The organism is Myroides sp. DF42-4-2, assembly GCF_030326445.1.
Lineage (GTDB): Bacteria > Bacteroidota > Bacteroidia > Flavobacteriales > Flavobacteriaceae > Flavobacterium.
On sequence record NZ_JACAKI010000003.1, the window covers coordinates 1 to 115,343 of the forward strand.

Here is a 115,343-nt window from a genome sequence, read left to right on the forward strand (position 1 = left end):
AAGATCACCTTACTCTCTTTAATTTGTATGCTGTTGTCCAATATGTCTATGATCGTGTTTCAATCTCTCTCCTACTTGTTTTTCGAAGCGAGTGCAAAAGTAAAAACTTTATTTGAATTAGCAAAACTTTTTTGAAAAATATTTTTTCATCACTTTTCGCCAACCCTCAGTGTTTACTGAAGCGGACTGCAAAGATAAGACTCTTTATTTCGATTATCCAAATTTATTTTTAAAAAATATTTTTGAACCAATCTCAAGCCTTTTCTACTGCTTTTCTATGAACGTCTGCTTGTTTAATGCGGATGCAAAAGTAGTACCTTTTTCCCCACTTCCAAATTATTTGTTGCTTTTTTTTCAGTGAAATTCCACTTTTATTCACAACTCATTACTATAACGCACGTTAGATCGAAAAGTTTTTTTTTGTAGGTTGCTCTTTGCTCGTTGCTCTTTGCTCGTCGTGAGGTTTGTCTCCTATTTCTTGGTGTTCCTCTCCAACTCCCCTCCAACTCTCCCTGCACAGTTACTGGAAAAAAGGCCTTTTTGTCGAAGAAGTGTTGGAGGGGAGTCGAAGCAGAGCCATGAAAAACAACTACAACAACCAATCACAACCTTTGTAGGAGGGTTATAAAGAATGAAAAGGAAAGCGCAAAAAGTAAATCCAGCGACCAAAAAAAGAAAATAGCTTTTGATCATAGGGGCCTACTTATTAAGTACAATCCATATATAAGGAAGGAAATACAACTCAAGCATCTTGGTATGGAAACTCCTTTTATATAGGTATAGGTGTTTTAGCCACATGGTTTGGTGAGGAGGACTAAAAATATCATCGCGTCTATATAAATTGTCCACACATGTCGCTTTATTAATATAAAAGGAAGAACTAGTCTTATAGTAGCTTATCAAGGAATGAGGAAAACTAAAGAAAGCTAACAATAAATGTCTAAATAAAAAAGGAGAGCTTTCGCTCTCCTTTCTGTACAAAAACAAAATAATAATTCTAAAATATAAAATCTTAAAATGATGTTGTGATACCAACTGTTAATCCGGCAGCTTCAGTTACATAACGACATATTCCTCCAACACATAATAATCCTCCACGTTGTCTACCGTAGCTGGTTGAAACGCGCGTAGTTCCTTTTGTATAACTAATACCAGCATTGTAATAATGAATTTGCTTTTCGTTATCGTCATTACCATAATTATACATATCATTCACAAAGACAGCCCAATTGGCATTATAAGCAAACTCTAAGGTTCCTGCTAGCCAATTCTTTTTATCCTTGTCTGCCCACATATGCTGCGCCTCTAAACGAACTGATTTATTATCCATAAATTGATAAGTAGCTTCAGCACTTACAATTTGCGTTTTAACGTCATAGAATTTACCTTCTAATGCAGTGGCATTATAATACTGATCTAAATACATAAAGATCGAAGACCAATTACTTGACCATTTCTTTCTTATTTCAATTCCAAAATCCCTATAGTACTTTTCTCCAAAATCAAGAAACTTCGAATCTAGCTTATCTTCATCGAAATCCATTTCAGTCTTCAAACCTGCCCAATACGAACCGTTGACTACTAAATTTGTTCCATATTTTCCACCAAGCGTACTTTCCTTTGGAAATTCATAATAAAAATCAAATTGACCACCAATCTCACCTGCCTTACCCGCTAACCAATCAATACTTCCTTGAGCTTGATAAACATATATATTTTGTAAGGAATAATCATACTGCTTAGTAAGTGCAGGCACATAGTTAAGTACACCTTGAAAATACTCATTACCTAAAAATTCACGTTGTGAAAAACTTTGAATATTTTCAATTCTTCTAAGATTCACATCGATAGACATTCCTTTTTTAAAATATCCAGAATTAACTAACAATGCATTTCCCTTTTGCTTATTGTCTGGTCTAACAAAGCCTGCTTGAGCGACATAATCAAGTTCTTTATTAACAAACTCGGCTCCTATATAAAAACCTCCTTTGGCATAATCCGCACGAACTGCATAATTTGAATTAAAATTCTTCAGATCTTCATTCTCTTTATCACTGCTAATTTTACGCCCCAAATAACTTACTCCAAAACTTAACATATGATCTTGCCATCCAACTATATCATCAATGCTCACAGAAAGATCAGCACCATATAACATTGACTTCGCAAAATCAAATCCCATACCAATACGCTGTCTACCACCTAATACCGTAATTTTCCCCCAGGTATCAATATCATATTTTGCATTTAATCCAAATATTGCATTATTAACCCCCAGTTGTCTATCTTCCCATGCTCTAAACAGTAAACCACTTCCAAACTGATCGTAGAAATGTCCAGCCGTTACATCTAATCCTTTCTCCACATTATTATATCGAGCATAAATCGTTCCGATATCAAAATTTTTAAATTTAGGATTATAGTTCAACAATGGATCAGGCGCATAACTCTCCAGTTGTGTACCAAAAGACCAATTCTTATAATCGTAATCTACTTTTAGGTAAGAATTTGCACGGAAACGATCTTTTTCTGCCTCTACTGGGTCCAATTTAATTTTTTTATCATCGATATACCACTGTGAATTATTTTCTAAACCCACACGAATCTGAGCCTGTACATGTATAAAACTAAAAAAAACACCAAGCGCTAGTAATATTCTTTTCATCTTCTAATTTTTTAGCGCTGCCTTAACTTGTTTGAATAATTCCTTTTCAATTCCAGGAGTATAACTTGTGTGTTTGTACACAATTTTTCCTTTATATATTACAGCCGTAAAAGGTACATTCACCACATTCATCGCACGTTTTAACTCGTGATTTTGATCCAACAACACTTGATACTCCCATCCCTTCCCATTAATTAAAGGCTTCACTCGTTTTACTGATTTTGCATCATCAATAGAAACAGCCACTAATTTCACACCTGTTTCTTTTTGCCACTCTTCATAAACATCATTAATAGCAGCTAATTCCTTCAAACACGGTCCACACCATGTTGCCCAAAAACTTAAAATAACAGGTTTCTCTTCCTTAGCTAAATCACTAATATTAAATGCCTTACCGTCCATATCTTTCAATATTACCGAAGGTAAAGTAGTTTGTTGCGCGTTAATAGAAAAAAAGGAAGCAAGAAACATTAATACCATAAAAACTCTCATAAAAAAATACTTAATTAAAATTAAAAGGTAAATATATACAAAAAAAGAAACTCTTAACTTTTTATTATGTTTTTTTTAGTTGTAATATTGTATATAAATTAACCATTAATTAACAAAACGGATCATGAGAAAAAAAATTTTACATTCAGCAATCCTAGTATTAGCTATGACTTTTATGATAGGATGCTCAAGCGACGATAGTGCAAATAATGGCGGTGGAAACCCAGGAGGTGGTGGAAACCCAGGAGGTGGTGGAAATACCGGAGGAGGAGATACTGGCGGAGGAGATACTGGTGGAGGAGATACAGCTGTTTATCAATATGCACAAAAAATATTAGTTGAGGATATTACATCAGCTAGTTGTGTCGCTTGTCCCATAGCTACATTAGCAACAGAGGAAATTGCAAACACAGAATATGCAGATAAAGTAATTTCTGTGGCTATACACGATGATTTTGATCGTGACCTTGTTGTAGATCCCTTTGTATTACCAAATGTTATTGATCTTCTTAGAGCCGTTGGACTAAGAGGTTATCCACATATTTCTTGGAACAGAACACCAAACATTGGAGGATCAGAATTCCAATTATTTACACCAAAGCGTAGAGTAGACAACGTTAATGTACCTGTATTTGATTTAGCTTTATTTGAAAAATTCCATACCAAATATAATTTCTTCAAAGCAAGTTCTCCTATTGGAATTAAAATTGAATCAGCATTAACCCCTTCAAATGGTGAGGTTACAATAAGCTTGAAATTTGGAGAGGATTTAAATCAAAATTTAAAATATGTTGTATATCTGATTGAAGACGGTTTAGTATTCAAACAAGCCAATGGTACAACTCTGCATGGTAATACTAGCGGAGGTGGAAGATGGGAGAATAATTTCATTCACAACCAAGTGGTACGTGCAACAAATAACTTCTTGGGAGAAGCGATTGCTGCAGGAGAATCAGTAACTACAAATGAATTTAAAACAACCTCAAACTTAACTTATACTATAGAAAATTTAGAAAATGTTAGTGTTGTTGTTGCCATCCTAGACAAAGATGGAAAAGTATTAAACGCTCAAAAAGCAAAAGCAAACACAACACAAGACTACCAGATAGTAGAATAATATACTTCAATATCTAAAAAAACCTATACGTTATGTATAGGTTTTTCTTATAATATGTAATTTAAACAAAAAAGCCTGACAATTTCTTGTCAGGCTTTTTTTGCTCCCCCTCTTGGGCTCGAACCAAGGACCCTCTGATTAACAGTCAGATGCTCTAACCAACTGAGCTAAGGAGGAAGGTATCTTACCTTAAATGCAGTGCAAATATAACATCATTTTTTATTTCTGCAACTACATTCGCTTTATTTTTTATTTACTGAATATCGCTTTGTAAATATCATTTCCATTGGCAAACAACAACAACCCTATAAGTATAAAGAAACCAACCATTTGCGCATTTTCCAAGAATTTATCACTTGGTTTTCTACCCGAAATCATTTCATACAACAAGAACATCACATGACCTCCATCTAAGGCAGGAATTGGCAATAAGTTCATTACTCCTAACATAATTGACAATAAAGCTGTAATATTCCAGAAGTATTCCCAGCTCCATACTGATGGAAAAATATCGTAGATGGCCTTAAATCCACCTACTCCTTTATAGGCTCCTGTTTCCGGTTTAATAATTTTCTTTAATTGCTGGAAGTAGCCTGTTACCTTCTCTGTCCCTTTACTTAAGCCTACTGAGATAGACTCCCCTAGGGTATACTTTACTTGGCTGATATTATATAATCCCATTTGCTTAATGGTGTCGATTGACAATCCTCCAGCTGGCGCTATGCCAGCAACGCCATCTGCATTGATCTGCAATTGAACGGTAACGTCTTTTCCGTCACGCTCGACAACAACGGGAACAGTCTGCCCTTTTAATCCAACGATTGCAGGCTGTACTTGATCCATAAACGGTGTTGCAATACCATTGATGCTCTTGATAACATCTTTTGCTTGAAATACTTCTGACGCATTAGACCCTTGAATATCCTCCACAAACCCCATAATAACAAAGGGAATACGCAAGGAAATCCACCCTTCTTTTTTAGCTCCATCGCTCAATTGCCCGAGTAAGTTTACAGGTAAGTCAATATTTTCTCTCACCCCATTGCGCTCAATTTCAATCTGATGCCCCATCATAACCTCATAACCAACATCGTTGAAACGCTCAATTTCCTTCCCATCAACCGCAACAATTTTATCTCCGGTTTTTAATCCTGCTTCTTGTAGGATAGGTGATTGCACCCAAACGCCATGATTCATATCTTTATTCGAAATATATAAATCACCATAGGCATAGGTCATCCCGATATAAATCACAAAAGCTAAGATGAAGTTTACTGTTACCCCACCTAACATAATGATTAAACGCTGCCAAGCTGGTTTTGAACGAAATTCCCACGGCTGTGGCTCACTTTTCAATTGCTCTGTATCCATGCTTTCATCCACCATTCCAGAGATCTTAACATATCCTCCTAAAGGCAACCAACCAATTCCATACACTGTATCGCCTATTTTCTTTTTAAATAGAGAGAACTTTACATCAAAGAAGAGATAGAATTTCTCCACACGCGTTTTAAATAATTTAGCTGGGATAAAATGTCCTAACTCATGTAGGATAATCAAGAAGGATAAGCTCAATAAGAATTGAGAAAGTTTAATCAATATTTCCATTGTACTAATTTCGTTTCAAATCTGAATAATAAGCAAAAATAAAATATTAGTTGAACTATCAACTATATTTTAGCAAACTATTATTGATAAAGATGCAAGCCTAGACGAATTCGCTAAATGTAAATCACTCATGCCGCTATATTTCGTTTTTTTTGTTGTTGTTGCTGTTGCAACAAAGCGAAAGGGGGCATAATTATGGGATAAAAGGCGATTTAACGTTACGTTCTCCTTTTTATAAGCGAGTAATCCGATGAAAAACAACAAAAAGACGAATAATAAAAAAGTATTTTCTAACTTTGTTATCTTAAACTATTATTTATACTATGTTACAGATAGCTTTTATTAGAGAGAATCAAGAACAAGTGATTAAAGGCTTGGCAAAAAGAAATCTTGATGTTACGGAGGTGCTAAACGAAGTGATTGCTTTAGATGAGAAAAGAAGAGCAACACAAGTTGAATTAGACAATGTCTTAGCGGAATCCAACAAGCTATCCAAAAGTATTGGAGAGTTAATGAAGAGTGGAGAGAAAGCAAAGGCAGAACTCATCAAAGAAAAGACATCAAATTTACGTGAGCAAAGTAAAGACTTGACTGAACAGTTAAATCAAATTTCAGCTGCGCTTACCGAGAAGTTATATACGATTCCCAACGTTCCAGCGGATATAGTTCCCACAGGAAAAGATGCTGAAGACAACATTACTGTTCACCAACACGGAGAGATCCCTACCTTACACGAAGGGGCATTACCACACTGGGAATTGGCTAAGAAATACGATTTAATCGACTTCGAATTAGGGAATAAAATTACGGGTGCTGGATTTCCTGTATACAAAGGTAAAGGAGCTCGCTTACAACGCGCTTTAATTTCTTACTTTTTAGATAAGAATACAGCAGCAGGCTATAGAGAATACCAAGTTCCTCACGTTATTAATGAGGCTTCAGGATTTGGAACAGGGCAATTACCAGACAAAGAAGGACAGATGTATCACATTGGCGTGGATGATTTGTATTTAATTCCAACAGCGGAAGTGCCAATTACGAATATGTTTAGAGATGTAATCCTTCAAGAAAGTGATTTCCCAGTGCTTTGTACAGGCTATACCCCATGTTTCCGCAGAGAAGCAGGATCGTATGGTGCACATGTTAGAGGGTTAAACCGCTTACACCAATTTGACAAAGTGGAAATTGTACGCATCGAACATCCTGACAATTCATATCAAGCCCTTGATGGAATGGTCGAGCATGTTCAAGAATTGTTACACGAATTAAAACTGCCGTATCGAATCTTGAGATTGTGTGGTGGAGATATGGGATTCACTTCTGCGTTGACCTACGATTTCGAAGTGTTTTCAACTGCCCAAAACAGATGGTTAGAAATCAGTTCGGTATCTAACTTTGAAACTTTCCAAGCCAATCGTTTGAAACTGCGTTTTAAAGATAAAACGGGCAAAAGCCAATTGGCTCATACATTAAACGGTAGTTCACTAGCGTTACCTCGTGTATTGGCTGGAATTTTAGAAAATTATCAAACGCCAGAAGGAATTGTGATACCTGAGGTCTTAAGACCGTACACAGGATTTGATATTATTGATTAATTTTACACGATAAATACTCGCATATGAAAAGCACCAAATCCGATAAAGTCATTTGGTGCTTTTTTTATCTTTGTACAACCCAAATATACCGCAGATGATTATTTACAATATAACGATAAACATCCATGAAAGTGTACACGATACATGGATGGCATGGACCAAAGAGTTTTACATTCCTGGCATGCTCAATACAAAAAAATTCAATAAAGCCCGTATGGTGAAAGTTCTTGTAGAGGAAGACATGGGTGGAATTACGTACTCCCTTCAATTTGAAGCGCCCAACGCAGAGGTATTGAACCAATTTTACCGCGAAGACGCCGATTTCTTTGAAAGTGAATCGCGCAAAAAGTTTGGCGAATTAATGCTTACCTTCAAAACAGAACTAGAGCTAATTAGCGAACACTAAACCAATTTACCATGGATAAAGTAAGAGCAAAAAAACACTTGGGGCAACACTTCTTAACGGATGAAAATGTTGCGATGCGAATCGCAGATACGCTTACCTTAGAAGGGTATAAAAAAGTATTGGAGATTGGTCCTGGAATGGGCGTGTTGACCAAGTATATCTTGGACAAGCCCATTGAAACTTTTGTGGTAGAGATCGACACGGAATCTGTTGACTATTTACACAAACACTATCCTAAATTACAGGATCATATTTTTGCACAAGATTTTTTAAAATTCAATATCGTACAGGCATTTAACCAAGAACCTTTTGCCGTTATAGGAAACTTTCCCTATAACATATCCACGCAGATTGTTTTTCGCGTTTTGGAGCTTCGCGATTTTGTACCTGAATTTTCAGGTATGTTTCAAAAAGAAGTTGCCGAACGCATATGTGAGAAGAAAGGCAGCAAAGCCTATGGTATTCTCTCTGTGCTAACTCAAGCATTTTATGACACTGAATACTTATTTACGGTGTCTGAACATGTTTTTAATCCACCACCCAAAGTCAAATCTGGGGTTATGCGCATGCGCAGAAAAGAGAATTACTCCTTGCCATGCAATGAAAAATTATTTTTTACCGTCGTAAAAACTGCTTTTAATCAACGTCGAAAGACCTTGAGAAATAGTTTAAAGAGTTTCAATTTACCCGATGACATCCGAGAGGAGGCGATTTTTAACATGCGTCCAGAACAATTAGGAGTAGAAGAATTTATTGATCTTACAAAAAAAATAGAACTACATGGAGTTTAAAATCAGTGATGGAACTATCCAACAAATCGAAGAACTTATTGCTACAGGCCAAGAAGCCGAATTATTAGCACTCCTAAAGGATATTCACGCTGTGGATATTGCTGAGATTATGAATGAGCTTCATTCTGAAGAAGCCATTTATATCTTCGATATATTAAATAGTGAAGTCACTGCAGAAATACTACTTGATTTAGATGAAGATTTACGGGAAAAGATATTAAAGAGTCTTTCTCCCAAAGAGATTGCAGAAGAGTTAGATGAGCTTGATACCGATGATGCGGCAGATATTATTGCCGAATTATCAGAAAAGAGAAAAGAAGAGGTTCTCTTAGAGCTTGAAGACTTAGAACACGCCAAGGACATTGTGGAGCTTTTGCGCTATGATGAAGATACCGCAGGGGGATTAATGGCCAAGGAGTTTGTATCAGTCAATGAAAATTGGTCGATTCTTACCTGTGTCAAGGAGATGCGCAAGCAAGCAGAACACGTCTCACGTGTGCATTCTATTTATGTAGTGGATGATGAAGGACGTTTAAAAGGACGTTTATCTCTTAAAGATTTACTTACTTCTTCAACTACTACACACATTAGCGATGTCTATATTCCAAAAGTAGACTATGTCAAAGTAGATACGGAAGACACGGAAGTTGCGCGCATCATGCAGAAATACGATTTAGAAGCTATTCCCGTTGTCGATGAAATGGGTAGGCTCGTTGGACGCATTACCATTGATGATATTGTCGATGTAATCAAAGATGAAGCAGATAAAGATTATCAGTTGGCTGCGGGTATTTCACAAGATGTAGATACCAATGACAGCATTTTAACCCTAACCAAAGCGCGTTTACCCTGGTTGATTCTCGCTATGATTGGAGGTTTTGTTGCTGTAAATGTTTCGAGAAGTTTTGAAGGAGCAATGGAGAAATTTGGTGTTTTGTTCTTTTTCACTCCTTTAATTGCCGCTATGGCGGGTAATGTAGGAGTTCAATCTTCGGCGATTATCGTGCAAGGCCTTGCCAACAATACCATTTCGGGCTCCATATGGAAAAGACTGGGTAAAGAAGTTTCTCTAAGCCTATTAAACGGCTTTTTGTTGGCTATCCTTTTAATGATCGGAAGTCATGTGCTTTTGGGCGTGGATTACATCATTGGAATTACGGTGTCTATAGCGCTAATTAGCGTGATCATCATTGCGAGCTTAATCGGTACGTTTGTGCCTATCTTTTTAAACAAATATGGTATAGATCCAGCTTTAGCAACAGGTCCTTTTATTACAACAAGCAACGATATTTTTGGAATTTTAATTTACTTTTCCATTGCAAAAGTGATACTTGGTTTTTAAATCTTAGGTTATGGCAAAAAAAATATTACATCTAGATAGCAACCACCCTTTAATGCTAGAACAACTAGCCGCTATGGGATATACCAATGTAGAGGATTACACTTCTAGCAAAGAAGAAATAGAGCAAAGTATACACGAATACGAGGGAATTATACTGCGCAGTCGATTTAAGATTGACGCTTCTTTTTTGGAAAAAGCAACACAACTAAAGTTCATTGGTCGTGTTGGAGCGGGAGTAGAAAATATAGATGGTGAATATGCGGCGTCAAAAGGCATTGCCCTTATTGCTGCTCCTGAGGGAAACCAAACAGCTGTAGGTGAACATGCCTTGGGCATGTTGTTGACCCTATTCAATAAGTTACATTTAGTAGATCAAGAGGTTCGACAAGGCATTTGGATTCGAGAAGGCAATAGAGGGGTTGAAATCGAAGGAAAAACTGTTGGAATCATTGGCTACGGTCACATGGGAAATGCGTTTGCAAAACGCCTACAAGGCTTTGATTGTGAGGTGATCTTTTATGATATTCGAAATAATTTAGAAAACCAATACGCTAAGCAAGTATCGTTAGCCGAATTGCAAGAGCGAGCAGATATTCTTAGTTTACACCTACCACAAACACCTGAAACAATTCACCTCATTAATGCTTCCTTTATTCAACATATGGCAAAGCCCTTTTGGCTTATCAATACCGCAAGAGGTAAAGCAGTACACACCCCTGATTTAGTTGACGCTTTAGAAAGTGGAAAAATACGAGGTGCAGCACTAGACGTGTTAGAATATGAGAAATCGTCTTTTGAAAATATGTTTGCTGAAGCAAACCTACCACAACCTTTACAATACTTAATTCAAAGCAAAAAAGTACTACTATCCCCCCACATCGCTGGGTGGACCATAGAAAGCAAAGAAAAATTAGCCCAAATTATTGTCAATAAAATACGTCAACTGTTTCATTAACACTGAACTTATATAATAAAAAAAACAGCCAAATGGCTGTTTTTTTTATTATATCGATTTTTTTAGAAACCTAGTTCTACTAAAATATCTTTTCCAGTTCCTATTTTGTGCATCACAATTTCTTCTTCTCGTTTCACTGTAACATTTACCTCACCATATGTTTCTCCTTCATTACCTTTTACAATAATACTAATATACTCTTCACTATTTTTGGTATAACTCTTTTCCCATTTCAACTTTCTTGGAGGAAGTGGTGTTCCTGGAGTTACTGCTACTGGAATACCATCATCTTTAAATATTACATCTGTAGTAACTTTCGTTCCATTTGATTTATATACAATAATATGATCAAGACCTACTGACTCTGTAATTTCTACTGTAATATCATAGGTTTCACTTTTCAATGGAAGTTTAGGGTCACTACCATCATCACTACTACAACTTGCAACTCCTAATGCAAGACCTGCGCAAACTAAAAAATATTTAACTTTCTTGAACATTGTTTTTACTTTTATTTAACAACTCAAAAATAGCATATTTTTCATATAAAACAATCAATTGCTTAAAAAAATAGTAATTAAAACAAAATACAACCAAATAAAAAACAAGTTTCCATTAGCGTCAATAAAAAGTATAAAAAAAACACCTATTACTAGGTGTTTTTTAAAGTTTAATTATATTTATTGGCTTCCTCTTGTATTTTTCGTTCCAGTTCTGCTTCGAACTCTTCCATGACAGGTTTCACCGTACTTTCTGGTAGATCTGCAATTTTGATATACATCAACCCATCAATAGCATTGTTGAAGAGTGGATCTACATTAAAAGCTATTACTTTAGCATTTTGTTTGATGTACTTCTTGATCAACACGGGAACTCTCAATTTTGCTGGTTCAACGTCTTCAATAATCTTGTCAAATTTATTCAAATCCGATTCGGTTTCATTAAAAATTAAATCTTTATCTGCATCCTTCAAATTCACCTTATATTCCATTTTTGGCGTAACATATTGTGCAATAAAAGGATCAAAATAATGGCTACGCATAAATTCGATCATCAGCGATTTGGAAAAATCTGAAAACTGATTGCTGATACTCACTCCTCCGATTAGGTATTGATGTTCTGGGAAGCGCAAGGTAGTATGTACGATACCCTTCCACAATAAGAACAAAGGCATAGGCTTTTGTTGGTAATCTTTGACAATAAATGCACGCCCCATTTCGATGGATTGCGCCATCATCGGATAGAGTTCAGATTCAAATCGGAACAATTCATTCAAGTAAAATCCGTTGATTCCGTATTTTTTATAGATTTCAGATCCCAATCCCATGCGATAGGCCCCGCAAATTTGTTCTGCTTCGCTATCCCATAAAAACATATGGTGATAGTATTTATCGTATTGATCCAGATCTAATTCGTTATTTGTTCCCTCGCCTACCTCTCTAAAAGTAACCTCTCTAAGTCGACCAAGCTCCAACAATATTGTTGGAATTAAGTCTGATTTACACAAGAAAACCTCATAGTTTTTACTTTGAAGTAATCGAAAGTCTTTTTCGCGTAAAACTTCTATTTCTTGTTTAATTCGATCTAGGGGTTGTGGAGGGACGATGTCCTTTACCATCTTTGGAAATTTAAAATTAAAAGAGGGAACTTTTATCCATTTACGAGAGTCCTCATCTTTATAAGCGTTTGACAACAGATACGTTTTAAAGCGCAAAAAGTTTCCATAATCGCTTAAATCGTAATGTTCGTTTTGTTCTTCAACAGAAATTGGGCGTCCGATGCGTATTTTGATTACGCGATCTTTTTGCGTCAACAATTCTGAAGGCAATTTTGCCGTACGTAAAGTTGGGTTTATCTGGGATAAAAAGTAAAATAGCTTACTATTTTTTGCGTGAAAATAGATTGGCACAACAGGCACATTGGCCTTTTTAATCAATTTAATAGCTCCTTCTTCCCATGGTTTATCAACAACCAAACGATCGTCTTTATAGGTAGAAACCTCTCCTGCGGGAAATATTCCCAAAGGTTTTCCGTCACTTAAATGCCTCAATGTCTCTTTTAATCCCAAAACACTTGATTTAACATCTTTATTATTTTCAAATGGATTCACAGGCATTATATAAGGCTTTAAAGGCTCTATGCGGTGCAAGATAAAATTGGCAATGATCTTGAAATTAGGATCGTGCTCTAACATCAATTTCAACAATAATATACCGTCAATTCCTCCTAATGGATGGTTTGATATTGTGATATATGGCCCTTTTTTAGGTAGGCGTTTTAATTCTTCTGGATCAATTTGGAATTCAATCTGAAACTCCTCTAAGATAGCGTTCAAAAACTCTAACTCTTCTAAATGTTTATTCCTGTCGTAAATCTTATTCAAGGTAGTAACCTTAAGCGTCTTCATAAGCAACCACCCCGTAAAAGTACCAAAGATACCATACTTGTCCACGTTAATCGCTTTCGCTACTTCCTTAGCTGTTACTAACCCCATCAATTTCAAAATTTAAGTAAGACAAATATACTAAATTCTTTAGGTATTCTATTTTATTTTCTCATCCTTGCACGGATATCACTAGTCTTATTGATGTTAAAAACCTAAATATCTGATTAAAAAAAAGATACCTCAGTACAATTTTGTCAGCGCCATTAGCAGGCAAAAACAAAATGCTCGAGCTTATTCCCTCTATACCCTTGTTTATTCTTCGGCAAATTTCCACTTCGACAGCACGGACAACTACTTGTTAACCTCCCATTTATCAATGCAACAACAGAATGCTAATTAAAGATTAAAAAACACGTCGATACGGCTCTTTTGAGCCGGAATAACACATATTTTTTCTATTTTTGATTTTCATACAAAAATCAGCCATAATGAAAAAAATAATATCCTATAACGTGAATGGGATTCGCGCAGCGATAAAAAAAGGACTATTAGATTGGATGCAGGAGGAAAATGCAGATATAATTTGCATACAAGAAACCAAAGCAAAAGAAAATCAAATTCCTACCGATGAAATTACGTTAGCAGGATACCCCTATCAGTACTATTTTTCGGCAGAAAAAGCTGGATATAGCGGCGTAGCTATTTTTTGTAAGGAAAAACCTAACCACATTACTTACGGAACGGGCATTGACTATATGGATTTTGAAGGTAGAAATCTACGTGTCGATTTTGACACCTTTTCTGTGATGTCGTTATATCTTCCTTCGGCTTCGAATATCGATCGATTGGATTTTAAATACCAATACATGGACGACTTTTTCAACTATATTCAAGCGTTGAAACAAGAAATTCCCAACTTAATTATTTGTGGCGACTACAACATCTGTCATAAAGCCATTGACATTCACGATCCGGTACGCAACGCAAAGGTTTCTGGTTTTTTACCTGAAGAACGCGCATGGGTAGACAAATTTGTGGCACATGGATTTATCGATAGCTTCCGTTTGTTCCATCCAGAACCACACCAATACAGCTGGTGGACCTATCGCGCCAATGCCCGAAACAACAACAAAGGTTGGAGAATCGACTACCATATGGTGGCCGAATCGATGCAAGATCGCATCCTAAGTGCTTCTATTTTACAGGAAGTAAAACATTCGGATCACTGTCCAATTGTCGTTGAAATAAAAGCTTAATCCCAAACTAAAAACCCAAAAAACTACATGATTAAAAAATGCGCTTTTGGCTTACTTGCCCTAACTCTACTCTCCTCTTGTGTGACAAGAAGGTTATATAATGAACTCGATGCCAATTTTCAAAGTATTCTTGATGAAAATGAACAATTGGCGAATGATTTAGCGACTTTAAACAGTTCGATGAGTGACTTAGAGCTCGCTAAAAAACAGTTAGCTCAACAGTTGAAAGATTTACAACAAGAAAGACAGAACCTAAACGCGGAAATTGCTGCTGCTCAACATCGACTACAAGAATTGCAACATTCCTATACTAATCTCGAAAAACACAGTGAAGAATCACTTCAAGCGGAAGCTGCGCGATTGGCAAAATCACAAGCAGAATTGGATTTAAAATCGCAACGCATTCAGGAGTTAGAAGGAATTCTAGCGGCGAACGACAAGTCGATGAAAGCACTAAGAGATAATTTATCTCAAGCCTTGAATGTCTTTGAAGGAAAAGGGTTAACCATCGAACAAAAAAATGGAAAAGTGTATGTTTCCATGGAAAATAAACTGTTATTCAAATCTGGTAGTTGGACAGTAAATGACGACGGACGTCGAGCAGTGGTGGAATTGGGAAAAGTGCTCGCCAGCAATCCTGACATTTCTGTACTCATTGAAGGACATACTGACAACGATAAAGTTTTGGGTAATTTAGGAGAGGGAGTACAAAATAACTGGGACTTATCGACCAAGCGCGCCTTGGCCATAGTTTCCATCTTATCTGAGAATAACGCCATCGACAAAAAGAATCTTACAGCTGCAGGACGAGGTGAATACGCTCCTTTAATGAGCAATACCTCAAATGAGGGAAAAGCAAAAAACAGACGTATCGAAGTTATCCTTACCCCTAATTTAGACAAGATTAATGAAATGTTGAATCAATTATAAAAATCACAACACCCTTTAAAAAAAAGTGCTATAACTACTAAATTATAGCACTTTTTTTAAATATTTTCTTGTCTTTATACTTGTTTTCCCACTTCATTAACACAGAAACCCATTTATATTGCTTATCTTGCAATTCCAAAACTAAAAAACAAATTACATGTTTCTTTCCACCCTTAATCAACAGAACATACAAGAAATTATGGACTTTAGTGAACTAAATGTCATCTACAAATGGTTCTTTGATTACCTGCGTTTTTTACAATTGAATGAACACGAAACCCACGTTGTAACGACAATCGCATTATTACTTGCGTTTTCACTCGTTATGTATACGTTAGATTATATTTTAAAAAACATATTCATCGTCATTGCTCGAAAATACGCATCCCGAAGTAAGACAAAACTCGATGATCTGATTATCAACAATAAAGTGTTACACAATATTACTCACTTTATTCCTGTTGCATTAGCACGTATTTTATTCCCCATCTTTTTTATGGGGTTCCCAGGGGTAATAAAGGCGGTATTAACGATAACAAATCTCTTATTTGTCATCGTTATTACCTTGCTTTGTCGTTCGATCATTCGAACCGTTAGAGATTATGCCAAAACGAAACCTCGTTTAGCGGATAAGCCGATCGACAGCTATAGCCAAGTAGCGAGCATCTTCCTCTACTTCTTTGCTGGTGTGATTATCTTTTCGACTATTACAGGCAAAGATCCTGTGACCTTTCTAGTATCCTTAGGAGCTGCCTCGGCTATCTTGATGCTCGTTTTCAAAGATACCATTATGGGATTTGTTGCCAGTATACAAGTATCTACCAATGATATGGTTCGCGTGGGAGACTGGATTGAAATGGCAAAATTCGGCGCGGATGGAACAGTATTGGAAATTAACCTAAGTACTGTAAAAGTGCAGAACTTCGACAAAACCATTACAACAATCCCTACTTATTTGCTCATCAGTGATTCCTTTAAGAATTACCGTGGCATGCAGGTATCTGGTGGACGAAGAATCAAGCGAAGCATCAACATCAAAATGTCGTCTATTCGCTTTTTAGAACCTGCTGAAATTAATGAGCTAAAGAAAATTCAGCTCTTAAAGCCCTACATTGAAGAAAGACAAAAAGAAATTGACGAATACAATCACAATACCAATGCCGATCAATCCATGCCAATCAACGGGCGCCGCATGACTAATATTGGTTTATTTCGAGCGTATGTATTGCGTTATACTCAACAAAATCCAAACATACACAAGGAATACCACCTAATGGTCCGCCATTTGCAACCCACCGAACACGGTTTGCCTATCGAATTGTATATGTTTACCAACAGTACCGTTTGGGCCTTTTACGAAACTGTAATGGCGGATATATTTGATCACGTCTTGGCCGCTATTGACTATTTCCATTTAGAAGTATTTGAACTTCCTTCATCAGATGATGTAAGACAGTTTATTGCCAATAGCCAAGATCCAACTAAGTATTCAAACTAATATACCCAATAAAAAAGGTTCGGAACTACTTCCGAACCTTTTTTATTGCTCCAATTTGTGTATAATCTTCTCTATTTTCTCTTCTGTGGCCATTAATTTCTTCTTGCAAAAGACAATCAACTGAGAAGCGCGTTCCACCTTTTCAGCTAGTTCATCCACAGTAACTTCGTCGTTTTTTAGGGCAGTTAGAATTTGATCTAATTCGTCTGCTGCTCGTTCATAAGTAAGTTTTTCCATTGTTCAATTTCTTCTATGCTTCCTATCACTATGCGATAGGTTTTGTTATATATCATTACATCCACTGTATCTCCAGTTGACAAGGGCGTACTAGCGTGCAGCACTTTCCCTTGATGGCGAACCACAGCAAATCCTTTTTTCAAGAGGTGCTCAAGATTGTAAAGGGATAAAATTTCTTCCATCTGCACAAGCGTTGCTTTTGATTGGGCAAGTTTATAGCGCAAACGAGCGACAATCATCTCTTGTGTACTACCCATTTTTTGTTGTTCCAGTCCTAGGTTTTGCTTTGCCCATAGCGCCAAGCGAGTTGATCGGTCTTTGAGTTCGTTTTTTCGTTTCTTTACCTGTGTATCTACCTCGGTTTCAATTGCCAATTCAACAAAGCGCAAGTCACTGGCTGACCGTTGTATCAGTTGTTTAATCACATAGTCTAGTTCCGTTGTCTGCCCATCTAAATAAGATTGACTTTCACTTATTCTAAATTTGCTGATCCGACCGACATTATCTTCTAGTTGTGCCAATTTGGAGGTATGCTGTTTCAGAATACGCGCAGTATAATCAAGTAAAGCCTGTGTGCCTTGTGCAATTGACATGGCAAACTCAAAGGCCAAAGAAAGAATAAAAGAAGCCACAGCACTTGGCGTTTTAAAAGCAGTATGCGCGACATCATCAGCCACGGTACGATCGGTTTCATGTCCAATACCCGTAAAAACGGCAAAGGGCATTTGCGCTATTTTTTCAGCAACCTGAATAGCGTTAAAAACATCCAAATCAAATTTAGATCCGCCTCCACGAATAATGACTACCGCATCAAAATCACCTTTAGAAACAACCTCCAACTGTCGCAGTAAACTAGTCACAGCGCCTTCTCCTTGTACTTGGGTATCATAACACGTCAACACAAACGAAAAATGATGTGGATTTTGCTCTAAATGCTGTACAAAATCCTCGTATCCCGAAGTGCCTACCGAAGCGACTACCGCAATATGTTGAATGACCAACGGATGGGATCGACCCTTATTGAGTGAAAGCAATCCTCTTTGGTTCAACTGCAGTAAGGTTTGTTGCTTTTTTCGTTCAATTTCCCCTAAACTAAACGCATAATCTACGTGAATCACATGGAGAGAGAATCCGTAAACAGGATGAAAAATCGCTTCGCCATAGCATAAGATTTCTGCACCTTCTTTGACTACTTTTTCTAAATCCTCTCCTCCTTCGATGACACAGCGCTCAACATGCCTGCTCCAAATTGTCGCCCGACATTTTGCCAATACTTGATCCTCAACTTGTTCTACTAATTCTAAATAATAGTGTCCCTTGCGATCCTTGTTTACTTTGAGCACTTCTACTTTTACCCAAAAGAATTTCCCTAGCATGAGTTCATCAAAAACCTGCTGTACTCGATTGAGAATCGCGTGTAAGGAAAATATTTTTCGGTTGTCTTGCATAAGGGAAATAAAAACGAAAGTACAAAATTTTATAGGACTTAACTTCCTTTTTACAATTTCCTTGGCCAATGACCAAGTGCTTTTATTCGGCCAATCTTAGGTGGAAAACTCACTCATCACAAGCTAATTGTCAGAACAAACCGTTATCTTTGTCGCCATATTTTTAATACTATTTTTATGACAGCAGTAAAAATTATAAATAAATCAAACCACGCTTTGCCTCATTATGAAACTTCACAATCGGCTGGTATGGACCTACGAGCGAATCTGTCGGCACCCATTACGCTGAACAGTTTGGAGAGAGCAATCGTGCCGACTGGACTTTTTATTGAACTACCTGAGGGATACGAAGCACAAATTAGGCCTCGAAGTGGTTTAGCTGCAAAGAAGGGAATTACTTTATTGAATTCTCCCGGAACAATTGATGCAGATTACCGAGGAGAAATTGGTATTATTCTCGTAAATTTATCAAATGAGCCTTTTGTTATTGAAAATGGAGAGCGCATAGCGCAGATGGTCATAGCAAAATACGAGCAAATCCAATGGGAAAACACGGAAGTTCTTTCTGAAACAGAACGTGGCGCTGGTGGATTTGGCAGTACTGGAATAAAATAAGAATAAAATTAAGCTTGATATAAACAAAATGAGAATCATTGTACCTATGGCTGGACGTGGATCACGTTTACGCCCCCATACCCTTACTACGCCTAAACCTTTAATTCCGATCGCAGGAAAACCAATCGTACACCGCTTAGTGGAAGATATTGCGAAAGTACTACAAGATAAAATTGAAGAAATTGCATTCATCATACACGAAAGTTTTGGTAAGCAAACTGAAAAAGACCTGATTGCCATCGCTGAAAAATTAGGTGCAAAAGGAACTATATGCTATCAAAATGAGGCTTTGGGAACCGCACACGCCATTTTATGTGCGAAGGAAAGTATGACAGGACCTATCGTTGTGGCTTATGCTGATACCTTATTCCGCGCTGATTTTAATCTAGACAAGACTGCAGATAGCGTTATTTGGGTGAAACAAGTGGAAGATCCTAGTGCGTTTGGCGTGGTACAATTAAACGACAAAAATGAAATCGTCGATTTCGTAGAAAAACCAGCTACTTTTGTTTCCGATCTTGCTATTATTGGGATTTACTACTTTAAAAGCGGAGAAACCTTGCGCAAAGAATTGGAATATTTGTTGGATAACAACATTATTAAAGGAGGTGAATATCAATTAACCGATGCCTTAGAGAATATGAAACAAAAAGGCATGCGCTTTGTTCCAGGTACCGTAGCAGAGTGGATGGACTGCGGAAACAAAGACGTAACAGTTGATACCAACAATAGAATGTTGAACTTCTTAGAAGCTGAAAACGCCAACTATGTGTCGGCTTCAGTTCAATTGGAAAACAGTACAATTATCCCACCTTGCTATATTGGTGATCACGTTGTACTAAAAAATGCAACCATAGGCCCCAATGTTTCCTTAGGCGATCATTCTGTAGTTGAACACGCAACAATAAAAAATAGCTTGATCCAAACAAATGCCTACATTGCTCATGCAAACTTAGACAATGCCATGATTGGTAATCACGCAAAATACAATGGCAATCACACCAATATTAGCCTTGGAGATTATTCCGTTTTAGACTAAAAAATATTAAATCCGTTTTAAATTTCTTTAAAACGGATTTTTTTTATCTATATTCGATTAACAAATCACAAGACTTACAGATAATATGAGAAAAATTGCATTGATATTCCTAACGAGTATACTGTTTATCGGTTGTAAAAAAGGAGGCGAAGGATTTCTCTTGCGTGAAGCAGATGCGAAAAAGGAAAAAACAGCTTTAGTGGTCTTGAACGATCACGCAAAAAATGCACAACAATTCCAAACTGCCTTTCTTCAAGGAAGCGCGCAATATAAAGATCGTTACGAAAATAGAAAAGTGGGGATTGAGGTATTAATCGAAAAAGACAAGCAGATTCAGATCAATATTCGCTACGCGGATATTCTGATTTTCAAATCACTGATTACCCCAGAACAGGTACAATACTACAACAAACTAGATGAAACGGCATTCCAAGGCGGATTTGATGTTTTAACGCGATTTGTAGGAACAGATATCAATTTTAATCGCTTACAAAACTTGCTCTTAGGTCAAGTCTTAGACAGTCAAGAAAGCAAAGCATTTATTGCAACAATTGAGGATGGTCTACACAAATTGAGCACTGTAGAACAAGAAGAACTCCAGTCTACTTACTTTTTCGAGGACGAAAATAGTTTACTGAAGAAGGAGGCGATTGAAGAACGCGATTCAAATCGAAAAGTAACAATTTCCTATCCAGGATATCAAAAAATCAAGCAATTTATTGTACCTACGGAAGTAAATATTTTAGCAGAAGAAGGAGAAAAAACCATAAATTTGGATATTCGTTATAGAAAAGTTTCATTTAACGAAGATTTACATCTAAATTATAGTGTTCCAAAAGGATACAAAATGATTAAATTGTAAAAAAATCCGTAATATTGTATGGCTTAAGAAGTACACCGCTATGAAGAAAACCTACTGCTCTATATTGTTCATTTTAATGGCATTACCTATGTGTGCCCAGCAGAAAGAGACGCAAGAACAGTTAGAGCGCAGAAAACAACAGATTATCATTGAGATTAAGTCTGTTCAGCAACTCCTTCATAGAGAGCAGACCAAGGAGCGCAATATTTTGGCGGAAATTGAAGAGATCAATCGCAAGGTTACCTTAAACAAGCAATTGATCAACAACGTGCGCAAGCAGATTAACATCACCAACAATACCATAGCCATCAATCAAAAAGAAGCAAATGCCTTAGCAAAAGAGCTAGAGCAATTGAAAAAAGATTATGCGCAAACTATTGTAAAAGCGTACAAGAGTCGTTCGAATCAAAGTAAAATGATGTTTATTCTGTCGTCTGAAAACTTTTTTCAGGCGTACAAACGCGTGCAGTACCTCAAGCAATACGCAGATTTCAGAAAACAACAAGGAGAAGAACTCAAGGAAAAAACGGTTCTTTTAAAAGAAGCCTTAGCTAAGTTAGAAGTTGAAAAAGAAAAACAACGCAAGCTTTTAGCAGAACAACAAGCCAACGAAAAGGCCCTTCAACAAGATTTAACTGCACAACAAGATCTTGTGTCCATAGTTAAAAAGGATCAGAAAAAGTTCAATGAACAGATCAAGAAAAAACAAGACGAGACAAAAGCGATTGATCGCAAAATAAAACAGTTGATTCGCGAAGCGATTGAGGAGGCGAACCGCAAAGCGCGAGAAGCTGCGGCAAAAGCAGGTAAATCTACAACAAAATCTACAGCAACAACGGCTGCCGCAGCTACCTTCGAACTAACACCAGAGGGTAAATTAGTGGCTGATAACTTCAAAGCCAATCGCGGTAAACTACCTTGGCCTGTAGAAAAAGGATATATTTCTTTGGCTTATGGCGACCAGCCTCACCCCGTGCAAACTCATTTGACGATTCACAACAGTGGAGTGGAAATTACCACAGAATCTAACGCAAAAGCGAGAGCTATTTTCGAAGGCGAAGTACTACAAGTACAAGTGTTGTCCGGCGGAAATAAAGCAGTCTTAATTCAACATGGGGATTATATAACAGTTTACCAAAATTTGCGTGATGTAACGGTACAGAAAGGAGATAAAGTAAGTCTCAAGCAAACGATCGGAACAATTAACACCAACAGCACTGGAAAAACTGTTTTAAAATTCTTACTTTCGCACAACTCCAATATTGACAACCCTCAAAATTGGTTGAGTAGAAGTAACTAAACGCATTTTTATCCTATGAGTAATGCCGTAGCCTTTAATCTTTTACAGTGGGTCAGCGAAAATAAAGACCTACTGAAACCACCTGTATCCAATAAAAGTCTCTTTGTCGATGCCAAAGACTATATCATCATGGTGGTTGGAGGACCTAACAACCGAAAAGATTTCCACTACAATGAGAATGAGGAATTTTTCTTTCAACTGGAAGGAACGATCTATATTGACATTCAAGAAGATGGAGAGAGAAAGCGCATTACCTTAAATCCGGGTGACATTTTTTTATTGCCAGCCAAAATGCCTCATTCTCCCATTCGAACAGCTAATTCCGTAGGTTTAGTTGTAGAGACCAAACGCAAAGATCCTCATGCAAAAGATGGCTTGATTTGGTATTGTGAAAACTGCAACGAGAAATTATACGAAGTATACTTTGAATTGACCGATATAGAAAAAGATTTTTTACCACATTTTAAAGCGTTTTACAGTTCAGTAGAACTGCGCACATGCGCCCATTGCGCCTGTGTAATGGACCCCGTTTCATAGGGGCTATATCCCTCGTAAAAACGACAAAAAAACAGTCGCTTTTTTTTTGGTAAGCGAATCTTTTCCCTTAAACTAACAACCTAATTAGATTTTCACAATTAGCACAAAATAAAAGTTGCATTTATTTCAAATATTTGTCAACAACTTAATAATATAGCAAAATGAAGTGTTTTTATTAACACCTCTTTGCTAAAATTATTTTTATATCTTAGCGAAGAACTATCTTATAAACTATAAAAGAAGAATAATGGCAACAACAAATGACCAATTTGGAATTTTGGATGCGATGAAGCATTTAGGACTTGAAGAGGTAAACAACGGAACTTCAACAGGTTTAAACTCATTTTCTAACGGAAGAATTATCGAATCATACTCGCCTGCAACTGGTGAATTAATAGGAAAAGTAAAGGCTACAACGGCAGAAGATTACGAAAAAGTAATGCAAACAGCACAAGAGGCTTATAAATCTTGGAAATTAGTTCCTGCACCGAAAAGAGGAGAAATCGTTCGTCAAATCGGAGAAGAATTACGCAACAATAAAGAACACCTTGGAAAACTTGTTTCTTATGAAATGGGTAAAAGTTTACAAGAAGGTTTAGGTGAGGTTCAAGAAATGATCGATATCTGTGATTTCGCAGTGGGATTATCACGTCAATTATACGGTTTAACAATGCACTCTGAAAGACCAATGCACAGAATGTATGAGCAATGGCATCCAATTGGAATTGTAGGTATTATTTCTGCTTTCAACTTCCCTGTGGCTGTATGGAGCTGGAATACAATGATTGCTTGGGTTTGTGGAGATGTATGTGTATGGAAACCAAGTTCAAAAACACCTTTATGTGCCGTGGCTTGTCAAAACATCATTGCTAAAGTGTTCAAAGCAAACGATATACAAGAAGGAGTTTGTAACTTAGTAATTGGAAATGAATGTGGAGATTTAATGAATAACGACCACAGAATTCCATTAGTATCTTTCACAGGATCAACGCGCATTGGACGTCACGTATCTAAAACAGTGGCTGAGCGTTTCGGGAATACGATCTTAGAATTAGGAGGAAACAACGCAATCATCGTTTCTGAACATGCAGACATCAACATGGTATTAGTTGGAGCTGTATTCGGAGCAGTTGGTACTGCAGGACAACGTTGTACGTCTACTCGTCGTTTAATTATACACGAAAGTGTATACGATAAAACAATCCAAGTATTGCAAAGCGCATACGCTCAATTGAAAATTGGAAACCCATTAGACGCTACAAATCACGTAGGTCCACTTATCGATAAAGGAGCTGTTCAAGATTACTTAAACGCAATTGAGCAAGCTAAAAAAGAAGGTGGAAAAATCATCGTAGAAGGTGGTGTAGTAGAAGGAGCTGGATATGAGAGTGGTTGTTATGTAAAACCGTGTATTATTGAAGCGAAAAATGAATTTGATATCGTTCAAGCAGAGACATTTGCTCCTATTTTATACGTAATGAAATACAGCACAATCGAAGAAGCAATTGACATGCAAAATGGCGTGCCTCAAGGACTGTCTTCTTCAATCTTTACAAACAGCATGCGCGAAATGGAATTATTCCTTTCTCATGCAGGTTCTGATTGTGGAATTGCTAACGTTAATATTGGTACTTCAGGTGCTGAAATTGGTGGAGCTTTTGGAGGTGAAAAAGAAACAGGTGGAGGACGTGAGTCTGGATCTGATGCTTGGAAAGCTTACATGAGAAGACAAACCAATACAATTAACTACGGAAGTCAACTTCCATTAGCTCAAGGCATTAAATTTGATTTTTAATCTAATATAGCTACAAAAAAAAGACGTCAAATTGACGTCTTTTTTTTATATATTTTCTTTGATCTGCTTAAAAGCGATACCCAATCATCACACCTGCATTGAATTCAATAGCAGAAAAACGATCGTTAACTTCGCTACTAAAGTTTCTAGCAATATTTGCAAAAGGCTCAATTGCAAAAGAATCACCCATTGTCCATTTGTATCCTACTCCGATTCCCACAATAAAGCTGTTCATATCTGTTTTTACACGACGAACATCATCCAACTCCGCTATATACTTATCTTCTTTAAAATTACCAAAGCGGTACTTTAAAAAAGGAGAAACGGAATATCCACTTCCATTGGCTCCATTATTCCCGCCAAAGTAATATTTATAATTCAAGGCTACACTTGTCGTATTGAACTTTTGATCCTTAGCTTTGCTTTCGTGGTAATAAGAAAAGCGATCCATAAAGTGGACGTCTACACCTATTGACTGATTGAGATCAATAAAATGTTCATATCCCACTTCTACAGAAGGGACAACAATCGTATTAAGAATATTGATCTTTACTTCATTCACAGCTTGTGCTTTTGCACCGAGTATTCCACCGATTAAAAAAGCAATTGCGACTATTTTTTTCATTTGTTCTAAACTTTTACTTGCAAATATATAATATTTTACCCTATTTGTGATTTCGTCCTTCCTCCATTGGATATAAATCTGCGAGGCGATCACTTTGCCAATAGGCTTTGGTGTCTACATCCATAAGGCTGATTTTACCAAAGAAAGCAGCGCCAGTGTCTATATTCCATACGTTAGCGAAATTAACAGGTACATCAAACCCAAAATGCGTAACTGGGGTATGACCGATAAAAATTTCGTTGTGAAATTGCAATCGCCTAGGGTATAGTGGATGATCTTTATCTAGGTTGGGATCCATGGCCATGACCATTTCCCACAAGGTGCGATCCCAGTAGAGGTATTCTTCAAAAAACTCAGCTTCTATTCCTCTAGGGTTGGTAAAACCAGCATGGACAAACAAGCGATTTTCCTGGTCGATATAATAATTTTGAAGGCGCTGAAAAAAAGCCAGGTGGAGTTCCAATTTTTCCGCTGTAAGTTGCTTATATGCTTTTACAGACGAATCTCCTCCATTTTTAAACCACTGAGGATTCTCCTGTCTAGTCAGCATCCATTGGGTCAGTAAACTCTCGTGATTTCCCCTTAAAAAAATACAGCTATGCGTTTGCTCTAACTGAAGCAAAAAATCGACTACTTTATCGGGTTCAGACCATCCATCTACATAATCACCTAAAAAAATTAACTGGTCCGCTGTTGTTACGTTAGCTCGCTCAAAAAGTTGGATTAACCCTTTATAACCCCCGTGTATATCACCAACAACCAATGTTCTACTCATAAGATTCTGTTTCGTATTTAAGCTTTCGCAAGATACGCATAACTTGTTTAAAGCCGATAAACAACTCGGGGTCATTCGCGAACTTTAAATAATCTTTAACCTCAATTAGCTGCTCCTTCGCTTGCTCGAAACCATTGAGGTAACAGAGCATCATATTGTAACACAATTTGTTCAAAACGCGTTCCTCTTTATTGGTTAATCGCTCGCCTTGCTTTAATTTATTCATTACTTTGACACTATTTCGGTAGATATGTCCTAGAATATTTTCATTGTACTTCGGCGGTTCAAAGAGCATTTTACTCTCCATATCATAGCTGCCATTGTCGTAAAAAACCAAGCGCACCTCCTCGAATGGATAATAACTCGTGCCGTCGTTTAACCCCAAATTGAGATACTCTGTTAGCACAAAGGATTCGGTGTCGTAAAATAGGGTTACTACATCTAAAGAGGAGTAAAACAGTTTAATTTGCTCATTGACAAATTCAATATCCATACGCGAGTAAAAAGGAATCCCACGAATAGTTGTTTTTTTGCCTACCCAACAGATTACAAATTGCTCTTTAAACACTTTGTAATTGGCATGCATTTCTTTAGATGACTGCATCATATAGCGCACCACACTGTCGAGAACGTCTTTTAAATTATTTTGGGAGCTTTTTTCAATACTCTCCACATCGCTCTTATTGCCGTTGTAAATAAGTACGTCATTAGGTACTGAAGTACTGCCAACGCGCGAGAAATACGTGCCTTCTACAATTTCTCCTATACTTCGCTTGAAGGTCGTTAGCGCTGCATTTGGCGATATTGTCACTAAGCCAATTACCTTGTCCTCCGCCAAATCAGTAAATGTCACATTGTCGTAGGTAATACTCGGTGGATTGGCAAAATACGCATTGACTAAGTTTTGAATTTTGCTATCATCATAAAAATCAACTCCAACCAATTCATTGGCATTATCTTCCACACCAACGATAATAAAAGAATTATTTTCGGGATTTGAGTTAGATAAAGCACAAATATGCTTCAAAAATTTTGCTTTCCCCGATTTGGTATGTAAATTTAGCTGCCGTTTCTTATCATAGAAACTATTCTCATCATATTGGGCTAATAGGTTTTTAATAAGTAATCGCTTATTAATCATAGCAAATTATTTTTTGTTCTTAAAATTATAAAAAGAAACCCATAAATCATGCCCAAATATGGAACACCCACTTTAGATTTAACCATCTATTAACAACTTTGTAGCGAATATTTTTTGAATTTGCATGAATAATTAAATGAGCGATATTTTCAGACAAAACTTTTATTATGGAAACACCCGGATCAAATTACGATATTCGAGAATTAAATGAACTAATAGAAAGAGAAAGTGCCTTTATTGACATCTTGACGATGGAGATGAACAAAGCGATTGTAGGTCAAAAGCACATGATTGATCGATTACTAATTGGATTACTAGGACAAGGACACATTTTACTTGAAGGTGTACCAGGGTTAGCTAAAACACTCGCGATAAACACTTTATCTAAGGCAGTAGATGGATCGTTTAATCGAATTCAGTTTACGCCAGATTTACTCCCTGCCGATGTCATAGGTACGATGATTTACAACGTAAAAGAAAACGACTTTTCCATTCGAAAAGGTCCAATTTTCGCGAATTTCATCTTAGCGGATGAGATCAACCGTGCTCCAGCAAAAGTACAATCTGCGCTTTTAGAGGCGATGCAGGAAAAACAAGTGACCATTAGTGATACGACGTATCCCTTGGACAAACCGTTCTTGGTTATGGCCACACAAAACCCCGTAGAACAAGAGGGAACCTACCCATTACCGGAGGCTCAAATGGACCGTTTCATGCTAAAAACGGTTATTGATTATCCAAAGTTGGAGGAAGAACGCCTTGTAATTCGCCAAAACTTAGCTGGAGAAAGACAAACGATTCATCCCGTAGTTACTTTGGATCAGATTAAGCGCGCGCAAGATGCAGTGAAAAAGGTATATATGGATGAAAAAATCGAAAAATATATACTCGATATTATTTTTGCAACGCGATACCCAGAACAATTCAAATTGGAGAAACTAAAACCATTGATCAGTTTTGGTGCATCTCCACGTGGAAGTATCAACTTAGCTACTGCAGCGAAGTGCTATGCATTTATCAAACGCAGAGGTTATGTGATTCCCGAAGATGTTCGCGCCGTAGTTATTGACGTATTGCGCCACCGTATTGGGGTGACTTACGAAGCAGAAGCAGAAAGTATTACCTCTGTAGATATCATCAATCAAATTGTAAACGAAATAGAAGTGCCATAGTGGATTTCCACTGTCAGTCGATCCCTATTATGGAGGGATTATTCCCTTTTGGGCACTAATTATTTTTGAATAATTCTTTTACAATGGAAACCAAAGAGATTTTAAAAAAGGTAAAAAAGATTGAGATCAAAACCAAGCGTTTAAGTGATCATATTTTTTCTGGGGAGTACCACACTTCCTTTAAGGGACGTGGTATGACTTTTTCTGAAGTGCGACAGTATCAATTTGGCGACGATGTTCGCGCCATCGATTGGAATGTTACTGCGCGCTATAACGAGCCTTATATCAAAGTTTTTGAAGAAGAACGAGAACTGACACTCATGCTTTTAGTGGATATCAGCGGATCGGGAAATTTTGGTTCAACAGATACGTTCAAACAAGAAATAATCACAGAAATAGCTGCAACATTGGCTTTTTCGGCAACCCAAAATAACGATAAGATTGGCCTTATTCTGTTTTCGGATCAAATTGAATTATTCGTTCCTCCTAAAAAAGGAAAAACGCATGTTTTGCGCATTATTAGAGAACTCATTGAGTTCAAACCCAAGAGTCAACAGACCGATCTTGCCATGGCCTTGTCGTATCTGTCTAAAGTAATCAAGAAAAAAGCCATTGTTTTTGTCTTGTCTGATTTTATTACGCCTCCTTACGAGAGCACCTTAAAAATATCAGCCAAGAAACACGACATTACAGGCATTCGCTTGTATGATGAACGAGAAAAAGAACTCCCTAATGTTGGGTTAATCAATGTGTATGATGCAGAGAGCAAACAAGAACAGATGATTAATACAGGCAGCAAAGAGGTGAGACAACAGTATACGGCTCATTTCCTCAAGCAAGAGGATCAATTCAAGAAAACCTTCTTAAAATGTGGTGCTGGTGTAATCAACATGCGTGTTGATGAGAGTTATGTAAAAAAATTATTAGGGTATTTCAAAGCTAGATAAAATGACACTGAATAAAACAACATACAATCTTTTAAGCGTCCTTATTCTTTTGTTATCTCCATCGTTGATGTTCGCTCAGTCACCGCTTGAAGCAAAAGTTGACACAACAAGTATCAAAATTGGAGAGCCTATACAATATACCATTCGAGCAATGGCATCAAAGCACAGCAAGGTGTTATTTCCCGAAACGAAAACACTCGGTCCATTAGAGATCTTAGACTCATATCCCGTTGATACCGTTGCAAAAGATGATGTAGTAACCTTGACCAAAAGATATGAATTGACGCAATTTGATGAGGGTAGTTTTACTATTCCTCAACTCCCTGTAATTATAGATGCAAAACTGTTTCAAACAGACTCTATTCGCATAGAAGTACAAAATGTAGCGGTTGACACCTTAAAAACACCGCTATACGACATCAAAACGATTTCCAAAAATGGCGCTGCACCTTCTACAAATTGGTACTACTTGGCCTTTTTAATTTTATCCATTATTATAGGAGTAATAGCCTATATCTTCATCAAGAAAAGACAGGACAAAAACCTAACAGAAGACGATAAATACAGTACGCCATTTGAAAAAGCGGTGACCAAGTTAAAAGAATTAGAAGAAAAACAGAACTGGACCCGAGGGAATGCTAAACCTTATTACTCTGAGATGACGGATATTGCGCGTGCTTTTATCGAAGACACTTTTGATATCTCTGCTCGTGAGTTAACGACTTTTGAAACAATTTCAATTTTAAAAAATACCTTGCGCGACAAGGATATTAAAATTGATCCAAAAATTATAAAAGAATTTAAACGCGTTTTAGATACAGCGGATTTAGTAAAGTTCGCAAAATCACAACCTGCAGACAATGAAATTGTAGCAGACACGTCAAATACGCAAAAAATCATCAACGAGATCAATGCTGCTTATCCTATTTCTGCAGCCACACAAACGGAGCGCATTCGATTAAGAGAAGAGCGTAAAAGAAAGAGAAAAAGACTGCGTTTGGGGATTCCCCTTATGCTTTCCGGAGCATTGATGTTGGTTATTGGTATTGTTTACCTTGTAAATAGTACGAGTGAGCGAAACCTAAACGTATTCACGTTCAACTCAAGTAAGCGTTTATTAAACCAAGAATGGATTACTAGTACCTATGGAAGTGGTGTTGGTTTAACCGTAAGCACTCCAGAAGTATTGATTCGTAAAAATGACCCAACGGTTGGCGATAGTGGAATTGACGGTATTGAAAGCATTCAACAATTCAAAGGAGGTGACCTAGGTGATCCTATCTTTATTACCTTGAGTACTATTCAAACTGGAAAAGACTTCAAATATTCTGAAGAAGAAATCATGGATCACTCACTCAAGTTAATCATTAAAAACCATACGGTAGATGGCATCGAAATTACCCATGAAAAATTCGAAAATGCCTCTGGATTAACAGGATTAAAGGCAAAAGGAAGCTTATTGCTCAAGTCGGAGAAAGGAAAAGACCAAAAGATTACTTTTGAAAGTGTATTGACGCATGAAAGTAAAACCGTACTGAATCAACTGTGGATTTTCCACAAAACAGAGGATCAATATGCAGATGCAATTAGCGAGAAGGTATTTGATTCCATGCAATACAAACAAGATAAGTAACTATGAGAAACGCAACCTTTTTAAACCCTGAATTCTTTTGGTTGTTTCTACTTTTACCTCTTGTTATTTTCATTTGGTATAGAAACAAAAAGAAACAAAAGCCAACACTAAAGTTAAGTTCAACGGCTCCTTTTCTGGGGCATTCGACTTTTTTAGTTCGCTTATTGCCTTTGTCTATTGTATTGAGAACACTGGCATTAAGTGCCCTAATTGTTGCTTTAGCTCGACCACAAGTCATTAGTGTTGACCATCAAATACATGCAACACATGGGATTGACATTGTTATGGCCATGGATATTTCCGGAAGTATGTTGGCGAAAGATTTAAAGCCTAACCGATTAGAAGCCCTAAAACACGTTGCTGGAGACTTCGTAGCTCAGCGCGTAGCGGATCGTATTGGCATTGTGATCTACGCAGCGGAGGCTTACACAAAGACACCCGTAACCAGTGACAAAACCCTATTGTTAAATTCATTGAGAGATATAAAGTATTCGGATGATTTACGAGATGGAACTGCCATTGGAGTTGGGTTAACAACGGCTATAAACCGCATTAAAACCAGTCCTGCCAAAAGTAAAGTAATCATTCTATTAACAGATGGTGTCAACAATACAGGAACCGTGGATCCTCTTATGGCCACGCAGATTGCGAAAGAATTTAAAATTAAAATATACACCATTGGTATAGGAACAAACGGATTGGCGGAATCGCCTGTGGGTATTCGTCCAAATGGCGAAATCATTTATGAAAAAATCCCTGTTGAACTCGATGAAGCACTAATGAAGACGATCGCTAAAGAAACGGGTGGTCAATATTTTAGAGCAACCAATACTGAAAGTCTTAAAAAAATATACGAGGAAATCAATCAACTAGAAAAGACCAAAATTGACGAGCAGAAGTACGTAAACACAGAGGAGAAATTCCGATTATTTGCCCTTCTAGCTTTTATTTTACTGGCATTAGATTTTATTCTAGGTAAAACCCTTTTTAGAGGATTTATTTAACAGCATTATGTGGGAATTAGATGACAAAAAATATTTTCTATTACTAATTGCAATTGCCGCTATTGCATTGCTCATTGTATGGGAAATACTGTGGAAGAAGAAAGTGCAAAAAACATTTGCAACGACTAAGGCCTTGCAAATACTAGCGCCAAATAGATCTGCGAACAAACCTATACTCAAAGCCTGTTTATACTTTGCCGCACTCATATGCCTAGTAATAGGATTAGTTAATCCTAAAATAGGCACGCGTGTTGTTACGGTAAAACGACAAGGGGTTGATATTGTATTTACCCTAGACGTATCTAAAAGTATGTTGGCACAAGATATGGCACCTGATCGCTTGGCGAAGATGAAGCAATTGACTTCGCAAATTATCAATAGCTTAGGCCCCGATCGAATTGGTATTGTTGGCTATGCAGGAAGCGCTTTTCCCATGCTTCCCATTACAACAGATCACTATGCCGCTAAAATGTATCTACAATCCATGAATACGGACATGGTTTCCTCTCAAGGAACCGCATTAGAGGATGCAATTCACGTGGCTAGTAACTACTTTGACAACCCGCGAACCAGCAAAGTGATGATCCTGATTTCCGATGGAGAAGATCACGGCGAGAATATCGATGCTGCAATTCAAATTGCCAAAGACAAAAACATTAAAATTATCACTATTGGGGTAGGAACGGAAAAAGGAGGACCAATTCCGATCCGCACAGCCAAAGGAATCGAATATAAACGAGATTGGGACAATGAAATTGTCATTACCAAATTAGATCCTTCTACCCTAAAACACATTGCTGATGCAACGGGTGGAAAGTATTTTTACGGATCAAACACACAAGAAATCGTAGACCTAATAACCAATGAACTCAATAAAATTGAGAAAACAGATTTCGAATCCCAACAAATTGCAGAATTTCAATCGCAATTTCAATGGTTTTTAGCCTTGGCCTTTCTATTAATTCTAATTGATTTATTTATTCTTGAACGTAAAACGAGTTGGATGAAGAAGTTAAATCTCTTCAATGAAAAAGAATAATGTTTATAGCTTGTACAAAATGAAAAATATATCTCTTACTTTCCTATTTCTATTTTTTGCTAGTTTGCCCTCATTTGGTCAATCTGCAGGTCGTGCTTTAACCGTAGGTAATGAATCCTATGAGCACAAGCAGTACAATCAATCGGAAGCTGCCTATCGCATTGCTTCTTCTAAGAGTGAAAAAAAGCAAACAGCAACCTATAATTTAGGTAATAGTTTACTTCGTCAAAAGCAGTATAAAGAAGCGATCTCTGCCTATAGCAGAGCCAGTAAAGAAGCCACAACAAAAGAGGCAAGACACAGCGCCTATCACAATTTAGGCAATGCCTATATGGCTGAAAAGAATTATAAAGCAGCAGAAGAAGCCTTTAAAAACGCCTTGAGAAACAATCCAAAAGATGATGAAACACGCTATAATTATGCCGTGGCTAAAAAATTAAATGAAGAAAATCCTCAAAACGACCAAAATCAGGATAATCAAGACAACAAGGATAATCAAGACAACAAGGATAATCAAGACAACAAGGATAACCAAGACAATAAGGATAATCAAGACAATAAGGATAATCAAGACAACAAGGATAACCAAGACAACAAGGATAACCAAGATCAGCAAAATAAAGATCAAAACCAGGATCAAAATAAAGACAACAAAGGAGATGATCAGCAAGATGAGAACAAAGATCAAGGAGACAATAAAGAGAATAAGGATCAACAACAAAAGCCTACACCTCAACAGCAACAGAGTAAGGAGCAGATGGAGCGAATTTTAGATGCTGTGAATCGCGATGAGCAGGCTGTTCAACAACGATTAATCGACAAGAATAAAAAAGGCGACAAAAAAGCGGAGGCACAAGGAGTATCTTCACAACGCAAAAAAGACTGGTAAGCTTGATATTATGAGAACATTATACTTTTATATTGTATTAATTGGTGTCCTCTTCACCCAATCGTTAACGGCTCAAGTGAACTTCGAAGCGAGTGTGAACAAAGAACAAGTGCCTTTAAATGATGTGGTTCAGATTGAATTCACCATGAATAGTGATGGTGATAACTTTGCTCCACCGTCTTTTGATGCGTTTACTGTGGTTGGTGGTCCTAGTAGTTCGGTGAGTTATTCTTGGATTAATGGAAAGAAATCGTTTAAAAAATCATATTCCTATTTGTTACAGCCTAAGAAGAAAGGAAAATTCACCATTGGCAAAGCGAGCATTCAAATTGAAGGGGAAACGATAACAACAACTCCGATTACAATAACGGTAACTGATGCAGTAGAGCGACAAGATCCACGTCAACGCATGAGTCAAGTGCAACAAGGATCATTGGACAAGGTTCACTTGGTTGCTGAAGTATCCAAATCAAAACCTTTTATCAACGAACCGATTACCATTGTCTATAAGCTGTATTTTAATACTTCAGTTGGCGGTTATAGGGGGAATGAAATTCCGACCTATGACAAGTTCTGGACCTATAGTGTGGACATGCCACAACGCCCAGAATTGAAACAAGGAAAATACAAAGGGGAGCTTTATAACTATGTAGTCTTGAAGCAAGATATTATCATGGCTCAAGAAGTGGGAAAACAGGTCATCAAGCCTTTGTCATTAACAGTACAAGTTGAAGTGCCTACGGGTCGCAGAGATTTCTTTGGCTTTCCTGAATACGGTTTAATTGAAAAAGACTACACTACCCAAGCCATCACCATTGATGCGCAAGATTTACCACAAAAGGACAGACCTGCTAATTTCTCAGGTGGGGTGGGTGATTTTTCACTTAAAGTAACGCCCTCAACTCAAGAGCTCAAAGCAGGTGAACCATTATACCTAACAGTGGCCGTATCAGGTAAAGGAAATTTAAATCTCCTTACCCTTCCTACCCCACTTGCTCATTCTGCTTTAGAAGTATACGATCCCCAATATTCGGAAAAACTAACGCCAACCGCCTTGGGGTTACAGGGAAATCGCACCAACAAATACACGATTATACCGCAATATAAAGGCGAATACAACATCGAACCGATGGAGTTTTCATACTTTGATTTAGCGTCAAAACAATATAAAACGATCAAAACAGACACGATAAAAATCAATGTGCTGGAAGGACCTACTCTACCCACGCACAAAGAAATAGCTGGTGTAGATAGCTCGGATGATCAGGAGTTTTTCCAAAAAAACAAAACGGCATTGACTTTTGTAGAGCAAGAAAAAACGACGTATTGGAACACCTCATTATTTTATTTCTTCTTGTGTGCACCCCTAGTGGCAATTCCGCTATTTGTTCTGAGTAGTCGCATAGGTGCTGCCCGAGCAAATGACGTAGAGGGAAACCGATTGAGAAGAAATAATCGCTTAGCGAAGAAATACTTAGGTGAAGCGAAGAAACACCTGAATGACAAGGCGTTGTTCTATGAAGCGTTAGAGCGTTGTTTACACAACTTCTTGAAGGCCAAATTAAAAATGGAGACCAGCGAAATGAGCAATGATAACATTACGGAAATTTTGCAGGAAAAAGCCATTACACCAGAGGCTATTCAGTCGTTTATGAGCCTTAAAAACGCTTGTGAATGGGCGCGTTACACCCCAACAGAACAAGTGAATATTGCAAAAGATTACGAAACGGCAATTGATGTAATTGATCAATTGGAAAAACAATTTAAGTCCTAATGAAAAAGTTAACTTTATATCTTGTATTTGCTTTGTTTGGCCTAGGCACCTATGCACAAACAACGGATTGGCAAAAAGCTTTTGACAAAGTGAATGAAACTTTTCAAAAGGAACACTTTAAAGAAGCCATTGAAGGATACTTGACCCTAGCGAATTCATATGAAAACTCGCCAGAGTTGTACTATAATCTCGCCAATGCCTATTATAAATCGGGAGCTTATGTCGACGCGATCTATTACTATGAAAAGGCCTTACAATTGGCACCTAATATGCAAGAAGCCAAGACAAACCTCAATTTTGCGAAAGAGCACTTAGAAGACGATATCACTATCATTGAAGAATACGACAAAAAAGATATCGCCCATCAGACGTTGGGCAAACTATCCGTTGATGGTTGGGCCATTATAGCGACGTTGAGTAGTATAGCGTTATTGCTGTTCTTTATCGTGTATTACAAGACACACAACAGCAGGAGTAAGCGCATCCTATTCGTTGCTATGTTGCTAAGTGTTATAGTGGGTATTTCGAGTATATACGCTGCTGTTTTTGAAACGAATTATACAAAAAACGCCGAAATAGGCCTTGTATATTCAGCCAAAACAGCGCTAAAAGAAGACGCTAAAACTACCTCAACAACAGTCAGAGAACTCCACAAAGGAACCAAAGTCTATATGCTGGATCGCAAAGGGCTATGGATTAAGGTTCGCTTAGAAAATCAAGAAACGGGTTGGATAGACAAAGAAGCTATTCGCGAAATTTAAATAGACTCAGGCGTAGGTGTTTGCAAAACATCTACGCTTTTTTCAAATAAATAGGCAACCATTTGGAATAAACTAGGAAAAATATGCTCAGAAACAAACAAGTAGATTTGATAACTTTTTGCTTGATTCAAGGTTTCAGGCGATACGAGAATAAAAAAACTATTGATCTGATCAACGAGTGCATAGAGTAGGCTCATCACTAGAATAACGACGAATAGCTGAAAAATTGCTCCCAGCAAGCGATTGAACAAGCCTAAAAAAGCGGCCTCAAAAACTTTAGTTGCAATTTGCGCCGCTAACCGAACTACTAAAATTGCGAGGATAAAAGCGATCACAAAAGAAAAGACAGGTAAAAAACTAGATTCCCAGCCCCATTGTTGCTGTAAAAAATCTTTCACTACATTGGAAAACTTTAAAGCCCCTATCGTCCCTATCAAAAGCGATAAAAAAGCAACAACGGACACAAAAAAACCCTTTTGTACTCCTTTAAACACACCAAAAGCCAGGGCTAAAACAACTAAAATATCTAATAGCATATCATCCACATTTAATAGTTCACTAAATTATTATTTTTTCTATAAAACTGCATCATTAGGAAATTGTATCTTTGTTTACTCAAACAAACAACAATATGGCAAGAGATGAACAATTAAAAAAGCGATGGGAAGATGTGGTACAAAAAATATCTACTCGCTTTGGCGATGGCGAAGTCCTCGACTTAGAATCAATCATCTATCTTATTGGAGTTCAGGAATTAGGTAAAATTAAAAAACGATATAAAAAAGACGAAAAAGTTAATTTAATGCATATCGCAATATGTCGCCTACTTGAACCCTATGGATATTATGAATTCGATCACTATGACGACGATGGTTGGCCTCATTACAACGTGAAAGAACAATTACCTGCACTTCGCGCAGGGGAACAAAGTGTACTGATGAAGGAGGCCATCGTTCAGTACTTCTTAGAGTTAAAATATATTGATTAAAATACGCATAAATAAAAATTTAGCATGCTTTAAATTTTATGTCTAAATGAAAAGCAGTAAATTTGCCTTTTACTTTACTTAAAATGATAGATAAAATAAAAGAATACATCGGTGAGGCAGAACATTTCCATACTGATAACAAAGAACAACTAGAAGCTTTTAGAATTAAATTCCTTTCAAAAAAGGGAATTTTAAATGAATTATTTGCCTACTTCAAAACCGTTCCTAACGAGCAAAAAAAGGAATTCGGTCAGGCGATTAATACACTAAAAAGCGCCATTGAAACTAAAGTAAAAACCATCCAAGAGGAATTAGAATCTAAGAATGTACAAGGATTATATGGCGATTTAACTCGTCCTGGTTATCCGACACTAATTGGATCAAGACACCCAATTTCCCTTGTGAAGAATCAGATTGTTGACATTTTTAACAGCATAGGTTTTACTATTTCTGAAGGTCCAGAAATTGAAGACGATTGGCATAACTTCTCTGCATTGAACTTTCCTGACTATCACCCAGCGCGTGATATGCAAGATTCCTTCTTTGTTCAGTCGAATCCTCAACACTTATTGCGTACTCACACTTCATCAGTGCAAGCGCGCTATATGGAGGATCACAAACCGCCATTGCGAACAATTTCTCCTGGACGCGTATTTAGAAATGAGGATATTTCATCTCGCTCTCACTGTATTTTCCATCAAGTAGAAGGATTGTACATTGATAAAGATGTGTCTTTTGCTGATCTAAAACAAACCTTATTGTACTTTACAAAAGAGATGTTTGGAAAATCAAAGATTCGCTTGCGTCCTTCTTATTTCCCGTTTACGGAGCCAAGTGCAGAAGTAGATATCTATTGGGGGTTAAAAACAGAAGTAGACTATCGAATTACAAAAGGAACGGGTTGGCTAGAAATCATGGGATGTGGAATGGTTGATCCAAACGTTTTAACCAACTGTAACATCGATGCAAATGAATACAGTGGATTTGCTTTTGGGATGGGAATCGAGCGTATTGCTATGTTATTATACCAAATCAGCGATATTCGCATGTTCTACGAAAATGATGTGCGCTTCTTAGAGCAATTCAAATCAAACTTTTAATCGCATTTTATACAATACAAAAGCCCGATACAGTGTATCGGGCTTTTTTTGGGAAGTATGTAAAATAAACTAAATTCAGGTCTCCCCCCCCAATATATCAAACGACTTTTAAAAGTCTTTTTTAAATCCAAACAGTAAGCCATCCTTGAAGAATGCACTACCTTGATAGGCGCGTACATAATCTACTCGAAACCCTTTCATGCTGCGAATACCGATATTGGACAATCCAACGGTAAACTCTTGGTAAGCTTTCATGTCTGATGTTGTAGCATTGTGATAACCTGCCACTACATTCCATCCCGTCCATTTAAGCAAAGGCAAACGATTCATAATAAATCCCTTGAAGTTATACTCAAGATGTGTTTCCACGTAGGATTTATTCGTACTCAAGCTGTAATATGGCAACAAATTAAAAGAACTCATGCGATCATTTTCAATAGTTAAATGCGTCTGATTCCCTGAAAAGTGTTTGCGATCCACATACGAAATATCATCTCCATCAAAGAAGTGCCCTCCTTTTATGTGATAGGACAACTCCCCCTTATTGCTGAAGGAAAGATCCTGCTTCACTCCAGCCACAACTAAGTCGTAATTATAGCCTTTTAGGTTGCCACTAAATGCTTTTTCATAGCCAATATTAATTTTTGGATAAGTGGTATTGGGAATATACCAACGCTTGTCTGGATAAGACACGTATTTCATCCCCAAATTGATCGTTAGTCCTAGCTTAAACTTATATAGGTGATGCAATTCAATAGGAGCGCTTAAGGCATTTAAAGGCGCTGTAGGATCGTTGGAGGTATAAGCCCTACTTCCGGTATAAAAAGATCCATTGGCATTGTTAAACAACGGCTTTCGCTGTTCATATCCCAACTCTGTGCCAAGTGATACTGCTTGATCGAAGAATTTTCCGTTATAGCCGACATAGACCTCTTCGTTGTTGTAATACTTGGCGAAGTTTTTTCTAAATAGCAAGGAGAATAGACTATTAAACTGCTCACTGATATTATCCGGATGGAACTGTTTTATTTTAGTTCCCCCTCTGACATACATCAACGATTGATGTAGATCATTCAAGCGATGACTTAGCGTACCATAAGCGCGGAAACGCTCAGAAGCGAACCCATAATCAAAAGAAGCCTTAGCACTCGTATACGATATCTTGTCCTTCCCATAGAATTGAGCAGATACACCTGAACCCATATAGAAGCCCTGAACGGTATTAAAACCAATGGTTTCTAAATTAATCAATCCATCGTAAGCAAATCGAAAACGCTCTTCTTTGCTTTTGTAGTTGTATCCCAAAAGAGGAGAAGTCAGCGTAAATTTATTATAAACTACCCGAAGGCTATCTCTATAAGCTGGCGATTCCTTGCGTTCACGTATGCTATCTTTAAAGTGGTAATCTTGCGCTTCTTCTGCCGTTAAGGGGTACAAACGATGATTGATCCAAAACTCATCTTCCTTTTTATTGGCATCTTTGGCAAAGGATAAAACTTCCTTACCAAAATCCGCTCTAGTAAAATTTGGCGCGAAATCGTAGTTGTTGAATACGCTCAAGAACACCCCTTGTCCTTTAAAGCCAAATAAGCTAATTAATATATCCAAGGTTTGTGAACGCTTGACCCATGTGTTATTCGCCTGATTATAAAAGAAATTTTGACTTATTGTGATTGATTCGAGAAAGGGTTGTTGTAAACTAATCCCTGTTACTGTAAGATCTACTCCATATAAAGCCGCCGAATCATCGACAATATAAATATCTCCGTAGAAAACAGGCTGATTCTTAACTTTAGGAGTTACTTTGATTTTATTAATCAATACGCCATTGTCTTTGAAAGTTGCCTCTAAATTAAATCGATAAAAAGAAAATGCTTGATTAGCCAAAGGAGAAATCAGTTGTAGATCAAAATCTGCGACGCGAAATTGATTGTCATAGAAATCGTACATCGACTCATCGGCTGTATTAAAACTATAGCCGTTGTTGTTTCCACTAACCTTAGAAGCAATTATGTGTTCTTTTAACTGATTTGGTTTTTGATATTTTAATTGGGAGACAGTTTCTGACAAGTAAAGAATCCCTTGGCCTAAGGAATCTAATCCGTTAGCTTTGTCTTGGCCAACATAGACTTTGTCTTGGACAAATTTGGGTATTTTTAAGCTCTTAATCATACCCTTAGAGTAAAAGTCGGCCGTAAAAGAAGCGACTCCCTGTGTATTTTTTGCTTTGTTGGCAATCGCACGACGAATAATCTCATCTGCCGGATTTTTTCCTACATTAATGACAATATCGTCCAATTGGAATTCTTCTTCTTGAAGCACAATATTCAGCGTCAAGGGACGTCCATCGTATTGCACGCTTTTTCTCTCGGTTTTATAGCCTAAGAACTGAAAGACAAGAGTAGCATTGCCCGTTGATTTTGGCAAAATTTCATATTCTCCTTTGTCGTTACTGATAACTCCTTGTTGTGTTTGCTCTAAAATAACAGTTGCATAACTAATGGGTATTCCTGCTTGATCAACAAGTGTTCCCCTGACTTGAGCAAAGGAAAACAGAGAAAAGGAACACACCAATAAGGTGATTATTTTTTTCATGTAGTAGATGTTGGTTGATACAACATAAGACGTCACCTTAGCTTTTATGTTACATTCCTTTAAGAAAATCTTTCATTTTCAATCATTTACCATATAATAAAAGCGACTTATTTCCGTCGCTCAACTATTTTATTTATCTGTTTTCTCTTGTTATTCCGCAACTATTTTCTTCTTTTGTTCTAATAAGTCAGCCTCAACTTGAGGAACGACAACTCTTTTTAGAATATAGAGGTAAAGGACGGTCAAGGTCAGCAGTAAAGATGAAAAAACAACAGAGGATGTCGCGAATACAGGATTGTCTTGTGCTGAAAATCGATGCATTGCAAAGCGAATGACCCAAAAAGTGATTACATAATAGGGCCAAATTTCTAAATTATACAAAACTGAATGCAACAACCACAAAGCTTCCCCTCTTTTTTTTCGACCTTGTTTTTGACGGTATAAGTGCCACAATTGATAGAACAAGAAAGAAGTACCCAAAAAGAACAACCCCGATTGTATACTTTCATACGTATCGACATTTACCTGCTTTATTAGCGCGAACAGCACTAAAAAAAGAGCTAGGGTAACCACAATTTTGGGAACTGTAAAAAAAGACTTCAACAGCGCAAAGCTTTTTTTGTAATAGGCATTAGTCAGCTGCTTTATTTTCTGCTCGACCACATCGCTAAACCCAAAAACGCCGAACTTTTTAAAAGCAACCTCAAGCGCCTGTTCAAAAGACAGTTGAGTATCCTTTTGCCACTGCGTTTCGATATCGTTGGCTAAATGATCGACCAATTCCAACTCAACATCGTAAAACTCAACATAGTGTTGACGGACAAAGCGGTGAAGTTCTTCGATTTCTTGAAGTGTAACTTTTCTCTCCATAGTTTTTCTATTTACAGTAATTGCCATTTGATTTGGTATATTTTTTCTTTTTTGTAGTCAATTCGCCAATGAATCATATAAAATAACATCACCAATCCGATGAAAATGTAGAAGTAAAAAAACCAATCACCGCTCGCAATGAATTTCATTTGAGTGAGTAGCGGCAGCATAACAAATATGCTTTGTACCCATCCGAGTCGTTTAAATTCCACTCGCAAGAACGCACCTGTTGCGGTGTACAACGGAATATCTTTCATCAAACTACGATTGAATATATAAAATATTCCAATACTTATATAAAGGGCAAGTAGTGTCCCTAATCCCCATACGATATCCGCATCTAAGTCTATAAAACGATAAAAAAAGCTACCGATCCCTAAAGTGGTTAACGCACCAAAGAAACAAGCTTTCGCTCCCCGTGTTAACCGCTCTTTATTCCACTGCTGAGCAATAAATTTCGGAATGCCTCTAAAGAAAAAAGAAGCAGGTTTCAACAACTCATCCCATTTTGCAATCACCAAGACAAAAGCTTCATCATAGCGCTTTGCGTTATGGAGTTCTTTCTCTATATCTGCTGCAATATGATCGACTACTTCGGCGCGAATATCCATGTAATACAAGCGATAGTGTTCTAATAAAAATTGGTCAATATGTTGAAGTTGATGTGGTGTAAGTGTTTGCATTCGTGTTCCTATTTAGATTATATAGATTGAGTGTTCACATGGCGATACTGTTGCATCACTTGACTAGCAAAAAAGACATTCAAGATCAACAAGTGAACAGCTACAACAAGTAGATGATACGGAGACAATAAAACATCTGCTGCAACGTCCTTTCTCAGGTGAAACATCGCAACGGTTAACGAGATAATATTCACCAACATCACACTGCCTAAGGCGTGCATGTAGAACTTCATTTCATAACTCTTTTGCTTAAAAAAGCGCTTTTGTACCACCACGGGAATAAAAAATCCGAGTAAGATACAGCCAAAACTAATCCAAGGGCTAGGGGTTAATTCCATAACCTGAAAATGTCCAAGGAACCAACTAGTCAAAAACAAAAGAGCAAAAAAGAAGTAAAATACCGCATCTTTACGACACAATTGCTTTACAATACACGTTGGAATACCTTGTTGTCCCAGCACAGGTTTTAATTCAAAATGCCATTTTCTCAGCACCTGCTTTTTTGCTTGTGCGTACTCAACCCCTTGCTCAAGGTAGTCCTCAATTTCACAGGCGATATGGTCCACAACCTCATCGCGAAATGCTTTGAACTCTAAGTGATACACTTGAAGTAAAAAGGCATCTATTTCTTCTATTTGATTGATATTCAGTTTTTTCATTTTACACAAACTCAGAGATTAAACATAGTACAAAACACCGTTTTACCGTCTTTTGTTCAAGGTATTGGTTATTTGACTACCTTGTATTTTTGATATTTACAGTATTTTCTAAATCGATAGAACAAAAAAGAGTTGAAAATCATATAGTAAACAACAAAAAAACTAAAAGTAAACTGCTGTTGCATGTCCCTCCAGATAAGATAAAAAACAGTCTCCACAGTTATAAACATAGCACTCGTCATCAAAACGTTCCTTGCTTTGCCTCTAAAAAAATCATAGCGATAATCTTGTACTTGTTTTGATTCTTTATATATAACAAAAACACCATAGGCATTCGCAATGAACAAACAACTCATCAAAGCCACCTGATTAAATTGTACATACCACACTGCCAATAGCAAGGGAATAGATAAAATCCCAGCAATCAGTAGAGATTGAAGCGCTACTATATTGTATTCCCTATTCAATTGATTTAAAATAAAATGGGGAATACCCTTGTATACGCCTTTATCATTGGCTATCAATCGAACATTCCAAGTTCTAAAAACAAGTGTGGTTGCTTCTTCATAGGTTTCTCCCTGATTCATTAGCTCTTCTATCTCACAAGCGATGTGATCGAGCACTTCATTGCGAATGTCATCCTGTTGCAACCTGTATTTTTGCAGTAAGCGCTTCTCAATATCCTGCACTTGTTCAAGGGAAATTTTTATTGTTTGTTCCATAATACCGTAATTTATTCAATAGTTAGGTCAATTTCAGGTTTACGATATTTTGCATATTGCGAATGAAACTTTCTAACTCTTCCATTTTATTATCCGTTTCCTTAACACCACTTTCGGTTAGCTTATAGTATTTTCTTACCCTTCCATCGACGCGTTCCATATCTACATCTAAAAACCCTTCAGCCTCTAACTTGTGTAGCGCTGGATAAAGTGCTCCTTCGGTTAAACTCATCTCCCCTGTGGTAATTTCCTTTACTTTTTGGGTGATTTCATAGCCATACATGCGGCCATTTTCAGCCAGTAACTTCATGATAATAGTATTTAAGCTACCCTTGTATAATTGTTGTTGCTTTGCCATATATAAGAATCTTAGGTATACAAATATAGTACTTTTTTAATACCTATAACTTATAGGTATAATAATTTTCGCTAATCTGAGTTCTAAAAACTTCCTTTTACTCCACGGGTTTTGTATTTTTGCCCAAAATAAACAGAACTAAACCATGTCAAGATTCAACAATTTAACGGTAAAAGAGATTCGAAGAGAAACTCCACATGCGGTATCTATTGCATTGGATGTTCCGGCATCCTTTCAACAGGAGTATACCTTTGTTGCTGGGCAATATCTCAATATTAGCTATGAACATAACGGCAAAGAGATAAGACGAGCTTATTCGATCTGTTCGACCCCGCAAAGTGGAGAGATTCGCATTGTGGTAAAAAAAGTAGAGCAAGGTGTGTTTTCCACCTATGCTAATGAAGAGTTGAAAGTTGGTGATCAATTAGCAGTAGAGGCTCCAGAAGGGCGTTTTACATTTACCCCCAATCCAGAGGTAACGGCTAATTATGCGGCTTTTGCTGCTGGTAGTGGTATTACGCCTGTTATGTCCATTTTGCAAAGTGTCTTAACCCAGGAGCCAAACAGCACCTTTGTTTTAGTCTACGGAAATAAATCAAGAGAAGAGACCATTTTCCACGAACAATTACACAAGCTTCAGGAGCAATACCCTGAAAGGCTTTACGTTCACTTCGTATATTCGAGGATGCGAGAAGGGGATTCGCTTTTCGGTCGCATTGACAAAGCAGCGATCAATTTTGTAGTTAACAACAAACACCAAGACAAAACTTTTTCGAGCTTTTTCTTGTGTGGGCCAGAAGATATGATTGACCTGGTAAGTGAAACCCTTCAATCGAAAGGCGTGGAGAAGGACAACATTTTATTTGAGATTTTCACTCCTAATACCGATGGAAATAATCCTATAGAATCCCAAGGAGGTAGCACAAGAGTTACGGTTATTGTTGACGATGAAGAATCGAGCTTTGAAATGCCGAAAAGTCAAGCGCTATTACATGGTGTATTAGAAGCAGGCATAGATGCGCCATACTCTTGTCAAGGTGGAATTTGCAGCTCTTGTATGTGTCGAGTGACCAAAGGATCTGCAACGATGAAGCGCAATAGTATTCTTACAGATGATGAAGTTGCTGAAGGATTAATTTTGTCGTGTCAGGCAATTGTCACTTCAGATGAAATTCACATCAACTACGATGATATTTAATAAAAAATGCTGAGATTCTCTCAGCATTTTTTATTACAATCCTAGACTATTTATCTGATCTTCGAAGATAGATATACACCTTTTTCATCCCTCCTGGACGTGTATAATGAGACAATTGGTCTTCTATTCGAAGATAGCCCGCTTGAAAGCCAATTTCTAATTCTCCTTTATACTTTTTTGATTGTGTAGTCGGAGCTTCTATTTTACCTCCCGTTAGCGGGTCAATAACAAAACCTCCAATTAAATTTAAATTTGTAAACAGATAACCCGGTCTAACGATGTTGTTTTGTACCATGTGAATCTCTGCGAAACCACCCACACATTTTTTTTCGTGTCGTCTATACTCTAAACGAACAAAATTATCATGCTCATCGTAGATAGGTGTCAACATATCTTCTTTCAAACAACTGTCTGAATCACTAGGCAAGAACCCTACGTTTCTACCTTCTATTTTAATTCCCGCATAAAAATAACTAGCTTTTCCCAGTTCAGAAAGATCCGTCAAAGGAGTATATTCGGAATTGAAAACAGCATCATACCCTTGTGAGTCCTCATCTGAGGAGCAACTAGCAATAAAAGGGATTATTAATAACAAGATGAAAATTCTTATATGTCTCATATTCTAACTATTTAACATAAAATTAAATTAAAAAAGAATATAAACCTAATTCAAAAAAAAATTACAATACCAAACGCATTAATTTATCTTTTATGCCTTTGAAGTCAAAGGCATTCACTACCCATTCAAATTCATTTTTAATTTCGTCATTCATCAAATGTCCAATACTACCTTGATGGGTATGCTCAACCTTTTTAACGGGTTGATAGGTACCTTCTTCAATTGCTAATCCAATTTGTTTGTAGGCTTCTCTAAAGGGTATTCCTTTTAAGACCAAATCATTCACTACCTCAACACTAAAAAGGTAATCGTACTTCGCATCTGCTAGAATTGTTGGATTTACTTGCAGGTGTTCCAACATCAATTGTGTCATGGCTAGACATTCTTTTAACGAAGTAAACGCTGGGAAAAGATTTTCCTTGAGCAATTGCAGATCACGGTGATAACCTGAGGGTAAATTGGTTGTCATAAAGGCAATTTCATTGGGTAGGGCTTGTATTTTATTGCAACGCGAGCGAATCAATTCCAATACATCGGGATTCTTTTTATGTGGCATAATGCTCGAGCCTGTGGTTAGTTGATCTGGAAAGGCGATAAAATTATAATTCTGGCTCATATACAAGCAACAATCCATTGCCCACTTACTAAGCGTAGCAGCAATAGCCCCCAGTGCTTGTGCTACTAATCGTTCGCTTTTTCCTCTTCCCATTTGTGCGTAAACGACGTTGTAATTCATACATTGGAAGCCCAGGAGTTCTGTCGTCAATTGTCGATCTAGGGGAAAAGAAGAACCATAGCCCGCTGCTGAACCTAAAGGGTTTTTATTGACCACCTTCCAAGCGGCTAACATCATTTCTAAATCATCGACTAAACTCTCGGCATATGCCCCAAACCACAGTCCAAAAGAAGAAGGCATTGCCACCTGCAAATGAGTATAGCCTGGCATTAACACCGCTTTATGTTGATTGCTCAATTGTTGAAACGTTTCAAAAACACCTTTCACCTGTTGCACCACACTTTCAATTTCATGGCGGAAATACAACTTCAAATCGACCAAAACCTGATCATTTCTAGAACGCCCTGCATGTATTTTTTTTCCTGCCTCGCCGATTCTTCTCGTCAAAAGCAATTCGACTTGGGAGTGAATATCCTCCACATCTTCTTCAATCTGAAAAGTTCCCGCTACGATCTCATGATAAATAGCCTTTAACTCTTTCTGAATAGTGGCTAATTCAGTTGCCGACAGCAACCCTATTTGTTGTAACATCTGGGTATGCGCCAAAGACCCTAGCACATCAAAAGAGGCTAAATTCATGTCCAACGTTCTATCTTGACCAACAGTAAATGCTTCAACCGCTTGATCTACTGCTGTGTTTTTTTGCCATAATTTCATTTTACTTCACAATTTGATTCAACATTTCAATATACAGGCTTATGCCCTGTTCTATCTCCTCGATATACACATATTCATCCGCCGTATGCGACCGTGCAGAATGACCAGGGCCACACTTTAAAGAAGGAATAGCTAACAAAGCTTGATCACTAGTTGTGGGAGAACCATAGGTATTACGTCCCAATTGAATACCCGCTTGTACAATCGGATGTTCTTTAGCTATAGAGGAGGGTTTTAAACGCGTTGAACGCGCATCCACCTCACAATCCACCTGTTGTTGTACGATTTCCAATACCTCCTCATTTGTATAGGCATCGGTGACGCGAATATCCACTACAAATGAACAAGTAGCAGGAATAACATTGTGTTGGGTTCCAGCCTGAATCATAGTCACACTCATCTTAATTGGTCCAAATTCTTCTGATACTTTAGGAAACTGGTAGGTATTAAACCAATTGATAGCTTCAATAGCCTTGAAAATAGCATTTTCGCCTTCATTTCGCGCGGCGTGACCAGAGCGTCCCCTCGCAACACAGTCCAATACCATCAACCCACGTTCTGCTATTGCCAAATGCATCTGTGTAGGTTCGCCCACAATGGCAAAATCCAAGTTTCCTAACTTGGGAAGAACGTACTCCAAACCAGCTGTCCCAGAGATTTCCTCTTCAGCAGTAGCGGCAATACAAAAATTGTATTTCAAATTTTCTTGCTTGTGAAAGTGGAGAAAAGTAGCCAACAACGAGACTAAACAGCCCCCTGCATCATTGCTCCCCAATCCGTATAATTTACCCTCACTGTGCGTAGGCATGAAGGGATCTCGGGTGTAATCCTGATTTGGACGTACCGTATCGTGGTGAGAATTCAACAGAATTGTCGGTTTACTCGCATCGTACTGTTGATTAAACGCCCAAACATTATTGAGTTCGCGATGTACTTCCACCCCCTGATCTGTTAAAAATTTAGCCAATAGCGTCGCCGTTTGATCTTCTTCTTTACTAAAAGAGGGAGTTGCAATTAATTTCTCTAGCAGTTTTATTGCTTGTATACTTCTTTCGTTTTTCATTTTTTTAGTTAATAGTGGCTAATCGTTGTTCCTGCCATGGGATCTAGAAGATCTTGTGCTTGTTTAATGCAAACGCGATACACCTCTCGTTCAACAGCCGCAAGCGCATTGGCAATCTTGGGCACCATCCCTGTTGCTATTACCCCCTCCTCTTTTAGTTGATTAAAAATAAGCGGGTTAATCGTATGAATTACAGATGAATCATCGTGTATATCTCGTAATACTCCTTTGCGTTCAAAACAGTAAACCAAATCAACTTGATAATGTCTTGCCAAGGCAATTGCTAAATTTGAGGCAATTGTATCCGCATTTGTATTCAATAGTTGTCCTTGTTGATCCGCTGTTATCGCCGAAAAAACAGGGCAAAGTTCTAGTTCTAGCAATTGTTTCAAACGTTTGCCATTGACCTCTTCAGGGGTAAAATCACCAACAAAACCATAATCTATGGTCGTTACAGGACGTCTTTGACTAGTAATCAACTGAGCATCCGAGCCTGAAACACCAAGGGCATCACAGTTTCTTGTTTGCAATTGGGCGACAATTTGCTTGTTAATCCATCCTGCATAAACCATAACAGTAACCGCTAACATGTCTTCGGAAGTAATGCGTCTACCCTCTACCATTTCAGTAGGAATACCCAGGGAATCCGCCAATTTAGTCGCTATTTTTCCTCCTCCATGTACTAAAATTTTTAGTGTATCCAATTGAGCAAAAGCAGTTAAAAAATCGCTTAATGCTTTTGCATCATCTACAATATTTCCACCTATCTTAATTACTGTTAGTTTTTGCATCTTTATTTATTTTTCAACATTTCTTGTAAAACCACTTGTGCAGCCCATACTCTATTCCCCGCTTCTTCCACAACAAGTGAATGTGGGCTATCCAAGACTTCCGCAGCGAGAACCAAATCGCGTCTGACAGGTAAACAGTGCATTACTTTTGCTTGATTAGTGGCTTTCAAATGTTCCAAGGTCAACATCCACGAAGGATCCGTACACGTAATCTGCCCATAATTTTCATAGCTAGACCAATTTTTAACGTAAACAAAGTCAGCTTCTTCCAAGGCTTCCTCTTGATTGGTTGTACAAGTTGCACTTTGAGTGAATTCTCCTTTTAGGGCATAGCCCTCCGGATGGGTGATAACGAAGTCAATTAATCCTTCTTTTTCCGCTTGTAACATCCATTCAGCGAATGAATTGGGTACTGCTTGTGGCAGAGATTTAACGTGAGGGGCCCAAGTTAAAACGACCTTTGGTCTCTTTTTCAATGGAACGTATTTCTTTGTCACTTCGTCATACTGGAAATTGCCGTGCTCGACAATAGTGATTAAGTCAGTAAAACTCTGTAAAGGGTGTCTTGTTGCTGTTTCTAAGCTCACTACAGGCTTTCCACAGTATTGTACAAATTTGTGAAAAAGAGTTTCACTATAATCTTCTTCAGCATTTTGTAACCCTGGAAAAGAGCGCAAACCTAGAATATCACAATATTGTCCCATTACAGCAGCGGCCTCTTTGATGTGCTCTGCCGTATTTCCATTCATGACCACACCGTCGTTTGTTTCCAGCGCCCAACCCTCAGAGGTCATATTCATTACCATCACGTCCATGCCGAGATTCATAGCCGCTCTTTGTGTACTCATACGTGTACGCAAACTCGGATTTAAAAACACCAACCCCAAGACTTTGCGTTTTCCCAAATGTTCATTTTGAAACGGATTAGCCTTGCATGCCATTGCGCTGTGTATTGCCTCAGATAAGGAAGGTAGATCGTGTATTGAAAAAAACTGTTTCATCGGTTCTCCTATTAATATTGTTGTATTCTCTTACTGAATTTGGTTAAAAATAGGTCTGCATCGCCTTTGGTAAGATTCAAAGCCGGCAGTAAACGAATGACGTTAGGACTTGCATTTCCAGTAAAAATGTGATCTTTAAACAGCAAATCTTGGCGCATATTATTTAGTTCAACAGGGAGGTCAATGCCTATCATTAGTCCTTTTCCTCTCACAGCTTGAATTCTATCAAAAGAGCTGAGCTCATTCAACAAATAATTCCCTATTGTTTTGGCTTGTTGCAGTAATTGTTCTTGTTGCATCACTTCCAAAACGGCCAATGCAGCTGCACAAGCCAAGTGATTCCCACCAAAGGTAGTACCCAATTGGCCGTGCCACGGTTTGAACTCAGGTGAAATTGCTAAGGCGCCCATAGGAAAACCGTTGCCCATCCCCTTGGCCATGGTATATATATCCGCTTGAACACCCGCATCATGGACGGCGTAAAAAGACCCCGTTCTACCGTATCCACATTGAATCTCATCAGCAATAAAAACAGCGCCATACTGCTTGGTTAAGGCCCTAATCTTCTGTAAAAATGCCGGTGTAGCAACTTGAATACCTCCTACACCTTGAATACCTTCAATTATGACAGCCGTAACCTCCTCTCCATAGGAGGCAAATGCACACTCTAGTGCTTGTTCATCATTAAATGGTAGGAATATCACTTGGTCCGTTTCATTTATTGGTGCACTTAGCTTGGGGTTAGCCGTGGTAGCAACTGCTAGAGAGGTTCGTCCGTGAAATGCAGCTGTAAAGGCAATTACCTTTTTTCTTCCATTGTGAAACGAAGCGAGCTTTAGTGCATTTTCATTGGCTTCTGCTCCTGAATTACACAAAAACAATTGATAAGCGGCAATCCCTCCAACCTCTCCCAATAGGGTAGCTAACTGTTGTTGAAGAGGAATCTCAATCGAATTGGAGTAAAATCCTACCAAGTCCAATTGCGCTTTTAGAGCCTTTACATAGTGAGGATGTGTATGTCCAATGGATATAACCGCATGACCTCCATAGAGATCCAAATAGGCTTGTCCGTTTGCATCGAAGACATAACTTCCCTGTCCTTTGACAATTTCAATTGGGTGTAAAGGATATACATCATATAATTTCATCATAATGGGTCGTTTTTTTAAAAAGCAGACGCTTTTAGCATTAAACCTGTTTTTTCGTCTAATCCGAATAATAGATTCATATTTTGAACGGCTTGTCCAGAAGCTCCTTTCAATAAATTGTCGATGGCGCTGGTAATCAACACATCATTTTGGTGTTTTTCAATCGAAATCAAGCATTTATTGGTGTTTATTACTTGTTTCAGGTGAATTCCTTCCGCACTAAAATGAGTAAAAGGATGAGACGCATAGTAATTTGCATACAGCATTTGCAGCTCGCTTAACTCCAAAGAGGAGCTGAGCACCACACGTGCAAAAATTCCTCTTGTAAAATCCCCTCGTTCTGGAATAAACTTAATTGAAGGTATTCCCTTGTGTTGCAGCTGTGTTAAACTAGCACCTATTTCTGCCAAATGTTGATGGGTGAAAGCTTTATAGACTGAGGTATTATTGGCTCTCCAGCTAAAATGAGAGGTAGAGGCTAAGCCTTGACCCGCACCAGTAGAACCCGTAACGGCTTGTATGTAAATAGAATCAGACAACATTTGTTGTTGCGCCAGAGGGAGCAAAGCCAATTGAATCGCCGTTGCAAAACAACCTGGATTAGCGACATATTGTGCTACTTTTAGCTGGGTTCGATTTAACTCAGGCAAGCCATATACAAAGGGGTTCTCCTGCGACTTTAGCCTAAAATCCTGACTTAGGTCGATAATTTTCACCTCTTTGCCAAAGGGGTGTTTTTGCAAAAATGCCATAGCATCCCCATGTCCTACACACAGAAAAACGACGTCAACAGTTGCTGATAGTTCCTTGGTAAATAGCAGATCCGTATCGCCAAACAAGTCAGTATGTACGCTGTGAATGGGTTGATTGGCATGGCTATTCGAATGCACAAAAGCTAGTTCTACAAAGGGATGCAACAGCAATAAACGCAAAAGCTCACCGCCTGTATAGCCTGCACCACCTACAATGCCAACTGTAATTTTGTCTTTACTCATCGTCTTGTGTATTTACTTTGTGCCAAATCATCACTTGATTACCAAATATTTTTGAAAATCCCTTTACATCTTCACCAGTCCAAGAATTATTCATCTCGCCGTAGCTCCCGAAGTCATTAGACATTAAATCGTGTTTTGATTCAATTCCTTGAACGACAAAACGATGAGGATAAAGTGCAACCCAGACTTTACCGCTAACGGTTTTTTGCGTACTCAACAAAAAAGCTTCCATGTCGCGCATAATGGGATCGTGGAACTGTCCTTCGTGTAAGAAGTTGCCATAACTTGAACTTAGTTGTTCTTTCCAACTCAACTGCCACTTGGTTAAGGTATGTTTTTCAAGGGTGTGATGCGCCTTGACTAAGATTAGTGGAGCAGCAGCTTCAAAACCTACTCTGCCCTTAATTCCGATAATGGTATCCCCCACGTGAATATCACGTCCTATGCCAAAGGGCTGGGCTAAGGCTTGTAGTTGTTGGATCACTTCAGTAGGATTCATGGTAACACCATTCAGTGCTACTGGCTCTCCGTGATCAAACACAATCTCAACAACCTCCTCGGTTGTCTTGGTCACTGGAGTTGGCCAGGCTTCTTCTGGTAAATATAGGTTAGAAGTTAACGTTTCCTTTCCACCTACTGAAGTTCCCCACAACCCTTGGTTAATAGAATATTTTGCTTTTTCTGCATTTATTGTTACGCCCTGTTTCTCTAAGTAGGCGATCTCTTCCTCTCGGCTTAGTTTTAAATCGCGAATCGGAGTAACAATCGTCACATCGGGCAATAAAATATTGAAAATCATATCAAATCGAACCTGATCATTTCCTGCACCTGTACTTCCGTGAGCAATCGCATTGGCCTTCATTTGCTTGGCATACTGTGCAATTGCAGTCGCTTGACATACGCGTTCTGCACTAACAGACAGTGGATATGCTGCATTTTTCAATACATTGCCAAAAATCAAGTACTTGACACAGTTGTTGTAATACGCTTGCGTCTGGTCAATTGTCGTATGAGAGGCAACTCCTAACGCATAAGCTTTGGCTTCGATTGTCTGTAATTCTTCGGGGGAAAAACCACCTGTATTGACGAGGACTGAGTGTACATCGTACCCTAATTCTTCTTTTAAATAAAGGACACAGAAACTAGTATCAAGGCCACCGCTAAAAGCTAAAACTATTTTTTTGTTCATCTTGTTCATTGTTACATTTAAAATAGGTGTGTTTTTTTCACCGTTTGTTTAATCTTCATCTGCAATCTTTTCAGCAGCGAATACTTCTTTTGCATTTCCTTTAATCGTTCTTTTGCTTTTGTCTTTTGATCGATTTTTGATCGCAATTCTCTTTCTTTTTCGACAGGATCCCACAACATGGAAGTACAGAGGCAGTTTTTTCGTTCTTTGCTTTGTAGAATTGAAAAGTTGATACAACTTTCACATCCTTTCCAAAACGACTCATCCTGTGTAAGTTCGGAGTAGGGAACAGGTTCATAGCCTAGATCAGAATTGATTTTCATTACGGCGAGACCTGTGGTTAATCCAAAAATTTTTGCCTGTGGATACGTGGATCGGGACAGTTCAAAAATGCGTTTTTTAATCGCTTTGGCTAAGCCTTCCTTTCGAAATACGGGGTTGACTATCAAACCAGAATTGGCAACGTAATCGCCATGACTCCAGGTCTCGATATAACAAAATCCTGCCCAAGTTCCATCTTGATGTAAAGCAATCACAGCTTTGCCTTCGAGCATTTTGTTCGCCACATATTCGGGTTGCCTTCTAGCAATTCCCGTACCGCGAGCTTGAGCAGAAAGAGCCATTTCCTCGCAAATTTGTGTAGCATAACCAACGTGTGTTTCATTCGCTGGTATAACGATAAACTGATTTGAATTCATCTCAAAAACAGACAGTTAGAATTCAACAAAGCCAATAGAAAAAACCGCCAAACGCATGAATTCTCCCTTTCAATCTCGTTGAAATACATTAAAAATTGGATAGATTTATTGAGTTGGGAGACCGTGAGGCGCCCAAAGATAAAGGATGCTTAAAAAATTAAGCCCGTGACCGCGATGACCGCGAAGTAGATAACAAGAAAATCCCAGCAGTAGCAGGAGCTATGCTGTGTGCCAAAAACGTAATATGTTGTACTGTTTTTTTCATTTCTCGTCTATACCCTGATGGGTTGGTACAAAGTTTTCTAATAATAATTTTAATATGCAAGCATTTTTAAAAAAAATAATATTTAATTTTCAAAACACTTATTATCAATACATTATTTCATTATAGCGCAATATAAAACACTAAAAAATAAATGATAGATCCTAATAAACAAAAACCAAGCCAAAAAAAAAAGACTACTTCGAGAGTAGCCTTTCTTTCCATGCTGAGTTAGCATTGATTTATTTTTTGATTGTTATCGTCTTGTACGTATACACTTTACTATTTCCTATAAGCGCTTTATTATTCTTGTAATAACTTATTGCTTTAGTTGGATAACCTTGTGAATTAAATTCGTATTCCGTAACCCACTCAACACCTTCATACTCCTTAAAGGTAACAACATTGTTTTTTCCAATTTTTGACAGGGTTAACGGGTAGGTAGATTCATAATTGTCATATAGCAAACTAATATTCATATTTGCATATGGATTCAATTTATCATCATAAGTGAAAAATTCTTGTTCTCCATTGTCAGTCGGATTAAAAGCATGGATTATATTTCCATTGCTGTCGTATTCGTAGTTTATCGTATGCTGGCTGTTATCCATACTAGTCGTAATCGTGCTAATTTTGTTTTCTGCATTATAGCCGTAGTTTTTCAGTTCACCTTCGGTTACTTCAAAAGATTTCGTAAGCAATCCTTGGTTGTTATACTCAAAAGTTTCATCGTACCAGGACTCATTATTGCTAATATCTACTACATGTAATCTTGTGATCAAATTAGCATCGTTGTATGTAATAGTAGATTTTGTTTTATTCAGGTATCCTCCATCAAAAGGAATCTCATCTAACTGATTGCTCTCAATTGCAGTCACTTGATTCTTTTGATTATAGGAAAACACATGTGTTGTCTGGCTAAAAAGTTCCGTTTTTATCAGCTCTCCACTCATGTAATGAGAAGAATACTCCGTTTCTTCCACGCGGTCCAATACAAATAGCGTTTCTTCATCAGGTTTCTCCTCTCCGGGTTTCTCCTCCCCTGGTTTTTCCTCTCCTGGTTTTTGCTTGCCCATTGAATTATCATCAGACGTACAATTGAAGGCAAGACAAGCAATAAAGCAAAGCCCTACCATTTTAAAAATCTTTTTCATGCTGTTTTAATTAAATTTAGCACAAAAATAACTTCTTTTTCCTATCGGAATTATCCCCATATAATTTTTATCGCAAATGATAAAAACACTCTTTATATCCAAAAAAAATCGATTAGTATCTGATTACAATTGCAACAAAAGTATTAAACAGTTCCTTTCGATATAAATTTGCTATCTTCTATTTTACTATAAACCAGTTTTTTTACAATTTAATTCATTGATACGAGAAAAAAAAGGATGTCTTTCGACATCCTTTTTTTTATATTCACTGAGAAATTAATTTTCCATTAGTATTGCAATAAGCTTTTTACATCATAGGGTTTTAATTTATCACGCCCGTGTAAAAACGACAGTTCCATTAAGAAATTTACTTGTACAATTTCTCCTCCTAGTCGTTCTACCAATCGGCATACAGCTTCAGCAGTACCTCCTGTAGCTAAAACGTCATCGTGAATCAACACTTTTTCTCCAGGTTTAATGGCATCGGCGTGAATTTCCAAAATGTCGGTACCGTACTCTAACTGATATTCTTGGGCAAGGGTATCAAAAGGCAATTTACCCGGTTTACGAACGGGTACAAATCCGGCATGTAGTTCTTTAGCTAACAAGGTGGCAAAGAAAAACCCTCGGCTTTCCATACCGACAACGCGATCTATTTTTTTATTGCCGACCAATGCTAAAAGCTGTTTCGTTGCAGCTTCCATTGCTGATGCATCATTTAAAAGTGGCGTAATATCTTTAAAACCAATTCCTTCTTTTGGGAAATCTTGAATATCTCTAATATAATGCTCTATCTTCATAATTTACTGTATTCGCGCTTTGTACGACTTGATTACTTATTTACTTTGTGCTACGGACATTACCTTGCTACACACCTGAATAGGGTCGATGGTACGCATTGCATCTTCATACCCTTCCACCACTTTATTGCCGTACACTGAGGTGGGCAACAACGGGTATTTTTGGCGATCTGCTGTAAGGCAATACGACATGGGCTGATTGAATGGTGCAAAACCCGCATAGGGATGTGTAGCGCCCCACAAAGTTACGACTTTTACCCCTAACATAGCCGCAATGTGTGCATTTCCAGAATCCATAGACAACATCACATCTAAGTGTTGAATCAGGTTCATCTCCACCTCTAACTTGACTTTACCTGCCATTACAATGACATTGTAATTATCGCGTTTCAATTGATTTAACAAGGCAATTTCTTTCTCTCCCCCACCAAAGAGGAAAATAACGCAATTCTCTTGTTCAGCTAGTTCATCCACTACTTTTTGCATCAAATCCAGCGGATAAACCTTGCTGTCATACTGTGCAAAAGGAGCAATCCCAATCCAAGTTTTGCCTTCTTCTTGGCAGAACTCTTTTAGCTCTGGAGCTAATTTGGGAACAACGGGAAAAGTAGGAGTATGCATTTCAACAGTAAATCCAAGTTTACCCAAGGTTTGAACGTGATTTTCAACCATCGTTTGTACAGGTTGAAACACTTTATTTTCAGCGCGAGTCAACGCTTTTTTGGCTGCTCTACCTTTGTCTAATGCCGCGGTCTGTATGCCGGAAAACTTGCATAGGGTACGCACAATTTGCGCGCGTAATACATTGTGAAAATCCGCAAAATAATCGGGTTTCATCTTTTTGATCTCTTGATACAAGCGAATCAAACCCAAGAATCCTTTGTGCTTTTTCTTGACATCTACAGAGAAGAAATCTACGCGCTGAATACCCTTGAAAAAAGGTTTAAAAAAAGGACGGGAAACAACAGTAACCCGAAGGTTTGGATGTTGCTCAACTAGAGCGCGAATCACTGGAACAGTCATGGCAACATCGCCCATAGCTGATAATCTAAAAATAACAATATGTTCTACCCCTTTCACTAAACTATGATTTTATTTGGAACAAGAAAAGCGTGATTATCCACGCTTTAACAAACAAAAGTAATTTTTTTTACTGATACAAAAAAATGATATTTAACCCTGGGTTCTTTTCTTCATTTTCGCCCTGCAAGCACAGCCGAAGTAGAAACATAAAAAAAGGGAGTACGATTATACTCCCTTTTTTGGTTATTTTTTATTTTGATACAATACCGGATTTAATTCCTCGTCGTTGTACATTTTCATTTGTTTGTACACTTTCATGTATTTATCTCCGTTGGCGATATCGTTGAGTAGATCGTCAATTGCCGTAGACAAATCTTGTTTTTGCTCTAATAAAACGTCTAATTTCTCTTGACATTTTGCACGGTGCTCTGGCGTAGCTTCTGGTCTAGTTGCCTCTTCGCGCATGTGGTAAATCTTCAAAGCCAAAATAGAGAAACGATCGATCGCCCAAGCTGGACTTTCAGAGTTGATTTTAGCTCCTTCTTTTACTTTTACCCCTTGGTATTTGTTCAAGAAATAGCTGTCAATGTATTCAACCATGTCCGTTCTTTCTTGGTTTGATGCATCAATTCTTCGCTTTAACGCTAAAGCAGCAACCGGATCAATCTGTGGGTCGCGGATAATATCCTCAAAATGCCATTGAACCGTATCAATCCAATTTTTTAGATATAATAAATGTCTGATATCATCTTTCGGATAAGGATTGCTAATAGGCTGATCTACATTATCGTATTTATGATAGTCGCGAATACTCTCTTCGAATATTGGAAATGCTAATGTTGAAAACATAGGAATAATTTTATTTACAAATATAGTTTTAATACTTTTATGGTACTAATTATACCGTTATGAAAATTCACTATATTTCTGAGGAAAATAGCATTCTAAATCATTTCTTAGCCCAGCTTCGCGATGTGAACATTCAACAAGACAGCATGCGTTTTAGAAAAAACATTGAGCGCATTGGCGAAATAATGGCCTATGAATTGAGCAAGACCTTACCTTATAAAGCACTTGATGTTCAAACCCCATTAGGCACTAAACACACCACCTGCATTGAGGATAACGTTGTGCTATGTTCTATCCTACGCGCTGGATTAGCATTACATACAGGTTTTATGAACTTTTTTGATGATGCCGAAAATGGCTTTGTTTCCGCCTACCGCCGTCATGGAAAACATGGGGAAGCTAGCGAGATCTTAGTAGAATACCAAGCAGCTCCTTCATTTCAAGATAAGATTTTGATATTGATTGACCCCATGCTAGCTACAGGACAGTCTCTTGTTGCAGTAATTCATAAGTTAATGACTGAAGAAAAACCGAAAGAACTTCACCTAGCTGTTGTTATTGCTGCTCCAGAGGGAATCCAATACTTAGAGGAAAATCTTCCTGCTAATGTACACCTATGGGTTGCTACTTTAGATGAAAAATTAGACGATCACAATTATATTGTGCCAGGGCTAGGAGATGCTGGGGATCTTGCTTATGGTCAAAAATTATAAAATGATCAATTGCATAAGATAGAAATACAAGCCAATACCGAAAATACTGTACACATTGGCTTCTTTTCTCCACTTTTGTGGGATACTTTCAATATAGTTGGCACCTAAAATTGCCAACGGGAAGAAGGTAAACACCAATAATCCGTTTGATTTATCTGCGGATATTACATAAATAGCAGCACCTATAAGAAATGAAAGTATGATTTTCTTGTAGGTGTTTTGCATATTATACGGTCTACTCTTGATGGCCAACGCCTGAGAAACTGCATATAATAGACAAACAGAGACAAAAACAGCTAAGGCAATATTTTGATACACATTGTCGAAATACATGAAATCAAAGCTAATTTGTACGCGATCCGTCCACCAACTAACAAAATGCACTTCTTCAATAAGCAAATAAAGACTTAAAAGAATCGAAGCTCCAAAAAAAGCAATAAGGGGAATAATCCAATTTCGATAGTCCTTAGCGCCAAAAAAAGCAATCGCATAAAACAAGAGAATCAGATAGAGAATACTCCAAAAGTGAAATAAACTCGCAATACAGATCCAAAGTGAGGCATCTAAGATCTTTTCTTTTGATTGTTTGAGCGAGTGTAAAGACAAAATACGACGAAGCGCTAAGAGAATAAAATAACTCGCAATAATGACGCGTACATTCTCAAAGGAAGTGGGAAATAGAAATAAAAAACTAGTAAAAAGCAAGGGCACATAGCCTGTATCATCAACAAGTCGATTCCTAGATACAATGAATTGAGACAGATATATCATCAACAATAACAGCAGTAAAACACAACTGCGCTTTACCATTTCAAAAGAGGTCCATTCAATAGTGGTATCTAAACCAATGAATAAACTGTATCCTGTTACGATTAAAAGCGTAAGCATGATATAGTTAATCGGTCTAGTTTTACTAAAAATACTTGCTAACATGTATATATTTTATATTTTTGTAGTACTATTTGTTTCTTTGGCTATTTTGTATTCGTATTAAATATTACAAAATTCAAATAATATTATCTAATTTAAAAATAAAGGAAAATGACTTCATTTTTTAATGGTTTAGGATTCTTGTTTGAAAAAATTCTTTTCATTCCTATGGATTTCTTTGCAAAACTAGAACTTGAGAACTGGTGGACTGCAAACATCATTACGTGGATCTTCATCCTAATCACTTGCTACTATTTTGTATTTTGGTTAAAACAACTACAACTATTCAAAGCAAAGGATGAGGATACGCAAGATACAACAGCCCACTCATTTCTAAAGTAGTTAACTATCTAAAGATCGAAACCGATATCTTTACGATAATAAATCTTATCGAAATTTAGTTTATCTATGTTTTGATAAGATTTTTTTAGTGCCTCATCGTAACTAGTTCCATACGAAGTAACGGCTAATACGCGACCTCCATTGGTTACAATTTGATTGTCTTTTAGTGCTGTACCAGCGTGAAAAACAATAGAATCTTCTACTTGTTCTATACCGCTAATTACTTTTCCTTTTTCGTACTCTTCTGGGTATCCACCGGAAACCAACATCACCGTTGTTGCACTGCGCTGATCTAATTCAATTGTTTCAGCCCCAAGTTCTTCTTTCGCGATTGCTTGGAATAAAGCGACTAAATCTGATTTTACACGAGGCATCACCACTTCTGTTTCTGGATCTCCCATGCGAACATTATATTCAATAACAAAAGGATCATCACCTACTTTGATGATACCGATAAAGATAAATCCTTTGTAGTCTAATTGATCTTTTTTGATTCCTTCCACTGTTGGAATTACAATGCGATCTTCGATCTTTTTGAGGAATTCATCTGTAGCAAATGGCACTGGAGAAACTGCTCCCATACCACCAGTATTCAGACCTTTATCTCCTTCTCCGATACGCTTGTAATCTTTTGCTGTAGGCAGTAATTTATATGATTTTCCGTCCGTTAATACGAAACAACTCAATTCAATTCCCGATAAAAACTCTTCGATAACAACTTTAGAACTCGCGTCGCCAAATTTGGCATCCACCAACATATTTTCTAGCTCTGCTTTGGCTTGGTCCAAGTCTTCCAAGATCACGACCCCTTTACCAGCTGCTAGTCCATCTGCCTTTAACACATATGGTGCTTTTACTGTTTCCAAAAATTTCTTTCCTTCTTCTACAGTATCTTTGGTAAAGCTTTGATACGCCGCTGTTGGAATGTTGTGTTTAATCAAAAATTCCTTGGCAAAATCTTTACTCCCTTCCAATTGAGCTGCCTTTTTTGAAGGACCAATGACAGGAATATGACAAATACTCGCATCTTGTTTAAAGAAATCGACAATTCCTTTTACTAAAGGATCTTCTGGTCCAACCACAACCATATCGATTTGATGCGTGATAACCGCTTCTTTAACCGCTTCAAAATCATTGGGATTGATTGCTATATTTTGGGCAATTTGTGCTGTTCCTGCGTTACCAGGGGCAACAAATACAGCTTCACAATGTGGGCTTTGTAACATTTTCCATGTTAGTGCATGCTCACGTCCACCTGAACCTAATAATAAAATTTTCATTAATTGTGTTGTTTGTTATTAAGGCTCAAAAATAATTATAAAAAAACGAATAAAGAAAAAGTTCCTAAGAATAAGAGGAACAAGTTGATAAAAAGATTTAATACGCTTTTTCTTCTCCTTTAAAAACGTTGTAAACCGTGAGGTAAATAATTTTGAGATCCAAAAAGATCGACCAATTTTCAAGGTAGAATAAGTCGTATTTAAAGCGATTGATAATATCGCGATCATTTTCTATTTCACCGCGATAGCCGTGTGTTTGAGCCATTCCGGTGATGCCTGGTTTGACAAGATGGCGCAACATGAATCGGTTCACGCGTTTGGAGTACATTTTGGTGTGTACCACCATATGTGGACGAGGTCCGACGATGGACATATTGCCCAAAAAAACGTTGATAAACTGTGGGAACTCATCCAAACTCGTTTTTCGCAAAAAAGTTCCAATTTTTGTAATTCGCTGATCATTTCGCGTCGCTTGTTCGCGATCGCTATCCGCATTCAGATGCATGGATCTAAACTTATAGCACCAAAACTCTTCGTCGTTTAAACCCGTTCTCTTTTGTTTAAAGAATACAGGGCCTTTGGACTCTCTTTTAATTAAGAAAGCGACTAAGGGAACCAACCACGATAGAATAAACACAATGACTAACGTAGAAAAAACCAGGTCAAACAAGCGTTTTACCAACTGGTTATACGGCTTGTCTAAAGGAATTACTCTCCTTGGTACTACTGGGATTAGATCGTAGTATTCTAGAGACAAATTGTGATTTAATATATCCTTTTGCGTGGGAATATAACTTACTGTAATCATATTGTTGTCGGCAAACTCCAAAATAGCCAAGAAATTTTTCTCTTTGGTAAAAGAAAATTGCATAAAAATCTCGTCTACTTGATGTTGTGAAAGGTATTGTTTCAAGTCTTCCAAGCTTGCATCTTCCAAAGTAAAGAAGTGATTGACAATGCGGTAACCTAGATCTTTCCTTTTCAACAAAACCTTTTTTAAGTCACAAATTTCCTTTTCACTGCCCAATAAGACAATATTTCTAAAGTTACCTCCTAAAAATTTTCTGATGTACTTTAAAAGGAAGAAAATAGTAAATTTTACCGTACAGATAACCGCAAAAATAGAAATACAGTATCCCATTAGATCGTTTACTTCGGCAAATCGATCGAAAACACCGTTATAAGAGGCTACTAAAATAAATTGAAAGAAGAACTGTTTGCACACTTTTTCCGCCATGCTCACCAGTTTGGTATGTCGATACACCTCGTAATAGTCGCTTAATACCGCAGCGATTATCCATCCGATAGACAAGACAATATGGAATAGGTAATGCCCCTCAGAGATTGTGGAGAACCAAACCTGAGCGAGTACATTAATTGCTATTAAATCTATACACGTCGTAAGTGGACGTAATAAGTAAGAATATCTACCTGCTTTTTTACTCATCAATAAATGTAGTTAGAAAAATCTTTGTGTTCTTCTCGCGCTAGATCCTCTTTTGAAAAGGATTTAAAATAAGCTAGGGTGCGTTTCATCCCTTCTGTACGATCAACTTTGGGTGACCATCCAAGTATATTTTTGGCTTTGCTTATATCAGGACAACGCTGTAAAGGATCATTTATTGGCAACTCCTTAAAAATTATTTTTTGGTCGCTATTCGTCAATCGGATAATTTCTTGTGCGAAATCCAAAATAGTAATTTCGTCAGGATTGCCTATGTTTACGGGCAAATTATAATCCGAAAGTAGCAAGCGATAGATTCCTTCTACTTGGTCGTCTACATAACAGAAAGAGCGCGTTTGGCTTCCGTCGCCAAAAACAGTTAAGTGCTCTCCTCTTAATGCTTGTCCAATGAATGCGGGGATTACTCTTCCGTCATTTAATCGCATTCTAGGTCCATAGGTATTAAAAATGCGAACAATTCGCGTTTCTAAGCCGTGAAAGGTATGGTATGCCATGGTAATCGACTCTTGAAAACGCTTAGCTTCGTCATACACCCCTCTGGGTCCAATGCTATTGACATTGCCATAATACTCTTCGGTTTGTGGGTGAATCAACGGATCTCCGTACACTTCAGACGTAGAAGCAATCAAAATGCGGGCCTTTTTTACACGTGCCAATCCCAATAAATTATGGGTTCCCAACGATCCGACTTTTAGTGTCTGAATAGGAATTTTTAAATAATCAATCGGGCTTGCAGGCGATGCGAAATGAAGAATATAATCCAACTCTCCAGGTACGTGAACAAACTTAGTTACGTCGTGGTGATAGAACTCGAAATGAGCTTCTGCAAACAAATGTTCAATATTCTTTAGATCACCCGTAATTAAATTGTCCATGCCGATGACATAGAACCCTTCCGCAAGAAAGCGATCACATAAATGGGATCCTAAAAAACCCGCTGCACCTGTTATTAAAATTCGTTTCATCCTATACATTCATTTCCAAACAAAGTTAAGGAACTTTCTTTATCTAGAGAATTGTTCCTTATCGATTTTACAAATCTTAAATAAATAAACTAAATTTGTCTTTATAAATTTAGATTGCTAATGCGAATTATCCATATTGTAGAATCTTTTGGTGGCGGGGTGTATTCCTATTTTAAAGATTTGGCTTTGTTTTTTAGCCAACATACTCAAATTGAAACCTATATTGTCTATAGCAATAAAAGAAAGGAAATTACCCAGGAGCAGATCGACCAAGATTTCCCTCCATCCATCCGTTTAATTCCCATTGAAATGGAACGGGAACTAAAACCCCTACAAGATCTTCGCTCTACGTTTGCTTTAAGAAAAACGATAAAGCAGCTAAGACCTGATGTCATCCATCTACATTCCTCTAAAGCAGGAGTCATTGGCAGATGGGCAAGTATTATGCCAAATTACAAGCGAAAAGTGTTCTATACTCCCCATGGTTATTCTTTTTTGCGTCAGGATATTTCATCTGCTAAGAGAAAGCTGTTTTACGGGATAGAAAAAGCAACGCAATTTCTTTTTGGTGGGACAACCATTGCGTGTGGAGATACGGAATACAAAATAGCACAGCGAATTGGCAAGTCGCTTTTGGTACGCAATGGAATTGACCTAACGCATTTAAACCAACATTATACAGCCAAAGACAATTCTTCAAATCAATTGACCATTGGAACGATAGGCAGGATCTCCTATCAAAAAAACCCTGCGCTCTTTAATGAAATCGCCCTATTATTTCCACAGCATCACTTCTTGTGGATTGGTGATGGTGAACTTCGCGATCAGCTAACGGCTCCAAATATTACTATATCGGGTTGGTTTACCAATAATACCGAGGTCTTCCCCTACCTCAATCAGTTGGATCTGTATTTACAGACTTCGCTCTGGGAGGGACTGCCCATAGCGGTACTCGAGGCCATGGCTTTTCGAAAACCCATTATCGCCACCGATGTCATCGGCAATAATGATATTGTAACGCCCAATCTCAATGGCTTTTTATTTACCAAAGCAACTGATCTGATTGAGGTGATCCAACAAGTAAAAGATCCCTCATTTCGAAAAATACTAGGCGAACAAGCTTATGCTGATTGTAAAGTCAAATTTGACAAGGACAAAAACTTCAGTACTTTGCTTGAGCTATATCAAGTGTAATCTGTCATTCTTTTTTGCGCTCTTGTTGATCAATCATTAAGATGAGTGTAAGAACGAATCCAAACAGATAAACCCCTAGTTGCCTGTTAAAAAGGTTTTCAACCATACAAAAGTTAAACAAAGCGAAAGTCAAAGCCATGGGAATAAAATAACGTCTCACCTTGGCGATAACAAATCCAAATAGAAGAAAAAGAAGTCCAACACCAACAATTCCAGTTAATACATAATACTCCATAAATTGATTATGCGTATTGAAAAGTGCTTCTAAAAAGTAGTCGCGCATAGGATTTCCTATTGTTTGACTTTCATAACAAGCGGCCAACTGATCATCTAATGTTTGTACTTTCCCCAATCCATACCATGGGCTGAATGACTCTTCTTGCGTAAAAGAATAGGCACATTTCCAGATCAATACTCGTGGTTCTTTTTGTTCCAATTTAGCAACAACATTCTCCCATGATGTTAGTGACTGCAATACGAAACGCTCTTTTAGGGTGGGTGTTATAGTCAATAAAAGGTAAATAGCTGTACTAAAAGCCAGCAAACCCATTATTTTTTTCTTCCAATTGGCCTTCATATAAAAGACGACATACAAGAGAGTGGCCAAGGATAGGGATACGATTTGGATACGATTTCCAATAAATACAAGGTAAGCGAAAAAAAACACAGCCAACAAAGCAAAATAGATTTTGTATTGTATGTGAATACGCGATAAATAAAGACTAATAAAAATACCAACACTCAGCATAAATCCAAGATAAGGTCGGGCTACAACTAACAACGCATCAACATGACCCCCGCTTTTAATCGTAAAATAATCTGTAGTGAGATAGTAGTCTATCAAATTATAACTTCCTGCTAAAACCAATAAAAACAAGCAACTAACATACAGGTAGAGGATGATCCGAAGGTTTTTCAACCACAATAAAATAATTGAAGAAGCCAGCAAAAGACCTAGCAATCCAAAGCGTTTTTCACTTAAGTCATCAAAAAAAAGCCCGTGTATAAACTGAAAGCCTATCAAGGCTATTAACGTTCCATAAATATGACAATTGGCTTTCCAATTTAGATAGCCTTGTGTTTTATTGTCTTTAAAATTGACAAGAAAAAAAAGAAGTATAGCCAGCACGACTATATTGATGATCTTAAAATCAAACACCAAAAAACTAACATAAATCGCTAGCAATGCGTTTTTAATGATGGTAATAGCTTGTTCTTTCATACCTGCGTCTACTAACTGATTACTTTCTTCTTTCTGGTTAATTAGCCTTGCTAAACTAACGTTTATTCCTGAATCTATACCCCATAGATAGAGTAAATCTTCGCAAGAACTTTATGTTTGAGAAAAGATAAAAAAATGCATATTCAAACCAATTTAAGTAATTATTCGCATACAGATACTTAAAGTTTGACAATTCTCCTTTTTGCATTTTATAGATATCTCCAGATAATCCAGCCTCGCCAAAATCTCTTTTCATCGTGATACTGCAAGATAAGTTTTCAAAAATACAGACACCGTAACCACCACGACCCAATAGTTCAAAGAAAAATCGATAGTCTTCTGAGTGTTTTTGATGTACATTAAATAAAATTCCCTCTACTGCTTCTGTTTTTACCATAGAAGAAGAGGTTAAGAAATAATTCTTAAAACAGAGTTTTTTAAAATCAATAACTCCGATGTTTGCTAAAGTAAGGTTTGATTTAAACACGCCCTTTTCTCCCCCTACAACAACTGCATCAGGATAAGCAAATACTACCTCTACTTGTTTTTGCAACTTGTCTGTATGCCATACATCATCTGAATCCAGAAAGGCTATCCAGTTGCCTTTAGCTAGTAATAACCCGCTGTTTCTAGCTGTGGAAGGTCCTTGATTTTCTTGAGTAACTACAGTAATTTCTACAGCTTTCAAAGCGTATTTTTGCTTGATTTCCTGCAGTTTATCCAAGGTAGAATCCTTTGAGCCATCGTCAACTAAAATAATCTCGTAGGGTAGGTAGCTTTGATTAAAAACACTTGCGATGCAAGTTTCAATTGTAGTACTACAATTATAACAAGGCACTACGACCGAAATTTTCATCTCTTTCATTTTGAATTTTATTAGACATCAATATTAATACAAAGGCATAACTAATCCAGAAACTGTACAACATATAGTCGTCATTTTGTCCCCAATTTACAATTAGCCCCACTAACGTTATCAATAGCGTTTGAGCAAAAATACGATTGGTTCCTGAAGAACGAATTATTATTGTATAGTTTTCTTTGATACACCACCAAAGGAAACAAACAAACAAAAAGAAGCCAATAATCCCTGTTTCTGCCAATAACTTTGTATAAATATTAAAGGCTGGCGGGTACATGCGGTCTTGTTCATTCAAATACATCGAACTGAATTCGAAATTGTCTTTCACCGCCCATGTTGGGTAGTATTTGATCTTACTATAGGTTTCTTGCCCTAATCCTACACCGTAAATAGGTGAATCCAAAAAGACTTTTAACGATGCTACTTGCATTCCTATTCTACTCTTGTTGGAAATACTAGTGCCTACCAATTGTTCTACGCTGGTCTGCTTAAAGCGATCCAATAACGTATTTCCTTTTAATGCTACCAACAGCAAGAGTAATACGCCTGCCAACTGCACAGCAAAAACAACATTTTTCTTTACGACTATTCGAGAAGGTTTAAAAAGTAAAAGAATAACGATAAGCTGTGGCACAATAGAAATTAATGCGGATCGAGCTCCACTGAAGTACACTAAAAAGAGCACCATTGCAAAAGGAACAAAACGCCATTTACTTTGATGGGTCAAGATGTAACTAAACATCCACCCATGTACAAAAATAAGATAGGTGCCCAATGCGGGAACTTCATAGGAAACGGAGTTCAACCGCACTGAATTATAAAACAAATGCCCGTTTACAAAAGGTAAATAATCCAAGCTATAATATAGCTGCTCTAAACCAATCATTTGAAACCTCAAGATAAACATCTGAAGAATTCCGTAGCCAAAAACAAAAAGAAAAGACCAGAATATAACTTTTCTCGTTATTACAAAAATACGCGTGGTGGTCATGCCTTTAAAGACATTAAATACCAGCGTTACAATCCCTACCCCTGCAAATACTAAAGTAAAAAAATTGAAAGCAAACATATAAAGCCCTGACTTCTGTTTGTAGAACTGTTGCATAATTTCCTCGAGATTAAACACTAAGGTCAAAAAACTGAAAGCCAGGAATACAAAAAAGAGCTGGTAGGATCTCGTCAAAGTGGGTAATACGATTTTCTTTTTGGCGAACAAAAAACTAAATCCGATAAGAAGTAGAGTAGGAATCCAGAAATAGGCGCTTGCCTCTTTCTTAAATATACTGAGTATTTTATACCCTTCAATACTATTAAATGGCAGAAAAAACAAACCAAAGAAGAACAATACAATATATACTTTTCGCAGATCCATGGGAGAGTTAATTTATTTTTTTTATAAGTTGAAGGAGTTTCAATCGATGGGCTATAGCCAAGAGACATATTATGCCTTTTACTATCATTACCTTGTTTTTTAGAATACACCAGGCTATGATTTGCTCAAATTTAGAGCGGTTTTGGACATAATAATCATCTAAATGCCTTACTGCAAATGAAACCAAAGAATCTTCCATTACACGTGCTATAAACGCTTTTTTTTCAGTCCAACTACTCTTTGCCTTTGACAAGCTGAAAAGTAAGAAACAAATGCTGTAAATCAATCTGGATGACTTAAAGGAAAGTAGTTGTTCCTCACTAAAGTCTAGATCAGCGATCTCTTTATAGTCTAGATTGAATTTTTGTTTGAGTTTATCAAGGGAATTATGGCCTATAAAATCCCTGGTTACGCTTGTTTCATTTGCCAAATAATAGTATCCCGCACAATCAATTTGAATCAGTGCTTGCATATTGGTATACACCTTGAGGTTGAACATTCCATCTTCTTCTAGTGCAAGAGTTTCATCGAATAAAATAGCATTATCTCGTAAAAAACTACTGCGGTAGATCTTATTGACAACAGAGAGCAAATCTAAATTCTCAATCGTTAAATAACGCGCTAATACTTCTTGTCTAAACGCTTCTTGACTGTATATTCGATTTGATTCCAAAAAAGAATCTTTCTGTACAAAGGTACCGTCTTTTTCAATTAGTAGTCGACTTACTACAACATCCATATCAGCAGATGCCTGATACAATTGTTCAAATAAATTGTCTTTCACCACATCATCTGCATCGACAAAGCCGATATACATCCCCTTTGCAGCTTTCATGCCCGCATTCCGAGCCGAACTTACTCCTCCATTTTGTTTGGATAGTACGCGCAGCTTTGGATTTTTAATCGCAGCAAGTATGGACAATGTATGATCCGTAGATCCATCATCTACAACAATGACTTCGATAGCTGTTAAACTTTGCTTTAAGATGGATTCTAGCGTTCGTTCAATATACGCTGCTCCATTGTATACGGGTACTATGATACTAATTTTGGGTGTCATCATGATGTTCTTAAAAAAGGTTTAGCATAAAACCACATACCAAATGCCAACAATGATTGTGCGATGGTGCTTGCAATTGCTGTACCTATAAATCCAAACTTATGCGTCAAACCTACACATAAAACTACACTTGCGATGGAGGTATAAAAAAAGACTTTAAAAAAAAGGGATTCCTTGTTGTTGGTCAACAAGATAAGTTTTCCAAACAGTTGATCTAAAAACGATAAGAGTGGAAAGACAATCATAATGCGAAAAACGAGTACGCTTTCCTCAGTTTCGGTGCCAAACAACAGGCTAAAAATCAAGGGGGACAGAACAAAGAGTAGGAGCAAAGCTACCAAATCTACGATTGAACCATAACGCGCGAGTTTTTTGATCTGTTGAATCGCTTTATTTTTATTCTCCAACATTAATTTAGACACATAGGGATAAAATGCATTGATCAGTGGTGCTTGTAGGTTTGAAATCGCTCGAATTACCTTTTCTGCAGTGGCATAATAGCCTACTGCGGTATCATTTAATAAGAATCCGACAATCAAAACATTGGCATTAGCAATCAAAGCAATCTGAAATTCGGATAAAAATAAGTACTTCGCTTTACTTAGTTGTTCTTTAACTTGCTTGAATGTACAAAGAGAAAAACGAATATTAAACCTAGATTTAGCCACCCAGAGAGAAGCCAAACCACTAAATAAAAAGCCCAATGAAGTTAATAGTGGTGCATAAAAATAATCACTTTCTTGCTTGACTACTAGAAATATTAATAGCGTACACACCGTTTTAAATATCACATTGAGATAGGTGATATACTTCATTTGCTGCAAACCTTGAAAGAGCCATACGGGAAACAATGCTTGCCCGATTACCATGATGTAGGTAAATAAATAAACGAATAAATCAGCTTTAAACTTGGGAATCAAAACAACAACGCATACAAAAACAGAGGTACTGATCCCCAGTAAAAACAGTTTAGTCGTCAACACCTGATTAAAGATTTGCTGTACTGCTTTGGAATCCTTAGAGGCAATAGAGACATCTCTTGTTGAAATCGTATTAAAACCGTATTCCACAGCAATCTGGAAAAAGGTGACAAAGGCTAAAGCAAAACTGATCAATCCAAATTTTTCAACTCCTACTACGCGAAGTAAGTATGGAATCGTTAAAAATGGCAATAGTATATTTAAAACCTGTAATACGGCTAAGGATAAAAAATTACCGACTAATACTCTAAAATTCTGTTCTTTAAAAAACGATTTAATCCTTTCCATAATAAAAATTCGCTTATCCTAACACGCTGTATTTTGGTCTTTTAGCCTTAGTTAAATAATCTTCTGACTTAATTCGGTTTACCTTAATTTTAATTCCTTCTTCTTCAAAAATAGCAACTGCAAAATCATACCATGAACCACATTGTTTGCCTTGATAATGATACAGACCGAACTTTTCTTTTTTGCGGATGAGACCCAGTAGAAAGCGCACAACATCTGTTGCATGAGTGGGACATCCTATTTGATCATCGACAACACTAAGTTCCGTTTGGGTTTGAGCCAAATTCAACATCGTTTTCTTGAAATTATGGCCAAATTCGGAATACACCCATGAAGTGCGGACGATATAATAGTTAACTACTAATGCTTGAATATATTGTTCTCCTTTTAATTTAGAAGCGCCATAGACATTAATTGGACGCGGAGTATCAGCAATTGTATAGGGGGTATCTTTCTCACCATCAAAAACAAAATCTGAAGAGACATGGACCAATATTACATTGTGTTGTAAACAGGTTTCCGCTAAATTCTTACATCCTTCCGCATTCACCAAAAAAGCTAAAGTTTCTTCATCTTCCGCTCGATCTACATTAGTGTAAGCCGCTAAATTAATGCAATACGCTGGTTTATAATGCTCAAATACAGCGAGACAACTTTCTTTTTTTGTAATATTCAATTCTTTACTTGATAAGAAAACAAAATCTACATCCTCATACTGATGGGATATAGATTGAAGCGCTTGCCCCATCTGACCTGTTGCTCCAGTTACAAGAACCTTTATCATAGTGGTAGTATTTCAAGAAAGGATGGCAACAAGAGATCTTTATCTGAAATAAGGTATTCTTGATTGACATTTGACCAAGTAATATTCAATATGGGATCATTATACAATATACCGCTTTCAGCTTGTTTATTATAGTAATTATCACATTTATAAGCAAAGATTGCCGTTTCACTAAGTACCAAAAAACCGTGAGCAAACCCCCTGGGAATAAATAGTTGCTCTTGTTCTTTGTCATTTAGTATCATCGAAAAATGCTGTCCAAACGTAGGTGAATTTTCTCGTATATCAACCACGACATCGAGAATCTCACCTTGAATAACGCGGACTAATTTGGCTTGCTGATGAATTCCCCGTTGAAAGTGTAAACCACGCAACGTTCCCTTTGTTGAAAAAGATTGATTGTCTTGAACAAAGTTAATTTGCAAACCGCTTTTTTTCTCAAATAACTCTTGATTAAAGCTTTCAAAAAAATATCCTCTACTGTCTGTAAAAACTGGAGGCTTTACAATGAGACAGCCAGGTAATTTCGTTGTTCTTACCTCCATCTTATTCGTTATTTTTAGTGTACTTTCTGTTGATTCTTACCAGCCATTGTCCCAAGAAAAACAAGACTAATCCAACAATAGGCAATTGAATTTTCTTGCGCGGTACTGCATCGGGATCATAACGCATATTGTCGATTAACTGCTCTGCTTCGTTTATTTCATATGCTTCATATAGCACAGAAGACGTTTGCATTTGCACTGTTTTTATGGTTATTAATTCCTGCTCCAGTACTCTCTTAGCTTGGATAACTTCAATTAAATCCGTTGCTGCAATACCCTCTTTTTCAACCAATTTATTGAGTCTATTGAGATCTTGACTAATTTCTGCTTTACGGTCCGTTAAAAAAGCTTGATGCAAGGTTTGCAATTTAGAAAAATGATCCATTTTTTCTATGCGTTGGGTTAAATCTTTCCAAAACAATCGAAAATCAAACCCTTCTTTAGCAAGAACAACAAATTTATAGTATTGAAAATCAGTAAAAAACAGCTCCTGTCTTATTTTTCCTTGGTCATCTTTAGACGTAGCATTAGAATAAGCAATTTCCGACACAGACTCTCCTTTGGTATTGGAAGGTATAGTTGGCTTAAAACTAATCAGCTCTAAATTAACCAATCCCGCTTTTTTCCACTTTTCATCACGAAGATATAAAGCCATCCACTCCTCTACTAATTCAATTGAATTGTAATTAAGTGATATAGCTGTCTGTCTTTTTATTAGCCGATCTCCCTTTTCCATAACAGATGAGTTCACTTGCTCTTCTGTTCCTTGTTTTTTGTCCAAATAATAGCCAATACCACCACCTACTATGACAATTAATGCGAGGTAGATACTATTCTTTTTTAAATACTGTATTACTTTAAAAATGCTGTGTTCGACAAAACCCTTTAAATCAACAAGGCCAACTTCGCTATCGTATTCATCCTTATTTTTCATCCTATTATCTTGATCTATATTATTACACGCGTATCAATTGAACCATTCTAGACACAAAAATAGTTCCAATTAAAAAACACGCTAGAATCATAGCGTGTTTAATCTGTACGCTTATAATTATTTAATTTTAAAAATTTGCTCTAATATTTTGATTGTAATTAAATACGTTGGCTTCACCCCTGTTGTGCCCAATCCACCAGAAGCTAAGGTACTTCCTGTCTCTAGTGGATTATCCGAAGCGTAATACGCATATCTCACTTTGACATTGGGATTGATGCTTTTGCGAATTTTTGAAGCCGATTGAATGGCTTTTTGATAATGGGCTCCTTCCATTTCAAGTCCGATTACCCCCCAAGTCGAATCGTGGAAAAACTTCAACAAATCTTTATTTTGAAGTGAAGTTCCCAATACAGTAACCATGGTACCCCCTACCACGGGAATGCCGTGGTTTTCAAACATTTCCACCGTCAATTCATTGTCAAACGGATAGTTATCTCCAGTTCCTTCATTTATATGGGCAAAAGGAATCATAATATCGCCTTTTCCTCCTTCTAAGATACCCGCTTTTCCCATAATAGATACGGATTCCACGTTCAATTGTATGTGTTTTTTATACGGTTTGAGCAATTCATCAATTGTCTCATATGCTTGCTCACCGAACGCGTAGTCCATCACGATAATTACGGGAGATTCTCCTTCAAAATTCGCCTTGGCAAAGTTGGTGTTTTTGAAGTCGATCTGTGCCGTATCGAAAATCTGCACGTCTATATTGGTACCCGAGTCATCTGATAGGAAGATCATTCCCTCTTTTTCCGCTCGTTCTCTCACTAAGTTGCGCAAAGCTTTATTTTCGGGCTTACTCAACTCTTCATATATTTCTACTTCATCAGATACCTCTAGTTCACCTTGCATGACAAAAGGGGCGAAAATAGAATTCATCACACTGTGCATATTGGCGCTAATAATGTGAATCGGGCGTTCTTGTAGGCCTTTTTCAACTAATACATTCTTGATGCGATCCGACCAGATTTCACCGTAAATATGGTGTCCCAATCGCTCGCGCAACAACGGGCTAAACGTAATAGTACGCTTGTCGTTTTCCACTTCCTCTTCGATAGCAAGTTTACCTAACCAGTAGATCACATCCAAAAATCGATCTGGGTTTTCTGGAATAGCGAATTTTTCGTATACCGTTAGCACCTCAGCAAACGAACGGCCTAACACATTGGCCAAATGGGAGATCGTTACCTCTTTTTCCTCCAATTCCAGTGCTTCAGTTTGCTTGGCTGCCAGTTCTATCTTCTTCCAATCACGCGTCACACGTCCATCTTCGGCGATTAATACACGATCTTTAATCTTGTGTGACTCAATGAAAATAAAGGTCAAATGCGTTAAAACGTCGTAAATATCTGAACGTCCACGCGTAATTTCAATATTCATTTGCTCTTGGTCGATGCGGTAGCAATTTCTTCTTCTTTTTGGTGGTACGATGGCTTGAAAATGAGAAAAGGCATACCCTTCATCTGAAGTCAAATTGATGTATCTACACTCTTCGATGCCAATAGGCAATCGCTCGATCACATAAAGTAATCCATCTAATTCTGCCTTTTCTTCTGCAATTGTACCATATATTTCTGGTCTCAATTCTAACAACGCTTCTCTGAGCGTATCTCCAGATACCCCCATAGGTTTATAGAATCCTCTGTTAAACAAATGGCGCATAGTAATGTAAATGCGCTCAATAGCTGCGGATGATACCTGAGCTCTTGTTCTTGAAATATTTTTAATCTCTCTCATAGTCCTCATTTTTCTCTCTTTAATTCTAGTCTATTTTTAATTGATCTGCAATGCTTCGATCATTGCTCAATCGCGGCAATTTATTTTGTCCGCCTAGTTTTCCAATGCTTTTCATATACGCCTGGAATCCCTCTTGCTCTACCGATCGAATCACTAGGGTACGCAATACTTTTCCGACGATTAAATCGTCATAATATACATTTTGCTTGCGCAGGGCAGCATCGATGCGCAAGGCAAACTCCTCCATATTGTCAGGTGCTTGTCCAAACTCAATAAACCATTCGTGATACGGCAACCCCTCAACAGGTGTGATCTGAGGTGCCACAGTAAATTCATTAACCTGTACTCCTGTACCCTCCATCGCCTCTTGTAAGGCTGTTTCCACTTCCTTGCCTATCACATGTTCGCCAAAGGCAGAAATAAAATGCTTAATGCGCCCAGAAACAACTATGCGATGTGGTTTCAAATTGACAAACTGCACCGTATCCCCAATATTATAGCTCCACAATCCTGCGTTCGTTGAAATTAAGAGTACATAATTGACACCTAATTCCACTTCCCCTATTGTATATCGCTTAGGTTGAGCAGAATAAAAATCTTCTACTTTGATGAATTCATAAAAAATACCCGCATTCAACAGAAGCAACAATCCTTTCTCTTTTTGAGAATCTTGGTAAGCAAAAAATCCCTCCGAAGCGGGAAATAGTTCAATTGAAGGAACTCTCCTTCCAATTAATTGTTCAAATTTTGCGCGGTACGGTTCAAAGTTAACTCCCCCATAGATAAACAAATTAAAGTTCTTAAAAATATCCCCTACATTTTTTCCTTCTCTGCTTTTTAATCGTTCAAAATACATTTGAATCCAGCTAGGGATTCCCGATATCACGGTCATATTTTCGCGTACAGTTTCTTCAACAATGGCGTCTACCTTAGTTTCCCAATCTTCGATGCAATTGGTTTCCCAACTCGGCAATCGATTTTTTTGAAGGTAGGCAGGCACATAATGCGCCACAATTCCTGACAATCGTCCTAGATTTATGCCGTTTACTTGTTCGAGCACCGGGCTTCCTTGCAAGAAAATCATCTTGCCATCTACGAAATCAGCAATGCCCGTTTCGTGTATATAAGCCAAAATTGCATTGCGTGCCGCTTCAATATGGTAGGGCATCGACTCTTTGGTCAAAGGAATATACTTGGCCCCTGAGGTTGTGCCCGAAGTTTTGGCAAAATACAAAGGTTTACCTTTCCAAAGCACATCCTCTTCCCCGTTGACCACGCGATCAACATAGGGTTTCAACCCTTCGTAATCGCGAACAGGAACTTGCTGTGCAAAGGTCACTGCATCTCGTATTAGCTCAAAATGATGATCCTTCCCAAAGGCAGTATGCTTCGCTTGTGCAACCAAATCAGCCAAAACCTTGGCTTGGGTTTCCACTGGGTTTTTAAGCCATTTTTGCGTTTTTTTATGGATGATGGATGCGAACAACTTCGCTCCAAAAGATTTTATAGACATATTGTGTTTATTCTAAATCAATAAATAATTGAGCATCTAAAGGGTAATTATCTTTCCACAATTCAAAGTGCATATAGGATTGACTGACTTTTCCCGTTGTTTCTTCTTGATTGTAAAGTCCTAAGACATCCCCTGCTTGCACCGTTTCATACTTGCTCTTAGTCAAAGAAGACAAGTGTTTGTACACAGAACTCAATCCTTCTTCATGCAAAACAATAACCGTATAACCGTCGTTGATTGTCCAATCGACAAAAATAACAGTACCCTTGGCAACTGATTTTACTAAAGCGTTTTTTGCCGCTGCAAAATCAATACCGAAATGCGATGATTTGGGATCGTACTTTCGCATAATCGTGCCCTCAATTGGTGAGAAAAGCACCATATTTACTCTTGCTTCCGCATTGGTAAATAAATTGTATTTATCTTCCCCTCTTACGTATTCTCGAAGCGCTAAGTCTTTTTCACTGGGTTCAGTGTGTTCGATTATATTGAGCGGTGTTTCAGTTTTCATCAAGGAATCCACACTAGCTGCGGTGATTTGAACATCACCCAACAAAACGCGCTTCACTGCCGCCACATATTGCTCATTTTTTTTAATCACTGTTTCCAAAGAATCAACGCGCAAGGCCAAATCCACCGACTTTTGCTTTAATTCTGACGAAGAATACCCCGGAATATACTCTTTTAAGGGCGTAACAATCAACAAAATAACATTGGAAACCAACAACAGAAAGACAATAGTCGTTGTAGCACCAACGACATTTAACACATTTAGCTTAAACGAACTGATGTCTTCAAACGTTCGATCGTTCACTACTACTACTCTATATTTATCAAGAAGTCTTTTCTTCCACTTTCTCCATTGAAGTCCTTTCTTCGACATAAGCTATTCGTTTTCCACACAAATATAAACATTAAAAAAATTGACTTCTTCTCTTTTTTGCTTTTATTCACATATTAAATTGGTCATAATGTTAATATTACAGATCAAAAAGTTAAATAATAGAATCTTCCAATAAAGGGAATCAGTTTTTCTTCCTATATTTGCTTTTATTAAAATCTTCAAACAAAATAATATGAACGCATTACATATTTTTTTAGGAATGGTTGGACCATGGCAAATTATAATTATTGTTGCCTTAATTTTATTGTTATTTGGTGGTAAGAAAATTCCTGAATTGATGAAAGGATTGGGAACTGGAATCAAGGAATTCAAGGATGCTACTAAAGATGAAAATGCTCAACAGACATCTAAGAAAGAAGCGACAAAAGAAGACACTTCAAAAACAGAATAATTCAGTAGAATCTCGATATTTACATGCGTTATACCTTGGGGTATAACGCATTTTTTATGGTCCATTGTCACCAAAAAAAGTGCCCGTTAAACATCGTCTAACAGGCACCTCACTTATAAAACATAATAAAAACACTACTTAACTTAACCTTATTGCATTTTCAAAAAAATGTATTTACATTTTCTTTAAATATAAAAACAAAGACTATGCCAAAGTATGTTTTTAATTTAAAAATTACAGAATCATAGAAAGTTGAATGCGTTTTTTTGAAAAATCAACATCCACTACTTTCACTTGTACGTGTTGGTGTAACTTCACTACTTCATTCACGTCGGAAACAAATCCCGCTTTTAGCTGGGAGATGTGAACCAAGCCACTTTCTTTAATTCCCACATCAACAAAACACCCAAAGTTGGTAATATTATTGACAATACCCGGCAATACTTGTCCAATTTTTAGATCCGTAATTTGCTTTACAGTAGGGTCAAATTCGAAGACTTTGGCTGCCTTACGCGGGTCCAATCCTGGTTTTTCCAATTCTTTTAAAATATCCGTTAAAGTTAAAATCCCAATATCTGCCGTTTCATATTTTTTTACATCAATCTTCCCAATGGCTTCTTTATTAGAGATTAAGGTATCTACGGTTACGTTTAGATCTTTTGCCATTTTTTCCACCACAGGATAGGCCTCTGGATGCACAGCTGAATCATCCAAGGGATGGGCTGCATTTTTAATTCGAATAAAAGCTGCCGCTTGCTGAAAGGCTTTTTCCCCTAATCGCGGTACCTTTTTCAACGTTGCTCTAGAGGTAAATGCCCCGTGCTCTGCGCGATATTGTACAATATTCTCCGCCATCTTCTCCCCTATTCCCGATACATAGCTCAACAAAGACTTGCTTGCGGTATTGATGTTAATGCCTACTTTGTTTACGCACTTCATCACAACAGTATCCAACTCGCTTTTCAGCAGGGTTTGATCAACATCGTGTTGATATTGTCCTACTCCAATCGACTTAGGGTCAATCTTTACCAATTCTGCTAAAGGATCTGCTAAGCGTCTTCCAATAGACACGGCTCCACGCACTGTTACATCGTAATTGGGAAATTCTTCTCGAGCGATCTTTGAAGCTGAATAAACCGAGGCTCCTGCTTCGTTAACCACAAAGACCTGTACAGGCTTATCGAAGGCTATTTTCTTGATAAAAAACTCGGTTTCCCTCGATGCAGTTCCATTTCCGATTGCAATGGCCTCTATGCGATAGGAATTGACCATCGACCGCACTTTTTTCATGGCAATTGCACTGTCTTTTTGCGGTGGATGCGGATAAATTGTTTCGTTGTACAACAGATTTCCATTTTCGTCCAAACACACAATTTTACATCCTGTTTTATAGCCTGGATCAATAGCTAAAATGCGTTTTTCCCCCAAAGGAGAAGCTAATAATAATTGGGCTAAGTTATCGGCAAAAACGGCAATAGAATTAGCATCTGCTTTGGCTTTGGCTTCGCCCAACACTTCATTAGACAAGGCAGGTTCCAACAAGCGTTTGTAGCTGTCCGCTACCGCTTTTTGCAGATAACCCGCTGCTTCGCCTTTGCTTTTTATAATTGTCTGCTCCACAAATTGAAGCGCCTCTTCTTTGTCTACTGCAATATTCATGCGAATATAGCCTTCTTTTTCCGCGCGTAAAATAGCGAGTAATCGGTGAGCAGGAATCTTATATAGTGGTTCTGACCAATCGAAATACTGTTCGAATTTCTGCGCCCCTTCTTCTTCTATTTTTGCTTTGACCACTTTGGTCGCCACAATGGCCTCTCGTTGAAATTTTCGTCTCAATGCCTTGCGGATATACAAATGTTCATTGATCCATTCAGCAATAATATCACAGGCCCCTTGAATGGCTTTCTCCTCATCTTCGACCTCATTTGTAATATACTTGCTCGCCATGGTTTGGATGTTCGTAGCATTTTGCGCCATAATAATTTTAGCCAAAGGTTCTAAACCTAAGGCTCTGGCAGTATCAGCCTTTGTTTTACGCGTTTTCTTATACGGCAAATACAAATCCTCTATTTCTATTAAATCAAAGCTCTGCTCGATCTTTGCACGCAATTCGTCTGTCAACTTCCCTTGCTCTTCAATCGACGCCAAAACAGACTCCTTTCGCTTGACAATTCCCACATAGAGATCGCGGTACTTGGCAATCTTTTCAATGGCCACTTCGTCTAAATTTCCAGTTCTATCTTTTCTATAGCGCGCAATAAAGGGGATGGTACATGCTTCATCTAACAAGGCTAAAGTGTTCTCAATACTTTTTATGGAAGCATCTACAGCTTGTTGAATAAAATGAATCAAGGTCATAATATATTATTTTAAGAATAGCTAAAATACTACCTTTGCGCCAATAAATAAATGAGATGAAGTTTTTATTCTTTTACATTTTTGCCATAAACTACATTACCTACTCTATGTTCAAAATTGACAAAGAGCGGGCGCAAAAAAACAAGAATCGAATTTCAGAAAAAAATCTGTTAACGCTTTGCTTCTTAGGAGGCAGCCTTGGCGGATGGTTAGCCATGAAACAATTGCGCCACAAAACCGCTAAGCAGAGTTTTAAGCTAAAGTTTTACGCCGTATTTATTATTCAGGTGGTTTTGTTTTTTGCGTTGTTTCGAAGATAGTTAAAACTAACCTTTATTTTTTAATAGCTGTATTCACGTTGATTCACCGCAATTTCTAACGCACAAGTATATTTCTCTTTTAAGTATTTCTTTTTCTTCTGGATAGAAGTATCCACTCTAGGTGATTTAGAACAAATAACATAGGCTGTTCTCCTTCTTTTAGAAGATTTACCCACAACTTCGATCGTTTCTATAATTTGCTCTAGTGCTTTACTTACATCTTGTCCTTTTAATTCGATATAAAAATCATCATAGGCAGTTACTAGCATAAAATCGCAAGCCCTACTGTTTTGAATATGACAGCCATCTACTTTGATTTTCGTAGATTTAATCTGTTGGGTATTTACTAACGTTAGCTTTCTTCCTTTCTCTTGAAAAACGAATTTGCTACGCGAGTCTGTTTCTTTACATGTAGGATCAATCTTGTCCAGCATACTCAATGTCTAATAATTGATCAAACGCTCTTCCTATCGTATTGGACACCTCATCCAATAATGCTGCATCAATAATGCCATTTTCTTGATCCATTAAATCAGTAGCTCCACCCTGGTCTATTGCGTAGACCCCAAAAAGACTAGAGTCGAGAAGAGCCTCTCCTCCTATAATTTTTTCGACAGCTTCCCTTTTTGTTTCATCTTCCTTGACGAGATTTCCAGCATAAATTAAATTATTAAAAGAAGTAAGAATATAAGGGCTATGTGTTGTAATAAACAGCTGAAAATTAGAAGCATTACTCGTATAAACTTGGGCTAATAAGTCTACAATCTGTTTTTGAGCCGTAGGAAACAGATGAGCTTCTGGTTCCTCTATATATAATATGCACCCATCAGACGACCATTTTCTTTCATAAATAGCCTTCAAAATCAACAACATTGGCAATGACTCTTGTTGCCCTGAGGACACATTTTTCAACTCCACTTTTCTTTGATCCTCATGAAGGATGTATACTTGCCCTTCTTCTTCCTTGATATATCGTCCTCCAATGATCTGATTGACCAAAGCAGTAAATTGACTAGGTTTTTCCTGTAGTTCTTCCCCTGCACTTCTCATTTCTAAGTCTTCTAAAAGCTGGTAAATTGCTCCAAATCTCAACATAAAAGAATCTAGAGAAGAACTCATCTCTCCTTCTCCTTCCACAATAGAAAATATATTCCTATTAATAGTTGAAAAAAAACTACGCCCTGCAGGAACGAAAACTTGCTCTGCTAAATTTTCATTAAACTTTTCTCCTAATTTTACTCTGAAAAAACGTTCAATCTCTTTTCTGTGTTTTAAATATTGACTAATCCCTAAATCGCCAACTTTTAAAGTAGAATACTGTTGATTTAATTGAATTATTTCCTCCAATATAGCCGTATATTCTCTTGGTAATTCTATTTTTATTTCTCCACTGCCCTTTCCTCTAACAACATAGAGCAATCCATTGGTACTTTGATATACCACTTCAAAAGAACCTTCGGACTTCCAAGCACTTTTGTCAAACATTTTACGAAAAACACTAATCATATTTCTTTCGTGATTTTCTACTGTTTCCAAAAATGAAATCCCTGTTCTACTCCCTAGATCATACAAGGTTTCTTTAAAAAAGTAAATCAACTTTACCACCACACTTTTCCCAACCCCCTGAGGACCAATCAAAATATTAATCGGCTTAATATCTAAGTCTAGCTTCTCTATTCCCGCAAAATTTTGTATTGATATTTTTTCTATCGGTTCCATTCCCCTATCATTTTTAAAAGTCGTATTAAAAATACGATTTATTTTATACCTACTACACAATCATTCTTATCTATTTTATGGAATATTTTAGCTGGAAGCTTTTTACATATAAAACAATAGTTACACTTTATCTATTTGCGCAACCACAATCAAACTGAAAACTCTTCTTTCATAATTCGTTGTTTTTCAATATCTTTAGTTTTCAACTCAATTGCTTAGTATGAAATCCACTCTCTATTTATTGCTTACCAGTCTTTTGGTTTCTTGTGGAGAAAATACAAATAACTCCACTTTTCTAGTCTTTTCTAAGGACAAAGTTACGGCAGAAGTTACTCCTCAAATAACCTACATCAACCCTAGTGGGATGACGGTGCAAACACGGTATAATGTTCCTGAAAATTACACTCGAAAGACCTATAGGCACCAAGATTTTGGCTATCATTTACAGCAGTTACCGCTAAAAGACTACGGTAAAAAGGTGAAGTACTACAATGGAAAAGACAAAAACACCCCTCAGGTGTATTCTTCTGTAGTAGATTTGCCTATTGGCGCAAAAGATTTACATCAATGTGCGGATGCCGCCATGCGTTTACGAGCCGATTTTTTATACCAACAAAAGCGATACAGCGAAATTTCCTTCCACTTTAACGATGGTCAACCGCGTGCGTATACCGACTATGTCAAGGGGGATTATTCCACTCAAACGTATTGGAACTATCTGGAACACATCTTCATGTACGCCAATACGAGTTCCCTAAAACAACAACTCCAATCTGTACCAAAAAACGAAGTACAAATTGGAGATATTTTATTGCAATCTGGCACGCCTTATGGCCATGCCGTAATCGTCATTGATATGGCTGAAAATCAAGCAGGAGATCGCCTTGTATTGCTTGCTCAAAGCTATATGCCTGCACAAGAACTCCAAGTACTAGAGAATCCCTCTTCCTCTGATGGCAATCCGTGGTATCGAATAGACCATGATCGCATCATCACTCCCGAATGGGAGTTTACTTCAGCCGATTGGAAAACCTGGTGAAAGGCAAGTTAAGAACAAGCAATTTTATTCACGCGATTAGCGTGACGACCGCCTTCAAATGCGGTATTCAAAAACGTTTCAACCATAGCAATAGCCTGTTCAATAGAAGTAAAACGCGCAGGAATACTGATAACGTTTGCATCGTTGTGCAAACGCGCCAATTCAGCGATTTCTTTTGTCCAACACAACGCACAACGCACCCCTTGGTGTTTGTTCGCCGACATGGCAATTCCATTACCACTACCGCAAATAACAATTCCAAAATCCACAGTACCCTTTTCTACTGCTGTAGCGACTTGGTGTCCAAAATCCGGATAGTCCACGGAATCAAAACTATCTGTTCCATAGTTTGTTACTTCATATCCTTTGGCTTGTAAAAAATCGACAATGGCCTTTTTATACGCTGGCCCGGCATGATCATTTCCTATTGCTATTTTCATCTGTGTTGTTGTGTTATTATTCACTGACAAAGGTAAAACTTTTGCCTTTTATAATCCTAATTCTTCTACAGCTATTTGACGCATTTCCACCTTTCTAACTTTCCCTGAGATGGTCATTGGAAAAGAAGAAACGAACTTCCAATACTTAGGGATGCGATAATGGGCAATCTTCTGATCACAAAACTCACGCATGCTTTCCGCTGTTGCGGTTTTTCCTTCTTTGAGGATAATCCACGCCATAACTTCTTCCCCGTATTTTTCACTTGGTACCCCAATGACTTGCACATCGGCTACATCGGGATGGGTGTACAAGAAATCCTCTATCCACTTTGGTGAGATATTCTCTCCACCGCGAATAATCAAATCTTTTATTCGTCCGGTGATGGCTATAAATCCTTCCTCATCCATCGTCGCCAAATCTCCTGTATGCATCCATCGATTTTCATCGAGTACTTCAGCTGTTAAGGTGCGATTATTCCAATATTTCAACATGACGGAATACCCGCGTGTACACAGTTCACCTGCCTCTCCTCGAGGTACGATTCCCCCAGTTTCAGGATCGATAATTTTGATCTCCAAGTGATCTTGTACTGTTCCTACTGTGCTGACTTGTTTCTTTATATCAATGCCAATATGGGTTTGTGTGGACACAGGGGATGTTTCTGTCATCCCGTAACAAATACTGATCTCGTCCATATTCATTTCGGTTTTCACGCGTTTCATCACGTGTTCAGGACAGAGCGAACCAGCCATCACACCAGTGCGCAAAGACGACAAATCGTATTTCTTGAAATCAGCTAGTTGCAATTCAGCAATAAACATAGTCGGCACACCATAGAGCGAGGTACACTTTTCTTGTTCGACGACGGCTAGTGTTTTGGCGGGATCGAAACTATCATTGGGAATAACGATGGTAGCTCCATGAGAGGTGCAACACAAATTGCCGATAACCATACCAAAACAGTGGTAAAAAGGAACAGGAATACACACGCGATCTTGGGCACTATAGTTCAAGCGAATGCCAATAAAATAACCGTTGTTTAAGATATTGTGATGGGTCAGTGTTACCCCTTTGGGAAAACCCGTAGTTCCTGAGGTATATTGGATGTTAACTGCTTCTCCAAACTGGACGGATGCTTCTATTTCTGCTAATACTGCTGTATTTATTTTCTGGCCTTCAGCCACAAAACGATCCCATTCTTCACCAAGGAAAACCACTTCCTGTAGGGATGGGCAATCTTCGCGTACCAAGGAAATCATTTTTCGATAATCGCTTGTTCGGTAGGATTCTGCCGATATGATGGCCTTTATCTCCGATTGATTGACCGCAAATTCTAATTCATGTGCGCGATAAGCGGGATTCAAATTGACTAATATAACGCCAATTCGAGCCGTAGCATATTGCAAGAGTACCCACTCATAACAATTAGGCGCCCAAATCCCCACGCGATCTCCTTTTTCAATATTTAAAGCCAAAAGCGCTTGCGCTACTTGCCCCGTTTGTTCAAAAAATTCGCTATACGTCGCACGATAGTTCTGATGCGCACTAATTAACGCTTCATTATCTGGATATAAGGCCGTTATTTTTCTTAAATTTTCTCCTATTGTCTCTCCTAACAATGGAATATTAGATGCTCCATGCACATAAGATATTGCTTTCATTTTTCACTTTCGTTTTTTTATTGGTTTTCCTAAAATACAAAAAAAAAGGAAAGGTCTCCCTCCTTTTGCAATATCTTATCAAACTCGACAACGCTTTCTTTGTACAGTAGATTTTCCTACTGCTTCCTATCAGGAACAAACAACATCCCCCGACATTTCCTTTTAGCTACTTTGGATCAACTTCGAGTGTGCTTCGAGTGTGCTTCGACAAATTCCTATTTTATCGAAGTAAACTCTAAGAAGAGTCGAAGAACAGTTGGAGAACAAACAAGGCAAACAAGACAAAAACAAAACCAAAAGGACAGAAAAAGTGCCGTGCTTTAAGTGCTTGCTTCAGTTCTTAAACCTAGAAAAAAAGAAATAAATGCTGTATAAATGAGAAAAAAGAAATACTTTTGATCCAGTTTTCTGAATGAATTACACTTTTTTAAGGACTAAAAACAAGTAGAAATCAAGTGAAAAGACTTAGACCTCAACTGATTCTTCTTGTGTTCTTTACCGAAAAAATGAAAAACTATCGATTGATATAGTTGAGATTAGCACACTTTTTATCCCCCGTAATTCACAATAATAACACAAAAAACGACCTTTTATTCCTCAGAATAAAGAGTATTTCGTACATTTAAACAACTTTCCATGGCCAAAAGGCTGGGAAAAAAATCAAGAAAATGGCAAAAAAAATTAGACATAAAAAGAAAAAACAATTTGATTTTTCGAACAAGATTTTAAAATTTTTAGGAAAAAATCCTTCCAAATCTTTTAACTATAAACAAGTAGCTGCCCAACTCGAAGTAGTGGATACCCAAGGCAGAAATGAGATTATTAAAGAACTAAAATTCTTGCTTTCCAAAACGCTTATCGAAGAAGTTGAAGTAGGGAAGTACCGCTTTGTTCCCAAAGCGAATTACGTAGAGGGACACATAGATATGACGAGTCGAAAAACGGCATATTTGGTGAGTGAAGAACTTGAAGAGGATGTTTTCATTCCGACCAACAATTTAAACAAAGCCCTAGATGGGGATTTGGTAAAAGCCTACATTTACAACAAGCGAAAAGGCCGAAAGCCAGAAGCCGAAGTTGTTGAGGTATTAGAACGTCATCGTACGCAATTTGTTGGGGTTATCGAGATTCAGAAAAACTTTGCTTTTGTTACGACAGCCGATGCAAAAATGTACACGGATATTTTTATTCCTAAAGACAAATTTTTGGATGCTCAACCTGGAGACGTGGTATTGGTTGATTTAGAAGATTGGCCAGAAAAAGCAGATAGTCCATTTGGTAGAGTAGTCAAAGTACTGGGTAAACAAGGGGAGCACAATACGGAAATCCACGCTATTTTGGCAGAATATGGTCTTCCAAGTGAATTTCCAAAAGAGGTAGAAGAATTTGCCAACAAACTCGATACGTCGATTCAGGAAGAAGAAGTGGCAAAACGCCGCGATATGCGCGATGTTCTAACATTCACCATTGATCCAAAAGACGCTAAAGACTTTGATGATGCCCTGTCTTTCCAAATCTTAGAAAATGGAAATTACGAGATCGGGGTACATATTGCCGATGTTTCTCACTATGTACAACCGGGGACTATTTTAGATGATGAAGCCTTTCACCGTGCGACCTCGGTGTATTTAGTCGACCGAACGGTTCCTATGCTTCCCGAAGTGCTGTCCAATTTTGCTTGTTCACTTCGTCCTCATGAGGATAAATATACATTCTCTGCAGTGTTTGAACTCAATGCTAAAGGCGAGATAGTGAATGCTTGGTTTGGCCGTACAGTAACGCATTCCGATCAACGCATGGCTTATGAAGAAGCCCAATACATCATTGAAACACAAGATCGAACGGTTCCTGAAGCCATTTCCATTACGGGAGAAGCGCAAGAAATTAGCGAAGAAGTAGCCCAAGCCGTGCTAACGTTGAATCGATTGGCTATTATCTTACGTCAAAAGCGCATGAAAGCTGGTGCAATTTCCTTTGATAAAGTAGAAGTAAAATTCAACTTAAACAGCGAAAGTGAGCCTGTAGGCGTGTTCTTTAAAGAAGCCAAAGAAGCCAACCACTTGATCGAAGAATTCATGCTATTGGCGAATAGAAAAGTTTCTGAATTTATCGGCAAACAGAAAAAAACCTTTGTATACCGTATTCACGACGAGCCAGATCAAGATAAATTGTTTGGTTTACAATCCGTTATATCAAGGTTTGGTCATTCGCTAAATTTCAAATCGAGAGATACGATTTCCAAATCCTTAAATGAATTATTGAAAAATGTACAAGGTAAAAAGGAACAAAACTTAGTCGATACTTTGGCAATTAGAAGTATGAGCAAAGCTAGCTATTCAACACAGAATATCGGACACTACGGTTTGGCTTTTGATTACTATTCACACTTTACATCTCCGATTCGACGTTATCCAGACGTAATGGCACACCGTTTGTTAGAATTCTATTTACACGGTGGAAATTCAGCCAATGTAGAAGAATACGAAACCAAATGTAAACACTGTTCCGCTATGGAGAGTTTGGCAGCAAATGCAGAACGAGACAGCATCAAATACATGCAAGTGAAGTATATGCAGGACCAAAAAGACAAAGCTTTTGTAGGGGTTATTTCAGGTGTCACAGAATGGGGGATTTATGTAGAAATCATCGAAAACAAATGTGAAGGTATGGTGCGTATACGCGAGATTAAGGAAGACTATTACGTATACGATGAAAAACAATATGCATTACTTGGACAAGCAACCAACAACACGCTTCAATTAGGAGATACTGTTGTGGTATCGGTTAAGAATGCAGATTTAGTTAAAAAACAATTGGACTTTAATTATATTCAAAAATTAAACTAACATGAAAAAAATAGTAGTTCTATTTATTGCGTTATGTGGAACAATTGGCTTTGCTCAAGAGGTTAAAGAAGTAGGAGAGTTTACCAATGTCAATGTTTTTGACAAAATCGAACTGACCTTAGTTCCATCAACAGAAACTAAGATGGAGGTTTCAGGGAGCAATACAAAAGAAGTAACCTTTGTAAACAAAAATGGAAACTTGAAAATCAAAATGAATTTCAGCAGTAGTTTTCAAGGAGGAAATACGCAGGTAAAACTATACTACAAGGCGCTTGAGGAGATCGTCGCTGAAGAAGGAGCTAGTGTTGACAGCAAGGAGGTTGTTAAGGCTACAAACTTGAGAATTCACAGCAAAACAGGAGCTTCGGTGGCATTAAAAGTAGAGACAGAAAAATTAACTGTGCGAAGCTATACTGGAGGAACGATTGCCTTAACAGGAAAAACCAATACACAAGATATATTAGCCAATGCTGGAGCAAGTGTTTACAATGAAAAACTAGTGAGTAAACAGACTGAAGTAACGGTAAATGCTGGTGGTACAGCCAAAGTAAATGCCACAGATCTGGTGGATGCTAAAACTAGAGCAGGAGGAGAGGTTATCATCTTTGGAAACCCAAAACAAATCAATGAAAAAGTGGTAATGGGCGGAAGCATCAAAAAGGAGAACTAAAAGTATTTATTTTTTTCTTATTCTATTGTCATAAAAAACCGTACCTTGCCGTAGGTAATAAACATAGGTGCCAATATATCAAGTATATTGGCATTTTTAATTGTAGTAAATGATCGATGACTTAATTACAGGTGTTACCTTGGGGTTTTTCCTAAGTTTCATGATTGGTCCTGTATTTTTTATTCTTATTGAAACGAGTATTACAAGGGGAATTCGAGCGGCTCTTGCGTTTGATATGGGCGTAATTCTCGCTGATGCCCTGTTTTTCACCATTGCCTTTTTTAGTAGCTTTCGCTTGATAAATTCGATCAAAGACGATCCAGCTCTATTTATTTTCGGTGGGTTATTGATGTTGACCTATGGAATTATTTCCTTTGTCAAGCTCAAAAAAGTACAAGTTCACACCATCCAAATTGCGCCTCCTAACTTAAAAAGAGAGTACTTAAATCTCTTTGTCAAAGGATTTCTACTCAACTTTATTAATGTGGGTGTTTTGGGCTTTTGGTTGGCAATTATCATCACATTAGGCCCTAAGATGGACATGGATACTGAACGCATGTTTTTATTCTTCTCCTTCGCTATTGCTGCCTATTTTGTAACAGATGTATTCAAAATTCTTTTAGCTAAGCAATTGCGCAAGAAGCTAACAGCAGAAAATATTCTCAAGGTAAAAAAAATCAGCAGTGTTCTACTCATGATCTTTGGGCTAGTCATTATGGTTAAAGCCTTTATTCCCACATCAGATAAAGAATTAAACTTGCCAATCCCTCGATTGGAACGAAAATAGAAAAAGGATAGCTTCACGCTATCCTTTTTTAGTTTGCGATTAACTAAATAAAAAAAGCCCTAACTTTCGTTAGAGCTTTTAGTAAGTCGGGGTGGCAGGATTCGAACCTGCGACCTCCTGGTCCCAAACCAGGCGCGATGACCGGGCTACGCTACACCCCGCTTTCGGTATCGTGAGTGCAAATATACGGCAAAAATTCAATTTGTCAATAGTTTTGACTGTTTTTTTTACATAAAAAAGAATTTTACTTGTATAGTGGTGATAATTATATAGTTATGCTGAGTGGTGTGGTGAGTGGTGTGGTGAGTGGTACCTTGAAGCATAGATTCATCGCACACCGTAAACTGTAAACAAAAAAAGGATAGCATGTGCTATCCTTTTTTCTGAGGCATCGAGCGGATTCGAACCGCTGTAGACGGTTTTGCAGACCGCTTCCTAGCCACTCGGACACGATGCCGTATCCTTTAATTGGATGCAAACTTACTACTATTTTTTAAATTTAAAAACCAATTTAAATAGTTTTTTACCTCCAACAATCAGAAAACTACCTAACTCCTTGCATTTCAACAGTTACGTATTCTACATCTCCGCCGATTGGTGGATTAATTTTTGAAACAGCGACAGTTACTTTCTCCACTAGCTTAATTTCCAACAAAATTCGATCAATAATACGCTGAACAACCGTTTCTAATAATTTCGAACGCTTATCCATTTCTTCTTTGACAATTTGGTTCAATTGCACGTAATCAATAGCATTTACCAGTTCATCTGTTGCAGCAGCATCTCTAAAATTTCCTGCTGCCGTAATATCAACGCGGTATTCGGATCCTATTTTTGCCTCTTCGGGCATGCAACCGTGAAACGAAAACGTTCGAATATTATTGAGTCTAATAATCCCCATAAAAAACCTTCTTTTAGATTAAAAGATAAAAATACGATTATTTTTAGTTAGATATCGCCTTTTGTCCAGGTAAAGTACATCGAAATTGTTTAGTTTTTTGATACCTTTGTAGTTATAATATTTATATCCATGTCAACAAAAGAGAAATCATTAAATTTTATTGAGCAAATCATTGAAGAAGATTTAAAAAATGGCTTGCCAACAGAAAAACTACATTTCCGTTTTCCGCCTGAGCCTAATGGTTATTTACACGTAGGTCATGCGAGTTCTATTTGTTTAAACTTTGGATTGGGATTGAAGTACAATGCGCCAGTAAACTTGCGTTTTGACGATACGAATCCCTCAAAAGAAGAACAGGAATTTGTTGACGCAATCAAATACGATGTAGAATGGCTAGGTTATAAATGGGCAAATGAAGTGTATGCATCGGATTATTTCCAGCAACTATACGATTGGGCTGTACAGCTGATTAAAGAAGGAAAGGCCTACGTCGACAGTCAATCTTCAGAAGTTATGGCTCAACAAAAGGGAACGCCAACAATACCAGGCGTTAATAGTCCATTTCGCGATAGAAGTGTAGCAGAGAACCTCGATTTATTTGAACGCATGAAGAAAGGGGAGTTTGAAGAAGGCACCCATATTTTACGCGCCAAAATCGATATGGCTCATACTAATATGTTGATGCGTGATCCAATCATGTACCGCATCATCAACAAAGCACACCACCGCACACAGAATGATTGGTGTATTTACCCTATGTACGATTGGGCTCATGGAGAAAGTGATTATTTAGAAAGTATTTCACATTCGTTCTGTACCCTTGAATTTTTACCGCATAGAGAGCTTTATGATTGGTTTTTAGATCAAGTGGTAGAGGAAGGCAAAATTCGCCCTAAACAGCGCGAATTCGCCCGTAGAAACTTATCACATACAGTAGTGAGCAAACGAAAACTAGCGAGACTAGTAGCGGAAGGTCACGTAACAGGATGGGATGACCCGAGAATGTCAACGATTTCCGGATTGAGAAGAAGAGGATATACGCCTGCTTCAATCCGAAATTATGCAGATACCATTGGAATTGCCAAAAGAGACAACTTGATTGACGTTTCTCTATTGGAGTTTTGTGTACGCGAAGATTTGAATAAAATCGCACCCCGTGTGATGGCTGTTTTAGATCCTGTAAAATTGGTTATTACCAACTATCCAGAAGGAAAAGAAGAGTGGTTAGAGGCTGAAAACAACCCAGAGGACGAGGTAATGACATTTAGAAAAGTTCCTTTTTCAAGAGAATTATACATTGAAAGAGAAGACTTTAAAGAAGAAGCAAACAGTAAATTCTTCCGTTTAACACTAGGCAAAGAAGTACGCCTTAAAAATGCCTACATCATAAAAGGAGAAAGCGTAATCAAAGACGACGAAGGCAATATCACAGAAATTCACGTCAGCTACGATGAAGAGAGTCGCAGTGGAAGTGGAACAGAAGCGAGTAAACGCAAAGTAAAAGGAACGATTCACTGGGTTTCCATCCCCCATGCAGTAGAAGCAGAAATTCGCGTGTACGACCGCTTGTTCATCAATGAAAATCCAGATGGAAATAAAGAAGTTGACTTTTTAGAATTTATTAACCCGAATTCACTAAGCATTGTCAAGGGATATTTAGAGCCAAGCTTACAAGAAGCACAAGCAGGGGATAAATTCCAATTCCAACGCATGGGTTACTTCTGTGTTGACAAAGAAAGTAGAGCAGATCACTTGGTTTTCAACAAAACCGTAGGGCTTAGAGATACTTGGGCGAAGTTAGATCAAAATTAATTTTATTGGTAATACAGTAAAAAAAGGTGTTTTTAACGTTATATTAACGATCAAAAACGCCTTTTTTTATTAACTTTATGAGATAACCATAAAAATTAAAAAGTATGTCAGAACGTTTAGGAAGTACATTAGCCGCATTAGTGGCTGGAGCAGCAATAGGAGTGGGGATTGGAATACTTTTCGCTCCGGATGAAGGAAAGAAAACGAGAAAAAAAATTAAAAGATCGTTTGACGAGTCCAAAGATGAATTATCAGATAAAATTGATGATCTAAAAAAACAAGTGCGAAATGTTGTAAGCAGAAAGGCAGATAGCTTTGAGGACGGCATTGAAGAATTTGTCAACGCTGCAGGAAAGAAAAGAGATGAAGTGATTTCTGCATTAGAGCACAAATTAGCCGAGCTGAAAAAGCAAGGTAAAGAATTGGCTGAAAACGCAAAAAAATAATCTGTTTATATAAAATATAGCATGGCATTCCAAGAAATAAAAGACAACCTTAACGAGATAAAAGAGCATTCAGAACAATACCTCAATACGAGTATTGACTATGTTCGGCTGTGGGGGTTTAAAATTACGGCAAAAACAGCCATTATTTTTATGACAATTTTTGTCGTTGGTGTATTTCTTCTTCTCTCGCTTTTATTTTTATCTCTCTATGCCGCATTTGCCATAGGGGAGAGCGTTGGAAGTGCATCTCTTGGATTCTTATATGTCGGCTTGTTTTATTTACTCATTAGCATTCTTGTCTTTACGTGCCGAAAACAGCTTGTTGATAGACCCCTTATTAAAAAGCTTTCAGAAGCTATTTTTAATGATTAGATTTAAAATTATATGACTATGAAAAAGAGCTATTCATCTCTAGAGCAAATTAATCACGATTTACATATCTTACGCATAGAAAGGGAAATCCACTATCAAAAGATTAATCTTGCTTTGGACCAGCTGAAAGAAGAAACATCACCTGAGAAATTAATCAAGAATACCTTGGGTACTGCCGGTTCACTTTTGAAAAACTCTGGTAGCATACAAACGTTAATCGCAACGTCTATCTTTCGCTTTTTTATGCGCAGAAAATTCAAGAAATAAATAAAGAAGGTTAACGCTAAGGCGTTTAGTTAGCATATAAAAGCTAGTAGAAAAACAATTAATTGTGTATTTCTGCTAGCTTTTATTTTTTGGTGCAAAAAAAAACTTGAAGAAATTGTTCTTCAAGTTTTATAGCTTTATTGTATAGTAATACCGGCAAACTTATCATAAATCAGGTGTTTTAAGGCATTTTATGCACTATAACGAGGTTTTACTCCTCCTGCTTTTTTGAAGGCTTAGAATGCCCTGTATTTGACATTTCTGAAATCTTACCGCCTGCTGCAAAAGAAGTAACCATATTCGTTAGCATATCACTTGCTGCCGTTGGAGAATTGGGTAATAAGATCAGGTTCGATTTGGAATCAGCACCCACCGCTTGAAGGGTATCGTAATGTTGCGTAACAACAATTAAAGCCGACGCTTCTTGAGAGTTAATACCCACTTTGTTTAAAACGTCAACACTTTCCACCAAACCTTGTGCGATCTCGCGACGTTGGTCTGCAATACCTTGTCCTTGCAGACGTTTTGATTCTGCCTCTGCTTTGGCTTTGGCAACAATTCTAATTCTACTTGCTTCCGCTTCGTATTCTGCTGCCACTTTCTCACGGTCTGCAGCATTAATTCTATTCATCGCATTTTTTACTTGAATATCTGGATCAATATCCGTGATTAAAGTATTGATAATATCATATCCATAGGTCGTCATCGCTTCGTTTAATTCGCGTTTAACGGCCACGGCTATATTGTCTTTACGCTCAAATACGTCATCTAAAATCAATTTGGGTACTTCGGCACGCACCACGTCAAAAACATAAGAAGTAATTTGATCGTGTGGATACTCTAATTTGTAAAAAGCATCGTAAACCCGATCCGCAATTACTTTAAACTGAACAGAAACTTTGAGCTTGACGAAAACGTTGTCTTTGGTCTTGGTTTCGATCATCACGTCTAACTGCTGGATTCTCAAGTTAACAACACCAGAAATCCGATCAACTACTGGAATTTTTAACTGCAATCCAGAGTGTCTAATACTATTAAATTTACCAAAGCGTTCGACAATTGCTGAAGATTGCTGTTTGACTGTAAAAAAGCTTAAAAACAAGACAATTAATACAGGAACTAAAAAAATTAAAAACATAACAATTATTATTTATTCGTAGATCAAATTACAAAAAAATCTCTAGTACTAGAGATTTTTTTTATTACTGGGCGTTAAATTCTAATTCTACTTCTATTAATGCAAGCAAGGCTGGTGGTAAACCTGCAGCTAAGTCAGGAACTAAAATTGGAATTAAAGCTGCAAATTGGTCGCCTTTTGCTTTAATTACTAATTTGTCTTCGGTCAAAGTGGTTACATTTACTTTCATCTCTTGATCAAAAAGTGTAAAAGTCAACAGGTTTGTTGCCGCATTAAATGACCAGTGGGATCCTGTAGTTGATACAGCACAGCTTTCATCGTGAAAATTAAAACTCACCTGTTCTCCATCGTTAAAGACGAGGGTATCATCATCGCAATCAGGATTTTTAGGATAAGCCATAGCGATGGGATCACCCGCAGGCATAACAACATTTACGTGAACAGGGATCCAAGTTTTTCGAATAGAAGCAGCAGCTTGTTTTACTTGAACGGTGATTTCGTTACTGTCGTTATAGCCCTCTTTTTTGGCAACGACTTTATATGTACCAGCAGTGGTAAATATATAAGGATTAGCCACTTGCTTTCCGTCTACATAGATAAGACTTCCTTCAACAGTCGTTCCTCCTACTGCAACTGTAAAAGAAACTTCTTCATTTACAGCAACTGTATTTCCTTTTAAGACGGTTAGTTCAAGCGTTTTTTTTCTGTGCTGCTCTGAGCTATTATCATCGCTACTACAAGAAACTGTTCCCGTGAGTACTAGCGCTAATAGTGAAAATGATAAGACTATTTTTCTCATAAAATAAGTTATTGATTACTCTCAAATATACAACTTATTACTTACTCGATTTAAATTTTCTTAACATTAGAATGCGAATTATTTAACAAAATGAAAATAGACCTCATAGTGTTCTTTGTCTTTTATCTGTTTTAATTCGGGAATAAGAGGGATTAAATCCGCTTCCACATGGGCTAAATTAATTGACAATTCTAATTCGGTGCTAGATTTGTTCAAAAGGATCGTTTTAAGCACTCGATCATCTTGCAACTGAATGTCAAGCTCATCTAATTTATGATACCAGGTAAAAGGGATATTTTTGACTTGACCTAAGGCGTCATGCGATTGAAATACCCCAGTATAATCTTTGTGCAACCGCACTACATCGGCGTCATTGCCCAAACTGGAATACTCTTTTAGAACAAAAGCTTGACCGAGAAGTGGTCTAACAGTGATGGATTGAGGTTTCCATTCGCCTAGGAGGTGCTTTTGAATAAAATTAGTCCACTAGTTTTGTGCTCGTTCTTGGGTATTGGCTTCATCATTAGCACAAGAGGAAAATAAAAGGGTCAAGATAGTAAAGCTTGCCAATAAATTTCTCATTAAACTTCAATTAAAAAGTAAAAATACGCCTTATTATTCACAAATTCTAAAGTGTTGGAACAAAATAAAAGAGAGCTTTTAGGGCTCTCTTTTATACTTATATGGTTGCAATTGCTTGCTTGATTCTCTTTCGTGTTTCTTCTTTGCCAATTAGTTCGATGATTTGAAATAAGTCTGGACCTTTAAGAGCTCCTACGACACAAACGCGCAGCGGTTGCATCACTTTTCCCATTCCAATGCCTTGATCGTTGATCCACGCTTTTACCACCGTTTCAATTGTAGTTGCATCAAACGTATCTATTCCCTGCATAACATCAGCTACTTGTTGCATAATGGTTGCCGTATCCTCTTTCCAGTTTTTCAGTGCTTTTGGATCGTAAGCCGTTGGTGCTTGGAAAAAGAAATCACTCAATTCAAAAAAGTCAGAAACAAAAGTTGCACGTTCTTTGATTAGTCCAACAACTTGTTCTACATAAGCGTCTGTTGCATCAATTCCCTTTTCATTCAAAATCACCTGAAACGCTTGGGCTAAATCTGCGTCTTTTTGCAATTTTAAATAGTGCTGGTTGAACCATTTGTTCTTTTCTGGATCAAACTTAGCCCCTGCTTTGTGCACGCGACTTAAGTCGAATTTAGCCACCAATTCTTCTAGTGAAAAGATTTCTTGATCGGTTCCGTCATTCCACCCCAAAAGGGCTAAAAAGTTTAGTACCGTTTCTGGATAGAATCCTTTTTCGCGATAACCCGATGATTTTTCACCTGAAACAGGATCTTGCCAATCGAGTGGAAACACAGGGAATCCCAATTTATCTCCATCTCTTTTAGACAATTTTCCGTTCCCCACAGGTTTTAAAATTAACGGTAAATGTGCAAATTTAGGAGCTTCCCATCCAAATGCTTTATATAACAATTCATGTAAGGGCATAGAAGGTAACCACTCTTCACCTCGAATAACGTGAGATGTTTCCATTAAATGATCATCTACGATATTAGCTAGGTGATAGGTAGGCATTCCGTCGCTTTTAAACAACACTTTATCATCTAATAAATTCGTTTCGAATTTAATATCACCTCGAATAATATCATTCAAAAATAGGGTTTCACCAACTGGTGTTTTGAAGCGAATAACATAAGGTACATCATCAGCAATCAACTGATCTACTTCTTCTTTTGACAACTTTAGCGAGGTTTTCAAAACTTCTCTATTGCTGTGATTATAAATAAATGTTTGCCCCGCTTCTTCCGCTTTTTTGCGCAATTCATCTAATTCTTCTGCTGTATCAAATGCATAATAGGCCCATCCTGTTTCAATTAATTGATCGGCATATTGTTTGTATAAAGCTTTGCGTTCACTTTGTCTATAAGGTCCAAACTTTTCGTTTTTTCCAATGGTTTCGTCTGGAGCAATTCCCAACCATTCCAATGCTTCAAGAATGTAGGCTTCTGCTCCTGGAACAAATCTATTTTGATCTGTGTCTTCAATTCTCACATAAAAGACACCCTTATTTTGTTTAGCAAATAAATAATTAAATAATGCAGTTCTAACACCACCAATGTGTAAAGGTCCTGTAGGACTAGGTGCAAAACGCACGCGAACTTGATTAGCCATTTTGATTCATTATATTTTTACAAAGATAGTACAACTATCGTTTTTATAAAGTTGTAATACCTTTAAAATCATTTATAAAGTAAAATTCTACTATTTTCGGTTTTACTGCACTCGTTTATCAATAAATGCAATAGGTTTTCTGCTTAGAGCATTAAATACAATAGGCTGTAAAATGGCGATCTCTTCAAATACGATCTGGGGTGTTACTCTTAATTTAGCGCGAAAGGCATCTTTAATTTGCTTCATATACTCTTGAGAAGTATCGTCGCTCACTAAACGAATGACAATTTCATCGGTTCCAATATCGTTAGTTTGAACCTCTACCAAATGCATTTGAATGGAAGTAAATGCATTTAGGATATCGTGAATTGCTGGGGGATAAAAAGTAGTTCCCTTGTATTTTATCATGTGTTTTTTGCGTCCTTCAACGGGACCTATTCGGTAGGTATTTCGACCACATGGACAAGGATCATCATGTTTTCTCACCATGTCACCTGTTTTAAAGCGCACCAAAGGTATACCTTGAACACCTAGCGTTGTAATAACGAGTTCCCCTAGCTCACCTGGGGAAACAGGTTTATTCTCTTGATCGACAACTTCAGTAAGGATCAATTCGGGAATTACATGTCCCCCTTGATGGTACTCACATTCTGTAAAAGCGGCTCCCATTTCTGTTGAGGCATAGGTTGAGAATAAGGCTAAAGGCCATTTATCCAAAATTCGGTTGGCTAAAATACTCGGTTGTAAATCCGCAGTACGCAAAGCCTCTCCAATGCAAATCACCCCTTGAACACTACTATTTTTGTAATCAATTCCGGCTTTTTCGGCATAATCGATCAGTTTTAGCAAGAAAGAAGGTACGCCAATGAGGTATTTGGGTTTGTATTTTAAGATCGAATCCCATTGTAATTGGGGAATTCCAGCGCCAACACGAATAACTCCAGCACCTAACTTACGCAACCCTAAAAAATAGGCTAATCCCGCCATAAATCGACGATCTATAGTGGTCATTAGCTGTACGATATCTCCTTTTTGAATACCAGCAATAGTAAATGACGTCGCTTCGTTAAAAGCTAGACGGTCCAAATCACTATCCGTCAATCCGAAGGTTACTGGATCTCCTAATGTACCTGATGTGGTCGCATAGTCGATAATTTGTCCTTTGTCGACACAAAAGAAATCATCGTTGTTTCGCTGCAAATCATCTTTAGTAACCAAGGGCAACAAGGGCAGGTCTTCCAGGGTTTGTATAGCTGAAATATCGACTTGTTGTGCTTGATACAGTTGCTTGTAATAGGGGGAATGTTGGGTGACATAGTGCAACACTTCCCTGAGTTTTTGTTCTTGAAAATGTTTTATTTCCTCAACTGATCGGTCCATTACTGACGAATTTAGTTCCATTTTCTATTTATTTTTTTGAGGTATTTCATTATTTCTCGTTCGGCATTTAGGGTGGTCACTTCTTTGGTCAATGCCAATTCAAAAGCTTCCTTTGCCAATTGATATTGTTTTTGGTTGTAATAATACAGACCTGTACGGTAATACACCAGCCAATACTCCGGGTTCAATTGTTGATACGCCTGAAGTCTTGCGGTATCGATTTTCTCTTTATTTTTAATTTGATGTTCTATCCAGCGGTTTTGTATTCGAAATGCTTCATAATCTGCAAAAGCTTTTGTATGAATAAAAGGGTCTTCAGGGAGCGTTAAGCTATCGATAGCATAGGATTTGGCTTCTTCAAAGGTATTGGAAAAAATGGCATTGAGATCATAGGCTACAAAAGCACCTAATTGATAGGGATTTGAAGATACCCACACCAAGCGTTTCTCTGGTTGAAAGATAATGCCGTGATGGGCGAGGAGTTGGTTTAACGCTTTTTCATTGCCATAACCTATTTCTTTGTTGTTTAATCCTTGTGTATTGCGCAATAGTTGCGCCATTTTTAGCGGTGATAATTGGTGTTCCTCTTCCACGATTTCCTTTATTTTATCCCAGCGGTATTGGGAATGGCTTTCTTCTATTTGTTTGAGGTTTCGCTTATCCTTGGCAAAAGCATCGCTTTGGAAGTGATTGGAACATATAACTGCAGACACATTAGGCATGTCATAGACCCCAAAATTTTTAGGCCCTATTTCAATAATAACAGCCTTTTTATCGTGGGCGCTTCCTACTAAAATAGACTCTGAGACAAAAACTTCTTTTTGCTGGGCCATGGCGATTGCTTCCTCAATAGTTGAGGCATATTGCAAGATTTCACGGGCAACAATGGAAATAGGTGTTTTAGCCTTGAGGGGAACTGCAGATTTACCTGCATTAAGTGTTACCGTTAATCCTGCTAGGTTCATCCCTGATACTACACCAGTCATGCCCCCCCAAGTGACCGACATAAATGCATGACCTTGGTCGGGTTTGACAAAAGCTATAATTTTATTTTCTGCAAATTCATCTCCTGCGTAGAAATCGAAATTGCGTCCGATGAGCAAGCCCCCATCCTCCGTATGTTCTCCCCAAACGGCTAGAGAAGAGCAACCTACTAATGCTAAATCCTGAAAGGCATGTCCGATATCGTGTGCCCCGTGTAAGTACAAATTTCGATGATAGGCATCACCTAAATACGCAAATTGATCTGTTGCATACTGGGACAGTCCATAAATTTCAGTTTTAAACTCTGCTGGAATATAGCGGTAGAGGTGTCGGTTATAAAATTTCAGCATTTTGACCAACATATTTTGTTTAAATCTCGATGGAACAAACTCTTCTACTTTAGCAAAAAAGACGGTTTCTTGTTTTTGATATAATTGCTGGGTTAAGGCCCCGGTTTTCAATCCAATTTGGTAGGGATCTCCAGTGACATAAAGCTCCCATAGTTTTTGTTTGTTTTGATAGAGGTAAGCCTGATCCGTAATTTTTAGGGTATCCGTGTTATAAGACAATTGAGGGACAAGCGTATCGTATTGTTCAAGAGACGGCAGCTCTCGGAGTCCTTTCTTAATACCACAACTGGCTAGCAAGAAGGCGAGTAGCAGTAATGGTAGTATCTTATGCTTGTGTTGTGTCATTACAGTATTGATTTAGTTTCTGCATTAAACCTTCTTTGTCAATCATTTCCATACAGGTTACAAAAGCTCCAATAGTCACTCCCATAATTCCGTGCATACGTACGTTTTGTCCACTAAAAAACAAATTGCCGATTTTGGAACGTGGGGAGATAAACGTTTTCATCGGGCTATTGGCATCTTTGATGAAACCGTACATATTTCCTTTTTCCGAACCGATAAAGTCGCGATACGTCAAGGGAGTAGAAGTATACATTCCTTGAATGGACTCACGAATCCCGGGATACACTTCTTCGAGCCTTTGGAGGAGTAACTCCGCTTTTTCAGCTTTGAATTGCTCATAGGCTTCGTTTCGCTGTTCTAGGGATTTGATAGTAGATACGTTGTGGGTATGTTCCCAAGGCTCTACTTCTGAAAAGTCCATATAGGTCATTGCCGTCATGCTTTCTGCATAAGTTTGTTCGGTTTTATTGACGTTCATGGAGGTTACCAGTAGGTTGGGCCAACTCGAATTACACTTTCCGTTTGTATCCCATATATCTGCTGGGCTATTATAGTGATAAATATTGTTGTTTTGATAGGGAAAACAGTCCTTTTTAAAGACAATATACAGGGAAAAAACAGAGGTTACCTCTTCCAAACTCATGATTCGTTTTACAAATGGTTTGGAAAAATGGTTGGGTCCCACCATTCGAATCGTTTGTTTTAAATTGATATTGGAAATGAATTGTTCGCCTACAAAGCGTTTACCCGTTTTGGTTTGACAGCTCGTAATTCTATCCCCATCAAAATTTAAGCTCGTTACTTCTGTATTTTTATAGACTTCACCGCCGTATTTTTTTATTTCAGCTAGGAGTGATTTACTGATTTGACTGCCTCCATTGATGCAACGCCAAGCACTTTGAATATAAGAATTTACCGTTAGGGCATGAACATAGAGAGGCGTTTTTTCTTTGTTGGCCACATAGAGAAAATTAGAGCCTATTAAGACGGCTTTTAAGCGTTGATTAGTTGTGATTTCATCTAAGAAATCGCACAATCGGTAGGAGACAATTTGGTCATTATACCCTTTTCCCAAGGCTAAATTATACATGGGAAAGCTGTCGCAAATGTCTTTAATTTTGTCAATGTATTGACGCAAAGCCTTTTCTTCTTCAGGGAAATAGACCAATAATTGCTGTACAAAGTTTTCGTATCCTTGACCATGCGGATAGCGAATTCCCTCATCTCCAAAAGAAATCATATCATAGCCATTGAGATCCATTCGCTTCAACTGCAGCTTATCCATAATGCCCAAGTACGAAAAATACTTGTATAGGTTTTGTCCTTCTTCCAAACCTCCAATATAGTGTACACCGGTATCAAAAATAGATTTCTGTCTAGAGAAAGTCTGCAAATTGCCTCCGTATTGGTTATTTTTTTCCAAAACGCATACTTTCTTGCCTTCTTTAGCAAGAATAACAGCAGAAGCTAGTCCTCCGATTCCACTTCCAATAATGACTACATCATATTTATTCTCCATCCTGTCTAATATTCCAGACAACAGTAAAGTCGTCTTCGCTAATTTTTTCAAATCCCTCGAATTCCTTCAACTGAACTCCTGATTTTTTGAGCAGGACGATCGTTCGATAATGGGAGTAGAAGGCAGGAGTAAGGCAGGTATTTGCACTACTCACTAAAAGCGTATCGCAATTTTCCTGTACTTCCAATGTATCGAGGTAGTTAATTTTCCTTTTCTTTACGATATATAGCGTATTGGCAATGGCACGTTGTTCTTGATCTGGGATATAGCAGTAAATTTTTCGCTTGCTTTGTTGCAAGGTCAACAGCATATTCAATTGTCCATAATCATCAGCCATATGATGAATCACAGCATCATCATTCACCTGTTTATTCAGTTCATAATAAAAAGTACGGTACTGTGTATAGTCCGCCTTAACCGCCTTAACCACAGCTGGAAATTTGTATAAATAAGCCCAGAACAGCTTTTTCTTAAAATAATCTACGCTTTCTAACTCGGATCTAATATGGGCGAATTCGGTTTTAAAATGCTTGCTAATTGCTTTTGTACGCTGCGCATAGGTTTTGCCGAAAGACGCATCTTGATGAGCAATTCGCTTACCTATTGTCGCTATGATATGACCGTCATAGATGATGTAATCTCCTTTTGGAATGGTTTCAGAATTGCCGTGAATATAAACGGGAACCACATCTAATTGCAGGGTTTCTGCCAAGTAAAAAGCGCCTTTGTGAAAGCGTTGTACTTGGTTGGAATACGAACGAGTGCCCTCGGGAAAGATCATTAAGGAAAACCCCATTTCTACTCTTTGCTGAAGGTGTTCAATACTGTTGTCAACCCCTTCGGAAACGCGATAAAAACCAGCCGATTGTATGGCTTTGCCAAAGATTGGCGATTTATATACCCAATCATTGACTAGATACACAATATTGGGGTACACCATTCCCATGACAAGAGAATCCAAAAAAGAGGTGTGATTGGCAATGATAATGGCAGGTTTTTCAAAAGTTTCTCCGTGTGGATTGCGCACTTTCTTGCGCACAAATGCATTCAAATAGAGCACAGAAGTCATATACCAACGCATTCCCTTGCTAAACAAACGCAATTTAGTTTGCTGTTTTCCAGGGGCAATAGTAAGAAATAACTTAGATAGAAGCGAATACAAAAAGCCAAAAACACCAAAGTACAAGAAAGACAGCATACTGTGCAACAACAAGCGCAACGTAATGGGTGAATTTCCTTTTTGTTGCCTGCGTATGAAACAAATTTTGAACAGTCGTGGATAAATCACAAAAGCAGTAATTGCCGCCACACTCATTCCAATGATAGAAACCAACGAGATGGATTTCAATGCGGGATGTTTGGCAAATATCAACGTACCCACAGCTAATAAAGTAGTCAGTACTGCTAAAATAATAGACGCCCTATACGTTGGCATACTATCTTTTCCTGTGGTGTATTCTCTTTGTAGGGCATTGGTCATAAAAATGGTAAAATCTACGCCTTGTCCAAAAATAATGGTACATACAATCGTACTAAATATATTGAACTCAATGTGAAATAACCCCATTAAACCTGCTGTGATTAACCCAGTAACCACAATGGGAACCATTGAGACAAGGACCATTTCAATTCTCCTAAAGAACAGCCATAAAATAGCAAATACAGCTAAAAAAGAATAGTTGACTAAGTCGTTAAAATCATGGACAATATTACCTAAAAAGGTTTCGTTCATTTCTTTTCTGTCAATCACGATAAAATGATTGGAAGAAGGAAACTGCTTTAGAAAAGCCTGCCTGTTTTCTTCGGGTAATTTGACCACTGTACTCAGCGTATAGTGTCCCTTTTTTTCGATTAAGAACTCGTCAATAATCTCTGGATTTAAGGCTGAATATTCTTTTATACTAATAGGTTCAAAGGCCGTATTCAACAAGGTAAAAAAGGGCTGATAAGCTGTTTGGTTAAACCCGTATTTTGCCCCTTCATATTTGAGTTTTGTGATAAAAGCGTTGACATTCTTTTTTGCCCAGAAATTCTCCCATTGGGCAATTTTATTGCGTTGCTGTTGAGTGGACAATACAAAATCACCCAAAGAACTAAAATGTAGAATAGTTCCACTCTCTTTCGCAAGTTCTAATTGCTTGGCTAGGGCTACATTTTGTTCTACTACTTGTTCAATATCCTCTCCAAAACAAGTTAAATAAAGTGATTTCGACCCACTATCAACTGTAGATTCTAATTTTTGCTCTGCTTTTTTTAGTTCTTCAGGAAAGTAATTTAACGAGGATAAATCGCTATTAAACTTGACATTTTTGAACGTAAAAAGACTGATCATAACAACTAAACCACACACGCCTAAAAGTACTTTACTTTGATCAAAAGGAAAGTGTGAGATTTTATCTAGCAGCGTATTCGACTGATTGAGTTTATCCTTCGCTGAAGGAGTATAGAGATGAGGTACTAGTAAAAGGGATAGTATTCCTGCTCCTAATACGGTTATAGAGGCAAAAATACCCAAATCTCTCAATGCTTCTGAGTGCACAAAGACCAGGCATAAAAACGCAATAGCTGTTGTGGAAGCACTCATGATAATTGGGTTTGTAATTTCTTGATAGAGCTGTTTGATATCATTACAATGTTTATAATGTGTCATGATATGCAGGGCATAATCAATAGTTATTCCAATTAATATCGCACCAATGCTCAATGAGATTGCTGAGATGGAATCAGTCATAAAATAAAGAAAAAACAAAGCCATTAACGCACTGATAAACGTGGGAATAAAGAGAATAATGGGAATGGTAATTCTTCGGTAAAAAGCGATGAGCAAAATCATCAGAATGGTGACCGAAACAGCTACTGTTTGCTGAATATCGCTTTTGATTTGGGTTGCATTGGCAACAGCTACAAAAGAGGTGCCAAAATAATCTAAGGATACGTGTTCTTGCTTGTGGTTAAACTCCTCTTTTACCCCGTTTAGAAAGCGGATAAAATCGGTATTATGTGCGGTATCACTTCCACTGTAAACAGGATCGATAAACAACAACAATTTATCTTCTTCTCGGTTGAATAAAAAGCCATCTATCAATTGAAAACCGTCGCCAATATTGAGTTTTTGCAATTTCTTTAGCGCGATAAAGCCGATGCCAAAGGGATCTTTTTGAATGAATTGTTTGGCCACTAAGCTCGTTGGAGATACTAAGGTTTTATAATTTGCCTCCACTGTTTGAGCTATACTATCAAGCTGTATTTTTTGGTCGAGTAGGTCGTAATCTGCTTCATCCAAGAACAAGGGCAGATTTTGATAAACAAACGCGATGGTTTCATTTATGTTTTCGTCTTCTATTTTACCTTGAATATGCTTAATATAACCTTCTTTAGTCGCTAAAGTGTCGAGCAAATTAGAGGCGAATTCGACCATATCATCCGTTGTTCCCTCCTTTTGTTTTTCGATGATCAGGGTAATCTTATCCGAAAAGCGCAACTGTTCTAATACTTTGGCTGTTGCATTGGATTTTTCACTTTTAGGCAAAATGCGGGTAATATCTTCTTCAAACTTAATATTCCAAGCCCCAAAAGACATAAAGCCAATAAACAACACAATACAGCCGAAAAATAGTATTTTATTTTTCTCTCCCCATTGGTATATTTTATAAAACCACTTTGCCATTTTTAATTTTTCTGTTTTTGAATGATTGACAGTAAAAAGAAACTAATTGATCCCAAACAAAAGCTAGCCATAACAGCCAGTGCAAAGCTACCTAAAATATATTGCCATACATGCTCAGAAATAGCTACAAAGCTAAATTCACTGATTAAAATATGCTGACTTCCATTGGGAACCATATAGTAGCCTAATTGAAGGGATGTATAGACGATGAGTGGAATCATAGGTGGTATACTGACGTTTGAAAAAGCAAAGGCCAATACTTTGTTTAATCGGAAGGTAATCGCTAAAAAGATAGCGAGAAAAGAATGCAAGCCCCAGAGTGGGGAAAGCCCAATGAAGGTTCCCAATCCGATGGACAATGCCTTAACAGAGGCCGTATCTTGACTACCAAGAATATCTTGCGCTATAAACGCTTTAAAACTTTTTTTTTTAAAACTGCGCAGAAAGTTTCTTGGAATGATATATAGCAATAAGATACAGACCAATACAGTATTTAGTATACTGATACGGGTAAAATCTCTAAAAGGGCGAAAATGGGAAACGCGTTCCTGGTTATCGTATAATACTTGTATGGGAACATTTTTCACCTCAACCTCATTCCAAGCGGCTCGGACGATAACTTCTATTTCAAATTCGAACTTTCGCGTATAAAATCTTTTTGAAAGCTTGTTTAGTGGATACAAACGATAACCTGATTGTGTATCTGAAAGGGATATTCCTGTTTCAAACCAAAACCAAAAGTTGGAAAACGCATTGCCAAAACTACTTTTTTTAGGAATGCCCTCTTGATTCATATTTCTAGAACCAATCAACAGCAATTCTTTATTTTTTGCTTGTTCTAAGGCATCGATAAATACAGGAATATCTGAGGGGTAGTGTTGCCCATCAGAATCAATGGAAATGACGTAGGAGAATCCTGCTTTTTTAGCTACTTCAAACCCTTTTCTCAGCGCATTTCCTTTCCCTCGGTTTACAGGAAGGTCAACGATAGTGATTAGATCCTTGTACGCTTGCAAGATAATAGGCGTTTGATCTGTAGAACCGTCATTTACAACAATAACATCCTTTGAAAAATCCAACACGCCATCCAAAACACGTTTTAAGGTGTTCTGGTTATTGTAGGTAGGAATCAGTATACAAATACCCCATTCCTTTAGTTTCGAACTATAAGTATCAACGTTTGCTGTTGTCATTATCACGCCTATTAAAGCAATTTATTCCGTTCTTCTGCAGTGAAAGCTTTTGATTGTTCAGCATAGGTTTTAATCCATTTTTTTACTGCTGTCGATTGTTGGTCGTACTGTTTAATAATCAGCTTTTTATCGCTGTCAATATTTTTGTAATAGCCGACAATTTTAGGGGTGTTTTCTTGGATAATTAAGCGAACGAGTCTAAATTCTACATTGGTAGGTTCTCTTTCGATTGCCGCTTCAATGAGTAAAGCACCTTCCTTAACGAGCTCTTTTTTTACTTTAATTTTCTTTTCGAATTTAGCCAAGGTAACCAAGGCCGCCCCTTTGTATAAGGAGGCAGATTCGTCCGTCGTTTTGATTGTCAAAACTTTTTCATAAAAAGCTTGTGCTTGCTCAGCAGACAAGCTCGCTTGTTGAAAGCTTTTGCTCAAATCTGTTGTCGACACTTGAAAAAAGCTAATAAAACTGAATATACAAACCAACGCTGCCTTCATCTTTTTCCTATTTTTGGGTATATACACTACTCATTTTCAACGCAATGCTATCTTGAAAACTAATACTACTTTTGACCTTTATCAACTCTTCTTTCTCCTCTATTGCAAAATTTACCAGAAGGGTTTGATCCACTTGTGGATTGATCAACGTCATAAATTTCACATTAGATACTTGTTGCATCAAAAGCGTCTTGTTTGTTGTTGTTTCAACTAATTCTTTGATGATTTGTATCATACAAACACCAGGCATCACAGGATTGTCGGGAAAATGTCCATCAAAAACAACATGATCCTTATTTAGCTCTATGGTTGCTTGAAAATCCGTTTCCACACTTTGAATTGAAACTACACGATAAAAATCCTTTATCAACATAAAATATCCGATTGCGTTTTTAATTTCACAAAACTAATTAAAAATTACATATAGTTATGGAAAAACCGTCTGTAATGATGCCAATGGCTTTAACATTATAATTTAGAAACAAAAAAGCCCTCTTTTTGTATAGAAAGAGAGCTTTTAAAAATTTGTACACTTAGAAAGTATAGGTCAGGCCGATTTGAAAACTGGAGTTAAAACTATCATCATTATACCAATAATCAGAGTAGAACCAATAGTCTTTATCCACAACGCGCACAACTCCTTGTCTCCATCTTGCTTCGATACCCAAGTGATCTGTTACTTGATACCCTACACCTAAGTTCAAAGTCAAATCGCCATAAAACTCTGTTTTACTTTTTCCTTCAGTCATAATCGCAAAACCCGGTCCAACGTGTACGTTGAAATCTTTAAAGCTAAATTTGTTGATCACGTTGATATCAATATAGGATAGATTAATATCTTCGGATACGGATTGATAAGGTTCATTGTACCCATTGCCTCTTTTGACGTATTGCAAATTGGCATTTTTAGCACCTTGGCGGGTATAGTTTAATTCAGGTTGTAAGGTGTAAAAACTAACTAATTTAATTGGAAATTGTAGCCCAACATAGAAATCAGCTTTGTAATCCGCTTCTGCATTCGTAATGGTAGATAAACTCAACCCTCCGCGAACTCCGGGTGTAAATTTCTTTTGTGCATATGTACCATTGGCAATTCCCAAGGTGATACAGGTAATGAATAGTAATTTTTTAATCATAATTTATAAGGTATTGGTTATTTTGATGGATGATTGTAAGAATAGGTTAACCCAAGTGGGACACGTCTACGCTGAATATGTTTTGTTTCTATACAGGAGTAGCGAATTGCAACATTAGTCTTCTGTTAAACTAGGCTCTAAAGGATTTAATCGAATGACTAAAGGAAAATTTTGATGTGTTATCTCTAGCGTTTCTCCTCCTTTTGCATAGGTAAAAATAATTTTTGGTTTGCTTGCACTTGCCGCAATGACTTCCGTTACTTCCTCTTGTTGATTGACTACAACAAAGGTTTTTTGTTTTTTGTATAGTCCCTTGTACACCGTTGTATCAGGTTGTGTGGCTTTGGCTTGTAGGGTATAATTATCTTCCACTAAATAACTAAAATCTTTAGCTAAAAAGTTGAGAATAATCTTTTTATTCAAATCAGGCATAACGTAGTTAATTGCATAAGGTTGGTCTTTATAGATGGAAAAATCAAAGAGCGTATTGCCAAAATCAGAAGTTAAAACTACGCGGTGTACTAGTTCGTCCATGCGCTTTACCACTAATAGTCCGCTGACTTCTCTTTTGGAAATTTGAATATGAGCGCGAAAAATATGTTCTTCACCAATCGTAGCAAAATATGGATTGACTACGGTAAAAGTACCTTGTACATAGTTTTCTTTACTTGAAACAGGACCGTGATAGCTCTTGCACGAAAACAACAATACGGAACATATGCTAATTAGTATATGCCTTTTCATCTAATTTAATGTTTACTTTTTTGTTGCTAAATACAATACGTGTATAATCTGCCGAAGGTTCAATCAGTTTAACTTCTGAAACGGTATTTTGTCCTTGATCAAAATACAAGACAATTTCACTGATGTATTGTGCAATTTCCTTATTCAGCGGAACTAATTTTGCAATACGTCGGTTATTATTTTTAAAATAAGTAATGGCAAACTCCTTTTCATCAAACATATTGCCACTGATACTTCCAACAATAAGCGCATTGATTTTGGCAAATTTTTTATTGTTTCCTATGTCAATTTTATTCTTTTTTCCCTGATCATTAATGGTGATTTTATTGTCCGAAAACGAAATACTATAAGCGAAAGGGCTAGTGTATTTCCAAAGTAATTTATTGGGAATACTCAACTGCATATGTCCTTTTGATTCGATTTCTTTAGACATAAAACTCATGTTTTTATACTGTGTAAAATCGGTTGAAAGGGTTTGTATATCTTTAGTAGTACTGACAACTTCTTTTTTAAAGGTATTCTTTTCATCCGTTGACATGGCTTTTTCTTGGCAGAACCCAACGAGTGTTGAACCGAATACTAAAGCGGTAAAGATTATTTTTTTCATTGTTTTTCTTCATTTAAGAACTCTACTAAATTAACCATTTTATACTTCTCTTGTTGTAGTTGTTTTAAAAGTATTTCTAACGCCTTTACAGATCGCTTACTTGTATCGTGAAGGAGCACAAGAGATTGTTCGTCTATTCGCTTGTATACGCGGTTAAAGATGGTATTTTCATCTTCAATCACAGTATCCAAGGATCGATTATTCCATCCGATCACACGGTGCTGGGTTTGGCGAATCGCTTTGGCGATATGTGGATTGGTAATGCCAAAAGGCGGACGATAAAAAGGGGTTTGAAACTGAAGAATTTGCTGCATCACAGCTGTGCATTTTTCTATTTCCGTTTTGACTTCTGCCGTGGAGAGAAAACCCATTGATTTGGGATGGGAATAGCTGTGATTGCCCAGGGTATGTCCTTCGGCAAGGATTCTTTTGGCAATGTCTGGATATTGCTCTATTTGTTTGCCAATACAAAAAAAAGTGGCTTTAGCCTGATAACGTCCTAACAAATCCAATACTTGAAGGGTATAGGGGGTAGGTCCATCATCAAAAGTAAGGGCAATAGTTTTGGGTTTGGGATTCGGGCTTTTAACAATAGTGGGGATAAAAAACCCTAACCGAATATCAAAAACACCCCAGCTATAGACACCAATAAAAAACAAAACTCCCGGAATGAGCCATGCAAGGGATAGTCCTGTATATAGGACAAAATAAAGCACGATTATGGTATAAAGTGCACTTATTCCATTGCTTATTTTTCTCCACATTGCTTTAACAAAATAAAACTATGATCTTTTCCTTGAAATTGATTGTAAAGGAGGATATACTGTACGTTTGCATCTCTTTTCATACGTTCCGCAGCTAGTAATAGCCCAAAAGACGAAGCTGTATGATGGTGACCGACATATTCTTTATAGGTGAGCATTTCCGCTTGCTTAAAGCTGTGATATATCGCTTTAAAATAATCTTGATCCACGGGTAGGTCACAACTGCCTACATACACCAGATCAATGGCCTCTTCGGTCAAGTTATTTTCTTTTAAAAAGGACGCTATACTCCTCGGATTGGTGGTATTACTGATGTGAATATCAACTAACTCGGCATAACTTGTTGCCGTGTGGTGTTGATCGAGTACAACGCATGTTGCCCCTTCACCTGTGTTAATTCCCTTTTCAAATACAATATCCTCTGTATTGACTAATTGGGCTAGTTGTTGATTGTTGATCGTCGTTTTACCCACCTCATCAATACCGCCAATTAAGGCATTTTCTATTTCTTCTGCTTTGATCTGCAATAGGCCATCAAGTAAGGCGGATTCAAAAGAACTATGTTGATGTACATAGGTAAAATTGTAGCCTTTACACCCGAAATGCAGGGCAATTTGTCCACCAACAGTATTGTGTGTAGATTGAATAAAAGAAGTAGGCGTAAGGTAACTTTCGTTATTGTCTAATAGCAGCTCTAAGAATTTTTCTGAATCAACTAAACACCCCAACCCTGTGCCTGTAATAATGGCTTGTGGCATTTGTATATGCGCTTCTTCTAAGGCTAAATGAGCGGTGTAAATACCCATTTTTACTCCTTTAGCCATTCTTCTCACCATAGCAGGAGGTATTAATTCTTTGTACGAAGGTTGATGGGCTTCATTCACTCCCTGATGGATCGTTTTAAGTGATTCTACAGTAAAATTACGCGCTTGTTCCTGAATGGATATAGAAGATACCCCGTTGATATAGACCTTTTTCATCTTTTACGCTTTAGTAAAAATAATCGTTGAACAATTGCCTCCAAATCCAAAAGAGTTAGACATAACCGCCTGGATGGGTGTATGTAAAGTTTCTTTTTGTGGAACAAGCGTTAATTCTTCCATTGGAGTTGTATGGTTCAAATTTGCAAAAACTACATTGTGTTGTAACGCTAAAATACTGTATACGGCTTCTATTGCACCAGCAGCGGCCAAGGTGTGGCCTGTGAAAGGTTTAGTAGAACTAAATACAGGAGCGGATGAACCAAAAATACGCTGAATAGCTCGTCCTTCAGACAAATCGTTATTGGGAGTAGCTGTTCCGTGGGCATTGATGTAATCAATGTCTTGCTTGTTGAGCTTTGCCATCTTCAGCGCTTTTTGCATGGCTAAAAACGCCCCTTCACCGTCCTCTGAGGAAGCAGTTTGATGATATGCATCATTAGCGTTGCCATAGCCTGCAACAATACCTAAAATTGCTTGATTGCGCGCAAGCGCTATATCTTCTCGTTCCAAAACGAGAAAAGCTGCGGCTTCTCCTAAGTTTAATCCTTTTCTATTTTGATCAAATGGCGTATTATCTGTATCTGATAAAATCATCAGACTATTAAAACCATTAATCGTAAACTTAGCTAAAGCATCGGTTCCTCCAACAATTACGCGGTCTAGTTTTCCAGCTTTAATCATACGACACCCCATCATCAGGGCGTTAGCTGCAGAGGAACATGCCGTACTAATCGTTGATACATAGCCTTGTAAACCTAAGTAATCCGCTATTTTCTCCGTTGAGTCTCCTGCTTCTTGACTGCAGACGTATTTTCGAACGCTAGGATCAGTTAGGAAAGAATGATAATACTTTTCGATAAAATCCATTCCACCTACTGAGGTAGAAGATATTAATCCTGTGCGAACAGCATTAATATCTTGTATATTGGCATGCTCTACCGCTTGTTTTGCAGCATAAGCCCCTAATAAAGCTGTTCTCGTATAGTTATTGTCTTGCGGTAGGTTTAGTTGTTTGATCAGTGCAGCAGTCGTACACTTCACTTCTCCAACCTTGATCTTGTCTTTGTGAATAGAATCGAAAAGCGTTAATGTGCCCACACCAACTTGATGCGTGCATAACGCATGGTAATTTTCTTCAACGGTTTGACCAATGGCAGAAATAATCCCCATTCCGGTAACAACTATACGATCTTGCATATTTATTTGGTTCTATTAGCTGAAATATAGGTTGCCATTGTTTCAATCGACTGAAAAATAGCTCGTCCTTCTTTTGGATCACTTAATTTGATTCCGTAATCTTTGTCCATCAATACGATCAATTCTAATGCATCAATCGAATCTAGTCCCAATCCATCGCCAAATAGGGGATCTGTATCTTGAATATCGTTGATTTCGATATCCTCAAGATTTAAAACGTCAATAATTTTTGTTTTTAATTCTGTTTTTAAATTTTCCATTTCAATTAAAATAAATGCTTAATACTTTCTATTGTATGTGGTACTTGACCCCGATTTTCAACGGAATACAAGACCAATTGATATTCTCCTTCTAAATAATCTACCCAACCGCATATTACTTTTGATGCGCGATTCGACATCAACGCATAGTTCGTGTAGTTGAGCATCAGTGCTGCGTCATATGCTGGTGAAACAAAAAAGGCATTTTCCCCTTGTAAACGGTGTCTGATGCTTATTTCTGCTAAGCAAATGTTCGCTAAGGTATACACAAATACAGCTGGACTTGGGTAGCAGGCTTCCGCCTCTGCTATAGATGCGCTATGTTTCAGATCCGTATCTAAACTCGAGGTTGAATTGCTCAAAAAAAGAGCAGTATCGCGTATAGGTTGAGCTGAAGTTGCAGGTGTTAGTAGCAATTCTGCACCAATAAAAGCCAATTTACTCAGCATATCCATTTTAAAAAACTTGGGATACTCCAATTGTTTTTCTTTGTAGATGCGCTTTAAAAACAAAGCTAAATCCTTTGTTTCTTCCGCATTAGCCGTGAAAACACTACTGTCATTTACACGTACTTCCCCCGCCTTGATTGTGCAATAATCCGCAATATAAAAAGTTTGTTTCCTCATCTTGTACTTACTTTTTACTTAGTATTAATGCTGTGTTTGATCCTCCAAAGCCCGAAGCGGTTTTCAACCCAATCTGCAGGGATTTGACCTCCGTTGCTGTTGTAATATTAAGTTCTCTTGATACACCTAGTTTCGTAAATCCTTTGGATACAATTAATTCATTATGTCTCATGCTTTGCATAAGCATCACGAGTTCTAGTAGTCCGGCAGCTCCAAGAGTATGTCCGAAATAACCTTTTTGACTGTGGATGGGCGTTTGAGCCAATCCCAATCGATCGAAGGCGATTGCTTCCATTTCGTCATTGTAGGCCGTAGCTGTACCATGTGCACAAATACAGTCGATTTGTGCTGTTGTGAGTTGAGCTTCTTGTAAAGCTTCTTGTATACTTAAAAATAGACCTTCACCCGTACGTGATGGACCTGAAATATGATTAGCATCTGCGATAGACGCTTCGCCTACCACCTCAAAGGAGGTTCCCTCAACGGATTTAGTGCTGAGGTAAACCGCTGCAGCAGCTTCCCCTAAACTGACTCCTTTTCGATTGAGATCAAAAGGAGTACAAGGTTCCTTGCTCATCGCTTGAAAACTGTTGAAACCTGAAACAACAAAAGCAGTTAATTCATCTCCAGCTACGACATAAGCCTCATCAAACTGTTCCATTTGAATCAATCGCTTGGCAACAGAAACAGCTAAAATACCCGAAACACAGGCATTGCATACCACAACAGCAGGTGTGGTAAAACCAAAAAAATCCGCAATGCGTTGCACAGATCGATTCATATCGGCCTCTTCTAAATTACCGGTTGCTAAAGCTGCTATATTTCCCTTCGTTGTAGAAACAACCAAGGCTGTTTTTGCCGTAATTTTTCCTTGATCAACAAGGGGATGAAGTGTGCTTATAAGCAGGCGTTCAAAACGTGTAAAGCTCGAATCCCCTTCAATACTATGCTGAAGTTGTTCATCGATCCATGCATCGTCGATTTGGCCACCATA

The 115,343-nt window shown here is 37.6% G+C and carries 110 protein-coding genes and 3 tRNA genes (1 of these 113 running past the window's edge); 39 read left to right on the forward strand and 74 right to left on the reverse strand.

Annotated features, from left to right (window positions below; genetic code table 11):
* Positions 1–1,012 precede the first annotated feature (1,012 nt).
* Together HX062_RS03910 and HX062_RS03915 are read right to left on the reverse strand one after the other, a co-directional pair.
* A complete protein-coding gene (locus HX062_RS03910) occupies positions 1,013–2,665 on the reverse strand; it encodes a DUF6029 family protein (RefSeq protein ID WP_286466485.1) in 1,653 nt (550 codons plus the stop codon).
* Positions 2,666–2,668: 3 nt separating this feature from the next.
* Positions 2,669–3,157: a TlpA family protein disulfide reductase gene (locus tag HX062_RS03915; RefSeq protein ID WP_286466486.1), complete on the reverse strand. Its 489-nt coding sequence runs from the start codon at positions 3,155–3,157 to the stop codon at positions 2,669–2,671.
* 124 nt (positions 3,158–3,281) lie between these two features.
* Here HX062_RS03915 and HX062_RS03920 point away from each other — a divergent pair, with 124 nt between their 5' ends.
* The gene (locus tag HX062_RS03920) at positions 3,282–4,274 is read left to right on the forward strand and encodes an Omp28-related outer membrane protein (RefSeq protein WP_286466487.1); all 993 of its coding nucleotides are present in this window, start codon (positions 3,282–3,284) and stop codon (positions 4,272–4,274) included.
* Positions 4,275–4,377: 103 nt separating this feature from the next.
* Here the strand turns inward: HX062_RS03920 and HX062_RS03925 are convergent.
* Together HX062_RS03925 and rseP are read right to left on the reverse strand one after the other, a co-directional pair.
* Positions 4,378–4,451, reverse strand: a tRNA-Asn gene (locus tag HX062_RS03925).
* Between the two features lie 72 nt (positions 4,452–4,523).
* On the reverse strand, positions 4,524–5,882 hold the full coding sequence (rseP, locus tag HX062_RS03930) for an RIP metalloprotease RseP (RefSeq protein WP_286466489.1): 1,359 nt from the start codon (positions 5,880–5,882) through the stop codon (positions 4,524–4,526).
* Positions 5,883–6,205: 323 nt separating this feature from the next.
* Here rseP and serS point away from each other — a divergent pair, with 323 nt between their 5' ends.
* The 5 genes from serS to HX062_RS03955 all read left to right on the forward strand — a co-directional run bounded on the left by serS (position 6,206) and on the right by HX062_RS03955 (position 10,971).
* Positions 6,206–7,477: a serine--tRNA ligase gene (serS, locus tag HX062_RS03935; protein ID WP_182628308.1), complete on the forward strand. Its 1,272-nt coding sequence runs from the start codon at positions 6,206–6,208 to the stop codon at positions 7,475–7,477.
* 94 nt (positions 7,478–7,571) lie between these two features.
* A complete protein-coding gene (locus HX062_RS03940; RefSeq protein ID WP_182628309.1) occupies positions 7,572–7,883 on the forward strand; it encodes a DUF4286 family protein in 312 nt (103 codons plus the stop codon).
* A gap of 11 nt (positions 7,884–7,894) precedes the next feature.
* Positions 7,895–8,674 carry a 16S rRNA (adenine(1518)-N(6)/adenine(1519)-N(6))-dimethyltransferase RsmA gene (gene rsmA / locus HX062_RS03945; protein WP_182628310.1) on the forward strand — a complete coding sequence of 260 codons (780 nt, stop codon included), beginning with the start codon at positions 7,895–7,897 and terminating at the stop codon, positions 8,672–8,674.
* Positions 8,664–10,016, forward strand: a complete 1,353-nt coding sequence (gene mgtE, locus HX062_RS03950) for a magnesium transporter (protein WP_182628311.1) — start codon at positions 8,664–8,666, stop codon at positions 10,014–10,016. Before rsmA ends, mgtE begins: the two co-directional genes overlap by 11 nt.
* A 10-nt stretch (positions 10,017–10,026) precedes the next feature.
* The gene (locus tag HX062_RS03955) at positions 10,027–10,971 is read left to right on the forward strand and encodes a 2-hydroxyacid dehydrogenase (protein WP_286466490.1); all 945 of its coding nucleotides are present in this window, start codon (positions 10,027–10,029) and stop codon (positions 10,969–10,971) included.
* A 62-nt stretch (positions 10,972–11,033) separates the two neighbouring features.
* On the opposite strand, the gene HX062_RS03960 is transcribed toward HX062_RS03955, so the two are convergent.
* Together HX062_RS03960 and HX062_RS03965 are read right to left on the reverse strand one after the other, a co-directional pair.
* The gene (locus tag HX062_RS03960) at positions 11,034–11,471 is read right to left on the reverse strand and encodes a hypothetical protein (RefSeq protein WP_182628313.1); all 438 of its coding nucleotides are present in this window, start codon (positions 11,469–11,471) and stop codon (positions 11,034–11,036) included.
* A gap of 170 nt (positions 11,472–11,641) precedes the next feature.
* Positions 11,642–13,465 carry a GNAT family N-acyltransferase gene (locus tag HX062_RS03965; RefSeq protein WP_182628314.1) on the reverse strand — a complete coding sequence of 608 codons (1,824 nt, stop codon included), beginning with the start codon at positions 13,463–13,465 and terminating at the stop codon, positions 11,642–11,644.
* A 380-nt stretch (positions 13,466–13,845) separates the two neighbouring features.
* Between HX062_RS03965 and HX062_RS03970 the strand changes: the two genes are divergently transcribed.
* From HX062_RS03970 to HX062_RS03980, 3 genes are all read left to right on the forward strand, one after another.
* A complete protein-coding gene (locus tag HX062_RS03970; RefSeq protein ID WP_182628315.1) occupies positions 13,846–14,613 on the forward strand; it encodes an exodeoxyribonuclease III in 768 nt (255 codons plus the stop codon).
* A gap of 27 nt (positions 14,614–14,640) precedes the next feature.
* Positions 14,641–15,543, forward strand: a complete 903-nt coding sequence (locus HX062_RS03975) for an OmpA/MotB family protein (RefSeq protein ID WP_286466492.1) — start codon at positions 14,641–14,643, stop codon at positions 15,541–15,543.
* Between the two features lie 199 nt (positions 15,544–15,742).
* On the forward strand, positions 15,743–17,041 hold the full coding sequence (locus HX062_RS03980; RefSeq protein ID WP_430530055.1) for a mechanosensitive ion channel family protein: 1,299 nt from the start codon (positions 15,743–15,745) through the stop codon (positions 17,039–17,041).
* A 42-nt stretch (positions 17,042–17,083) separates the two neighbouring features.
* Here the strand turns inward: HX062_RS03980 and xseB are convergent, their stop codons facing one another.
* Both xseB and xseA read right to left on the reverse strand, forming a co-directional pair.
* A complete protein-coding gene (gene xseB / locus HX062_RS03985) occupies positions 17,084–17,278 on the reverse strand; it encodes an exodeoxyribonuclease VII small subunit (RefSeq protein WP_182628318.1) in 195 nt (64 codons plus the stop codon).
* Positions 17,239–18,726, reverse strand: coding sequence for an exodeoxyribonuclease VII large subunit (gene xseA / locus HX062_RS03990; protein WP_286466495.1), 1,488 nt, complete (start codon positions 18,724–18,726; stop codon positions 17,239–17,241). The genes xseB and xseA overlap by 40 nt, the downstream gene beginning before the upstream one ends.
* Before the next feature lie 177 nt (positions 18,727–18,903).
* Between xseA and dut the strand changes: the two genes are divergently transcribed.
* The 6 genes from dut to amaB all read left to right on the forward strand — a co-directional run bounded on the left by dut (position 18,904) and on the right by amaB (position 24,874).
* Positions 18,904–19,341 carry a dUTP diphosphatase gene (dut, locus tag HX062_RS03995; RefSeq protein WP_182628320.1) on the forward strand — a complete coding sequence of 146 codons (438 nt, stop codon included), beginning with the start codon at positions 18,904–18,906 and terminating at the stop codon, positions 19,339–19,341.
* Positions 19,342–19,369: 28 nt separating this feature from the next.
* Entirely contained in the window at positions 19,370–20,380 is a 1,011-nt protein-coding gene (locus HX062_RS04000; RefSeq protein WP_182628321.1) for a sugar phosphate nucleotidyltransferase, read from the forward strand.
* An 85-nt stretch (positions 20,381–20,465) separates the two neighbouring features.
* A complete protein-coding gene (gene lolB1, locus HX062_RS04005; RefSeq protein WP_286466497.1) occupies positions 20,466–21,242 on the forward strand; it encodes a lipoprotein insertase outer membrane protein LolB1 in 777 nt (258 codons plus the stop codon).
* 40 nt (positions 21,243–21,282) lie between these two features.
* Positions 21,283–22,542: a murein hydrolase activator EnvC family protein gene (locus tag HX062_RS04010; protein ID WP_182628323.1), complete on the forward strand. Its 1,260-nt coding sequence runs from the start codon at positions 21,283–21,285 to the stop codon at positions 22,540–22,542.
* A gap of 15 nt (positions 22,543–22,557) precedes the next feature.
* Positions 22,558–23,079 carry a 3-hydroxyanthranilate 3,4-dioxygenase gene (locus HX062_RS04015; protein ID WP_286466498.1) on the forward strand — a complete coding sequence of 174 codons (522 nt, stop codon included), beginning with the start codon at positions 22,558–22,560 and terminating at the stop codon, positions 23,077–23,079.
* Between the two features lie 247 nt (positions 23,080–23,326).
* Entirely contained in the window at positions 23,327–24,874 is a 1,548-nt protein-coding gene (gene amaB, locus HX062_RS04020; RefSeq protein ID WP_182628325.1) for an L-piperidine-6-carboxylate dehydrogenase, read from the forward strand.
* Between the two features lie 67 nt (positions 24,875–24,941).
* Here the strand turns inward: amaB and HX062_RS04025 are convergent, their stop codons facing one another.
* Genes HX062_RS04025 through HX062_RS04035 form a run of 3 tightly spaced genes read right to left on the reverse strand, consistent with a single transcriptional unit; the run spans position 24,942 to position 27,415 of the window.
* Positions 24,942–25,499, reverse strand: a complete 558-nt coding sequence (locus tag HX062_RS04025; protein WP_286466499.1) for a DUF3575 domain-containing protein — start codon at positions 25,497–25,499, stop codon at positions 24,942–24,944.
* Between the two features lie 40 nt (positions 25,500–25,539).
* Entirely contained in the window at positions 25,540–26,274 is a 735-nt protein-coding gene (locus HX062_RS04030; protein WP_182628327.1) for a metallophosphoesterase family protein, read from the reverse strand.
* Positions 26,267–27,415: a DUF5929 domain-containing protein gene (locus tag HX062_RS04035; protein ID WP_182628328.1), complete on the reverse strand. Its 1,149-nt coding sequence runs from the start codon at positions 27,413–27,415 to the stop codon at positions 26,267–26,269. Before HX062_RS04035 ends, HX062_RS04030 begins: the two co-directional genes overlap by 8 nt.
* A gap of 167 nt (positions 27,416–27,582) precedes the next feature.
* On the opposite strand from HX062_RS04035, the gene HX062_RS04040 reads away from it, so the two are divergent.
* The 8 genes from HX062_RS04040 (at position 27,583) to HX062_RS04075 (ending at position 36,634) form a co-directional block, all read left to right on the forward strand.
* Entirely contained in the window at positions 27,583–28,587 is a 1,005-nt protein-coding gene (locus tag HX062_RS04040; RefSeq protein ID WP_182628329.1) for an AAA family ATPase, read from the forward strand.
* Between the two features lie 83 nt (positions 28,588–28,670).
* Entirely contained in the window at positions 28,671–29,534 is an 864-nt protein-coding gene (locus tag HX062_RS04045) for a DUF58 domain-containing protein (protein ID WP_182628330.1), read from the forward strand.
* Between the two features lies 1 nt (position 29,535).
* Entirely contained in the window at positions 29,536–31,167 is a 1,632-nt protein-coding gene (locus HX062_RS04050; protein ID WP_286466500.1) for a BatD family protein, read from the forward strand.
* A gap of 2 nt (positions 31,168–31,169) precedes the next feature.
* The gene (locus tag HX062_RS04055) at positions 31,170–32,171 is read left to right on the forward strand and encodes a vWA domain-containing protein (protein WP_286466501.1); all 1,002 of its coding nucleotides are present in this window, start codon (positions 31,170–31,172) and stop codon (positions 32,169–32,171) included.
* 7 nt (positions 32,172–32,178) lie between these two features.
* Positions 32,179–33,210, forward strand: a complete 1,032-nt coding sequence (locus HX062_RS04060; RefSeq protein WP_182628333.1) for a VWA domain-containing protein — start codon at positions 32,179–32,181, stop codon at positions 33,208–33,210.
* Entirely contained in the window at positions 33,197–34,099 is a 903-nt protein-coding gene (locus HX062_RS04065; protein ID WP_286466503.1) for a tetratricopeptide repeat protein, read from the forward strand. The genes HX062_RS04060 and HX062_RS04065 overlap by 14 nt, the downstream gene beginning before the upstream one ends.
* 10 nt (positions 34,100–34,109) lie before the next feature.
* Entirely contained in the window at positions 34,110–35,873 is a 1,764-nt protein-coding gene (locus HX062_RS04070; RefSeq protein ID WP_182628334.1) for a BatD family protein, read from the forward strand.
* Positions 35,873–36,634, forward strand: coding sequence for a tetratricopeptide repeat protein (locus HX062_RS04075; RefSeq protein ID WP_286466505.1), 762 nt, complete (start codon positions 35,873–35,875; stop codon positions 36,632–36,634). Before HX062_RS04070 ends, HX062_RS04075 begins: the two co-directional genes overlap by 1 nt.
* Here the strand turns inward: HX062_RS04075 and HX062_RS04080 are convergent.
* Positions 36,631–37,170: a CvpA family protein gene (locus HX062_RS04080; protein ID WP_182628336.1), complete on the reverse strand. Its 540-nt coding sequence runs from the start codon at positions 37,168–37,170 to the stop codon at positions 36,631–36,633. The two genes, HX062_RS04075 and HX062_RS04080, sit on opposite strands and share 4 nt — an antisense overlap.
* Before the next feature lie 95 nt (positions 37,171–37,265).
* Between HX062_RS04080 and HX062_RS04085 the strand changes: the two genes are divergently transcribed.
* Together HX062_RS04085 and pheS are read left to right on the forward strand one after the other, a co-directional pair.
* Positions 37,266–37,622 (forward strand): hypothetical protein, encoded by a 357-nt coding sequence (locus HX062_RS04085; RefSeq protein ID WP_182628337.1) that lies wholly within the window; start codon positions 37,266–37,268, stop codon positions 37,620–37,622.
* Between the two features lie 83 nt (positions 37,623–37,705).
* Complete coding sequence (gene pheS / locus HX062_RS04090; protein WP_182628338.1) at positions 37,706–38,722, forward strand: phenylalanine--tRNA ligase subunit alpha; 1,017 nt, start codon at positions 37,706–37,708, stop codon at positions 38,720–38,722.
* Positions 38,723–38,830: 108 nt separating this feature from the next.
* On the opposite strand, the gene HX062_RS04095 is transcribed toward pheS, so the two are convergent.
* The 6 genes from HX062_RS04095 to HX062_RS04120 all read right to left on the reverse strand — a co-directional run bounded on the left by HX062_RS04095 (position 38,831) and on the right by HX062_RS04120 (position 44,609).
* Positions 38,831–41,317 carry a DUF5686 and carboxypeptidase regulatory-like domain-containing protein gene (locus tag HX062_RS04095; RefSeq protein WP_286466506.1) on the reverse strand — a complete coding sequence of 829 codons (2,487 nt, stop codon included), beginning with the start codon at positions 41,315–41,317 and terminating at the stop codon, positions 38,831–38,833.
* 150 nt (positions 41,318–41,467) lie between these two features.
* Positions 41,468–42,187, reverse strand: a complete 720-nt coding sequence (locus HX062_RS04100) for a hypothetical protein (protein ID WP_286466507.1) — start codon at positions 42,185–42,187, stop codon at positions 41,468–41,470.
* 11 nt (positions 42,188–42,198) lie between these two features.
* Complete coding sequence (locus tag HX062_RS04105) at positions 42,199–42,870, reverse strand: hypothetical protein (protein WP_286466508.1); 672 nt, start codon at positions 42,868–42,870, stop codon at positions 42,199–42,201.
* Between the two features lie 17 nt (positions 42,871–42,887).
* A complete protein-coding gene (locus HX062_RS04110) occupies positions 42,888–43,529 on the reverse strand; it encodes a hypothetical protein (RefSeq protein ID WP_182628342.1) in 642 nt (213 codons plus the stop codon).
* Between the two features lie 68 nt (positions 43,530–43,597).
* Positions 43,598–44,251, reverse strand: coding sequence for a hypothetical protein (locus HX062_RS04115; protein WP_182628343.1), 654 nt, complete (start codon positions 44,249–44,251; stop codon positions 43,598–43,600).
* A gap of 22 nt (positions 44,252–44,273) precedes the next feature.
* Positions 44,274–44,609, reverse strand: coding sequence for a PadR family transcriptional regulator (locus tag HX062_RS04120; protein WP_182628344.1), 336 nt, complete (start codon positions 44,607–44,609; stop codon positions 44,274–44,276).
* Between the two features lie 145 nt (positions 44,610–44,754).
* On the opposite strand from HX062_RS04120, the gene HX062_RS04125 reads away from it, so the two are divergent.
* Entirely contained in the window at positions 44,755–45,807 is a 1,053-nt protein-coding gene (locus tag HX062_RS04125) for a ferredoxin--NADP reductase (protein WP_182628345.1), read from the forward strand.
* 46 nt (positions 45,808–45,853) lie between these two features.
* Here HX062_RS04125 and HX062_RS04130 read toward each other — a convergent pair whose 3' ends face one another.
* The 13 genes from HX062_RS04130 to HX062_RS04190 form a co-directional block, all read right to left on the reverse strand.
* Positions 45,854–46,426, reverse strand: coding sequence for a hypothetical protein (locus HX062_RS04130; RefSeq protein ID WP_182628346.1), 573 nt, complete (start codon positions 46,424–46,426; stop codon positions 45,854–45,856).
* Positions 46,427–46,487: 61 nt separating this feature from the next.
* Positions 46,488–47,819: an argininosuccinate lyase gene (gene argH, locus HX062_RS04135; RefSeq protein ID WP_182628347.1), complete on the reverse strand. Its 1,332-nt coding sequence runs from the start codon at positions 47,817–47,819 to the stop codon at positions 46,488–46,490.
* A 1-nt stretch (position 47,820) separates the two neighbouring features.
* A complete protein-coding gene (locus HX062_RS04140) occupies positions 47,821–48,882 on the reverse strand; it encodes a M20 family metallo-hydrolase (protein WP_182628348.1) in 1,062 nt (353 codons plus the stop codon).
* Positions 48,883–48,890: 8 nt separating this feature from the next.
* Positions 48,891–49,673 carry an acetylglutamate kinase gene (argB, locus tag HX062_RS04145; protein ID WP_182628349.1) on the reverse strand — a complete coding sequence of 261 codons (783 nt, stop codon included), beginning with the start codon at positions 49,671–49,673 and terminating at the stop codon, positions 48,891–48,893.
* Between the two features lie 2 nt (positions 49,674–49,675).
* On the reverse strand, positions 49,676–50,674 hold the full coding sequence (locus HX062_RS04150; protein ID WP_286466509.1) for a Rossmann-fold NAD(P)-binding domain-containing protein: 999 nt from the start codon (positions 50,672–50,674) through the stop codon (positions 49,676–49,678).
* Positions 50,675–50,685: 11 nt separating this feature from the next.
* Complete coding sequence (locus HX062_RS04155) at positions 50,686–51,825, reverse strand: aspartate aminotransferase family protein (protein ID WP_286466510.1); 1,140 nt, start codon at positions 51,823–51,825, stop codon at positions 50,686–50,688.
* A 14-nt stretch (positions 51,826–51,839) separates the two neighbouring features.
* Complete coding sequence (gene argC, locus HX062_RS04160; RefSeq protein WP_286466512.1) at positions 51,840–52,817, reverse strand: N-acetyl-gamma-glutamyl-phosphate reductase; 978 nt, start codon at positions 52,815–52,817, stop codon at positions 51,840–51,842.
* Positions 52,810–54,006: an argininosuccinate synthase gene (argG, locus tag HX062_RS04165; protein ID WP_430530051.1), complete on the reverse strand. Its 1,197-nt coding sequence runs from the start codon at positions 54,004–54,006 to the stop codon at positions 52,810–52,812. Before argG ends, argC begins: the two co-directional genes overlap by 8 nt.
* A gap of 17 nt (positions 54,007–54,023) precedes the next feature.
* Positions 54,024–54,704, reverse strand: a complete 681-nt coding sequence (locus tag HX062_RS04170) for a GNAT family N-acetyltransferase (RefSeq protein ID WP_286466514.1) — start codon at positions 54,702–54,704, stop codon at positions 54,024–54,026.
* 504 nt (positions 54,705–55,208) lie between these two features.
* Positions 55,209–56,120, reverse strand: a complete 912-nt coding sequence (locus tag HX062_RS04175; RefSeq protein ID WP_286466515.1) for a hypothetical protein — start codon at positions 56,118–56,120, stop codon at positions 55,209–55,211.
* Positions 56,121–56,407: 287 nt separating this feature from the next.
* Positions 56,408–56,920 (reverse strand): adenine phosphoribosyltransferase, encoded by a 513-nt coding sequence (locus tag HX062_RS04180; protein ID WP_182628356.1) that lies wholly within the window; start codon positions 56,918–56,920, stop codon positions 56,408–56,410.
* Positions 56,921–56,956: 36 nt separating this feature from the next.
* Complete coding sequence (locus HX062_RS04185; RefSeq protein WP_430530056.1) at positions 56,957–57,958, reverse strand: glycosyltransferase family 9 protein; 1,002 nt, start codon at positions 57,956–57,958, stop codon at positions 56,957–56,959.
* A gap of 228 nt (positions 57,959–58,186) precedes the next feature.
* Positions 58,187–58,792 (reverse strand): DUF4254 domain-containing protein, encoded by a 606-nt coding sequence (locus tag HX062_RS04190; protein ID WP_182628358.1) that lies wholly within the window; start codon positions 58,790–58,792, stop codon positions 58,187–58,189.
* Positions 58,793–58,851: 59 nt separating this feature from the next.
* On the opposite strand from HX062_RS04190, the gene upp reads away from it, so the two are divergent.
* Positions 58,852–59,505 (forward strand): uracil phosphoribosyltransferase, encoded by a 654-nt coding sequence (upp, locus tag HX062_RS04195; RefSeq protein ID WP_182628359.1) that lies wholly within the window; start codon positions 58,852–58,854, stop codon positions 59,503–59,505.
* Here upp and HX062_RS04200 read toward each other — a convergent pair.
* Positions 59,500–60,438 carry a DUF6427 family protein gene (locus HX062_RS04200; protein ID WP_286466517.1) on the reverse strand — a complete coding sequence of 313 codons (939 nt, stop codon included), beginning with the start codon at positions 60,436–60,438 and terminating at the stop codon, positions 59,500–59,502. The two genes, upp and HX062_RS04200, sit on opposite strands and share 6 nt — an antisense overlap.
* Positions 60,439–60,546: 108 nt before the next feature.
* On the opposite strand from HX062_RS04200, the gene HX062_RS04205 reads away from it, so the two are divergent.
* A complete protein-coding gene (locus HX062_RS04205; RefSeq protein ID WP_182628361.1) occupies positions 60,547–60,777 on the forward strand; it encodes a DUF6341 family protein in 231 nt (76 codons plus the stop codon).
* An 8-nt stretch (positions 60,778–60,785) separates the two neighbouring features.
* On the opposite strand, the gene purD is transcribed toward HX062_RS04205, so the two are convergent.
* The 3 genes from purD to HX062_RS04220 all read right to left on the reverse strand — a co-directional run bounded on the left by purD (position 60,786) and on the right by HX062_RS04220 (position 64,487).
* Positions 60,786–62,057, reverse strand: coding sequence for a phosphoribosylamine--glycine ligase (purD, locus tag HX062_RS04210; protein ID WP_182628362.1), 1,272 nt, complete (start codon positions 62,055–62,057; stop codon positions 60,786–60,788).
* 97 nt (positions 62,058–62,154) lie between these two features.
* Positions 62,155–63,504, reverse strand: a complete 1,350-nt coding sequence (locus HX062_RS04215) for an exopolysaccharide biosynthesis polyprenyl glycosylphosphotransferase (protein WP_286466518.1) — start codon at positions 63,502–63,504, stop codon at positions 62,155–62,157.
* Positions 63,504–64,487: a UDP-glucuronic acid decarboxylase family protein gene (locus HX062_RS04220; protein WP_182628364.1), complete on the reverse strand. Its 984-nt coding sequence runs from the start codon at positions 64,485–64,487 to the stop codon at positions 63,504–63,506. The genes HX062_RS04215 and HX062_RS04220 overlap by 1 nt, the downstream gene beginning before the upstream one ends.
* Positions 64,488–64,607: 120 nt before the next feature.
* On the opposite strand from HX062_RS04220, the gene HX062_RS04225 reads away from it, so the two are divergent.
* Positions 64,608–65,681: a glycosyltransferase gene (locus tag HX062_RS04225; RefSeq protein ID WP_286466519.1), complete on the forward strand. Its 1,074-nt coding sequence runs from the start codon at positions 64,608–64,610 to the stop codon at positions 65,679–65,681.
* 4 nt (positions 65,682–65,685) lie between these two features.
* On the opposite strand, the gene HX062_RS04230 is transcribed toward HX062_RS04225, so the two are convergent.
* The 11 genes from HX062_RS04230 to HX062_RS04280 form a co-directional block, all read right to left on the reverse strand.
* The gene (locus HX062_RS04230; protein WP_286466521.1) at positions 65,686–66,903 is read right to left on the reverse strand and encodes an O-antigen ligase family protein; all 1,218 of its coding nucleotides are present in this window, start codon (positions 66,901–66,903) and stop codon (positions 65,686–65,688) included.
* Positions 66,904–66,958: 55 nt separating this feature from the next.
* On the reverse strand, positions 66,959–67,768 hold the full coding sequence (locus HX062_RS04235) for a glycosyltransferase family 2 protein (RefSeq protein WP_182628367.1): 810 nt from the start codon (positions 67,766–67,768) through the stop codon (positions 66,959–66,961).
* Positions 67,728–69,137, reverse strand: a complete 1,410-nt coding sequence (locus HX062_RS04240; RefSeq protein WP_286466522.1) for an O-antigen ligase family protein — start codon at positions 69,135–69,137, stop codon at positions 67,728–67,730. The genes HX062_RS04235 and HX062_RS04240 overlap by 41 nt, the downstream gene beginning before the upstream one ends.
* Before the next feature lie 7 nt (positions 69,138–69,144).
* Positions 69,145–70,200 (reverse strand): glycosyltransferase family 2 protein, encoded by a 1,056-nt coding sequence (locus HX062_RS04245; protein WP_286466523.1) that lies wholly within the window; start codon positions 70,198–70,200, stop codon positions 69,145–69,147.
* On the reverse strand, positions 70,197–71,465 hold the full coding sequence (locus tag HX062_RS04250) for a flippase (protein ID WP_286466524.1): 1,269 nt from the start codon (positions 71,463–71,465) through the stop codon (positions 70,197–70,199). Before HX062_RS04250 ends, HX062_RS04245 begins: the two co-directional genes overlap by 4 nt.
* Before the next feature lie 13 nt (positions 71,466–71,478).
* The gene (rfbD, locus tag HX062_RS04255) at positions 71,479–72,249 is read right to left on the reverse strand and encodes a dTDP-4-dehydrorhamnose reductase (RefSeq protein WP_286466525.1); all 771 of its coding nucleotides are present in this window, start codon (positions 72,247–72,249) and stop codon (positions 71,479–71,481) included.
* Complete coding sequence (gene rfbC, locus HX062_RS04260; RefSeq protein ID WP_286466527.1) at positions 72,246–72,794, reverse strand: dTDP-4-dehydrorhamnose 3,5-epimerase; 549 nt, start codon at positions 72,792–72,794, stop codon at positions 72,246–72,248. The genes rfbD and rfbC overlap by 4 nt, the downstream gene beginning before the upstream one ends.
* 1 nt (position 72,795) lies before the next feature.
* Positions 72,796–73,728: an AtpZ/AtpI family protein gene (locus HX062_RS04265; RefSeq protein WP_286466528.1), complete on the reverse strand. Its 933-nt coding sequence runs from the start codon at positions 73,726–73,728 to the stop codon at positions 72,796–72,798.
* A gap of 117 nt (positions 73,729–73,845) precedes the next feature.
* Positions 73,846–75,525: a DUF6909 family protein gene (locus HX062_RS04270; protein WP_182628374.1), complete on the reverse strand. Its 1,680-nt coding sequence runs from the start codon at positions 75,523–75,525 to the stop codon at positions 73,846–73,848.
* Between the two features lie 25 nt (positions 75,526–75,550).
* Positions 75,551–77,038, reverse strand: a complete 1,488-nt coding sequence (locus tag HX062_RS04275) for a GH3 auxin-responsive promoter family protein (protein WP_286466529.1) — start codon at positions 77,036–77,038, stop codon at positions 75,551–75,553.
* Positions 77,039–77,045: 7 nt separating this feature from the next.
* Positions 77,046–77,921: a murein hydrolase activator EnvC family protein gene (locus tag HX062_RS04280; RefSeq protein WP_286466530.1), complete on the reverse strand. Its 876-nt coding sequence runs from the start codon at positions 77,919–77,921 to the stop codon at positions 77,046–77,048.
* A 193-nt stretch (positions 77,922–78,114) separates the two neighbouring features.
* Here HX062_RS04280 and HX062_RS04285 point away from each other — a divergent pair, with 193 nt between their 5' ends.
* Complete coding sequence (locus HX062_RS04285) at positions 78,115–78,333, forward strand: twin-arginine translocase TatA/TatE family subunit (protein ID WP_182628377.1); 219 nt, start codon at positions 78,115–78,117, stop codon at positions 78,331–78,333.
* 234 nt (positions 78,334–78,567) lie between these two features.
* On the opposite strand, the gene HX062_RS04290 is transcribed toward HX062_RS04285, so the two are convergent.
* Positions 78,568–80,691 carry a Tex family protein gene (locus HX062_RS04290; RefSeq protein WP_286466531.1) on the reverse strand — a complete coding sequence of 708 codons (2,124 nt, stop codon included), beginning with the start codon at positions 80,689–80,691 and terminating at the stop codon, positions 78,568–78,570.
* 56 nt (positions 80,692–80,747) lie between these two features.
* Between HX062_RS04290 and HX062_RS04295 the strand changes: the two genes are divergently transcribed.
* Complete coding sequence (locus tag HX062_RS04295) at positions 80,748–81,011, forward strand: DUF1294 domain-containing protein (protein ID WP_182628379.1); 264 nt, start codon at positions 80,748–80,750, stop codon at positions 81,009–81,011.
* A gap of 20 nt (positions 81,012–81,031) precedes the next feature.
* Here HX062_RS04295 and HX062_RS04300 read toward each other — a convergent pair whose 3' ends face one another.
* Both HX062_RS04300 and HX062_RS04305 read right to left on the reverse strand, forming a co-directional pair.
* A complete protein-coding gene (locus tag HX062_RS04300; protein WP_182628380.1) occupies positions 81,032–81,445 on the reverse strand; it encodes a hypothetical protein in 414 nt (137 codons plus the stop codon).
* A complete protein-coding gene (locus HX062_RS04305) occupies positions 81,429–82,730 on the reverse strand; it encodes an AAA family ATPase (RefSeq protein ID WP_286466532.1) in 1,302 nt (433 codons plus the stop codon). The genes HX062_RS04300 and HX062_RS04305 overlap by 17 nt, the downstream gene beginning before the upstream one ends.
* A 220-nt stretch (positions 82,731–82,950) precedes the next feature.
* Here HX062_RS04305 and HX062_RS04310 point away from each other — a divergent pair, with 220 nt between their 5' ends.
* Positions 82,951–83,769: a DUF4846 domain-containing protein gene (locus HX062_RS04310; RefSeq protein WP_286466533.1), complete on the forward strand. Its 819-nt coding sequence runs from the start codon at positions 82,951–82,953 to the stop codon at positions 83,767–83,769.
* Between the two features lie 8 nt (positions 83,770–83,777).
* On the opposite strand, the gene rpiB is transcribed toward HX062_RS04310, so the two are convergent.
* Both rpiB and HX062_RS04320 read right to left on the reverse strand, forming a co-directional pair.
* On the reverse strand, positions 83,778–84,209 hold the full coding sequence (rpiB, locus tag HX062_RS04315) for a ribose 5-phosphate isomerase B (protein ID WP_182628383.1): 432 nt from the start codon (positions 84,207–84,209) through the stop codon (positions 83,778–83,780).
* Positions 84,210–84,257: 48 nt separating this feature from the next.
* Positions 84,258–85,871 carry an AMP-binding protein gene (locus HX062_RS04320; protein WP_286466535.1) on the reverse strand — a complete coding sequence of 538 codons (1,614 nt, stop codon included), beginning with the start codon at positions 85,869–85,871 and terminating at the stop codon, positions 84,258–84,260.
* A gap of 668 nt (positions 85,872–86,539) precedes the next feature.
* Between HX062_RS04320 and rnr the strand changes: the two genes are divergently transcribed.
* From rnr to HX062_RS04335, 3 genes are all read left to right on the forward strand, one after another.
* Positions 86,540–88,717: a ribonuclease R gene (gene rnr / locus HX062_RS04325; RefSeq protein WP_286466537.1), complete on the forward strand. Its 2,178-nt coding sequence runs from the start codon at positions 86,540–86,542 to the stop codon at positions 88,715–88,717.
* Position 88,718: 1 nt separating this feature from the next.
* Positions 88,719–89,387 (forward strand): head GIN domain-containing protein, encoded by a 669-nt coding sequence (locus HX062_RS04330; RefSeq protein WP_286466538.1) that lies wholly within the window; start codon positions 88,719–88,721, stop codon positions 89,385–89,387.
* A gap of 109 nt (positions 89,388–89,496) precedes the next feature.
* Positions 89,497–90,174, forward strand: coding sequence for a LysE family translocator (locus tag HX062_RS04335; RefSeq protein WP_182628387.1), 678 nt, complete (start codon positions 89,497–89,499; stop codon positions 90,172–90,174).
* Between the two features lie 86 nt (positions 90,175–90,260).
* Here the strand turns inward: HX062_RS04335 and HX062_RS04340 are convergent.
* From HX062_RS04340 to folB, 3 genes are all read right to left on the reverse strand, one after another.
* Positions 90,261–90,335, reverse strand: a tRNA-Pro gene (locus tag HX062_RS04340).
* Positions 90,336–90,560: 225 nt separating this feature from the next.
* A tRNA-Cys gene (locus HX062_RS04345) sits at positions 90,561–90,631 on the reverse strand.
* 87 nt (positions 90,632–90,718) lie between these two features.
* Entirely contained in the window at positions 90,719–91,075 is a 357-nt protein-coding gene (gene folB / locus HX062_RS04350; protein WP_182626069.1) for a dihydroneopterin aldolase, read from the reverse strand.
* A gap of 129 nt (positions 91,076–91,204) precedes the next feature.
* Between folB and HX062_RS04355 the strand changes: the two genes are divergently transcribed.
* The 4 genes from HX062_RS04355 (at position 91,205) to HX062_RS04370 (ending at position 93,972) form a co-directional block, all read left to right on the forward strand.
* Positions 91,205–92,887 (forward strand): glutamine--tRNA ligase/YqeY domain fusion protein, encoded by a 1,683-nt coding sequence (locus tag HX062_RS04355; RefSeq protein WP_286466539.1) that lies wholly within the window; start codon positions 91,205–91,207, stop codon positions 92,885–92,887.
* Between the two features lie 104 nt (positions 92,888–92,991).
* Complete coding sequence (locus HX062_RS04360) at positions 92,992–93,333, forward strand: YtxH domain-containing protein (RefSeq protein ID WP_182626067.1); 342 nt, start codon at positions 92,992–92,994, stop codon at positions 93,331–93,333.
* A 21-nt stretch (positions 93,334–93,354) separates the two neighbouring features.
* Positions 93,355–93,705 (forward strand): hypothetical protein, encoded by a 351-nt coding sequence (locus HX062_RS04365; protein WP_182626066.1) that lies wholly within the window; start codon positions 93,355–93,357, stop codon positions 93,703–93,705.
* Between the two features lie 18 nt (positions 93,706–93,723).
* Positions 93,724–93,972, forward strand: a complete 249-nt coding sequence (locus tag HX062_RS04370) for a DUF6327 family protein (RefSeq protein ID WP_182626065.1) — start codon at positions 93,724–93,726, stop codon at positions 93,970–93,972.
* 211 nt (positions 93,973–94,183) lie between these two features.
* Here HX062_RS04370 and HX062_RS04375 read toward each other — a convergent pair whose 3' ends face one another.
* From HX062_RS04375 to HX062_RS04470, 20 genes are all read right to left on the reverse strand, one after another.
* The gene (locus HX062_RS04375) at positions 94,184–95,110 is read right to left on the reverse strand and encodes an SPFH domain-containing protein (protein ID WP_182626064.1); all 927 of its coding nucleotides are present in this window, start codon (positions 95,108–95,110) and stop codon (positions 94,184–94,186) included.
* A gap of 64 nt (positions 95,111–95,174) precedes the next feature.
* Entirely contained in the window at positions 95,175–95,909 is a 735-nt protein-coding gene (locus tag HX062_RS04380) for a lipocalin family protein (RefSeq protein ID WP_286466540.1), read from the reverse strand.
* A 78-nt stretch (positions 95,910–95,987) separates the two neighbouring features.
* Complete coding sequence (locus tag HX062_RS04385; protein WP_286466541.1) at positions 95,988–96,290, reverse strand: hypothetical protein; 303 nt, start codon at positions 96,288–96,290, stop codon at positions 95,988–95,990.
* A gap of 298 nt (positions 96,291–96,588) precedes the next feature.
* Positions 96,589–98,100 carry a glutamate--tRNA ligase gene (gltX, locus tag HX062_RS04390; protein ID WP_286466543.1) on the reverse strand — a complete coding sequence of 504 codons (1,512 nt, stop codon included), beginning with the start codon at positions 98,098–98,100 and terminating at the stop codon, positions 96,589–96,591.
* A gap of 102 nt (positions 98,101–98,202) precedes the next feature.
* Entirely contained in the window at positions 98,203–99,501 is a 1,299-nt protein-coding gene (flxY, locus tag HX062_RS04395; RefSeq protein WP_286466544.1) for a flexirubin biosynthesis putative acyl-CoA ligase FlxY, read from the reverse strand.
* A complete protein-coding gene (locus HX062_RS04400; RefSeq protein WP_286466545.1) occupies positions 99,492–101,159 on the reverse strand; it encodes a C45 family autoproteolytic acyltransferase/hydrolase in 1,668 nt (555 codons plus the stop codon). The genes flxY and HX062_RS04400 overlap by 10 nt, the downstream gene beginning before the upstream one ends.
* On the reverse strand, positions 101,140–102,678 hold the full coding sequence (locus HX062_RS04405) for a phytoene desaturase family protein (RefSeq protein ID WP_286466546.1): 1,539 nt from the start codon (positions 102,676–102,678) through the stop codon (positions 101,140–101,142). Before HX062_RS04405 ends, HX062_RS04400 begins: the two co-directional genes overlap by 20 nt.
* Entirely contained in the window at positions 102,668–106,345 is a 3,678-nt protein-coding gene (locus tag HX062_RS04410) for a 1-acyl-sn-glycerol-3-phosphate acyltransferase (protein WP_286466547.1), read from the reverse strand. Before HX062_RS04410 ends, HX062_RS04405 begins: the two co-directional genes overlap by 11 nt.
* Positions 106,346–106,347: 2 nt before the next feature.
* The gene (locus HX062_RS04415) at positions 106,348–107,538 is read right to left on the reverse strand and encodes a DUF2062 domain-containing protein (protein WP_286466549.1); all 1,191 of its coding nucleotides are present in this window, start codon (positions 107,536–107,538) and stop codon (positions 106,348–106,350) included.
* A gap of 11 nt (positions 107,539–107,549) precedes the next feature.
* A complete protein-coding gene (locus HX062_RS04420) occupies positions 107,550–108,032 on the reverse strand; it encodes a hypothetical protein (protein ID WP_182626055.1) in 483 nt (160 codons plus the stop codon).
* Positions 108,033–108,039: 7 nt separating this feature from the next.
* Positions 108,040–108,405, reverse strand: a complete 366-nt coding sequence (locus HX062_RS04425; protein WP_182626054.1) for an ApeI family dehydratase — start codon at positions 108,403–108,405, stop codon at positions 108,040–108,042.
* 160 nt (positions 108,406–108,565) lie between these two features.
* Positions 108,566–109,168, reverse strand: coding sequence for an outer membrane beta-barrel protein (locus HX062_RS04430; RefSeq protein WP_286466550.1), 603 nt, complete (start codon positions 109,166–109,168; stop codon positions 108,566–108,568).
* A gap of 114 nt (positions 109,169–109,282) precedes the next feature.
* Positions 109,283–109,912 (reverse strand): flexirubin biosynthesis protein LolB2, encoded by a 630-nt coding sequence (gene lolB2 / locus HX062_RS04435; protein WP_286466551.1) that lies wholly within the window; start codon positions 109,910–109,912, stop codon positions 109,283–109,285.
* Positions 109,890–110,519, reverse strand: a complete 630-nt coding sequence (gene lolA2 / locus HX062_RS04440; protein WP_182626051.1) for a flexirubin biosynthesis/transport protein LolA2 — start codon at positions 110,517–110,519, stop codon at positions 109,890–109,892. Before lolA2 ends, lolB2 begins: the two co-directional genes overlap by 23 nt.
* Complete coding sequence (locus HX062_RS04445) at positions 110,516–111,283, reverse strand: polysaccharide deacetylase family protein (RefSeq protein ID WP_286466552.1); 768 nt, start codon at positions 111,281–111,283, stop codon at positions 110,516–110,518. The genes lolA2 and HX062_RS04445 overlap by 4 nt, the downstream gene beginning before the upstream one ends.
* On the reverse strand, positions 111,268–112,263 hold the full coding sequence (locus tag HX062_RS04450; protein WP_286466554.1) for a beta-ketoacyl synthase N-terminal-like domain-containing protein: 996 nt from the start codon (positions 112,261–112,263) through the stop codon (positions 111,268–111,270). The genes HX062_RS04445 and HX062_RS04450 overlap by 16 nt, the downstream gene beginning before the upstream one ends.
* 3 nt (positions 112,264–112,266) lie before the next feature.
* Positions 112,267–113,463: a beta-ketoacyl-[acyl-carrier-protein] synthase family protein gene (locus HX062_RS04455; protein ID WP_286466555.1), complete on the reverse strand. Its 1,197-nt coding sequence runs from the start codon at positions 113,461–113,463 to the stop codon at positions 112,267–112,269.
* Positions 113,464–113,465: 2 nt separating this feature from the next.
* Positions 113,466–113,723, reverse strand: a complete 258-nt coding sequence (locus HX062_RS04460) for a phosphopantetheine-binding protein (RefSeq protein WP_182626047.1) — start codon at positions 113,721–113,723, stop codon at positions 113,466–113,468.
* Positions 113,724–113,728: 5 nt separating this feature from the next.
* A complete protein-coding gene (locus HX062_RS04465; RefSeq protein ID WP_286466556.1) occupies positions 113,729–114,349 on the reverse strand; it encodes a 3-oxoacyl-ACP synthase in 621 nt (206 codons plus the stop codon).
* 7 nt (positions 114,350–114,356) lie between these two features.
* A protein-coding gene (locus HX062_RS04470) for a beta-ketoacyl-[acyl-carrier-protein] synthase family protein (protein WP_286466557.1) crosses the window boundary here: on the reverse strand, positions 114,357–115,343 show its 3' portion. 135 nt of this gene lie beyond the right edge of the window; only the last 987 of its 1,122 coding nucleotides appear in the window; its start codon lies off the right edge, out of view; it ends in the stop codon at positions 114,357–114,359.

What these genes read in the sequence shown, in the direction of transcription:
- HX062_RS03910 (WP_286466485.1), bottom strand. Translation starts at nt 2,665, where the DNA reads ATGAAAAGAATATTACTAGCGCTTGGTGTTTTTTTTAGTTTTATACAT.
- HX062_RS03915 (WP_286466486.1), bottom strand. Translation starts at nt 3,157, where the DNA reads ATGAGAGTTTTTATGGTATTAATGTTTCTTGCTTCCTTTTTTTCTATT.
- HX062_RS03920 (WP_286466487.1), top strand. Translation starts at nt 3,282, where the DNA reads ATGAGAAAAAAAATTTTACATTCAGCAATCCTAGTATTAGCTATGACT.
- rseP (WP_286466489.1), bottom strand. Translation starts at nt 5,882, where the DNA reads ATGGAAATATTGATTAAACTTTCTCAATTCTTATTGAGCTTATCCTTC.
- serS (WP_182628308.1), top strand. Translation starts at nt 6,206, where the DNA reads ATGTTACAGATAGCTTTTATTAGAGAGAATCAAGAACAAGTGATTAAA.
- HX062_RS03940 (WP_182628309.1), top strand. Translation starts at nt 7,572, where the DNA reads ATGATTATTTACAATATAACGATAAACATCCATGAAAGTGTACACGAT.
- rsmA (WP_182628310.1), top strand. Translation starts at nt 7,895, where the DNA reads ATGGATAAAGTAAGAGCAAAAAAACACTTGGGGCAACACTTCTTAACG.
- mgtE (WP_182628311.1), top strand. Translation starts at nt 8,664, where the DNA reads ATGGAGTTTAAAATCAGTGATGGAACTATCCAACAAATCGAAGAACTT.
- HX062_RS03955 (WP_286466490.1), top strand. Translation starts at nt 10,027, where the DNA reads ATGGCAAAAAAAATATTACATCTAGATAGCAACCACCCTTTAATGCTA.
- HX062_RS03960 (WP_182628313.1), bottom strand. Translation starts at nt 11,471, where the DNA reads ATGTTCAAGAAAGTTAAATATTTTTTAGTTTGCGCAGGTCTTGCATTA.
- HX062_RS03965 (WP_182628314.1), bottom strand. Translation starts at nt 13,465, where the DNA reads ATGGGGTTAGTAACAGCTAAGGAAGTAGCGAAAGCGATTAACGTGGAC.
- HX062_RS03970 (WP_182628315.1), top strand. Translation starts at nt 13,846, where the DNA reads ATGAAAAAAATAATATCCTATAACGTGAATGGGATTCGCGCAGCGATA.
- HX062_RS03975 (WP_286466492.1), top strand. Translation starts at nt 14,641, where the DNA reads ATGATTAAAAAATGCGCTTTTGGCTTACTTGCCCTAACTCTACTCTCC.
- HX062_RS03980 (WP_430530055.1), top strand. Translation starts at nt 15,743, where the DNA reads ATGGACTTTAGTGAACTAAATGTCATCTACAAATGGTTCTTTGATTAC.
- xseB (WP_182628318.1), bottom strand. Translation starts at nt 17,278, where the DNA reads ATGGAAAAACTTACTTATGAACGAGCAGCAGACGAATTAGATCAAATT.
- xseA (WP_286466495.1), bottom strand. Translation starts at nt 18,726, where the DNA reads ATGCAAGACAACCGAAAAATATTTTCCTTACACGCGATTCTCAATCGA.
- dut (WP_182628320.1), top strand. Translation starts at nt 18,904, where the DNA reads ATGACAGCAGTAAAAATTATAAATAAATCAAACCACGCTTTGCCTCAT.
- HX062_RS04000 (WP_182628321.1), top strand. Translation starts at nt 19,370, where the DNA reads ATGAGAATCATTGTACCTATGGCTGGACGTGGATCACGTTTACGCCCC.
- lolB1 (WP_286466497.1), top strand. Translation starts at nt 20,466, where the DNA reads ATGAGAAAAATTGCATTGATATTCCTAACGAGTATACTGTTTATCGGT.
- HX062_RS04010 (WP_182628323.1), top strand. Translation starts at nt 21,283, where the DNA reads ATGAAGAAAACCTACTGCTCTATATTGTTCATTTTAATGGCATTACCT.
- HX062_RS04015 (WP_286466498.1), top strand. Translation starts at nt 22,558, where the DNA reads ATGAGTAATGCCGTAGCCTTTAATCTTTTACAGTGGGTCAGCGAAAAT.
- amaB (WP_182628325.1), top strand. Translation starts at nt 23,327, where the DNA reads ATGGCAACAACAAATGACCAATTTGGAATTTTGGATGCGATGAAGCAT.
- HX062_RS04025 (WP_286466499.1), bottom strand. Translation starts at nt 25,499, where the DNA reads ATGAAAAAAATAGTCGCAATTGCTTTTTTAATCGGTGGAATACTCGGT.
- HX062_RS04030 (WP_182628327.1), bottom strand. Translation starts at nt 26,274, where the DNA reads ATGAGTAGAACATTGGTTGTTGGTGATATACACGGGGGTTATAAAGGG.
- HX062_RS04035 (WP_182628328.1), bottom strand. Translation starts at nt 27,415, where the DNA reads ATGATTAATAAGCGATTACTTATTAAAAACCTATTAGCCCAATATGAT.
- HX062_RS04040 (WP_182628329.1), top strand. Translation starts at nt 27,583, where the DNA reads ATGGAAACACCCGGATCAAATTACGATATTCGAGAATTAAATGAACTA.
- HX062_RS04045 (WP_182628330.1), top strand. Translation starts at nt 28,671, where the DNA reads ATGGAAACCAAAGAGATTTTAAAAAAGGTAAAAAAGATTGAGATCAAA.
- HX062_RS04050 (WP_286466500.1), top strand. Translation starts at nt 29,536, where the DNA reads ATGACACTGAATAAAACAACATACAATCTTTTAAGCGTCCTTATTCTT.
- HX062_RS04055 (WP_286466501.1), top strand. Translation starts at nt 31,170, where the DNA reads ATGAGAAACGCAACCTTTTTAAACCCTGAATTCTTTTGGTTGTTTCTA.
- HX062_RS04060 (WP_182628333.1), top strand. Translation starts at nt 32,179, where the DNA reads ATGTGGGAATTAGATGACAAAAAATATTTTCTATTACTAATTGCAATT.
- HX062_RS04065 (WP_286466503.1), top strand. Translation starts at nt 33,197, where the DNA reads ATGAAAAAGAATAATGTTTATAGCTTGTACAAAATGAAAAATATATCT.
- HX062_RS04070 (WP_182628334.1), top strand. Translation starts at nt 34,110, where the DNA reads ATGAGAACATTATACTTTTATATTGTATTAATTGGTGTCCTCTTCACC.
- HX062_RS04075 (WP_286466505.1), top strand. Translation starts at nt 35,873, where the DNA reads ATGAAAAAGTTAACTTTATATCTTGTATTTGCTTTGTTTGGCCTAGGC.
- HX062_RS04080 (WP_182628336.1), bottom strand. Translation starts at nt 37,170, where the DNA reads ATGCTATTAGATATTTTAGTTGTTTTAGCCCTGGCTTTTGGTGTGTTT.
- HX062_RS04085 (WP_182628337.1), top strand. Translation starts at nt 37,266, where the DNA reads ATGGCAAGAGATGAACAATTAAAAAAGCGATGGGAAGATGTGGTACAA.
- pheS (WP_182628338.1), top strand. Translation starts at nt 37,706, where the DNA reads ATGATAGATAAAATAAAAGAATACATCGGTGAGGCAGAACATTTCCAT.
- HX062_RS04095 (WP_286466506.1), bottom strand. Translation starts at nt 41,317, where the DNA reads ATGAAAAAAATAATCACCTTATTGGTGTGTTCCTTTTCTCTGTTTTCC.
- HX062_RS04100 (WP_286466507.1), bottom strand. Translation starts at nt 42,187, where the DNA reads ATGGAGAGAAAAGTTACACTTCAAGAAATCGAAGAACTTCACCGCTTT.
- HX062_RS04105 (WP_286466508.1), bottom strand. Translation starts at nt 42,870, where the DNA reads ATGCAAACACTTACACCACATCAACTTCAACATATTGACCAATTTTTA.
- HX062_RS04110 (WP_182628342.1), bottom strand. Translation starts at nt 43,529, where the DNA reads ATGAAAAAACTGAATATCAATCAAATAGAAGAAATAGATGCCTTTTTA.
- HX062_RS04115 (WP_182628343.1), bottom strand. Translation starts at nt 44,251, where the DNA reads ATGGAACAAACAATAAAAATTTCCCTTGAACAAGTGCAGGATATTGAG.
- HX062_RS04120 (WP_182628344.1), bottom strand. Translation starts at nt 44,609, where the DNA reads ATGGCAAAGCAACAACAATTATACAAGGGTAGCTTAAATACTATTATC.
- HX062_RS04125 (WP_182628345.1), top strand. Translation starts at nt 44,755, where the DNA reads ATGTCAAGATTCAACAATTTAACGGTAAAAGAGATTCGAAGAGAAACT.
- HX062_RS04130 (WP_182628346.1), bottom strand. Translation starts at nt 46,426, where the DNA reads ATGAGACATATAAGAATTTTCATCTTGTTATTAATAATCCCTTTTATT.
- argH (WP_182628347.1), bottom strand. Translation starts at nt 47,819, where the DNA reads ATGAAATTATGGCAAAAAAACACAGCAGTAGATCAAGCGGTTGAAGCA.
- HX062_RS04140 (WP_182628348.1), bottom strand. Translation starts at nt 48,882, where the DNA reads ATGAAAAACGAAAGAAGTATACAAGCAATAAAACTGCTAGAGAAATTA.
- argB (WP_182628349.1), bottom strand. Translation starts at nt 49,673, where the DNA reads ATGCAAAAACTAACAGTAATTAAGATAGGTGGAAATATTGTAGATGAT.
- HX062_RS04150 (WP_286466509.1), bottom strand. Translation starts at nt 50,674, where the DNA reads ATGAAACAGTTTTTTTCAATACACGATCTACCTTCCTTATCTGAGGCA.
- HX062_RS04155 (WP_286466510.1), bottom strand. Translation starts at nt 51,825, where the DNA reads ATGATGAAATTATATGATGTATATCCTTTACACCCAATTGAAATTGTC.
- argC (WP_286466512.1), bottom strand. Translation starts at nt 52,817, where the DNA reads ATGAGTAAAGACAAAATTACAGTTGGCATTGTAGGTGGTGCAGGCTAT.
- argG (WP_430530051.1), bottom strand. Translation starts at nt 54,006, where the DNA reads ATGAACAAAAAAATAGTTTTAGCTTTTAGCGGTGGCCTTGATACTAGT.
- HX062_RS04170 (WP_286466514.1), bottom strand. Translation starts at nt 54,704, where the DNA reads ATGAATTCAAATCAGTTTATCGTTATACCAGCGAATGAAACACACGTT.
- HX062_RS04175 (WP_286466515.1), bottom strand. Translation starts at nt 56,120, where the DNA reads ATGAAAAAGATTTTTAAAATGGTAGGGCTTTGCTTTATTGCTTGTCTT.
- HX062_RS04180 (WP_182628356.1), bottom strand. Translation starts at nt 56,920, where the DNA reads ATGAAGATAGAGCATTATATTAGAGATATTCAAGATTTCCCAAAAGAA.
- HX062_RS04185 (WP_430530056.1), bottom strand. Translation starts at nt 57,958, where the DNA reads ATGGGCGATGTTGCCATGACTGTTCCAGTGATTCGCGCTCTAGTTGAG.
- HX062_RS04190 (WP_182628358.1), bottom strand. Translation starts at nt 58,792, where the DNA reads ATGTTTTCAACATTAGCATTTCCAATATTCGAAGAGAGTATTCGCGAC.
- upp (WP_182628359.1), top strand. Translation starts at nt 58,852, where the DNA reads ATGAAAATTCACTATATTTCTGAGGAAAATAGCATTCTAAATCATTTC.
- HX062_RS04200 (WP_286466517.1), bottom strand. Translation starts at nt 60,438, where the DNA reads ATGTTAGCAAGTATTTTTAGTAAAACTAGACCGATTAACTATATCATG.
- HX062_RS04205 (WP_182628361.1), top strand. Translation starts at nt 60,547, where the DNA reads ATGACTTCATTTTTTAATGGTTTAGGATTCTTGTTTGAAAAAATTCTT.
- purD (WP_182628362.1), bottom strand. Translation starts at nt 62,057, where the DNA reads ATGAAAATTTTATTATTAGGTTCAGGTGGACGTGAGCATGCACTAACA.
- HX062_RS04215 (WP_286466518.1), bottom strand. Translation starts at nt 63,504, where the DNA reads ATGAGTAAAAAAGCAGGTAGATATTCTTACTTATTACGTCCACTTACG.
- HX062_RS04220 (WP_182628364.1), bottom strand. Translation starts at nt 64,487, where the DNA reads ATGAAACGAATTTTAATAACAGGTGCAGCGGGTTTTTTAGGATCCCAT.
- HX062_RS04225 (WP_286466519.1), top strand. Translation starts at nt 64,608, where the DNA reads ATGCGAATTATCCATATTGTAGAATCTTTTGGTGGCGGGGTGTATTCC.
- HX062_RS04230 (WP_286466521.1), bottom strand. Translation starts at nt 66,903, where the DNA reads ATGAAAGAACAAGCTATTACCATCATTAAAAACGCATTGCTAGCGATT.
- HX062_RS04235 (WP_182628367.1), bottom strand. Translation starts at nt 67,768, where the DNA reads ATGAAAGAGATGAAAATTTCGGTCGTAGTGCCTTGTTATAATTGTAGT.
- HX062_RS04240 (WP_286466522.1), bottom strand. Translation starts at nt 69,137, where the DNA reads ATGGATCTGCGAAAAGTATATATTGTATTGTTCTTCTTTGGTTTGTTT.
- HX062_RS04245 (WP_286466523.1), bottom strand. Translation starts at nt 70,200, where the DNA reads ATGATGACACCCAAAATTAGTATCATAGTACCCGTATACAATGGAGCA.
- HX062_RS04250 (WP_286466524.1), bottom strand. Translation starts at nt 71,465, where the DNA reads ATGGAAAGGATTAAATCGTTTTTTAAAGAACAGAATTTTAGAGTATTA.
- rfbD (WP_286466525.1), bottom strand. Translation starts at nt 72,249, where the DNA reads ATGATAAAGGTTCTTGTAACTGGAGCAACAGGTCAGATGGGGCAAGCG.
- rfbC (WP_286466527.1), bottom strand. Translation starts at nt 72,794, where the DNA reads ATGGAGGTAAGAACAACGAAATTACCTGGCTGTCTCATTGTAAAGCCT.
- HX062_RS04265 (WP_286466528.1), bottom strand. Translation starts at nt 73,728, where the DNA reads ATGAAAAATAAGGATGAATACGATAGCGAAGTTGGCCTTGTTGATTTA.
- HX062_RS04270 (WP_182628374.1), bottom strand. Translation starts at nt 75,525, where the DNA reads ATGAGAGAGATTAAAAATATTTCAAGAACAAGAGCTCAGGTATCATCC.
- HX062_RS04275 (WP_286466529.1), bottom strand. Translation starts at nt 77,038, where the DNA reads ATGTCTATAAAATCTTTTGGAGCGAAGTTGTTCGCATCCATCATCCAT.
- HX062_RS04280 (WP_286466530.1), bottom strand. Translation starts at nt 77,921, where the DNA reads ATGTCGAAGAAAGGACTTCAATGGAGAAAGTGGAAGAAAAGACTTCTT.
- HX062_RS04285 (WP_182628377.1), top strand. Translation starts at nt 78,115, where the DNA reads ATGAACGCATTACATATTTTTTTAGGAATGGTTGGACCATGGCAAATT.
- HX062_RS04290 (WP_286466531.1), bottom strand. Translation starts at nt 80,691, where the DNA reads ATGACCTTGATTCATTTTATTCAACAAGCTGTAGATGCTTCCATAAAA.
- HX062_RS04295 (WP_182628379.1), top strand. Translation starts at nt 80,748, where the DNA reads ATGAAGTTTTTATTCTTTTACATTTTTGCCATAAACTACATTACCTAC.
- HX062_RS04300 (WP_182628380.1), bottom strand. Translation starts at nt 81,445, where the DNA reads ATGCTGGACAAGATTGATCCTACATGTAAAGAAACAGACTCGCGTAGC.
- HX062_RS04305 (WP_286466532.1), bottom strand. Translation starts at nt 82,730, where the DNA reads ATGGAACCGATAGAAAAAATATCAATACAAAATTTTGCGGGAATAGAG.
- HX062_RS04310 (WP_286466533.1), top strand. Translation starts at nt 82,951, where the DNA reads ATGAAATCCACTCTCTATTTATTGCTTACCAGTCTTTTGGTTTCTTGT.
- rpiB (WP_182628383.1), bottom strand. Translation starts at nt 84,209, where the DNA reads ATGAAAATAGCAATAGGAAATGATCATGCCGGGCCAGCGTATAAAAAG.
- HX062_RS04320 (WP_286466535.1), bottom strand. Translation starts at nt 85,871, where the DNA reads ATGAAAGCAATATCTTATGTGCATGGAGCATCTAATATTCCATTGTTA.
- rnr (WP_286466537.1), top strand. Translation starts at nt 86,540, where the DNA reads ATGGCAAAAAAAATTAGACATAAAAAGAAAAAACAATTTGATTTTTCG.
- HX062_RS04330 (WP_286466538.1), top strand. Translation starts at nt 88,719, where the DNA reads ATGAAAAAAATAGTAGTTCTATTTATTGCGTTATGTGGAACAATTGGC.
- HX062_RS04335 (WP_182628387.1), top strand. Translation starts at nt 89,497, where the DNA reads ATGATCGATGACTTAATTACAGGTGTTACCTTGGGGTTTTTCCTAAGT.
- folB (WP_182626069.1), bottom strand. Translation starts at nt 91,075, where the DNA reads ATGGGGATTATTAGACTCAATAATATTCGAACGTTTTCGTTTCACGGT.
- HX062_RS04355 (WP_286466539.1), top strand. Translation starts at nt 91,205, where the DNA reads ATGTCAACAAAAGAGAAATCATTAAATTTTATTGAGCAAATCATTGAA.
- HX062_RS04360 (WP_182626067.1), top strand. Translation starts at nt 92,992, where the DNA reads ATGTCAGAACGTTTAGGAAGTACATTAGCCGCATTAGTGGCTGGAGCA.
- HX062_RS04365 (WP_182626066.1), top strand. Translation starts at nt 93,355, where the DNA reads ATGGCATTCCAAGAAATAAAAGACAACCTTAACGAGATAAAAGAGCAT.
- HX062_RS04370 (WP_182626065.1), top strand. Translation starts at nt 93,724, where the DNA reads ATGAAAAAGAGCTATTCATCTCTAGAGCAAATTAATCACGATTTACAT.
- HX062_RS04375 (WP_182626064.1), bottom strand. Translation starts at nt 95,110, where the DNA reads ATGTTTTTAATTTTTTTAGTTCCTGTATTAATTGTCTTGTTTTTAAGC.
- HX062_RS04380 (WP_286466540.1), bottom strand. Translation starts at nt 95,909, where the DNA reads ATGAGAAAAATAGTCTTATCATTTTCACTATTAGCGCTAGTACTCACG.
- gltX (WP_286466543.1), bottom strand. Translation starts at nt 98,100, where the DNA reads ATGGCTAATCAAGTTCGCGTGCGTTTTGCACCTAGTCCTACAGGACCT.
- flxY (WP_286466544.1), bottom strand. Translation starts at nt 99,501, where the DNA reads ATGGAACTAAATTCGTCAGTAATGGACCGATCAGTTGAGGAAATAAAA.
- HX062_RS04400 (WP_286466545.1), bottom strand. Translation starts at nt 101,159, where the DNA reads ATGACACAACACAAGCATAAGATACTACCATTACTGCTACTCGCCTTC.
- HX062_RS04405 (WP_286466546.1), bottom strand. Translation starts at nt 102,678, where the DNA reads ATGGAGAATAAATATGATGTAGTCATTATTGGAAGTGGAATCGGAGGA.
- HX062_RS04410 (WP_286466547.1), bottom strand. Translation starts at nt 106,345, where the DNA reads ATGGCAAAGTGGTTTTATAAAATATACCAATGGGGAGAGAAAAATAAA.
- HX062_RS04415 (WP_286466549.1), bottom strand. Translation starts at nt 107,538, where the DNA reads ATGACAACAGCAAACGTTGATACTTATAGTTCGAAACTAAAGGAATGG.
- HX062_RS04420 (WP_182626055.1), bottom strand. Translation starts at nt 108,032, where the DNA reads ATGAAGGCAGCGTTGGTTTGTATATTCAGTTTTATTAGCTTTTTTCAA.
- HX062_RS04425 (WP_182626054.1), bottom strand. Translation starts at nt 108,405, where the DNA reads ATGTTGATAAAGGATTTTTATCGTGTAGTTTCAATTCAAAGTGTGGAA.
- HX062_RS04430 (WP_286466550.1), bottom strand. Translation starts at nt 109,168, where the DNA reads ATGATTAAAAAATTACTATTCATTACCTGTATCACCTTGGGAATTGCC.
- lolB2 (WP_286466551.1), bottom strand. Translation starts at nt 109,912, where the DNA reads ATGAAAAGGCATATACTAATTAGCATATGTTCCGTATTGTTGTTTTCG.
- lolA2 (WP_182626051.1), bottom strand. Translation starts at nt 110,519, where the DNA reads ATGAAAAAAATAATCTTTACCGCTTTAGTATTCGGTTCAACACTCGTT.
- HX062_RS04445 (WP_286466552.1), bottom strand. Translation starts at nt 111,283, where the DNA reads ATGTGGAGAAAAATAAGCAATGGAATAAGTGCACTTTATACCATAATC.
- HX062_RS04450 (WP_286466554.1), bottom strand. Translation starts at nt 112,263, where the DNA reads ATGAAAAAGGTCTATATCAACGGGGTATCTTCTATATCCATTCAGGAA.
- HX062_RS04455 (WP_286466555.1), bottom strand. Translation starts at nt 113,463, where the DNA reads ATGCAAGATCGTATAGTTGTTACCGGAATGGGGATTATTTCTGCCATT.
- HX062_RS04460 (WP_182626047.1), bottom strand. Translation starts at nt 113,723, where the DNA reads ATGGAAAATTTAAAAACAGAATTAAAAACAAAAATTATTGACGTTTTA.
- HX062_RS04465 (WP_286466556.1), bottom strand. Translation starts at nt 114,349, where the DNA reads ATGAGGAAACAAACTTTTTATATTGCGGATTATTGCACAATCAAGGCG.